Consider the following 114,453-nt stretch of genomic DNA (forward strand, 5'->3'; position numbering starts at 1 on the left):
AATGGCCCGGACTATTTCCAGGAAGGCCTGACCCGCGCCCGCGTGGACGGCCGCATCGGCTACTACGACACCCAACTGCAGCCGGCCTTCGCCGAACGTTTCGACTGGGGCTTCCCGTTCGAGAACGGCAGCGCCGAGGTCTGCAATGGCTGCCACGAAGGCCCGCCGGACGCCGGCGGCCATACCGGCATCGTCGGTGGCACGCATTTCCGCATCGACCGGCAGGGCGCGCATCTGTCCACCGCGCGTTGAACCATCGGCGCCCTGCCCCGCATTGCGGCCGCCGCAACCGGCGCCGATACTCGGCACCGCCATGAACCTGCTTTCCCCTGCCCTGCTCGACGCGGCGTCCGTCCATCCGGTGATGGTCGGCTTCAGCGGCGGGCTGGATTCGACCGTGCTGCTGCACCTGCTTGCGCAGGCGTCGGGCCGCGCCGCCGGCAGCGTGCGCGCCGTGCATGTGCACCACGGCCTGCAGGCGCAGGCCGACGCCTGGGCCGAACACTGCCACCAGGTATGCGCGGGCTGGGGCATCGCCCTGCAGGTCATCCACGTGGACGTGCGCCGCGATGACGGCGACGGACTGGAAGCGGCGGCGCGCACCGCGCGCCATGCCGCCTTCCAGACCTGCCTGCAGGCAGGCGAATGGCTGGCGCTGGCCCACCACCAGGACGACCAGGCCGAAACCTTCCTGCTGCGCGCCCTGCGCGGTTCCGGCGTGGACGGACTGGCCGCGATGCGGCCATTGCGCGCCTTCGGCCATGGCCAGCTGTGGCGACCACTGCTGGAGGTGCCGCGTGCGGCACTGGAAGCCCATGCGCGGCACCATCGGCTGCACTGGATCGAAGACCCCAGCAACCAGCACGATGAGGTCGACCGCAATTTCCTGCGCCTGCAGCTGATGCCCCTGCTGCGCCAACGCTGGCCGCACGCCGCCACCGCACTCGCACGCAGCGCCGGCCTTGCCGCGCAGGCCAGCGACCTGCTGGCCTCGCAGGACGACGCCGCGCTGCAGTCCTGCACGGACGCCTCCGGCGCGCTGCGGATCGACGCCCTCGGCGCCCTGCCCGACACCGCGCAGGCACGCGTGCTGCGCCGCTGGGTACAGCAGCAGGGGTTGCCGCCATTGCCCGGCAACGGCGTGCGCGTCATCCAGCAGCAGCTGCTGTCCGCCGGGCATGACCAGCCCGCGGAGTTCCGCTGGCAGCACGCCCGCATCCGGCGCTGGCGCGGGCAGTTGCATGTCGTGCCCGTGCTGTCGCCCTGGCCCGTGGGTTGGCAGCAGTCCTGGCAGGGCGATGTCCCTGCCCTGCTGCCGGACGGCGGTGTGTTGACGCTGCAGGGCGCGGACCGGCTGGACCGTCCACTGTTGCTGCGCCAGCGAAGGGGCGGGGAACGCATCCACCTGCCGCAGCGCACGCACCGCCACGCGCTCAAGCAGTGCCTGCAGCAATCCGAGGTTCCCCCCTGGCTGCGACCGCACCTGCCCCTGCTCTGCGACGGGGACGATGTCCTGGCCGCCGGCGACCGGATTGTTTCCGGCACGCTGCAGCACTGGCTGCAGGCACATGGCGCGCGCCTGCACTGGCAGCCGCCGCACCCGTCGAATTGACCCTTTCCCGCTGGCCGCTACACTGGCGCCATGCCCAAGAAGTCCCCCAATGAAGCCTCCCCGGTCGCCCACTTCGAGCAGTCGCTCGAGGAGCTGGAGCAACTGGTCGAGAAGATGGAAGCCGGCGACCTGAGCCTGGAGCAGTCACTGACCGCCTATGAGCGCGGCGTGGGCCTGTATCGCCAGTGCCAGCAGGCGCTGGAACAGGCCGAACTGCGCGTGCGCCTGCTCACCGATCCGGCCCAGCCCGAGAAATCCGAGCCTTTCAGCAGCACCGGCAATGACGACTGACGCCCTGTTCGCCGCTTGGCTGCAACGCACCGAACAGCACCTGCAGCACGTCCTTCCCGATCCCGAACGCCCCCCGCAGGGCTTGCACCAGGCCATGCGCTACGCCGCGCTGGGCGGCGGCAAGCGCATGCGTCCGCTGCTGGTGCATGCCGCCGGCCACCTGTTCGATGCCGCACCGGCGCGGCTGGATGCCGCCGCCGTCGCGGTCGAGCTGATCCACGCCTATTCGCTGGTGCATGACGACCTGCCGGCGATGGATGACGACGACCTGCGTCGTGGTCGCCCGACCACCCACATCGCCTTCGACGAAGCCACTGCCATCCTGGCCGGTGACGCCCTGCAGACCCGTGCCTTCGAAGTGCTGGCCGAGGCCGAGATGCCCGCCGAGCTGGCATTGGCCTGCCTGCGGACCCTTGCCACGGCCTCCGGTGCCGCCGGCATGTGCGGCGGCCAGGCGCTGGACATCGATGCCACCGGCAAGCAGCAGTCGCTGGCCGACCTCAAGCGCATGCATGCGCTCAAGACCGGCGCGCTGATCCGCGCGGCGGTACGCATGGGGGCACTGTGCGGCAATGCCGGCAGTGACGACCTGGCACGGCTGGATGCATTCGCCGACACACTGGGGCTGGCGTTCCAGGTGCGCGATGACATCCTCGATGTCGAAGCCAGTTCCGAACAGTTGGGCAAGACCGCCGGCAAGGACCAGGCACAGGACAAGTCCACCTTCCCCTCGCTGCTGGGCATGGACGGTGCGAAGGCCACGCTCGAGGAGCTGGCCAAGGCCATGCAGGATGCATTGGCGCCGTTCGGCGCACGTGCCGGCGCGCTGGCCGCGCTGGCCGAACTGACCGTCCGCCGCAAGCACTGAGGCTGCCCGAGCGGCCTCGGCGGCGAAGAAGCCGGGACAGCTGGAACAACGGCATCTACAACGCCGGCGGCAGGCATCCCCCGTTCCACGGCCAAGGCCGCGCCCACCGCTCCCCTTCGCATCAGGAACAAAAAAGCCCGGGAAATCCCGGGCTTTTTCCTGCGACCAGCGCGCTGATTACTTGATCAGGCGGATGGTCATCGGATAGCGGTAGGTCTGGCCCTTGTTGGCAGCCAGGCCAGCGATGATGCTGAACACGATGCAGGCAATCCATGCAGCGAAGTTGATCAGCGCGCCGATCAGGATGATCGTCAGGATCGTGCCGATGATGTAGACGCCGATCAACGTGATCTGGAAGTTGAGCGCCTCCTTGGCGTTGTCGGACAGGAACTTCTTGTCCTGGTTGTCCTTGTTCACCAGCCAGATGATCAGCGGCACGATGAAGCTCAGGATGATGCCCGACAGGTGCACCAGCATGGCGATGGTGTTGTCATCCGAGCTCGAGTTTCCTGCCGGTGCCGGCGGAGGCGTGGTGTTCTGATAGTCGCTCATTGCTTCCCCTAGATCCTTGTTATGGGTTGAAAGATACGCCGACAGTGCCGGTGTAAGGATGGCTCCATGGCCATTATGAGAATAGTCCGACCTTTGACAAGGATCCGTCAATCATTACCCGCAATTGTCATCTTTCCGACCAAAATTGACCCCACCGACACGTGCGAACGCACGTCCACGTCGCTACCGACCGCTTCAATGCCGGCAAACATCTGTTTGAGATTGCCCGCGATGGTGATGCCGTCGACCGGGTAGGCGATCTGTCCGTTTTCCACCCAGAAGCCTGCCGCACCGCGCGAATAGTCACCGGTCACGCCGTTCACGCCCTGCCCCATCAGCTCGGTAACCAGCAGGCCGGTCCCCATACCTGACAGCATGGACGCACGGTCGCCGGCATTGGCCGCCACGCGCAGGTTGTGCACGCCGCCGGCATTGGCGGTGGTCTTCAGCCCCAGCCGCCGCGCCGAATAGCTGCCGAGGATGTACCGCTGCAACACGCCCGCCGACACCAGGGCCGAATCGCGCGTGGCCACGCCCTCGCCGTCGAACGCATTGGAGCGCAGGCCACGCCGCAGCAACGGCAGCTCGTCGATGCCGAACCAATCCGGGAACAGCTGCGTCCCGGCACTGTCGAGCAGGAAGCTGGCACGCCGGTACAGCGCGCCGCCGGACACGGCCCCCAGCAGGTGGCCGATCAGCGAGCGCGCGGTTTCGGCGGCGAACAGCACCGGCACCTGCCCGGTCGGCAATGAGCGCGGCTGCAGGCGCGCGACGGTCCGTTCGGCCGCGCGCAGGCCCACCGCCGCTGGGTCGTCCAGGTCTTCGCGGGCGATGGCGCTGGTGTACCAGCCATCGCGCTGCATGCCATCGCCGCTGCCGGCGATCAGCGCACAACCAATGGAATGGTGGCTGCTGCGCTCACGGCCGATGAAGCCGTGCGAGTTGGCATACACCGACAGGCTCTGCGCGGTGGCCGCCGAGGCCCCGTCGGAGTTGCTGATCCGGCCATCGGCGCCGCGACCGGCGGCCTCGCAGGCCAGCGCCAGGTCCACCGCCTGCTCGGCGCCCAGCGCCCAGGGGTGCCAGCCATCCAGGTCGGGGAAATGGGTGGCCATCAGTTCGGCATCGGCCAGGCCCGCGGCCGGGTCGTCCTCGGTATGGCGGGCGATGGCGCAGGCCTGGGCGACGGTGGCCTCCAGGCTGCCCTCCTGCAGGTCGGCGGTGCTGGCACTGCCCTTGCGCTGGCCGAAATACACGGTCACGGCGATGCCACGGTCATGCGTGGACTCCACCGTTTCCACCTCCCCCAGGCGCACGTTCACGTCCAGCCCGCGCTCTTCGCTGCAGCTGACCTCGGCCTGGGTGGCCCCCATCGCGCGTGCTTTTTCCAGCAGCCGCTGGGAGATGTCGGCCAGCGTTTCCAGGCGTTGCAGGCTGTCGTCGTGGGTGGGGGTATCGGTGGTGATGACGTTCAATGCTTTATCCTTGTAGGGAGATTCCCTTCACATGTGCCCGGCCATCCTTGCCCGGGTGCTGGGTTGCGGGTGCCTCGCGACGCGGCTGTCCGGCCTAGACCGGACCTCATCCGCGACGGACGGCCCGCCAAACCCCGGCCTCGATCGGCCGGCCTTTCAATGCTTGAAGTTTAGTGGGTAGCAGTGCGATGCGTGGACGTGACGAAGACACCGGTGAGTTTTTCAGTGAAAGCCGCAGCCAGAACCGGCGCGAGGCGCTGGAAGTGCTGGCCCTGGGTGAAAAGCTGGTGGACCTGACCCCGGCCCAGTTGGCACGCCTGCCGATCCCCGAAGGCCTGCTGGAGCACATCGAGTACACCAAGCGCATCACCTCGCACGGCGCGCGCAAGCGTCAGCTGGCCTTCCTGGCCAAGCAGATGCGGCGCGAGGAAGATGAAACCCTGGAAGCGATCCGCGACGCGATGGACGCCAACAGCGAAACCTCCCGTCGCGAAGTGGCCATCATGCACCGCATGGAGCGTTGGCGTGAGCGCCTGATGGCCGAGGGCGATGCCGCGCTGGCCGAACTGCTGGACGAGCACCCGGACGCCGACCGCCAGCAGCTGCGCACCCTGGTACGCAATGCGTTGGCGGAAAAGGCCAGGAACAAGCCGCCGCGCGCCTACCGCGAGATCTACCAGGTGCTGCGTGGGCTGATGTTGACGCCGCAGGCAACCGCAGGGCTGGAAGCCGAAGCGGACGACGAAGACGAAGCGCTGGACGACGACCAGGCATAAGGGCTTCGGCTCCTTGGTGGATTGGTGTTCTCGGCGGTTCGTACGGTAAAGCAGGAGCATTGCCCCCATCCGCCCCATTGGGGCACCTTCTCCCGCAGGCGGGAGAAGGGTTATGACTTCCCGCACCGTGGCAGCTCAAGCCTCACGCAGACCGCCCTTCTCCCGTGCGCGGGAGAAGGTGCCCCGAAGGGGCCGATGAGGGCGCTGTCCGCCGCCAACCTCAGGCCTGCGTACCGCCCACCGTCAGGCCATCGATCAACAGCGACGGCTGGCCCACGCCGACCGGCACGCTCTGGCCATCCTTGCCGCAGATGCCCACGCCTTCGTCCAGCGCCAGGTCGTTGCCGATCATGCGCACCTTCTGCATGGTCTCCGGGCCGTTGCCGATCAGGGTCGCGCCCTTCACCGGCGCGGTGACCTTGCCATCCTCGATCAGGTAGGCCTCGGTGGCCGAGAACACGTACTTGCCGCTGGTGATGTCGACCTGGCCGCCGCCGAAGTTGACCGCGTACAGGCCCTTCTTCACCGAACGGATCATTTCCTGCGGATCGTGGTTGCCGGCACGCATGTAAGTGTTGGTCATGCGCGGCATGGTCATGTGCGCGAACGATTCACGACGGCCGTTGCCGGTCGGTGCCACGCCCATCAGGCGCGCGTTGAGCGTGTCCTGCATGTAGCCGACCAGGATGCCGTCCTCGATCAGCGTGGTGCACTGGGTCGGGGTGCCTTCGTCGTCGATGTTGAGCGAGCCGCGACGGCCATCGAGCGTGCCGTCGTCGACGATGGTCACGCCCGGCGAGGCCACGCGCTCGCCGATGCGGCCGGCGTAGACGCTGGTGCCCTTGCGGTTGAAGTCGCCTTCCAGGCCGTGGCCCACCGCCTCGTGCAGCAGCACGCCCGGCCAGCCCGGGCCAAGCACCACCGGCATCACCCCGGCCGGGGCCGGGATCGCCTCCAGGTTCACCAGCGCCTGGCGCAGGGCCTCGCGGGCGAAACCTTCCGGGCGGTCGGCGGCGAACAGTTCCTCGTAGCTGTAACGTCCACCGCCGCCGGCATAGCCGGACTCGCGGCGCCCGTTCTGCTCGACGATCACCTGCACGTTCAGCCGCACCAGCGGGCGTACGTCGGCGGCGAGCACGCCATCGCTGCGCGCGATCAGCACGGTGTCCACGCCACCGGACAGGCTCACCATCACCTGCTGCACGCGCGGGTCGGCCGCGCGCAGGTAACGGTCCAGCCGCTTGAGCACCTCGACCTTGGCCTCGTTGCCCAGGCTGTCCACCGGGTCCAGCGCCGGGTACAGCGCGCGGCCACTGCCACGCACCAGCGACTGCACGTTCTGTGCCCCGCCTTCGCGGGAGATGGCGCGCGCCGACTGCGCGGCCGCCAGCAACGCCGCCGGCTGGATGTCGTCGGAATAGGCGAAGCCGGTCTTCTCGCCGGCGATGGCGCGCACGCCCACACCCTGCTCGATGGAATGGGCGCCGTCCTTGACGATGCCGTCCTCCACGCTCCAGCTCTCGCGCCGCGAATGCTGGAAATACAGGTCGCCGAAGTCCACCCCCGGCCCCAGCAGGGTGCCGAAGGTGCGTTCGAGGCGGTTGGCGTCCAGGCCGGCCGGCAGCAGCAGGCGGGTCTCGGCAAGCGTGAGGGTGTTATCGGTCATGACTATCCAGATGGGGGCGGGCCCGCGCGAGGCAAGCCGGCGGTGAATCAGGGGGTGCGGGCGGCGTCAGTGGCGGCGGGCGGCGGCGCGGCGCGGGTTTCGTCGCGGTCGATCACCTCCACCTTGGGATCCTTCCATGGGCCGGTCACCTTGTAGGTCTTGGCGCCAATGGTACCCAGCGGCTTGCCGAGCACGGCGTTGGCCGCCGCGCCCACCGCCGCCCCGACCGGGCCGCCGGCCACGGCACCGACCACGGCCAGCAGGTTGCCCGAGCGCGGGTTGACGTCGATGGTCTGGTCGAACTGCTGGCTGCGCAGGTCAGCCTGGCCACGGATGGTGATGTCGGCGGCCGGTGACTCGATGCCAATCCGGTCGGTACTGGCCAGGCCACCGGCGAAGCGCACATGTCCTTCGACGTGGTTGAAGGCCAGGCCCTTGGAAAACAGGTCGCGGAAGTCGAACAGCAGCCGGCGCGGCAGCTGGGCCACGCTGAGCAGGCCCAGCACGCGGCCGGCGCCGGGCTCCACTTCCAGCAGCTGGCCATTGCGCACGCTCATGTCCAACCCGCCTTCCAGGCTGGCGGCGCTGAAGGCCATCGGTGAACCGTTCCAGCCGGCCTGCAGCTGCACGCGTCCCTCGCCGCCGCGCACCTGGCCGCCGTAGCCCAGCCGCTGCAGCAGGTCGCCCAGGTCTTCGGTCTGCACGTTGGCGCTCATCTGCGTGGCCGCACGTGCACCGACGCCACGCCACGTGCCCTGCAGGTCGATGACCTGCCTGGGCGCGCGCACCTGCAGCTCCTGCACCTGCAGGCCGTCGGGCAAGGGCCGGGTCCTCAGGCGGGTCTGGCCCAGCTTGAGCGCACCGAACTCCAGGTCGCCGATATCCAGTGCCAGCGGCGGGATGTTGGCCGGGTTCATCGGTGCGAGCGGGGTGTCCGAGGACTCCACCGTCGCCGCCTGGGCCGCCTGCCAATGCACCCGGTCCAGCTGCCCGCTGACGGTTCCACCATCGGCGGTGGGAATGTGCAGGCTGCCGGCCAGCGCCGGGCCATTGAGCTGCACCGCGACCGCATCGGCCCCGGGGCGCAGCTGCAGACGGGTCTGTTCGAAGCGCCCGCCGATCAGCAACAACTGGTCGGCCAGCACGTCCACCTGCTTCAGCGCCAACCCGCCCGGGTCGCTGGAATCGCCGCCCTTGGCCAGGCTGATCCACTCCAGCGCATCCAGCGACGGTGTGCGGCCATTGACCATCAGGCCATCGGCCGGCGGCTCGTGGTCGACCCGGTCGCTGCCCATCGTCACCTGCACGCCGGTCTTGCCATTCTGGCTGCGCGCGGCCAAGGCCATCACCTTGCCGAAGGCGACGTCGATGCGGCCGGCGCCCATCGGCAGCGCCGCCTGCACGTGCGTGGGCAGTGCGTCGGCCGCAGGTTTGTTGAGCGGCGCCGGCAACTGCAGGCGGGTGCCCTGCAGGTTCGAATCCAGGGTCAGCAGGGTCGGTGCCGCGGTGCGTGCGCCCACTGCGGTCGCCGGCAGGGTGACGCCCACGGTCCAGTCCGAGGTGCCATGGATGTACGGTTTCAACCAGCCCAGTTCCGGCGCGCGATCGAGCAGCTTGCCCGCGTCCAGGGCAGCGGTCAGCTCGGCCTCGAAGGCATGCGAGGCATCCTTCACCGGCGTGCCGGCGCGCAGGGCCAGCACGCCATCCCGCTCCTGGTGGCGCACCTGCAGCGCCGGTGCCTCGAAGCCGCCGCCGCTGTAGTTGATCTTGCCGCGCACATTGTCGAACTGCAGGTCCCAGCGCTTGTCGGCCATCTGCACGCCGCGCAGGTCCACGTCGCCCTGCAGCACGCCGGGACCCTCATCGCGGTGCAGCGGCAGCATCAGGTCGAAGTTGACCGCCGCCGGGCCGCGCAGGGCCAGGTTGTCCAGCGTGTCGCCGTAGCTGGCCTGCAGCGGGCTCTGCCGCAGCATCGCCAGCAGGCGGTTGCTGTCGTCGGCGGTGGTCGCCTTGACCTGCAACCGCGACTGCCCCCAGTCGGCGATGCCAGCCTGGATCTGGTCGACCTTCACGCCGGCCAGTTCGCCCTTGCCGTGCACGTCGAAGCCAGCGCCGATGAAGGTGATGTCCGCATCCATCCGGCGCATCACCGGCCAGTCCTGGTGGAAACGGATGCTGCCATCGACGATGTGCCCACCGGCCTCGAACCGACCGTTGTTGCCCTTGAACGGCCAATCATCCAGGTCGCCCACCGCCAGGCCGGTGGCGCCGCGCAGGGTGCCGTCGACCAGCGCCGCGTCCAACCAGTCCACCGCGGCCTTGCTCATGCTCGAACGTACCCAGAACCCCTTCGCGGCGGTCAGCGGCACGTCGTCGATCTTGGCCGCCAGGTTGATCCACGGCCGCGTGCCGTCGCCCTGGAACCACAGGCCGCCGCGCACGTCGGCGGCGTAATCCTTGCCCTGCACGCGCAGGGCCGGCGTCCCCACCTGCCAGCCGGCACCTTCGCGCCAGCCGATCACCTGCCCGGACAACTGCAGCTCATGCAGCACGCCGAAACCGGTGGGCCAATCGAAGCGCACGACGTGGTCGGGGCGCAGGTCCAGCGACACCGCCTGCCCGTCGCCTTCGAAATGTCCGCGCAGGCCACTGACGCCCGGGCTGTTGCCGACGGTGCGGAAACTGGCATCGAGGAGTTCACCCTCGGCACGCACCGGGCCATCCGCGCTGCCGGCGATACGCACGTCACCGAAACGCATGCTCGGCCGCGACTGGTACAGCCAGCGGCGCAGGCCAGGCTCGACCCGGTCGCTCAATGCCGCCACCTGGAGCAGCGGCGCCACGTCCAACTGTTGTCCCCGCAGCGCGAAATGCTTGCCGCCGGCCAGCAACAGGCCGTCGAGCACCTGCGACCCCGCGCTGGTACCGTCGTTGATGCGCAGGCGCGGTGCGTCCACCCGCCAGCCGCCATCCAGCGCGGTCCAGCGCGCGCGCAGCTGCAGGTTGCGGAAGCTCACGCCCGGCGCCGCGGTCGCGCTCTGCAGCGGCGCGCCGGACAGCTGCACCTGCTCCAGTTCGCCTTCGGCGGTCACCGCGACCACGCGGTGGTCCTGCAACTGCACCCAGGCATTCAACTCGCCGCTACCCTGGCGTACCTGCACGCCGGCCACCTGCAGCAACGGCGACCACGCGGCCAGGTCGGCCGGCTCGGCTGCGAACCAGGCCTGGCCATCGCCTTGCCTGCGCTGGAAATCCAGCACCGCCGTCAGTGGCGGCGCCTGGGTGTTGATCCAGCCCCTCGCGCCGACGCGCAGGCGCTGGCCATCCACGCGCAGGCGTACGTCCACGCGTGGAATCCGGGTCTGGATGCCGATCGACGGTGCCATCACCTGCAGTTGCCCGCCGATGACCTGCAGCTCGCCCAGGCGGCGCAGGGCCTCCAACGGGTCGCCGCCACTTTCGCTGCTGGGCAGGCCACGCACCGACCAGCGCCCGTCATCGGCGCGCTCCAGGGTCAGCGCCAACCCGCGCAGGCGCAGTTCGGTCAGCGGCTCGCCCGGCAGCAGGCCCGAGTACATCGCCACCAGCACCTCGGCCTGCCCCACCCGCACGCCATTGCCCTGGCCGATGCGCAGCCCGTCAAGCTGCAGCAGGGGGCCACGCCGCGTCCAGCGCGTGTCCAGCCGGTCGAACGCCACCGGCAGGCCGGCGCGTTCACTCAACCACGCGGCGACCTTGTCCGGGTGCGACTCCACCATCGGCAGCAGTTGGCTGATCGTCCCGACCAGCAACGCCACGGCCACGAGCACGACCGCCAGTGCGATGAGCACATGACGGCGGAGGTGACGCAGCCGATAGCGCAACAGCGTGGTCATCGGACCACGCCGTCCTCCCTGACGGGGGTATGGCTGCGGTCAGAGCAGCACGACATCGAACTGTTCCTGCAGGTACTGGTCATCGGCCTGGAAGCGGATGCTCTTGCCGAGGAATTCCTCCAGCTCGGCCACCGCCGCGGACTCCTCGTCGGTGATCCGCGCCACCACCTTGGTCGAGGCGATCACCAGCAGGCGCGCGGCGTCGAACTGGCGCACCGCGCGGGTGATCTCGCGGAAGATCTCGTAGGTCACCGTCTCGGCGGTCTTGATGCTGCCGCGCCCGCTGCACTGCGGGCAGGTCTCGGACAACTGCCGCTCCAGGCTCTCCACGGTGCGCTTGCGGGTCATCTCCACCAGGCCCAGCGGCGAGAAGTCGTAGACGGTGGTCTTGGCATGGTCGCGGGTGAGCGCCTTCTCCAGCGTGCGCAGCACCTGCCGGCGGTGCTCCGGATCATCCATGTCGATGAAGTCGATGATGATGATCCCGCCCAGGTTGCGCAGCCGCAGCTGCCGGGCCACCGTCTGCGCCGCCTCCAGGTTGGTGCGGAACACGGTTTCCTCCAGGTTGCGCTGGCCAACGAAGGAACCGGTGTTGACGTCGATGGTGGTCATCGCCTCGGTCTGGTCGATGACCAGGTAGCCGCCGGACTTGAGCGGCACCTGCTTGTTCAACGCGCGGACGATCTCGTCCTCCACGCCGAACATGTCGAAGATCGGGCGGTCGCCGGTGTACAGCTCCAGCTTCTCGTCCAGCACCGGCATGTACTTGGCGACGAACGCCTTGAGCTGGTTGAAGGTTTCCTTGGAGTCCACCTTGACCTTGTCCACGTCCTTGCGGATCAGGTCGCGCACCGAGCGCAGCGGCAGGCTCAGGTCCTCGTAGATGATGCTGGCCGGCGGCGCCTCGCGGCCACGCCGCTCGACCACGTTCCAGACCCGCGACAGGTAGGAGATGTCCTCGGCCAACGCCTCGGCCGGCTGGCCCTCGGCGTTGGTGCGCACGATGTAGCCATAGCCGCCGTGCTGGGCGGAGATCTCGGTGACCAGCGCCTTGAGCCGGGCCCGCTCGGCCTCGTCCTCGATCCGCGCCGACACACCGACCATCTTGGACTGTGGCAGCAGCACCAGGTAGCGCGAGGGAATGCTGATCTGCGTGGTCAGGCGCGCGCCCTTGGTCCCGATCGGGTCCTTGACCACCTGCACCACCACGTCCTGGCCGTCGCGCAGCAGCTCCACGATCGGCACCGAGGAGGGCAGCGGCAGGCTGGGCGCGGTTTCCTCGGTGTCGGCCGCCACCGGTGCCGGGCGCACCACGTCGTTGGCGTGCAGGAACGCCGCGCGCTCCAGGCCGACCTCGACGAAGGCGGCCTGCATGCCCGGCATGACCCGCTGCACCTTGCCCTTGTAGATGTTGCCGACCACGCCACGGCGCCAGCCGCGCTCGATGTGCAGCTCCTGCAGCATGCCGTTCTCGATCACCGCCACGCGGGTTTCGCGCGGGGTGACATTCACCAGGATCTCTTCGGACACGTCCCTTACTCCCCCTTGTCCATGGAATCGTCTGCCGCCACGGCACCGAAGGCCGCCAGCAGCGTGGCCGTCTGTTGCAGCGGCAGGCCCATCACCCCCGAATAGCTGCCCGACAGATGGCGGATATGGCGTTCGGCCCCGCCCTGGATGGCATAGGCGCCTGCCTTGCCCATCGGCTCGCCGGTGGCCACGTAGGCGGCAATCTGCGCCGCGCTCATCGGCGCGAAGCTGACCTCGGAGGTGACCACCTCCAGCGCGTGCCGCCCAGCCGCGGCCAGGGCCACCGCCGTGATCACCTGGTGGGTACGCCCGGCCAGCGAGGCCAGCATGGCCGCCGCATCGGCCGCATCGACGGGCTTGCCGTAGACACGGTCCCCGAGCACGACCTCGGTGTCCGAGCCCAGCACCACCGCCTGCGGGTCGTCAGCCACCCGCGCCAGCCCGGCCAACGCCTTGTCCAGCGCCACCCGTCGCACGTACGCTTCGGCCGACTCCTCGGCCCCACGTACTTCGGGGACTTCCAGGTCCAGGGCGCGGAACGGCACGCCAAGGCGCGTCAGCAGTTCATTTCGGCGGGGCGAACGGGAGGCGAGATAAAGCATCGCGGAAGGATAACCTGAGGGGACTGCCTGAATGATTGGCAAAGATGCCAAAGTGGTGACAACCCCGGGCCGGCTCACCACCCGTTCATCGCCCTGACTTCACTTTCACGATCCATCCAAGGAGGACCACCATGCGCCATCTCACCCTCGCCCCGCTGCTGCTGTCCCTGTCACTCGTCCTGGGAGCCCCGATGACCGCCCATGCCCAAACCGTCCCCACCGCCGTGGCCAGTGACGCCACCCTGCTGAACATCTCCGCCCAGGCCGAAGCCAAGCGGGTGCCGGACGTGGCGACCCTGTCGGCCGGCGTGGTCACCCAGGCCGTGGACGGCAACACCGCCATGCGCGAGAACGCGGTGCAGATGGACAAGGTGATGGCCGCGATCAAGGCCGCCGGCATCGCCGAGCGCGACATCCAGACCAGCGGCATCAACCTCAACCCGCAGTACCGCTACGCCGAGAACGAAGCGCCGAAGATCACCGGCTACCAGGCCACCAACACGGTCAGCCTGAAAGTGCGTGACATCACCAAGCTCGGCCGGGTGCTGGACAGCCTGGCCGCGCAGGGCGCCAACCAGATCAATGGCCCCAGCTTCGAGATCGACCAGCCCGAGCCGGTCTACGACGAAGCCCGTCTGGCCGCACTGAAGAAGGCCCAGGCCCGTGCGGAGACCTATGCCAAGTCGCTGGGCCTGCGCGTGCGCCGCATCGTCAGCATCTCCGAAGGCAGCCAGGGCGGCTTCCGCCCGATGCCGATGATGGCCATGGCCCGCTCGGCCAAGGCCGAGATGGACACCTCGGTGTCGCCGGGCGAAAGCAGCGTCTCGGTCAACCTGGACGTGGTGTTCGAACTGGGTCGCTGAGCCCGGGTCATGCTCGACGACAACGGCGCCCTCGGGCGCCGTTGTCGTTTCAAGGCTCCAGGCACCCACGCCGCTGCCACACCTGGGCCTCCCGATCGTGCTCCGCCTGCCACCGCCGGGCATGGGACCGGGCTGGGCCCCACCGCGCTCCGTTGCTGTCTGGCAGATAACCGGAAACCGGACCCCTGCTTGTCGGCACGCGCGATTGCAGGCGCTATGGCCTTACGCGGGCCGGAACCTGCAACCCCGTCCTGTGTCACCGCGCGTTGTTCCTTGTACACGCCCACGCATGGAGGTGGTTTATGGTCCGCACGCAGCATCGTGTCCCCTCGCTCCACGTCGAACCGTCCCGCATCTTCGCCTACAGCACGGCGCTGGCCCTGCATGTACTGGCCGCCGGACTGCTGTTGATCCCCCTGTCCCAGGTCCCGGTGCGCAGCGATGCGGTGCGTGAACCCCGTTGGCAGGTTCCGGACACCAAACCCATCGAACCACCGCCGCCGATTCCCCCGACCATCCCGGTCAGCAAGACCCCGGCACCACCGAAGCAACCGGCGCTGCCGGCGCCGGTGGAAACCGCCCCGATGCCGGTGTTCCCCTCCGAAGCGGTGATCACCGCGCCGGTCGACGTGGCCCCGGTCGCCGACCCCACCCCTGCCATCGATTCGATCGCACCGGCCACGCCGCTGCAGGGCGTGCAACTGCGCTATGAGCGGGCCCCAGCCCCCACCTACCCGATCGATGCGCTGCGCGCCGGCATCGAAGGCACGGTGCTGCTGCGGGTGCTGGTCGGCCAGGACGGCAAGCCACTGGAAGTCAGCATCGAACGCAGCAGCGGCAACCGCAGCCTGGACAACGCCGCACGCACCCAGGTGCTGCGTCGCTGGAAGTTCCAGCCGGCCACCGACGGCGGACACGCCGTGCAGGCCTACGGGATCATCCCGATCGACTTCAAGGTCGGCTGAGTTGCTGAATGGCCCGCAAGGAGGGGCTTGCTGAACCCTTCCTTGCGGGCAAGCTGAAAACCGCCCCTGTTAATCGATTTTTCACCTCTCCGTCATCTCCAGCGAACCTAGATTCGCGGCCGTCGATGTTCTTCGGCCGCGCCTTCTGGCGGCCATTTCCGCAGTTCCACTGGAGAGATGACTGTGAAACATCCGACTCGCCGGCATTCCGCCTGCCGCCCCACCCGACTTTGCAGTTCCCTTTCACGCCTGCTGCTGGTACCCACCGCCCTGCTCGCCACCGCCCCCCTGGCCATGGCCCAGGATGAAAAGGCCACCACCCTGGACCGGATAACCGTCACCGGTTCCAACATTCCCCGCGCCACCACCGAAACCGCGTCGCCGGTGCAGATCATCACCCGCCAGGAGATCGACCGCACCGGCAAGGCCACCATCGCCGAGTACCTGCAGACCCTGACCAGCGACGGCGCCGGCTCCATCCCCAAGAGCTTCGGCACCGGCTTTGCCGGCGGCGGCTCGGGCATCTCGCTGCGCGGCCTGGGTGCCGCGTCGACCCTGGTGCTGCTCAATGGCCGACGCATGGCCCCGTACGGCCTGGCCGACGACGGGCAGAAGGTGTTCACCGACCTGAGCGTCATTCCGATGGATGCGGTCGAACGGGTTGAAGTGCTCAAGGACGGCGCCTCGGCCATCTACGGTTCGGACGCCATCGCCGGCGTGGTCAACATCATCCTGCGCCGCGACTTCACCGGCGCCATGCTCAAGGCGTCCTACGGCACGTCCGGCGACAGCGACGGCGATGCGCGCAAGGCATCGCTGACCGCCGGCGTCGGCAACCTCGATGAGGACGGCTTCAACGCCTTCGTCAGCATCGACGTCAGCAAGACCGACGGCATCCGCATCTCCGACCGCCGCGACCGCAAGTGGATCGGCAACGGCGACCTGAGCCGCTACGGCTTTGATCGGGTCGCCGGCGGCCAGTTCTTCCCGCTCAACGGCGCGATCACCGCCGGCGGCACGGTGGCCGGCAACTCGCCAGTGGGCAGCATCCGCGACCCCGCCACCGGCCTGTACCAATCGCTGCCCGGGTGCGCGCAGTTCTCCCGCATCACGCCGGTGGACCCCGGTGGCGGCTGCCTGTGGGAAACGCAGGACTTCCGCAGCCTCACCCCCAGCGAGGAGTTCGGCAACCTGTTCGCGCGCGGCACCTTCGCGCTGTCGGACAACTTCGAGATGTACGGCGAGTTCGGCTACTCGAAGAAGAAGACCGAGTTCTACAACACACCCAACGGCGTGTCCGGCTCGTGGGGCTACCCGGGAGGCCCGGTGAACGCCAGCAGCGGCAGCGGCGCCACCGTGCTGGGCGCCGCCCATCCGGACAACCCGCTCGGCGTGGACGCGCGCCTGCGCTATGCCGCGTTCGACGTGGGCCCGCGCGTGACCACCAACACCAACGAGTTCACCCGCTTCCTGGTCGGGGTGAAGGGCACCGCGGGCGCATGGGACATCGACACCGCCTACCTGCACTCGGCCACGCAGCTGGTCAACGAGCGCCGGGGGTTCCTGCGCTACAGCCATGTACGTACCGCACTGACCGATCCCAACAGCCCGGTCGGCTGGTGGCGCATCGGTGCCAGCGCCGGTCAGAACACGCAGGCGCTGTATGACTACATTTCGCCGACCATCCACGCCGACGCATCGACCACGCTGGACATGATCGACTTCAAGGCCAGCCGCAGCATCGCCGACCTTGCCGGCGGCCCACTCGGTCTGGCCTTCGGTGCGGAATACCGGCGGCAGAAAGCCAACCTCGACCCGCAGAGCTACACCGACCTGGGCGACATCATCGGCCTGGGCTATTCGGCCTACAAGGGCACCCAGGAAGTAGCGGTGGCGTACGCGGAAATGGTGGCCCCGGTGCTCGAGTCACTGGAGCTCTCCGGCGCGCTGCGCGTGGACAAGTACAAGGGCGGCGATACCGCCACCACGCCGAAGGTCGGCATCAAGTGGACGCCGGCCGACTGGATCGCGGTGCGCGCCACCTATGCCGAGGGCTTCCGCGCGCCAGGGCCGGCCGAAGCCGGTGATGGTGGCCTGGCGGCCTTCAGCACCGCCCGCGACCCGGTCCGTTGCCCGGGCGGCACGCCTGCACCGGGCGCCACCGCGGCCGATTGCGCGGTCAACCTGGCCATCATCACCTCGGCCAACCCCAACCTGAAGCCGGAGGAATCCAAGAGCTACACCGTCGGCCTGGTGCTGGACCCGACGCCCACCACCACGCTGACCCTGGATGCCTGGCAGATCAAGCGCACCAACGAGATCAACCAGGGCGACACCGACCTGGCATTGGCCGCCGGGCGCGGCATCCGCAGCGACAACGACCTGCCGGGCGTTCCCAACAGCGGCAGCCTGCTGGCGGTCAGCGTGGACTACATCAACTCCGCTTCCACCACCATCCGCGGCTTCGACTTCGACATCCGCCAGCGCGTGGAAATGGGCGCCTACGGCAAGCTGCTGATGGACCTGCAGTGGACCCGGATCAACTCCTTCGAGCGCGACGATGGCACCGGCACCAAGTTCCAGTACGCCGGTACGCATGGCAACTGCGACGTCACCAACTGCATCGGCACGCCGAAGGACCGCTTCAACCTGGGCGTAACCTGGGACATGGACCGTTTCAGCGTGAGCGCGATCGGCAACTACATCGGCAGCATGGACAACGTCGCCTTCGAAGGTGACAGCTGCGCCAACCACTATGCCGATGGCAGTGATGCGCCACGTGGCTGCGAACTGCGTTCGTTCTACACCATCGACCTGTCCGGCCGCTGGCGTGCGACCGACGCGCTGGAGATCTTCGGTTCGGTCCAGAACGTCACCGACCGCATCGCGCCGCTGGATCCGTTGACCTATGGCGCGGTCAATTACAACCCGCTGCATTTCAGTGGTGCGGTGGGCCGCTACTTCACGCTCGGTGCCAAGTACACCTTCAACTGAGCCAGACGGCTGCCGCGACCCGACGGCCGCGGCAGCACGCGACGCACACAAAGAAAAAGCCGCGATTGCTCGCGGCTTTTTCGAATCTGGCGCCCGAAGTTGGACTCGAACCAACGACCCCCTGATTAACAGTCAAGTGCTCTAACCGGCTGAGCTATTCGGGCGGGGAGGCGCATTCTATACGCTAATCACGCGCGATGGTAGGGGTGGTTGGCCAACATCGCCGCCGCGCGATACAACTGCTCGGCCACCACCAGCCGCACCAGCATGTGCGGCAAGGTCAACGGACCGATCGACCACTTTTCATCGGCCACCGCCGATACCTCGGCCGCATGTCCTTCCGGGCCGCCGATCAGGAATGCCAGGTCGCGCCCCTGCGAACGCCAATGCTCCAGGCGTTGCGCCAACTGCTCGGAACTGAGCTGCCGGCCCGGTACGTCCAGCGCGACCACATAGGGATTCTTCGGCAACGCCGCCAACACGCGCTTGCCCTCGTCCTCGATCGCGCGCTTCGGGTCCCTGCCCTTGCCACGCAGGCCCGGCTCGATCTCGACCAGCTCCAGCGGCAACCAGTGCGACAGGCGCTTCTGGTACTCGGCGAAGCCCTGCGCGACCCAGGACGGCGCACGTTCGCCGGTGGCAATCAACTTGGCTTTCATCGGCACGCTCCGGCGCGGCGGGGTCAAATGGAAACGGCGCCCTGCGGCGCCGTCATGGCTGCTACGGCGGGGCGATCAGCCCTGCTGCGCGTCCTCGTCGTCCGACGGCGGCTGGTCACCCACCGTCCACAGGCGCTCCAGCGCATAGAACTCGCGCACGCGCGGCAGCATCACGTGGACGATGACGTCGCCCAGGTCCACCAGCACCCATTCCGCTTCGCGCTCGCCTTCCACGCCCAGCGGCATCACGCCCAGTTCCTTGGCAAAACGCACCACTTCGTCACCGATGGACTTGACGTGGCGGGTCGAGGTGCCCGAAGCGATCACCAGGTAATCGGCGACGCTGGACTTGCCGCGCACGTCGATCTCCACCGCATCCTTGGCCTTGATCTCTTCCAGTGCGGCGTGAACGGACGCCAGCAGGGCCGGGACGGACGGCGGCGGGCTGGGCAGTTGGGTCTTGATGACTTGGGCTTCGGTGCTCAAAGCGGCATAACTCGATGAATAAGGGGACGATTATAGAGAACCCGGCCGCTGCCGGCATTCACTGCGTGGAGGGACAGCCATACAGACCCCGTGCCTGGATGTAGGCGGCCACCGCTGCGGGCACCAGGGGCCGCCAGTTCCCGCCGCTGGCGATCAGCGCGCGCACGGCGGTGGCGGACTCGCCCTGCAGCGGTTGGCGCAGCCGCCAGACCCGCCCGGCAGGCAAGGCGGCCAGCACCTCCGGGCCGTTGGCCCAGGCCTGGCGCAGGTGGCTGGCCAGCGGCTCGGGCAGCCCATCCTCCAGTGCGCTGCCCGGACGGTCGGCCACCACGATGTGGGCCAGTGGCAGCAGGGTTTCCCATTCATGCCAGGTGGGCAGGCCCAGCAGGCTGTCCGCGCCCATCAGCAGCGCCAGCGGCCGTTGCGGTCCCTGTTCGGCCCGCAGTTCGCGCAGCGTATCCACCGTCCACGACGGTACGCCGGGCAGGCGCCGGGCCCGCTCCAGCTCACGCCGGTCCACGCGCAACGCCGGATCATCGGCGACCGCCCGCTCCAGCATCGCCGTACGGGTCTGCGCATCGGCGCCCGGTGGCGCGCGGTGCGGCGGATCGGCCGCCGGCATCAGCCGCACCGGCACCTGCAGCTCCTGCGCGGCACACCGGGCGATGGCCAGGTGGCCGTTGTGGATCGGGTCGAACGTGCCACCGTAGAACACCAGCAGCCCGCCTTCACGGCCGGCGTGCCGCATGTCAGCGCACCCGCGCCAGCAGGCGCACCGCGCGTGCTTCGGACACGGCCACCAGCAGGCGCTCCAGCGCCAGCCACGGATCACCTTCGGCGCGCCCCTTGGCCATGCGGTCAACCAGCGAGGCCTCGGCGACGAAGCGCTCCCAGCGCTTGGGGTCCGGGTGGCGCTGCAGGGCCCGCTTGAACGGTGCCTGGCGCGACTCCCAGATGCCCTTGGCCTTCATCTCGCCGGCCAGGTTGCCGCCGCTGGCCTGCACCCGGGCAAGGCCTGCGGTGAGCAGCAGTTCACGGATCAGGATCGGCATCAGCGCGGCCACGGCCTCGCCTTCGCCACGCAGGCCGGCGAGCATGCGCAGGACGGCCTGCGGCTGCCCGGAGAAGGTAGCCTCGCTGAGCCTGAATACGTCGTAGCGGGCGGCATCGGCCACCAGCGATTCCATCTTCGCCACGTCCAGCGCCTGCCCTTCGGCGAGCAGCGCCAGCTTGTCGATTTCCTGCGCGGCAGCCAGCAGGTTGCCTTCCACCCGCTCGCTCAACCGCTGCACGGCGGCCGGGTCGGCGCGCAGGCCCTTGGCCCGCAGGCGGCGCTCGATCCAGTCCCCCAGTTCATGCGGCTTGATCGCCCAGGCCACCGAGAGCACACCGATGCGGCTGACCGCTTCGGTCCATTTGCCCTGGTGCGCCTTGCTCCACTCGCCGGCGGTGATCAGCAGCACCACATCCGGCGGCGGCTGTGCGCAGAAATCACTGATGACCTCGGCGCCTTCCTTGCCCGGCTTGCCGCTGGGCAGGCGCAGTTCGACCAGGCGGCGCGCACTGAACAGGCTGGGCGCGTTGAAGCTGGAAGACAGCTGCCCCCAGTCGAAATCGCGGCCGTCGGCATCGAACACCTCGCGTTCGCCGATGCCCTCGGCGCGGGCGCGGGCGCGCACCGCGTCGGCGGCTTCGATCACGCGCAGCAGCTCGGGGCCGGCGATCAGGTAAGCCGGGGCCAGCGGTTGACCACCGATCTGCCCGGCAAGCTGTTCAGGACGCAGTTCCACGGCTCAGCCCCGCCACGCCTGCAGCGCAGTCATTCCGGGGCGCTCAATGGGCATCGCCCTTGCCGTCTGCCGGGGGAGCCGGGGGCGTTGCCTTGAGTTTCTCGGCATCGGCGCGGACAACGCTGTCGATGCGGCGCAGGATCGAGGCCGACATCTCGCGACGGAGCTCGTTGGCCAGGATCTCACGCTCGGTGGTAGTGCCGGAGGCATTCGTCGGCGGCGACACGTAGTCGCGCGCAAGCTCGATCACCTGCTCCGGCACGATGGTCGAGCCATCCGGGCGGTAGAAGCCGAACACCACCGCATAACGCAGGCTGTACTCCTGCGAGCGACCCTGCGCGTCGATGGCGATCGGCAGGTCGCCCCAGCGCTCGGAACGTACCTGCAGGCGGGCGAACTGGTCGCTGTTGGTCGGCGGCAAACCGTCGCTCTGGATCACGGTGGCGCCGGATGCATGCAAGCCCCGGTTGAGCAGCTTCACCAGCTCGCTGTAGCGCACGGTCGAATCAACGCGGACCGCAGGCGTGTCCGCCGGCAGGGTCAGCGTGTTGCGCAGATGGAAACCACAGCCGGTCAGGCCGGTGGCGAGGATCAGGGCAATCAGGGTTCGGGTCATGGGCACAGTCTGGCGGAGCCGGCCGGGAGCGGCAATAGAAAGCGGCCCGCATCATCGCGCATCACGCGTGAGCGCCAATGAAACCACGCCCTCTGCCGGCCAGGGCTGCCGGGGTGAAGCCTTCCCCCTGCCCCGTCCACGGGAACACCGGTACCCGCGGCATCACCGCGGGTACCGGGCCATCACGGCCGCTCAGGCCGCGACGATGTTGACGATCTTGCCCGGAACGATGATCACCTTGCGGATGGCCAGGCCTTCCAGGAACTTGGCCGTGTTCGGCTCTTCCTTGGCCACGGCCTCGATCAGCTCGCGCGGGGCATCGGCGGCCACTTCGATCGTGCCACGCAGCTTGCCATTGACCTGCACGGCCAGGGTCAGCGCGTCCTTGACCAGTGCCGCGGCGTCGACCTGCGGGAACGGCTGGTCTTCCAGCAGGGTCTGCGCGTTGCCCAGCAGCTGCCACATCGCGTGGCAGGCATGCGGGGTGATCGGGTTCAGCAGCAGCACGGTGGCCTGCAGGGCCTCCTGGCGCACCGCGCGGCCCTGCGCGCTGGCATCGTCGAACTTGGCCAGCGCGTTGAGCAGTTCCATCACCGCGGCGATGGCGGTGTTGAAGGCGTGGCGGCGACCATAGTCGTCACCGACCTTGCCGATCGTCTCGTGGGTCTTGCGGCGGATCGCCTTCTGCTCGGCGCTCAGCGCCGCAACGTCCAGCGCCGGCGCGCTGCCGTCGGCGGCATGCTTCTGCACCATCGTCCACAGGCGGCGCAGGAAGCGGGACATGCCGTCCACACCGGCCTCGTTCCACTCCAGCGATTGCTCCGGCGGCGCGGCGAACATCGAGAACAGGCGCACGGTGTCGGCACCGTACTTGGCCACCATCGCCTGCGGGTCGACGCCGTTGTTCTTGGACTTGGACATCTTCTCGGTGCCGCCGATCACCACCGGCTGGCCATCGCCACGCAGGGTGGCACCGGTGATGCGGCCGCGCTCGTCGCGCACCACGTCCACGTCGGCCGGATTGAACCAGTCCTTGGAACCGTCGCTGTTCTGGCGGTAGAAGGTTTCGGCGATGACCATGCCCTGGCACAACAGGTTCTGCGCCGGCTCGTTGCTCTCCACCATGCGTGCATCGCGCAGCAGCTTGTGGAAGAAGCGGAAATACATCAGGTGCAGGATGGCGTGCTCGATGCCACCGATGTACTGGTCCACCGGCAGCCAGTAGTTGCCGCGCTTGTCCACGGCCTCGCGTGCTCCCGGCGAGGTGTAGCGGGCGTAGTACCAGCTCGACTCCATGAAGGTGTCGAAGGTGTCGGTCTCGCGCTCGGCCGCGCCGCCACATTCCGGGCAGGTGGTCTTGCGCCATTCCAGGTCGGCCTTGAGCGGCGAACCGGTACCGTTGAGGGTGACGTCTTCCGGCAGCAGCACCGGCAGCTGGTCTTCCGGCACCGGCACCGCGCCGCAGGTGTTGCAGTAGATCACCGGGATCGGGCAACCCCAGTAGCGCTGGCGGCTCACGCCCCAGTCGCGCAGGCGGTAGTTGACGCGGCGCTGGCCCTGGGCCTTGCGCTCGAAGCGCTCGGCCAGCGCCTCGAAGGCGCCCTGGAAATCCAGCCCGTCGAACTCGGCGGAATTGACCAGCTCGGTTTCGCGGGTCTTGTCGGTGTACCAGTCCTGCCAACGGTTGGCGTCGTAGGTGCGCTCGTCGTCGTTCTTCGGATGCTTCAGCGCGATGACCTGCTTCTTGGGCAGGTTGTACTTGGTGGCGAACTCGAAATCGCGCTGGTCGTGTCCCGGCACCGCCATCACCGCGCCGGTGCCGTAGCCCATCAGCACGAAGTTGGCGACCCAGATCGGCACCTGTTCGCCGCTAACCGGATGGATGGCCTTCAGGCCGGTGTCCATGCCACGCTTTTCCTGGGTTTCCAGTTCAGCCTCGGACACGCCGCCCTGCTTCAGCTCGGCCAGCATCGCGGCCAGCGCCGGGTTGCTCTTGGCGGCGTGCAGGGCCAGCGGGTGCTCGCCGGCGATGGAGACGAAGCTCACGCCCATCACCGTGTCCGGGCGGGTGGTGAACACGCGCAGCGGGTCCAGCGCGGCGCCATCCACGTCACGCACGTCGAACTGGATTTCCAGGCCTTCGGAGCGGCCGATCCAGTTGCGCTGCATGGTCTTGACCGAATCCGGCCAGCCCGGCAGTTCGTCCAGGCCGTCCAGCAGTTCCTGGGCGTAGTCGGTGATGCGCAGGAACCACTGCGGGATCTCGCGCTTCTCGACCAGGGCGCCGGAGCGCCAGCCACGGCCGTCGATGACCTGCTCGTTGGCCAGCACGGTGTTGTCGACCGGGTCCCAGTTCACCACCGAGTTGCGGCGGTAGGCCAGGCCCTTGCGCATCAGGCGGGTGAACATGCGCTGCTCGTGGACGTAGTAGTCCGGCGTGCAGGTGGCGAACTCGCGCGACCAGTCGATCGCATAGCCCATCGCCTTGAACTGGCCACGCATGTGGTCGATGTTGGCGTAGGTCCACTTGGCCGGCGCGGTCTTGTTCTTGATCGCGGCATTCTCGGCCGGCAGGCCGAACGCGTCCCAGCCCATCGGCTGCAGCACGTTGTGGCCGGTCATGCGCTTGTAGCGGCTGATGACGTCGCCGATGGTGTAGTTGCGCACGTGGCCCATGTGCAGCGCACCGGACGGGTACGGGAGCATCGACAGGCAGTAGTACTTGGGCTTGTCCGAGGTCTCGCTGACCTCGAAGGCACGCGTGTCCTCCCAGAATTTCTGGGCGGCGGATTCAACCTGCTGGGGATCGTACATAGTGGGTTCGACGCTGGACATGGCAACGCTGGGCAACGGCAAAGCCGCAAAGGGTACCGCAGTGCATCATGGCACTCCAATCCAGTCCCCTCCGCTGTCCGCGGGACAAACGCAGGTCATTGATATCGCAATGGTTTCAACAAACCTGCGATGTACGCCCCCACGGTCTGTTGGCCGGTTTCCGCGTCAGCCGGGCTCAACCGCGCGTTGGCGCCAGGCGTGCCGCGCCCAGCAGCCAGACCAGCCAGCCCAGGAAGGCCAGGCGCTGGGCCATGGCGACCGGCAGGGCGATCTCGAACAGGAACGCGCTGCACAGGCTCCACAGCGCACCCCCCACCGCGAGGTTGGCCAGCGGCCGCCAGGCCGCGTCCCGGGCACTGCCAAGGCGCAATGCGAGCGCACCGGCACTGAAGCCCACCAGCCACAGCAGCCAGGCGCTGGCGTGGTACTGGCTGGCGCGGTTCTCGATGTCTTCCACGTCCAGCGGCAACAGGCCCATCGCGGCGAACGCCACCGCGGCCAGCAGCAGCATCTGCCCGCCCACCCGCAATGCGCGCGGGGCGGTCACCGGCATGCGCAGCGCCAGATCAAGCGCAGCCGCGGCAGCAAGGATGCCGGGCAGCACGAAACCCAGCATGCTGAAGGCAGTGCCGCCGGGGACGCCATGCGCGCCCAGCAGCGACACCGGATGGCGCAGCTGGTCGTACCCCTCCAGGCGCATGCCGAAACCGAACACGGCCAGCAGCCACACCACCGCCGCGACCGGACCGGCCCAGCCCCACATCTGTTTCCTGCTCGACGCCACCACGCACCCTGCCTGACCCGGGTCGCCCGCGGAACGCGGCGACCATCGGCGTCATTGTGAAGGCAGCGGCCGGCAATCGCACGGATTGCCGGCCGTTCCTTCCCCCCCCCGTTCCTTCCCCCCCCCGTTCCTTCCCCCCCCCGTTCCAGCCCTGCCCCGTCAGTTGCCGATGCCGGCGATCTCCACGCGGCGGTTCGGTGCCAGGCAGGCCACCAACGCCGCCCGGCCGCCATCGTTGCACTGGACCAGCGGCTCGGCGCTGCCGCGTCCTTCGGCACGGATCGACCCGGCCGGGATGCCCTGTTCGACCAGGTATCCGCGCACCGCCGCGGCGCGGCGCTGTGACAGGTCCCTGTTGTAGGCATCGCTGCCGATGCGATCGGTGTAGCCGATCACGGTAAGGTCCATGCTTGCACCCTGCCCGCGCACGGTGCTGGCCACCTCTGCCAACCGTGCTTTGCCGGCATCCGAAAGCTTGGCGCTGTCGAAGGCGAACAGGGCATCGGCGGCGATCCGCAGCGGTGCCGCCGCAACCGGTGGCGGCGGTGGTGCGGGTGGGGGTGGTGCGGGAGCGGGTTCGAGCAGGGCGGCGCAGCTTTCAGGCTGCCACGCGTGGCCCACCGCCACGCCGTCGTGGTCGAACTTAACCTGGAACTGGCATTGCACCGGCGTGGCCCCTACCGCCCGCCGGAAGTTGAACAGGTAGTTCCACTCCCGCACCCCCCATAGGCCTTCGTTGAAATGCGGCGTGCCCAGCAGCGTCTGCACCTGGTGCTTGTTCATGCCCGTCGCGTATTGGCGCAGGTTGTCCAGGTTCACGTAGGTGCCGCCGGCCGGGTATGCCCGTGCGGGATCCGGGAACCCCCGCTCGCGCACCTCACCCTTGCTGCTGCAGGCCGCCAGTGCCACCACCAGCGCCAGTACCGACCATTTGCTGTTCATGACTTCCCCCGCGCCCAGGCGCTGTTGTCCGGAAGCCGGTGCCAGGCACCGGCAGGTTGCATGCCATCACCACTGGAAGCCGGCGCCGACGGTCACGCCGCCATCGCCGCGGGTATTGGCCGAGCCGCTGAGCTTGTAGATCCAGCGCCCGCCATCGGAGACCCCGGACACGCCCACCGCCATGCTGGATTCGCCATGGAAGGTGCTGGCCGCGAACGAAGCCATGCGCTTGCCGGCCTCCGAAGGCTGCGGCAGGCCGGCCATCGCCATCGCCGAGGCAATGCCGGCCGAGGCGCGGTCATCCACGCGCTTGATGTCGCGCGAGATGCTGTTGAAGCGCTGATCGGTGTAGTTCCTGGACCAGTCCATCACGTCCCCCATGCCCTTGTTGAGTTGTGCGACGTTCACCGCATCGGTGGGTGCCACGCCGGTGGCCACGTTGTGGATCACCGTGGAGGTGCCGGCCTTGCCCATGGTCACGCTGGCGTAGTTGGTGCTGCCGTCGGTGTTCTTGTCGTAGCGCACCGTGCCTTCCTGCGATGCCTGCAGCTGGCGCAGGTTGACCGCATCGGTGGCCTGGCTGCCGTCGGCGACATGGGTGACCTGGCGTTCGGCCCCGGTCGCGCCCACCGAGACGGTGTTGGCACGGTCGGCCACCGAGCCTGCGCCCAGCGCCACGCTGTTGGCTGCGGACGCGTTGGCGCCGTTGCCGATCGCCACCGCTTGGGTACCACTGGCGGTGGCCTGCGGGCCGGCGGCAACGGCATCCTGGCCGGTGGCCGAGGCCGCCGCCTTGGTCGAGTTCACCGAGAAGTAGGCATTGCCCGCGCCACCGTTCTGGATGTTGTCGATGCGCTTGTTGACATTGACGATGGAGCCGTCCATCACTGCCAGTGCATCGGTCACGTTGTCCAGCACCTGCTGGTTGGTCCCGCCACTGGCATTGATCGAATTGACGGTGAAGCTCGCCGAGGACCATTGGCCGGTGGTGCTGTTGTACTGCAGGGTGCCGCCAATGGCCGATGCGAGCGCCTCGTTGGTGGTGGCCAGCTGGCCGCCGTTGATCGCATCGCGGCTGCCGGCCACGACGCTGCCCTCGGCCACGTTGCGCACCGCCACCGCCGCACCGCTGCCATCCCCCTTCAGCGCGACCACGTTGGTCGGGTTGCCGGCGCCATCGGGGGTGTATTCCACCGCCAGCGGATTGCTGCCGGGGTTGGGGTTGGTCCCGGTGGCCAGGTTGGCCAGCGACTGGCTGATCGAGCTGAACGCTGCGCCGATGTTGCCGAAGGTGGCCGAGGTCAGCTGCCAGTTCGCGCCGATTTCATTCAGCACGTAGGACGGCGCGGACAGCACTCCCGCCACGCTGAAGGTGGAGCCGCCGCCCAGATAGTTCGCCATCGACTGGCCGATGCCGAACAGCTGTGCACCGTTCACCGCCTCGGTGCTGGTGGCGCTGAGCTGGCCCGCGGCCAGGTTCGAGACCACCGTGCCGTTCGGCGCATTGCCACCGCCCAGGGTCACATGGCCGTAGTCGGCCACGTCATTGGCATCGGTGTCGTACAGCACCGCGTTCTGCTCGATCGTGTTGATCAGCGACAGCGCGCCCTGCAGCTGAGCGAGGTTGACCGCGTCGGTGGCCTGGCTGCCGGCCGCGACGTGGGTGATCTGCCGCTCGCGGCCGGCCGAGCCGACCGCCACTTCGCCGATCGAGGTCTGCGCCGCGGTGAGGCCGAATGCGCTGTAGTTGTCCAGTCCACCGCGGTCGGCATTGGACTTGTAGCCCATCGCCACGCTGTTGGCCTTGTTGGACGTTGCACCGGCACCGAGCAGGGTCTGTGCGTTGGCCGTACCCAGCGCACTGTCACCGATCACCACCGACTGGCCCTGGCGCGCGTCGTAATCGGCGGTGGGCACGCCGGTCATCACACCATTGGCGTCGACGAAGACCTGGCTGGCGTTCTGCTGCGCCAGCTCGTGCCGCGCATTGGTGCCGATCACCACCTCCTTGGAGCCGTTGGCGTAGGCACCGTCGCCGATCAGCACCTGATAGTCCTGCGCGGCCGGCACGGCCCAGCACTTGTCCTTGATGATCCCCACCAGGTTCAGGCAGTCCGACGCCCAGTCCGGCGCGCTGTCGGGAAGCAGCAGGCCCAGCAGGCCACCGGCCGCGCCGTTGTTGATGTTGGTGATGTAGCTGTCGGAGGTCACGCCACCGATCAGGGTCAGGTGCGAATTGCCGCCGGTGATGGCGCTGCCCGCGCCATCGAGCAGTTCGCCCACCGGGCTGAGGTTGACCACCGGCAGCCCTGCGACCTCGAGCGTCGAATAGGCCTGCGCGAAGTTGACGTTGTTGATCGTCAGGCTGCCGTTCTGGGTGTAGCCACTGCCGCCGAACAGCGAGGAGGCAGTCGGCCCGATCAGCTGCCCGACCGTTCCCACCAGGCCGCCGTTGCCGACCACCAGGCCGCTCGGGCCCGCCGGTGGCGGCGCATTCGAGGTGGGCGCCGGATTGCCGGTGAGCTGGCCGACGACATTGGACAACCCACCGGTCACGCCACCGGTCACGCCCGTCAGCAGATTGGTCAGGCCATTGACCCCGGATGCCGAACCGGTGATCCCGCCCAGCGTGCTTCCGACCGCACCCAGCAGGGTGCCGGCCGTGGTGTTGACGGTTCCCAACGCGCTCTGCACGGTCCCGGTCAGGTCGCCCTGGGCGAGCGCGCCGGTCGTGTTCTGCAGGCCACCGGTCAGTGCGCCGACCGTGCCGCTGACGCCGTTGCCCAGTGAGGTTGACCCGGTGAGGCCGCCGACCAGCCCTCCCACTGCCGCGCCCGCCCCGTTGACCACCGGTGCTGCCCCATCCACCACGCCGTCCACCACACCCCCCACGCCGGTCTGCGCCACCAAGCCACCGGTGAGATCGACCACGCCGCCAATCCCGTCGGTCACCGCCTGGCCCGGTGAAGTGGGCGTCGTGCCGCCGCTACCACCGCCCAGTTGGCCCAGCAGACCCGTCACCGCGCCGGTCAGTCCACCGACGACGTTGCCCAGACCGCCAAGCCCCGCCCCGGCGCCACCATTCCCGTTGCCGCCGGCCGCACCACCCACCACACCCAGCAGGGTCGAGACGGTACCGCCCACCGTCCCCACCAGGTGCTGCACGGTTTCCTGCACGTCACCTTGTGCCAATGCACCGGTGGTGTTCTGCAGCCCGCCGGTCAGCGTACCGACCGTGGCGCTCACGCCGGTTCCCAACCCGGCCGACCCGGTCACGCCGCCCACGACATGGCCCAGCGCGCCGCCCGCGCCATTGAGCACCGGCGCGACGCCATCGACCACGCCATCCACCGGCGTGCCGACTGCCACGATCAGACCATGGCCTGCGCCCTCGCCTGCACCACCGCCCGTCAGGCCACCCGTCAAACCGCCGATCACGCCGGTCAACCCACCCAGGCCGCCACCGCTGCCGCCGGCATCGCCGACCGCGCCCACCAGCGTGGAGACCGTGCCCTGTACCGTGCCGGCCAGGTGCTGCACCGTGCCCTGCACATTGCCTTGTGCCAACGCACCGGTGGTGTTCTGCAGGCCGCCGGTCAGCGTACCCACCGTGACGGTCACGCCAGTTCCCAATCCGGCCGAACCGGTCACGCCCCCCACGACATGGCCCAACGCGCCGCCCGCGCCATTGAGCACCGGCGCGACGCCATCGACCACGCCATCCACCGGCGTGCCGACTGCCGCGATCAGACCATGGCCTGCGCCCTCGCCTGCACCACCGCCCGTCAGGCCACCCGTCAAACCACCGATCACACCGGTCAACCCACCCAGACCGCCACCGCCACCGCTGCCGCCGGCATCGCCGACCGCGCCCAGCAACGTGGAGACCGTGCCCTGTACCGTGCCGGCCAGGTGCTGCACCGTGCCCTGCACATTGCCTTGTGCCAATGCACCGGTGGTGTTCTGCAGGCCGCCGGTCAGCGTACCCACCGTGGCGGTCACGCCGGCTCCCAACCCGGCCGAACCGGTCACGCCGCCCACGACATGGCCCAGCGCGCCACCCGCGCCATTGAGCACCGGCGCGACGGCATCGACCACGCCATCCACCGGCGTGCCGACCGCCGCGATCAGGCCATGGCCTGCGCCGCCGCCCAGGCCGCCGGTCAGGCCACCGATCACGCCGGTCAACCCACCCAGGCCCGCGCCCTCGCCTGCACCACCGCCGGTCAAGCCCCCCGTCAAACCACCGATCACACCGGTCAGCCCACCAAGACCGGCGGAGCCGCCACCCGACGCGCCATTCCCCAGGCTGCTGACCACATGCGACACGCCACCGATCACCCCGTGGGTGACGTGGCCGGCCGCGCCGGTGAGCCCGGCGACGCCGGATGCCGACCCGGTGATGCCGCCCAGCGCGCTGCCAGTACCGTGCAAGGCCGCGGCGATGGTGCCGTCAACCGTCGCCAGTGCATGGTTGACGGTGCCGGCCACATGGCCCTGCGCCAGCGCGCCACTCGTGTTTTCAAGGCCGCTGGTGAGTGCGTCGACGGTGTGATCCACGCCCGCACCCAGCGCACTGGAGCCCGTCACTCCGGCCAGCACGCCTGCCGCCGTATGGCCGGTGCTGTTTGCCACCGGCGTCGCGCCGTTGACCACGCCGTCCACCAGCGCACCGATGCCGGCCCCCTGCAACAGGCCGCCGGTCAGTTCCTCGACCGCGCTGACCGTGGCGCCGGTCACCGCGCGTACCGGGTTGCCACCTTCTTCCTTGCCCGGCAACAGCACGTTGCCCAGCCCCAGCAGTCCGCCATGGCCCGGTGCCCCGGACGTCGGCGACGACACCTGCAGCAGGGCCGTGCCGCCCACGCCGGTCTTGATCGCGCCGGCCGCCGACGCCACCGTGGCCAGTGCCGCGGTTGTCGCCGATACCGATGGGGTCGCATGGCCATGCGTGGCGCGCGCGCCGACCGACAGTCCCGCGCCAATGCGGGTCGGTGCAACCTGCAACCGTGCCTGCACCGGCACCTGCACGACCACCGGCGCCGGCAGCTGCACCGCTACCGTCGCGTTGACGCGCGCCTGTACGCCGCCGACCGGCAAGGCGCTGGCGACGATGCTGTGCGCGTCGGTCTGGCTGTACTTGGCGACCAGCGACTGCAGGTCATCCAGCCGCGCGTCGGTGGCGTGTGCCGCACCGGCGAGCCCCAAGGCCAGCAAGCCACCGGCGCCCACCATGGCCACCGACCAGGGGGGCAACAGGCAGTTCGCGCCGCTGCGCTTGCCATGCGCCGCGGTCAGCTCCGAGCCGACCACGTAGGCGTTGAGGGTGCGGTTCCAGATCAATCGATAGATGCGATTCATGGCAGGGGCCTCTGGTAGGAACCGTCCCGGGCTTGGACGATCCGTTTGCGTGAGGCCAGTACAGCGCTGAAACACAACGTCCCTTACCCGCATCCGGCACATCCATGCCGGCAATTGGCAAAGCGTTGCGCGTTACCGGCAGTGCAATGCACCTATTCGGCAACGTCCCGCCAAGTTTGATGGACCGCACATTCCGGACGAACGTGCGCTCAGCTGTTCGAATAAGTGCCGCGCATGAGTGTTTCGCTGGGCAGTTCGCCGAACACGCGGCGGTAGTTGTCGGCGAAGCGCGACAGGTCCCACAGCCCGCAGCTGAGCGCGATCGACTTGACCGACTTTCGCCCCGCGTCGGCATTGGACAGGCTGCGGCAGGCTTCGCACAGGCGCAGCATGGACAGGTAGCGCACCGGCGAGATGCCGACCAGCTCTTCGAAGGCATAGCGCAGCGCCCGCTCGCTCACCCCGGCCGCGTCGCACAGCTCCTGCATGTAGATGTGCCGGCGCAGGTTGGCGTACATCATGTCCTCGGCACGGCGGAAGATCAGGTAGCGCGCGCGCCGGCTGCGGCTGCACGAGACCCGTTCGGGCGAACCGTTGGCGACGATCTCGCGCACGTGCGCCTCGAGCATCGCGTCGATCTCGTCGCCGGAGATCTCGCCTTCGCAGATGCGTTCGTGCAGCCCTTCGTAGTACGCCTGCAGCGGCACGTGCGTGCGCCCGCTGACCAACGGCACGTTGCCGCCTTCACCCAGTCCGCCCAGACGCGCGGCGGTGGCACGCTCCTCGAAGCGCTTGAGCGGCACCAGCACGAAGGTGACCTTGCTGCCCGCCCCCAACGCGAACTCGGTGACGCCTTCGGGCATGACCGAGATGATGTTGCCGGAGGTCAACGGCACCCCATGGCACCAACTGGCCTCGGCGTCGACGCTCTGCAGGCAGCCGAGCAGGCACCAATCCAGCGGCAGCACGAAGCGCCCGCGTGCGCGCGCACCGATCTGGAAGGTGCACAGCAAGGCCTGGTCGTGCACGAACGAGGTCACCGCGGCCGTGGGGGGCTGGTCGTCCAGCAGCACCAACTCCACGTGACAGACGCGCAGGGTGCTGCCCAACGCCGCCAGGTCGAACGATTTCAATCCGTTCCCGTCCGCAATCGCATCCATGTCCACGCCTTTGCGGGATCCCTCTGGGATCCGCTCCAGAAGTCCGATTCCCCGTCTGCGGCCTGGCACCTCCGGCCGCAACCCCGTCACGCACGATCTGAAACCAGCAACAAAGCGTAATTCGCGTTTCCAGAGCATCCGCGTTGCGCGGCGCTTGAAGCGGATACTGACAAAAAAAGACGGCACGCTCCGTAAGAGCTTTATGTGAAATGGCGATTGACGTCACACATATGGAAAACATTTTGTTCTTGCCGAATATGCGCATGCATCGCGATGCGCGATTGCAATGATGCTCCCGGGCATGCCATGCGTGCCGACAGGGGAAAACAGCGGAAATAGGGGCTCGTAGGAGTTTTCCTTACACCCCCACGACCATCGACACTCCCGTCGGTGTCAGGCAGATCCCAATGACCTTCATCGGGCAGCGATGCCCATCTTTGCCCGGCTGCAGTCGGTGCAACACCGACACCGGGTCATCAGGGAGAACGCTATGAACGCTATCCGCAAGTTCCTCAAGCAGGAAGACGGTGTCACCGCCCTGGAATATGGCCTGCTGGCCGCCGTCATCGCCGGCATCATCATCTTCTTCGCGCGCGACGGCCTGACCGCGATCTTCACCACCGTGTTGGCGCGACTGGAAGACGTGGTGGCAGGCACCTGAGCCGGGAGGGCATCGCACCATGACCACCGTCGGGCTGCTGGCACTGCTGCTGGGGTTGCAGGTCACGATCAGTGACCTGGCCGCCCGGCGCGTCTCCAACGGCGTGCTGGCCGTCACGTTGGCCCTGGTGTTGTTCCTCCAGCTCAGCCACAACGCCGCACCGGTGGGGCTGGCAAGCTGCCTGGCCGGCGGCGTGCTGGGCCTGCTCGTGCTGCTGCCCTTCCATGTCATCGGCTGGATGGGCGCCGGTGACGTGAAACTCTTCGCCACCATCGGCTTCCTGCTCGGCACCAAGGCACTGCTTCCCATCTGGGTGATCGCCAGCCTGGCCGCCGGTGTCCACGCACTCCTCGTCGTCGCGTGGCCCCTGCTGTCCAGCTCGGCACCCGGCATGCAGCGCAGGGTCGCCGGCTGGGGCAACACCGGCTGGATCCGGGATTGGCGGATGGACCTGCGTTCGACACGGCAAGGACGCCGTGGCATCCCGTACGCGGCCTACCTTGGCCTGGCGATGATCGGCTACGTACTGCAAGGAGCCAGCCATGGCTGATCGAGGACGACTGAAGCACCGGGGGCAGCGCGGCGTGGTGACGCTCGAGTTCGCCTTCATGCTGATGTTCGGCGTGCTGCCGCTGCTGCTGGTGACCTTCACCGGGGTGATGGTGTTCGCCGCCAAGCAATCACTGACGCTGGCCGCCGGCGAAGGCGCACGTGCCGCCCTGCGATACGGCGACACCGCACAACGTCGCAGCAATGCATGCCAGGCCGCCGCGCATTCGATGCAGTGGCTGCTGAACTTCTCCCGCGCCAGCGCTTCATGCAGCAATCCCAGCGCGGCGCCCATCAACGTGTCGCAACCGTTCGCCTGCACCTCCGATGCCACCGTGAAGTGCATCCGGGTCACCGCGTCCTACGACTACGACAGCCATCCGTTCATGCCCGGCACCGGCCCGCTGCTGGGCTGGACCCTGGGCCAGACCCTGCGCAGCACCGCAACCGTACAACTGGACCTCGGCGGCAACTGACCCACGTTCAACCGGAGCTTCAACGATGCCAAAGGCAATCCGCATTGCGGCCATCCTCCTGCTGGTGCTCGCCGGCATCCTGGCTGTACTGGCCTTTGGCCTTGGGCGACGCCCGCCGCCGGCCGAGGCAGGCACGCAAGCCAGCAGCGCGCCGGGCATCCCGCGCCGGGCAGTGGTGGTCGCCACCCGTGCCCTGCCCGCCGGCCAGGCCATCAGCGCCGCCGACCTGTCCACCACCGAGTTGCCGGTGCCCGCCGGCGAAGGCTTCGCCAACGTCGGTGACGTCACCGGGCGGATCCCCGCCGTGGCCATCGCCGCGGGTGCCATGCTGGTGCCCGGGCAACTGCTGCAGGGCATCGCCGCCGGCATCAAGCCCGGCGAGCGGGCGGTATCGGTGCCGGTCGACGAACTGGCCGGCGTCAGCAACCGCATCACCCCGGGCGACTACGTGGATGTCTTCATGAGCCTGCAGGCACCGTCCGAGGCCGGCGCCGGCCGCAACGACAACCCGCAGGCACGCTTGCTGCTGTCGCGGCTGCGGGTGCTGGGCTACGGCGATGACGACGTCGGCAAGCCGCACCCGGCCACGGCGGCCAGCAGCGGCGACGGCGCCGCACCCGAGCCCGGCAGCCGCGCCGAGACCATCGCCTCGCGCTCCAGCAGTTCCTCCTCCAGCGGCAGCAACGCCACCCAGGCACGCAGCGCGATCCTGGCCGTACCGGTGGAAGACGCCGGCCGCCTGCTGCTGGCCGCGCACAGCGGCAAGTTGTTCCTGGCCCTGCGCAACCCCGGCGATACCGCCCTGGCCGATGCCTCGATCTTCGTCGCACCGGCGCCGGTACTGGCCCTGCGCCGCGATCTCGACGCCGCGACGGCCAGCGCCGCCGAGCGTCCGGAGAACCAGGCCTACGCCGGCATCGACCTGCAGGCGCTGGCTGGCGACAGCCCGGCCAGGCCCGCGGTCACCGCCAACGCCACCCGCGCACCGGCACGCAGCCGTGCACCGCGTGCCGCGGCCCGGCCGGGCATCGAAATCATCCGCGGGACAACACCGTCCAACCGCCTGTCTTCGCCTTGATCGGGGGATCCGCCTTGCTCCAGCGTCCGTACAACACCGCATCACTCATCGCTGTCCTGGCCCTGTCCAGCGTCGCATCGCTGGCGCTGGCGCCCCTGCAGCCGGCGCATGCCCAGCAGCTGCCGGCCGCCTCCAGCGTGTTGCTGGAGCTCAACGAGCAACGCCCCTGGAACCTGCCGGCCGGCGTGGAGCGCATCGCCATCGCCGACCCCTCCATCGCCGACATCACCCGGCTGGGACGCAACAACGACGCCCTGCTGGTCGGCAAGTCGCCCGGCAGCACCACGCTGCTGCTGTGGATGCGCAACCAGCCGGTGCCCTCGCGGATCCGCGTGGAAGTGCGCAATGCCATCCAGGGAGGCCTGCTCGGCGAGGGGGGCACCCAGGTCACCGTGCAGGGCGGCCAGGCGCTGCTGTCCGGCAGTTCCCCGTCGCTGCTCGAACACGAGGCCAGCCGCAAGGCGGCGGCCTCGGCGGTCGGTGAAAAGGGCGCTATCAACGATGCCGCCACCATCGCCAGCACCGGCGTGGTGCAGGTCGAGGTGAAGGTGGTCGAGTTCAACAAGACCGTGCTGCGCCAGGTCGGCATCAGCTTCAAGAACACCAATGGCGGCTTCACCTACGGCATCAGCTCGCCCACCGGCAGCGGTGGCAGCAGCGCGTTGTCCTCGGCCTTCAACCTGGTGGCCAGTTCCATCCCCGGCGCGTGGAACGCCAACATCGACCTGCTGCAGAGCAACGGCATGGCGCGCGTGCTGGCCGAACCCACGCTGGTCGCCCTGTCCGGCCAGAGCGCCAGCTTCCTGGCCGGTGGCGAGCTGCCGATCCTCGAACCGCAGGGCCTGGGCACCACCACGGTCACCTTCAAGCCGTTCGGCATCGGCCTGACCGTTACCCCGACCGTGCTGTCCGCCGATCGCATCGCGCTGAAGGTCGCGCCCGAAGCCAGCGACCTGGACTACAGCCGCGGCATCAGCCTGGACGGCACCCAGATCCCGGCCATCTCCACCCGCCGTGCCGACACCACCATCGAGCTGGGTGACGGCGAGAGCTTCGTGATCGGCGGGCTGGTCAGCAGCCAGCTGTCCTCGATGGTGGACAAGGTGCCGTTCCTGGGCGACCTGCCGATCATCGGTTCGTTCTTCCGCAACCTCAATTACAAACGCGAAGACAAGGAATTGGTGATCGTGGTGACGCCGCGCCTGGTGCGCCCGCTGGCGCGCGGCACCCAGTTCGCCCTGCCCGGCGAACGCGAAGCCCAACCCAACCTGCCGGTCTGGGGCTCCTGGCTGCTGCACCCGGCCAGCCCTGACCAGCTCCCCGGATTCTCACGCTGAAGCACTCCTCATGTCCTCGGTGATGCCGTTGCCGCAAAATCAGAGCAATACCGAACGCAAGCTGCTGCTGTATGCGCCGGACAACCGGCACATGGCCCGGCTGGGTGCCGTGCTGTCCGGCCACGTGGAACTGCGCTGGGTCGACAGCCGAGACGTCAGCCCGCGTGAGCTGCTCGACACCGCACCGCCCTCGGCGGTGGTGCTGCTGGACTACTGCGGCGGCAACGCCGCCTATTCCACCGACATCGCCCGCCAGCTGAGTCACCTGGCCTCGTTGCCGGTGCTGATCGGCATCGGCACCACCGGCCCGGAACAGGCCACGCACCTGCTGGCGGCAATGCGCGCCGGGGTGCGCGACTTCATCGACGTCGACAACACCAGCGCGCAGATGCTGGAAGTATTCGACCACGCCTGCGCCACCCAGGCACCGGCCCGCACCAGCGTCGCCGCGCCGCCGGAACCGCAGCCCACCGGGCGCCTGATCGTGCTGCTGGGCGTGCGCGCCGGCGTCGGCACCAGCACGCTGACGACCCACCTGGGCGTCACCCTGGCCGAGCAGAACCCGCCCGCGCTGGACAACGGCCAGCCTCAGGGATGGCTGCTGTTGCTGGACCTGGGCCAGCCCTCGGCCGATGCAGCCCTCTACCTCGGCACCGAGAGCCACTTCAGCTACGAGGAAGCCCTGCGCAACGTCGAACGCATGGACCCGACCTTCGCGGCCAGCGCCTTCGCCCACCACCCCAGCGGCCTGGCCCTGCTCGGCACCACCAGCGGCACGCTGCTGAAGAAGCACGAACCCACCGCGCTGCTGGACCGGCTGCGCAGCGTGTTCCCGCTGACCCTGTGCGATACCGGCGGACTGCCGATCCAGCTGATGCCCACCTCGCTGCTGAAGAACGCCAGCGAGATCTGGCTGGTCACCGACCAGGCGATCGGCTCGCTGGTATCGCTGGACCAGACCATGCGCGAGCTGGAGCAACGCGGCGTGCGCGATGCCCGCCTGCAGCTGGTCGTCAACCGCTACGACCCCAATGGCGGCCTGGCCGACACCCAGATCGCGCAGCGCTTCAACCTGCCCCTGCTGGCGACACTGCCCGACCGCTCGCGCGTGCTGCGCTCCTGTGCCGGGCTCGGGCGCCTGCTCACCGATGCGGCCCCTCGCGACCCGTACCTCAAGGCGCTGCTTCCCCTGCTGCAACGCATCGACCGCCGACGCGCGGGGCCCGCCGCCCCGATGCCCACTTCCCCGCTGGCGCGCCTGGCCAGCCTGCTCGGTAAATAAGCATGGAAGACAAAGTCACCCCGCTCTCCCCGCGCATCGCGGCAACGGCCCTGGCCGCCGAACCCGCCGCGCAGGTGCCGTTCGAGCAGACCGAGCAATTCCAGAGCGTGCTGTCAGCCGCGCACGAGTACCTGCTCAACCACGTCGAGGACCAGCGCGTGGACATCGACGCATGGTCGCCGGAGACGGTCGGCAAGTACGTGCAGGCGCAGACCGCGGCCTTCGTCAAGGAATGGAAGATCCCGGTCAACGCACAGGAGATGGAAGCCGTCGCCAATGCCCTGCAGAAGGAGCTGACCGGCTTCGGCCCGCTCGATGACCTGCTGCATGACCCGGAGATCGAGGACATCCTGATCAATGGCTACAAGGACGTGCATGTCTCCAGCGGTGGCCAGCTCAAGCGCTCCACCCAGCGTTTCAGCGACGACCGCCACCTGTTGCGCATCCTGCGCCGCATCATCGCCCCGCTCGGCCGCCGCCTGGACGACTCCAACCCGATGGTCGATGCACGCCTGCCCAACGGCGGCCGCCTCAACGCGATCATCTCCCCGCTCGCGGTGGATGGGCCGATGGTGTCCATCCGCAAGTTCCGCAAGGACCCGTTCACGCCGGACGAACTGCTCGGTCGCGGCGCATTCGACAAACCCATGTACGCCCTGCTCAACGCCATGGTGCGCGGCCGCTGCAACATCCTGATCTCCGGTGGCACCAGCTCCGGCAAGACCTCGCTGCTCAATGCGCTGGCCACGTTCATCCCGCACAACGAGCGCGTCATCACGGTCGAGGACACCGCCGAGCTGGCCTTGAACCACCCGCACGTGGTGCGCCTGGAAAGCCGCATGGGCGGCTTCGACGGCGCCGGCGCGGTCAGCATCCGCGACCTGGTGCGCAACAGCCTGCGCATGCGCCCGGACCGCATCGTGGTCGGCGAAGTGCGTGGCGCCGAAGTGCTGGAGATGCTGCAGGCGATGAACACCGGCCATGACGGCTCGATGGCCACCATCCACGCCAACTCGCCGCGCGACTGCCTGTACCGGCTGGAGATGCTGGCCGGCTTTGCCGGCTTCCAGGGCAGCGAGGAAAGCCTGCGCCGGCAGATCGCCAGCGCCATCGACTTCATCGTGCAGATCTCGCGGCTGGGCAGTGGCCGCCGCGTGATCCTCTCCATCACCGAGATCACCGGCGTCAGCGACACCGTCATCACCAGCCAGGAGCTGTTCAAGCACGAGGCCTGGTTCGACCAGGACAACCGCGAACGCGACCGTTGGCACGGGCTGGGCTTCCACCCGCATTGCTACAAACTCGAACCGTTCCGGCAGGAACTGCGCGAGGCCAACTTCGGGAGCCAGTCATGACCGCGGCGCTGCTGCTGGCCAGCACCGCGCTGCTGCTGGTGGCCGCGGCGATGGGCCTGTGGTGGGGCCTGGCCACGCGCGTGCAGCAGCGCGCCGCCGCCGAACATGCCGAGAGCCGCCTCTCGCATCCGGAGGCAGCACGCAGCCACGAGGCGCCACGCGCGCCGCGCCCGCCCACCCGTCGCTGGGCCGACCTGCTGCGCCGCGCCGGCCTGAGCGAATCACCGCGGACGCTGGCGCTGCTGCTCGTGCCCGGCGTGGTGCTGGCCTTCGGCGCGGGCATGCGCCTGGGCGCGGCGGTGTTCGGCGTGTTCGTGTTCGCGCTGTACCTGCTGGCACTGGGGCTGTGGCTGTTCCGGCGAATGGAGAAGATGCAGCAGCGGCTGGTCGCGCAGATGCCGGACTTCCTGGAGAACATGGTGCGCATCGCCGGCATCGGCAACAGCCTGTCGATGGCGTTCCAGAACGCCACCCAGAACGTCGAGCCCCCGTTGCGCCCCATCCTCGACAGCGCGCTGGCCTACACCCGCGCGGGCATGGACCTGGACCGTGCCCTGCAGCAGGCCGCGCAGGCCTACCGCCTGCGGCCGCTGGAAATGCTGGCGGTCATCCTGGGCACCAGCATCCGCATCGGCGGCCGCAGCGACCAGATCCTGCAGCGCATGAGCGATTTCATGCGTGACCTGGAGGAAGTGCAGCGCGAACTGCAGGCCACCACCTCCGAAACGCGCATGTCGGCCTGGGTGCTGGGCCTGCTGCCGATCGGCGCGGCGGTGTTCATGGCCCTGCTGAGCCCGGACTTCTTCCAGCCCATGTTCCATGACCCGCTGGGCAAGAAGATCCTCGTGGCCGCGCTGCTGCTGGAGCTCGGTGGCGGCTTCCTGCTCTACCGCCTGGCCAAGTCGCTATGAGTGCCCCCCTCGCTCCCCACCCGCATCGGAGCCGGCCATGAACACCCTGTTGTTCTTCGCCATGATCCTGGTCGTGCTGGCCCTGCTGCTGGCCGCGGGCGGCCTGCTGTACCACGGCCGCCGCAGCCAGCGCGCCACCGCCGCGTTGCAGACCGCGCTGGACCACAACCACCACGTCGCCGACGAGGCGGCACCGAAACAGGGCTGGTGGCGGCAGCGCCTGGCCGACCTGTCGGCCATCGGCCAGCAATTCGAGGGCAGCCGCATCCAGAAGGCGTTGCTGGCGCCGGAGGACAAGCTGCTGCTCGAGCAGGTCGGCTGGAACCACACCACCGGCACGGCCAGCTTCCTGGCGCTGCGCCTGCTGCTGGCGCTGCTGCTGCCGGTGCTGGGCCTGCTGCTGGTGCGCCCGCAGGGTTCGCAGGCCTTCATCGTGCTGCTGGTCGGCTTCGCGCTGGGCATCCTGCTGCCCAAGCTGGTCCTGCGCAGCTGGGCCGGACGCCTGCGCCGCAAGGTCGATGAGGAGTTGCCGCTATTGATCGACCTGCTGCGCCTGCTGCAGGGCGTGGGCTTCAGCATCGACCAGAGCCTGCAGATGATCGGCGACAAGCTGCACATCGCCGTGCCGGTACTGGGCAAGGAACTGCAGGCCGCCAACCTCAGCTACACGCGTGGCCGCAGCCGCGCGCAATCGCTGCGCCGCCTGTCCGAATCGTTCGACAACGACGACCTGCGCAGCCTGATGCAGATGGTGCTGCAGGTGCACCAGCATGGCGGTGCCGTGCAGGAACCCCTCAAGCAGTTCGGCATGCGCCTGCGCGAGCAGCGAAGGATGAAGATGAAGGAAAAGGTGGGCAAGCTCTCGGTCAAGATGACCGTCGTGATGATGGCGACCCTGCTGCCGGCGCTGATGCTGGTGCTGGCGGGGCCGGCCATCATTTCCCTGGCCAGCGCGATGCGGGGGCTGTGATGCACGGTCCCCGCCCCTTGCTCGCGTTGCTGGTCCCCCTGTTGCTCGTCGGCTGTGGCGGGAAGCAGGCCGCCTACAGGCAGCCCCCGGTGGAACCGGCACTGGTGGAGTCACCGCAGGACGATCGCGGCATGTACCTGGACCTGATCCGCAAGATGCAGGCACAGGGCGCCCACTTCGCTTCGCTCGCGCACATCGACGCCTTCCGCGCCAGCTTCGGCGACAGCCCGGAACTGCGCATCCTGCAAGCCGACGCCCTGCGCGAAACCGGCGACGCCGCCGCGGCCGAACCGATCTACCGCAGCCTGACCAAGGGACCACAGGCCGCCCCGGCATGGCACGGCCTCGGGCTGATCGCGGCCAACCAGCATGACGCCGGCAACGCCAACCTGGCGTTCGCCAACGCCGTGCGCACGGATCCCTTGAACGCGACCTACCTGGGCGACCAGGGCTTTGCGTTGCTGCAGTCCGGCGATTTCGCCCAGGCACGTGCACCCTTGGCCAAGGCCGCCGAGCTGGCCCCGGGCAATCCGCGCGCCATCTCCAACCTGGCGCTGTGGGCGCTGCTGTCCGGCCAGCCCGGCACCGCACAGGACATGATGCAGCGCGCGAACCTGCCCGAAGCCACGCGCCTGGAGATCTACCGCCTGTCGCAATCACTGCGCCGCGCACCGGTGGCCGATGCCACCCCGCCGATGCGCCCGGAACCCGCCAGCGAGGCGCCTGCCCCGCGTGGCGCCGCCACCGCGCTGGTCGCACAACCGCAACCGACCGGCGCCGTGCTGCGGCCGCAACCGCCCGGTTCGATGCTGGACCGCTTCAGCCCGACCACCGCCAAGCCGCAGGAGATCACGCAATGAGCCGGTTCCTCGTCACCTCCGCGTTGCTGGCCGCCGTGCTGTGCGCGCCGCTGCCGGTCCAGGCGCAACACGCCCCGCTGATCGAACGCATGGCCGACACCCCTTCCGCGCCGGCGAGCGCGCCACCGGCCGGCGAGGCCAGCCCGCCCATCGCCACGGCCGCACCCTACGACAACGCGCCGGCCCCGCGCGCGCAGATCGGCGATGCCACCCGTGCACTGCTGCGCCTGCAGGCCGATGGCGGCAGCGCCGGCAAGCCGCTGCCGATGCTCGGGGAAGCCGCCAGCCGCAGCTACCAGCGCTATCTCACCAGCTTCGATCACCCGATCCCGGAATACTTCGAAACCACCGTGCCGAATTCCTCCAATGGCGGTAACAGCCGCTGAGGTGTTCCATGAAACGCCTGCCCGCGCGCCCCCGCCGGTCCCGGACCGGCACCCCGCCCTCGCCGCCGCGCGGCGGTGCGGCCGTGATGATGATGCTGCTGTTGCTGGGGCTGGTCGTCATCCTCGGCCTGGTCGAGGTCGGCTACCTGTACTGGGTCAAGCGTGACGTGCAGAAAACCGCCGACCTGGCCGCGCTGGCCGGCGCGCAGCGCCTTGAGCAATGCACCACCGACTACACCGACAACCTCGCCGCGCGCCGCAACGCCGTGACCGACAATGGCTTCGGCGGCACGCTTGACGTGCGCTGCGGCTATTGGGGCGCCGAACTGCCGGCCGATGCGCGCTTCGTGGTGGTCACGCCGGAACGCCCGCTCAACGCCGTGCGGGTGACCGCGTCGCGGCAGGCGATCCCGTTCTTCCACCAGCTGGCGTCCATGCCGCAGATCAACGCCACCGCCGTGGCCTGGCATACCCCGCCGCAAGCGGCGTTCACCGTGGGGTCGCGCCTGCTCAACGTCAACAGCAACGCACCGCTGCAGGGCCTGCTGCGGCTGGTCGGCATCGACCTCAACCAGACCCAGATCGCCAGCTACCAGGGGCTGGCCAACGTCAAGATCACCCCGCGCGGACTGCTGCAGGCGCTGGGCGTGGACGTGGCCGCGGACATCAATGCCGGGGAACTGGAAAGCCTGCTGGCCGCCAACAAGGTCAGCGTCGGCCAACTGCTCGACATCATGGCCAACCTCGCCAACCAACAGGGCGTGCTGGGCGTCAGCGTCAATGCACTGAAGCAGGAACTGGCACGCGTCGGCCTGCGCGACGTGCTCGTGCAACTCGGCTCCGACGCCGCCAGCAACGGCCTGTTCGCGCGCATCACCGGCGGCAGCGCCGCCAGCAGCGGCGCGCTGGACGTGGACCTGAGCGCGCTGGACCTGATCGGCACCAGTATCTCCATCGCCAACGCCAACCATGCCGTCGCGATCCCGCAGTTGAACCTGCTGGGCCTGGTCGAGGCCAAGGCCAGCATCGTCGAGCCGGCCTCGATCGGCATCGGCCCGGTCGGCACCACCGCCTACAACAGCCAGGTGCGCCTGTTCCTGGACATCGACTCGCAGCGCATCCCGGCGCTGGGCGCGGTGCTGGGCTGGCTGGGCACGCGCATCAAGCTGCCCACCTACATCGACGTGATCGACGGCTTCGGCCGGCTCAGCGCGATCGACTGCAACGCACAGCCGGCCACCGCCACCGTCGACGTCACCAGCGCGGTGGCCAATGTCTGCGTCGGCAAGGCGACCACGCCGTGGGACTCCACGCGCGAACTGTGCCGCACCGGCCTGGGCAACGAGGACATGGTCAGCCTGTTCGGCAAGACCGTGCTCAACCATCGCATCACGCTCGAAGCGCTGTCCGCGCGGCAGTCCCTGACCCTCAGCGCCGGGCAGACCGGCACCGTGGCACCCAATCCCCTGGCCGTGGGCGACCTGGTCTCGCGGCTGGTCGATGCGCTGCTCGGCACCGTGCAGGCCTTGTTCAGTCCCTCCGGCACCAGCTCGGACGCCGCGCAGGACATCGCCCGCCAGTACCTGGAAGCCTCCAAGAAGGATGGTTTCTACCAGCCCGAGGCCGTCGTCGCGCTGCTGCGCGACGGCAATGCCAACCTGCCCGCGCTGGGCAACTGGAACACCCAGATCCCGACCTGCGACTACTGGCTGCTCGGCTGCACGCCGAAGAAGGTCGAGGGCAACGTGTGGACGGGGTTCCTCTACGAAACCAACGTCAGCGACCCGAGCATCATCGGCGGCCTGCTCGACGTGCTCGGCATCACCTCGTGCAAGGGCCTGCTGGCCGGATTGCTGGCCTACAACAGCTGCGTGCAGAACGCGCTGGCCAAGTACCTGCAGACCAAGCCCGGCGGCCTCAGCGGGACCGGCAGCTACAACCCGGCCACCGGCAATGGCAGCTGCAGCAGCGTGCTGTGCCTGCTGCTCAAGCCGGTCGTCGATGGCGTGCTGCGCCCGTTGTTGAATGCGGTCGGCCAGCTGTTGTCAGCGGTGCTGTCCGATGTGCTCGGCCTGCAGCTGGGCCGCACCGACGTGCACATGCAATCCATCCAGTGCGGTCGCACGCAACTGGTGGAATGAGCGCTTGCGCCACGCCACGGCAGCCGTTGCAGGACGTGCGTTCCGGCGCATTTGGCCGTGCTATGCTCGCCGCCATCCCGTGCGCATTCACAAATGCGACGGCCATCGCAGTTCGGGGGAATTACGAGGAATTATGACAAGCATCGAGACACTGCCTGCCCGGTTGTGCTGGGCGTTGCTGATTGCCAGCTGCCTCGTAGCGGCCCCCCAGGCCATGGCCGGGCGCTGGCAGCGCGGTGAAGCCGAGCCGCCGGCCGCACCCGCCAACAGCGAAGACACCACCGTGGGCAACACCGTCAGCGAGCTGCAGCGGCTGATGGCCAACCACGAGTTGACCGAACTGCGCACCACCTACAACGGCAACTACGGCGCCAGCCTGCTGTTCCATGCCGACTCGTTGAACTACTACGTCGCCCTGTTCCATGAAAAGGAATTCTGGCGCGTGATCCGCACCGAGGCCTCCGACAACGCCGAGTCGCTGTATGTCACCTTCGCCGACCAGACCCGGCAGCTGGCGCAGGTCTACCTGGACACCATCCGCCTGCAGGCCGGCAAGGCCTACAGTGAAAAGCTGGTGACCCTGAACGAACGTCGCCTGCGTGGCCTGCAACAGGAAGCCGAGCAGCAGCGCCAGCAGTCGCTGCAGGTCAGCAACGCCCTGCAGGAGCGCAAGCAGCAGGCCGTGGCGCTGAGCTCGGACCTGCGCGCCACCAACTCCCAGCTCGAAGCGCTGGACAAGCAGATCAAGGCGCTGCAGGCGCAGCAGGTCAACCCCGAGTTGAGCCTGCCGGCCACGCCCAACGTCGCCCCGGCGCAGGCCCAGCAGGCACCGGCACAGGCGCAGGAACTACCGACGCAGCACTGAGCCCCTCACGGCTCGTGGTCTTCCGACAGCCCGCCCCCGGCGGGCTGTCGTGCATCCGGCGGTTGAGAAGCGCCGCCACCGCCACCATGAAGGGGGTTCCTGTCCGCAATGAAACCAGCCATGAGCGATCTTCCCCACGTATTCGAAGCCACCACCGAGACCTTCGAAGCCGACGTCCTGCAGAAGTCGTTGCAGACGCCGGTACTGGTCGATTTCTGGGCGACCTGGTGCGGCCCGTGCAAGTCGCTCGGCCCGATCCTGGAAAAGCTCGCCGGCGAGTACAACGGCGCCTTCGAGCTGGCCAAGGTCGACGTGGACAAGGAACAGCAGATTGCCGCGGCCTTCCAGATCCGCTCGGTGCCGACCGTGTTCCTGATCAAGGACGGCCAGATCGTCGACGGCTTCCCCGGTGCCATGCCGGAGGGCCAGCTGCGTGAGTTCCTGACCCAGCATGGCGTGATGCCGGCCGAGGCCAGCACCGACGCCGAGCCGGAAGCGCTGCCACTGGATCCGCAGGCCGAAGTGGCCGCACTGCGCCAGGCCATCGTCGCCGAGCCGGACAAGGCCGAGCTCAAGCTCGACCTGGCCCTGGCGCTGCTCAAGACCGGTGCCGCCGAGGAAGCCGGCCAGCTGCTCGACGCCCTGCCCGCCAACCTGTCCACCGACGACCGTGCCGTGCGTGCCCGCGCCCGCCTGGATTTCGGCAACGCGCTCAGGGATGCACCCGCCGCGGCCACGCTGGCCCAGCGCGTGCAGGCCGACGGCAATGACCTGGAAGCCCGCTACCAGCTCGGCGTGCATCACCTGCTCGGCGGCGAGGATGAAGCCGCGCTGGAGCAGTTCATCGAAATGCTGCGCATCGACCGCGGCTTCCGCGACAGCCTGCCGAAGAAGACCCTGATCGACGCCTTCCGCGTGATCGAGGACGAGGATCTGGTGGGCCGTTATCGCCGCAGGATGTCCTCGCTGCTGTTCTGAAGCCAGCCAAGGTTCAGGATCGTGAAATGGAAACTGGTGGACAATGTGATGGCGATCAAGTCCTGATCGCCTCGCGGCACTCACCGCGATAACAGGGGGAGAGGGGGAGCACGGCATCATTACCGGGCACCGCTTCCCCTTTGCCCAGGATTCCAGCGTCCGTGACACGTGTTCAACAGCGTCTGTCGTGCCTCCGCTTCATGCTGCCCCGGCTTGCCCTGGCCATGACCCTGTTCCTGCCCTGCCTCGCCGCGGCGGCACAGGACTGGACCTACCGCGTGCGTCCCGGCGATACGCTGTGGGACCTGGGCGGGCGCTACCTCAAGCCCAGCATCAGCTGGCACCAGTTGCAGGCACACAATACGGTCGGTGACCCGTACCAGCTGCCACCGGGCCGTGTCCTCAGGTTCCCGATTGCCTGGCTGCGCGTGGAGCCGGCGCCGGCACGCGTCCTGGCGGTGCGGGGTGAGGTCCAGGTCAGTGGCCCGTCCAGCACCCATCGCACGGTGAGCACGGGCATGCAACTGCCGATCGGCAGCCAGATCAGCACCGGTGCCGATGCCAGCGTGACGCTGGCCTTTGCCGATGATTCGCACCTGTTGCTGCGCGAGAACTCGCAGCTGCTGCTGGACCAGCTCAGCACCTACGGGGCCACCGGCATGGTGGATACCCGCCTGCGCCTTCAGCGTGGCCGCAGCAGCAACCGCGTGACCCCGGCGCGCGGGCCGGCCTCGCGCTACATCATCACCGCCCCCACCGCGACCAGCAGCGTGCGCGGCACGGTGTTCCGGGTCAGTGCCGGTGGCGGGCAGTCCGTGGCCAGCACCGAGGTGGTCGAAGGCCGCGTGCAGGTGGACAACCGCGGTGGCCGGCAGATGGTCGACCCGGGCCACGCCACCCTGAGCCGCAGCGCGGAACTCGCCCCCAGCCCGAGCCAGGCGCTGCTGCCGGCGCCGGCCTTCGACGAAGCACGGACCCGCATCGCGGCGCTGCCGCTGCTCGCCGGCTGGCAGCCGGTGGCTGGCGCGGCGGGCTATCGCGTGGAAGTGGTGCGCGCCGATGCCCCTGACGTGCTGCTGTTCGCCCGTGACCTGGCCGACACCCGGGTGGTGATCGACGCCCTGCCGGCGGGCGCATTGCGCCTGCTGGTCCGGGCCGTCGATGCCGATGGCGTCGAGGGCCTGGACGGCAACCGCGACTTCCTGCTCCCCGATGGCCCCGAGCCGCCGCTGACACTGTCGCCGCAGCACGGGCAGACACTGCACCAGCTGCGCCCGCGGTTCGAATGGGCGCAGGTGGCGCAGGCCGATGGCAGCGTGGTCCAGGTCGCCAGCGAGCCCCTGTTCCTGCAACCATTGGTGGAACAGTCGACCCGGAGCACCCATCTGCGCACCGCCGATTCCCTGCCCGCCGGTGACTATTTCTGGCGCGTCGCCTCCGTCGATGCCCAAGGCACGCGTGGCCGCTTCGGCCAGGCGCTGCCGCTGTCGCTCAGTGACGCGCCGGTCGATCCGCAACTGCAACCGGCGCCGGAAGGTCGCCTGCTCACCCTGCGCTGGCAGGCCGCCGCCGAAGCCAGCCGCTACCGCGTGCAGGTGAGCCGCAACGCCGACTTCGAACGCCTGCTGCTCGATGCCGAGGTGGACGCACCCGAGGCCTCGCTCAAGCGACCGCTGCGCGGCGGCACCCTGTACGTCCGCGTGCAGACCATCGCCGGGGACGGCTATGCCGGTCCGTTCTCGGCCCCGCAGCAGGTCAAGCTGCCCTGCCCGCTCTGCTATGGCGCCGGCGCGGGTGCCCTGCTGTTGCTGCTGGCTTTATGAGGCCATTGCGGCTGCCGTGGCACCAACGCCTGCTGCTCGCCGTCACGCTCGGCGCGCTGACCGGCCTTTCCTGCCACTTCCGCCTGTTCTGGCAGCCGGACGAAAGCATCTACGACAACCTCGTCGGCCAATGGGACTACCCCGCCGACCCGCGCCTGGCCATCGTCGCCATCGATGACCGCAGCCTGCAGCAGCTCGGCCAATGGCCGTGGCCGCGCAGCACCCATGCACAGTTGATCGACCGCCTGCAGGACGCGGGCGTCCGGCGCATTGCACTGGACCTGATGTTCCCCGAACCCGACCGCAAGGACAGCCGCCAGGATGCGCAGCTGGCCGCAGCGATCGCGCACAGCGGCAACGTGATCCTGCCGGTGCTGGCCTCGGCCGGCAGCGACGAGGCGGTGCCGGAGGAACTGCTGCCGGTGCCGCAGATCGCCAGCGTTGCCGCGGCGCTGGCGCATACCGACATCGAGATCGACGGCGACGGCGTGGCCCGCGGCATCTACCTCAAGGCCGGCATGGACTCCCCGCACTGGCCGGCGCTCGGCGTCGCGCTGGCCGGGAGCCCACCGCCGTTGCCGGGCCTGCGTGGCCCGGCGAACGGGGAGGCCAGCCCGTACCAATGGCGGCGCGACAACTACGTCCGCGTGCACTACGCCGGCCCGCCGGGCAGCTTCCCGCAGGTGTCCTACATCGACGTGCTCGAAGGACGCGTCCCCGCCAGCCTGCTGCATGACCGCCTGGTCATCGTCGGCATGACCGCCAGCGGCATGGCGCCGCGCCTGCTCACCCCGACCTCGCGCGAGGCATGGATGAGCGGCAGCGAGTACCAGGCCAACGTTGCCTCCATGCTGCTCACCGACCGGGCGATCGTGCCGCTGTCACCACTGCAGCAGATGCTGGCCAGCGTGGCATTGGTGCTGCTCACGACCCTGGCCGTCACCGCGCCCACCTCACGGCGCTGGCTGATCGCCTGCCTGCTGCTGCCGTTGCCGCTGCTGTCCAGCCTCGTGCTGCTGCGCGGCTTCCACGTCTGGTACGCGCCGGTCTGCGCGCTCAGCGCCGGCCTCGTGCTGCTGCTGGCCTGGGGGCTGTGGCAGGCACGCTACTGGCGCCGCCAGGCCAACCACGACCCGCTCACCGGCCTGGCCAACCGCATGCGCTTCGAGGGCATCCTGCGCCTGGAGACCGATGCCGCACGCCGCAGTGGCAAGCCGCTGACGCTGATGCTGATCGACGTGGACCACTTCAAGGCCTACAACGACACCCACGGCCACCACCTGGGCGACCAGATGCTGCGCCAGGTTGCCCAGGCCATCGGCGACATCGCCCGGCGTCCACGCGACGTGGCTGCCCGTTTCGGTGGCGACGAGTTCGCCCTGATCCTCCCCGACACCCCGCAGGAAGGCGCGCTCGCGCTGGTGCAGCAACTGATCACCACGGTGCGGCACATGTCGCTGCCGATCGGCAAGGGCAGGACCGCCCACACCAGCGTCACGGTCGGCATCTACAGCGTGGTGCCCGGCATCCACGACACCGCCTCGGCGCTGTACCAGGCTGCCGACGCCGCCCTGTACACGGCCAAGGAAGCCGGTCGCGACGGCTACCACGCCGCCACGCCGTGACCACGGCGCCGGCACCATACGCCGGCGAATGCTAGACTCCAGGCCCCTGCCCGCCGCTGTTCCGCGATGAAAGCCAGCCTGTTCCGCCATGGCATCAACCTGTGGCCGCCGTTCCTGTTCGCCGGCATCCACGTCACCGCCATCAGCGCCGACTACCGCCATGTGCGGGTCGAGCTGCGCCAGCGGCCGTGGAACGTCAACTACGTGCGCACCCATTTCGGTGGCAGCCTGTTCGCCATGACCGACCCGTTCTGGATGCTGTGCCTGCTGCAGAACCTGGGCGGCCGCTACTTCGTGTGGGACAAGAGCGGCAGCATCGACTTCATCAAGCCGGGCCGCGGCGTGGTCTGGACCGAGTTCCGCCTGGACGATGCCACCCTGGACGAGGTGCGCGCGGCCACCGCGGACGGCGGCAAGTACCTGCACTGGTTCGAGAACGACCTCCTCGATGAACAGGGCGAGGTGGTCGCGCGCGTACGCAAGCAGGTCTACGTGCGACTCAAGCCCGAGGCACGCGCCACGGCGTGAACCGCCGGCACCTGCCTGCCTCAACACAGCGTTCCCCGGCTGCGGTGGTTTCGCCGGACACCAACGGCATCGGTACCCCATGCGTACCGCTACAATTCGCCGATGTCGCCCGAAGTCCCCGCCCCCGCCTCCCGTCCCTCCCTGCAACGTCTGTTCCTGACCGGCCTGCTCACGCTGTTGCCGATCTGGTTGACCTGGGTGGTCGTCAAGTTCGTTTTCGTCCTGCTTTCGGGCATCAGCAGCCCGCTGGTCATCCCGCTGTCCGAGCGCATCGCCGCCTCGTTCCCGCACTACCTTGGCTGGGTCAAGGCGGTCTGGATGCAGGACATCATCGCCCTGCTGGCGACGATGCTGGTGATCCTGGCGGTGGGCCTGCTCAGCCGGCGCGTTGTCGGCCAACAGCTGCTGCGCTGGTTCGGTGCGGTGATCCGCCGCATTCCGTTGGCCAGCGTCATCTACGACAGCGCCAAGAAGCTGCTGGATATCCTGCAGACCCAGCCGGGCAGCACCCAGCGCGTGGTGTTGATCGACTTCCCGCACCGTGACATGAAGTCGGTGGGCCTGGTGACGCGCGTGATCCGCGAGCACGGCACCGGCCGCGAGCTGGCGGCCGTCTACGTGCCAACCACGCCCAACCCGACCTCCGGCTACCTGGAAATCGTGCCGGTGGAATTGCTGACCCCTACCGACTGGACCGTCGACCAGGCGATGAGCTTCATCATCTCCGGTGGCGCGGTGGCGCCGGAGACCGTTCCGTTCACCCGCGCCGGCGAACGTTGAGCGCGGCGCAGCCACGTCTCCTCACCGGCGTGGCAATCACCCCAGCACGACGCTGGCGTCGCGGTGCCTGCCCGGATGATCCCCGCAGCGCCCTGCACTGCCGCATCGGCTGCATTTAACGGCTTCATAACCGGCTGCATCACGACGTCCCGCATTCAAGCGCCACGCGGCTGGTCGTGGCCGTCGTTATCGGGCAATCTCCCGGACTTGTGTGTTTTTCGGAATACCCGATGTCCTCCAGCCCGCTGCGCCTCCTGGCGCTTGCCATTGCCTCGATCATGACCCTGTCCGCTGCGGCACCGGCCGAAGCGGCCAGGAAAAGGAGCCAGCGTCCCGCTGCCACGCAGAGCCGTGGCGCGACCAAGGCCAAGCCGCGTACGGCCCCCGCCCGTCCCGCACCGCGTCGTGCCACGCCCGCACCGCTGCCGATCCGCCAGGACAAGGCCACCCAGCTCAACCGCATCTACGATGAATACTGGGATGCCTCGATGCGGCTCAATCCGCTGCAGGCCACGTTCCAGGGCGATGCGCGCTTCAACGACCAGCTGCCCAACTTCCTGTCGGCCGCTTCGCGCCAGCAATCCCACGAGTTCATGGTCGAATGGCTGGGCAAGGTCGAGAAGCTCGGCGCCGAAGGCCTGCAGGGCCAGGACCTGCTCAGCTACGAAATCTTCGTGCGCGATGCGCAGGTGTCGCTGGCCGGTGAGCAGTACCCGACCTGGATGCTGCCGATCAACCAGTACTACAACCTCTCCAGCATCATCGCCGTGCTCGGCTCCGGTGCCGGCGCGCAGCCATTCAACACGGTCAAGGACTACGAGAACTGGTCCAAGCGCTCGCTGGGCATCCAGCCGTTGTTCGACCAGGCCATCGTCAACATGCGCGAGGGCAAGGCCGCCGGCGTGGTGCAGCCCCGCGCGTTGATGGAGAAGGTGCTGCCGCAGCTGGACGCGGTGATCAAACCCACTGCCGAGGAGAGCATCTTCTGGGGGCCGATCCGCAACATGCCCGACAGCTTCCCGGCCGAGGACAAGGCGCGCCTGAGCGCCGAGTACAAGCGCATGATCGAGTACCGCATCATGCCGGCCTACCGCGCACTGCGCGGCTTCATCGCCACCGAGTACATGCCGGCCACGCGCACCACCGACGGCATGGGCGGCCTGCCCAACGGCCAGGCCTGGTACGCATACAACGTCTCCAGCTCCACCACGCCGGCGCGCACGCCGGCCGAGATTCATTCGCTGGGGCTGAAGGAAGTGCAGGACCTGCAGGCGCGCATCGCCACCCAGATGAAGGAGGCCAGGATCCGCGGCTCGGTGCAGAAGGTCTTCAACAACATGCGCAGCGACCGGCAGTTCATGTTCCGCGACCCGGATGCGCTGCTGGCGCGTTACCGCGAGGTCGGCCAACGCGTGGATGCCGCATTGCCGGCGCTGTTCAACCAGCGCCCCAAGGCCGCGCTGGAGATCAAGCCGGTGGAGGCCGAACGCGCGCTCACCGCCAGCGCCGCCAGCTACCAGCCGGGCAGCGGCGACGGCCAGCAACCGGGCGTGCTCTACGTCAACACCAACGACCTGCCCTCGCGCAAACGCTGGTCGGTGACCATGCAGTACCTGCACGAAGGCATGCCGGGCCACCACTTCCAGCTGGGCGCCCAGCAGGAGCTGGCCGGCCTGCCGCGCTTCCGCCGGCATGGCGGCGACGTGGCCTTCGTCGAAGGCTGGGGCCTGTACGCCGAGTCGCTGGGCGAGGAGATGGGCCTGTACAACGACCCCTACGATCACCTCGGTTACCTGCAGACCACCTTGCTGCGCACCGTACGCCTGGTCGCCGACACCGGCCTGAACGCCGCCGGCTGGACCCGCCAGCAGGCCGTCACCTACATGGTCGACAACGCCGACATCTCCGCGGCCGATGCCGCCGCGGAAGTGGAGCGTTTCATGGCCCTGCCGGGGCAGACGCTGGCCTACCGGGTCGGCGAGATCAAGATCCGGCTGCTGCGCGAGAAGGCGCAGTCCGAGCTCGGGCAGCGTTTCGACCCGCGCGAGTTCCACCAGGAGATCCTCAAGGACGGCTCGATGCCACTGGATATCCTCGAAGCCAAGATCGATCGCTGGATCGCCAGCAAGAAAGCCTGATTCCCACCAAGGAGCCGCCATGACCCGCTGGATGTACCGACTCGCCCCGCTGTGCCTGTCCGCATTGTCCAGCCTGGCCATGGCCGCCCCGCCGGTGACGCCGCCGGACCCGGGCATCGACGCGCTGCTGCAACGCTACGACGGGCAGGTTCCCGGTGCCGCGGTGCTGGTGCTGAAGGACGGGCAGCCGGTGTTCCGGCGCGGCTACGGCCTGGCAGTGGTCGAGGACGGTACGCCGGTTTCGCCGGCCAGCAACTTCCGCCTGGCCTCGGTCAGCAAGCAGTTCACCGCCGCGGCGATCCTGCTGCTGGCCGAGGACGGCGCGCTCACCCTGGACGACCCGGTGACGAAGTGGCTGCCCAGCCTGCCGGCGGTCGCCGACACGATCACCCTGCGCCACCTGCTCATCCACGCCAGCGGGCTGATCGACTACGAAGACCTGATGGACCCGGCCGACACCCGCCAGGTGCATGACGTCGACGTGCTGCACCTGCTGGAAAAGGAAAACCGCACCTACTTCGCGCCCGGCAACGGCTACCGCTACAGCAACGGCGGCTATGCGCTGCTGGCGCTGGTGGTGGGCAAGGCCTCGGGCAGCGACTTCGCCAGCTTCCTGCGCCAACGCATCTTCCTGCCGCTGGGCATGACCCACACCCTTGCCCACCAGGACGGCGTCGACGACGTGCCCAACCGTGCCTACGGCTACAGCGAGATCGACGGCCGCTGGGAACGTACCGACCAGAGCACCACCAGCGCGGTGCTCGGCGACGGCGGCATCTATTCGTCCATCGACGACCTGGCCAAGTGGGATGCCGCGCTCTACGACGAGCGCCTGTTGCGCCGCAGCTCGCTGCAGCAGGCCTTCAGCCCGGCCAACAGGACCGACGAACCGGACGTGCCGTACTACGGCTTCGGCTGGCGCATCAACGGCCAGGCGCTGTGGCACAGCGGCGAGAGCATCGGCTTCCGCAACGTCATCGTGCGCTACCCCGCGCAGAAGCTGACGGTGATCATGCTCACCAACCGCAACGCACCGGAGCCCTACGCCATGGCCATCGACATCGCCCGCCGCTGGCTGGATGCCGCGCGATGACGCTGCTGGCCGGTATCCACCACGTCGCGGTCATCGCCTCGGACTACGCACGCTCGCGCGACTTCTACACGCGCATCCTGGGCCTGCAGGTGATCGCCGAGAACCACCGCCCGCAACGGGATTCCTGGAAGCTGGACCTGCGCCTACCCGACGGCAGCCAGCTGGAGCTGTTCTCCTTCCCCGACCCGCCGGCGCGCCCCAGCCGCCCCGAAGCCCGCGGCCTGCGCCACCTGGCGTTCCGTGTGGATGCCCTGGATGCGGTGGTCGCCCACCTGCAGTCCGAAGGCGTGGCCTGCGAGCCGATCCGCGTGGACGAATACACCGGCCGCCGTTTCACCTTTTTCGCCGACCCGGACGAGCTGCCGCTGGAGTTGTACGAAACCGCGTAAGCGCGGCCAGGACATCGGCTTCGCGCCTGAAGGCGCTGCTACCGTAGGAGCGGCCTTGGCCGCGAAGCCGAAAGCGTCACCGCCCGTCCTGCAACCGCTGCAGGATCACCTTCGCCAACGTGGCGTAGTCCCCTTCGAAATGGTGATCGCCCGGCAGCTTGACCACCTGCGCGGTGCCGGCCGGCAGCTTGGGGCACAACGCATCGTCGTCGTCCTCTCCGTATACGCACAGGGTACGGGCCGCCGGCAGCCTGCGCAGTTCCGGCGCGATCGGCAGGCCGTCGTCATCGCCGCTTCCGATCCAGTTGCTGACATGGAACTCGTAGTCGGCACGCGCGCCCACCGACAGCAACGCCGTCATCCGCACCGCCTGCGCGGCATCGCCCGGCAGCCGGTTGATGGCCGCCGGCAGCACGTCCGCGCCCTGCGAGAAACCGATCAGCACCACGCGCGGGCGCTGCCACTGCGCCGCGTAATGGCGCACGATGCGGCCCAGGTCCGTCGCGAAACCGGCCGGGGTGCGCTCACTCCAGAAGTAGCGCAGCGAATCCACGCCCACGACCGGGATGTCGGCGGCGGCCAGCGCACCGGCCACCTCCTTGTCCAATCCGGCCCAGCCGCCGTCCCCGGAAACGAAGATGGCGAAGGTATCGCCGCGCCCGCTGGCCGGCACTTCGACCAGCGGTAGCCCGTCCAGATCCTGCGGCACCGGCGGCAGGCTCACCCCGTGTTGCGCGCCCAGCACCTTGGCGGCGGCACGTTCGCCCGGCAGCGCGCTACCCTTGCCGCTGCGCCGGAAGCCACGCGCCAGTGGCACCTGCTTGAGGAAAACATCCTGCGCCTGCGCGCTGCAGCCCGGCCCGGCACCATCGGCCGCCAGCCAAGGGAAACGCAGCGGCTGTGGCTGCAGTGCCTGCCCGTGGATGGCGTCACCGCAGGTCATCGTGGCATTGCGCAGCTGCGGGCAGAAGCCGTCGGTCAACAGGCCCGCGAACACCTGCGGCTCGGCCTGGGTGGCCACCGCGTAAGCCAACGCCGCACCGTCGCCATCGCCGCCCAGGACCGGCAGGCGGTAGGTCGGCACATGCAGGTAGGCCTGCACGTAGCGCGAGAAATTCTCGACGTCGCCGGCCGAGAAGCCGCAGCTGCCGCCCTCCCTGGCCAGCACCTGGTAGAGGTGGGCGGTGTCGATGTCCACCACCATCGCGCCGTCGGCACGCAACGCCTGCAGGCGTGCCTGCCGCCCCACCGGGTCACCCTGGCCGGCGAACCACAGCACCACGCGCTGTGGCGCACCCTCCGGCAGGTACACCGGCACCTGCTCGAACCGGCCATGACTGACACGCTCCAACGCCGACGCCGGCAACGCACACAACGCCAGCGCAAGGGCTGCCACACCCATCCGTGCACGCACCATCAATGTTCACTCCCCATGGGACCGCGACAGACTACGCCTGTCCGCGTCGGAAACCTGTGCCTATTCGGTGGCGTCCGGGTGCCGCTGCTTCCAGGCCTCCAGCCGCTGCCGGTACTGGGCCAGCTCGTCGGCATACAGGTCCAGCACGCACAGCGGGCAGCCACTGCCGCAGCATTCATTGGGGCCGGGGGCTTCGGGCGGCAGCGGCCGCGGATCGGGGTCGGGAAGTACGTCGGGGCTCATCACATCGGCCGCCAGCGGCGGCGATCAAACGGTGGCCATAGTCTAGCCAATCGTCGGTTCAGGCCGTGGCCCGGCGCAGGTTGGCACGCGCCGCAGCGTCATAGCGTTCATGGAAGAAGTCGCTGAAGAAGATCCGCGGCTGGGCCAGCACGCCCTTGAGGAACCGGCGCCGGTTGAGCCGGAACAGGAAGCCCGGCACCTTGCCCGCATACTCCTCGGCGATGCCCCGGTCATAGGCATCGAACACCGCCGGCGGTGCCCCCAGGATCGCCATGTCGCTGTCCAGGAACAGGGCCGCATCGGCGTCCAGGTCCTCTGCCCGCAGCTTGCCGTGGCGTGCGGTCAGCGCGATCAGCTCGGCCACGCGGTCACCATCGATGCCCGCATCCGGCAGCCAGCGTTCTATCGCATCCACCGCCAGCTGCGCAGAGCGCTGCTCGTTGTCGCCGCGCCCGGCTTCATAGATGGCATCGTGGTAGAGCACGGCCAGCGCCACCTCGGCCGGCTGCTGCCAGCCCGGTCCAATCGCGACGTCGTGATAGTGCTGCAGCAACGCCTGCACATGGCCGAAGTTGTGATACGCCCGCGGCGGCCGCGCGTAGGCGGCTTCAAGCTCGGCCCATTGCCGGGGAGGCACGGTCAGCGGCAGAGTGTCCATGCGCGCATCCTGCCCGAGTACACCCGATCCGTGAAGCGTGCCCGCGTGTTGCCGGGCAGACCCGGGCGCCCTGATGGCGGCGGGGATTCCGGCACGGCGGCGGTCTCCACGATGGCGGGCAGGCCGGTGGCAGGTGTCGCTGCCGCGATTACCCCAACTGCCAGCGGCCTTCCAACTGGTAGCGGCTCTGGCCCAGGAAACTGCGGATCAGCACGAATTCGCGCACGAACCAGCGCAGCGGCTGCACCGGCTGCACCGGCATGCGACGCCGGTCATACAGCAGGGTCATGTGCGGGGTGAAGCGCGGGTTGGCCTTGGCCCCCACGCTCTGCAGGCAGCGCGCCAACTCGGCGTGCAGGTCACCCAGCAGCTCGGCGCCGTATTCGCTCTGCAGCACGAACGGGTTCTGGTGGTTGCCGGCGAAGCTGCCCACCTGGTCGAAGCAGACCTCGAATTCCGGGGCCTGCACCCGGCTGGCGGCCTGGCGTACCCGGGCCAGCAGGCTCGGTGGCAGCCCGGCGTAGTCGCCGATGTGGTGCAGGGTGACGTGCAGCCGTTCGGTGTCCAGCGGGCGCCCTTCCAGCCCGTGCTCGTCACGCAGCCCTTCGGCCAGCTCGGAGATCCGCTCGGCGGTGAGCGGATCCGGCAGCACCGCGAAGAACAGGCGCTCGGTCGGGATGTCACTGCCAATGCCCAGCGAAAGCTGTGCCTGGTCAGAGGGAAGGAACTTCTTCATGGATTCGCGCTGGAAGCCGCCGGCCGGAGCCGTCTGTGGCGGAGGCCGATACTGACTGGGGCCGCGGATACTAGCAGACCCCGCCGGTCGCCGGGACCGCCGCGCGCCTCCACTGCCGCGGTGCGATGGACAAAAACTCGCCACCGCCGCCAGACCCTCGTCCCCCGGGGGCTGCCGCGGGTTATCCACATGTTTGCCCGGCGCTGGTCCACATGCGTTGTGGATCACGCCAAATACACTTCCACCCTGCCTCCAGAGGCATACACTGGGGCGGCCGCAGCAACCTCCAGGTGGTCGCCATGATCGGTTGGAACGCTTTGACCCTGCTCGCCGCCACAACCCTGGCCCCGCCGCCGCAGGCCCCGGTCCTGCCCGCGCAGGAGATCCCCACGCCCGCCCAGATCATGGAAATCCCGCCGGACGTGAAGGCGGTGCTCCAGGAACAGGTGATCCGCGCCAGCAACTCGCCGGAACGGCGCCTGCAGCGGCTGGTCGAACTGGTATTCCAGCCGACCGAACTCGGGCTGGAATACGACACCGAGGCCACCCTCACCGTGGCCGAGACCTGGCGGCTGCGACGTGCCAACTGCCTGTCCTTCACCCTGCTGTTCGTCGCCATGGCCCGCGAGATCGGGCTGGAAGCACGCATGCAGGAGGTTGGCCAGGTGATGACCTGGTACGAGAACCAGGGGCTGATCTTCAATGCCGGGCACGTCAACGTCGGGCTGCGCGTGGATGGGCGCATGGCCACGCTGGACCTGGACCGCAACGTGCTCTACGACGCACGCGGCCCACAGCCGATCTCCGACGCGCGGGCGCTGGCGCACTTCTACAACAACCGCGGTGCCGAGCAGCTGGCGGCGCATGACTACACCACCGCACGCCGCTACTTCGAAGCGGCCCTGGCGATGGACCCCCGCTTCGTCTCGGCGATGAACAACCTCGGCGTGCTGGAAACACGCAGCAACAACGACCAGGCCGCCGCCCGCGACTTCGATGCTGCCCTGGCCATCAACCGCATGCACCCGGCCGCGCTGCACAACGCCGCCTACCTCTACCAACGCGTGGGCGACACTCGGCACGCCGCACTGCTGCGCGAGCGCCTGGAGCGCTCGCGCAAGCGCGACCCGTTCTACCAGTTCATGCAGGGCGTGCTTGCCGAGCGAGCCGGCAACTACCCGCAGGCCTCCCATTTCTACCATGCCGCGATCGACCTGTACCCGCGGGCGCACCAGTTCCATTTCGGGCTGGCACGCACCTATTTCCTGACCGGCAACAACCGCCAGGCCGAGCGCGAGATGACGCGCGCACGCGCATTGGGCGGGACCAACGAAGTGCGCGCGATCTACCAGGCCAAGCTGGACAGCCTGCGACGGCTGGACCCCCGCCACGCCGTGCGCGACAGCCGGCCAAACGGCCTACCGCCCTTGCCGGCGCCGGCAATCATCCAGCAGCACCTGCGCGGCGAACCGACGGGCAGTCGCGACTGGCGTTGAATCAGGCCTTGCGCAGGAAGCAGGTCTTCAGCACCAGCCCCTTGATCTTGTCCGAGTTGCCTTCGATGTGCTCGGCGTCGTCCTCGACCAGGCGGATGTTGCGGATCACCGTGCCCTGCTTGAGCGGGATCGACGAGCCCTTGACCTTGAGGTCCTTGATCACGGTGACAGTGTCACCGGCCAGCAGCACGTTGCCGTTGCTGTCGCGGACCACCACCGCATCGGCCTGCGCTTCGCCGGGCGTCCACTCATGGCCGCAATCGGCGCAGATCCACAGGGCGCCGTCCGGATAGACGTTCGGCTGCGAACACTGGGGGCAGGAAGAAACGGGCATGGTGACTCCAGCAATGCGTAAAAGACCGCCTATTGTAGCCTTTCGCACCTGCCCGCCCGGCCTGGCGCGGGAACGCCTGCATGGCCGCACTGGCGCGTGAACGTCGGCCGCCCGGGGCCGCACCGTGAAATCTGCGGTGCCGGCGGGCGTAGTACAGTGCGCGGCCGATTCAACCGCACGCCCCCGGACGCTCCATGAAACTCGGCATCGACTTCGGCACCAGCAACTCGGCGGCCGCCGCCCATATCGACGGCAAGGTGGTCCCGGTCCACTTTGGCGACGCCCTGCAGTTCCGCACCACGGTGTACTTCCCCGAGGTGATGCGCGACCCCAACGATTTCGAACTCACCCCGGCGCTGGAACAGCAGCTCGAAGCCCTGGTCGAGTCCGGCCGCCGCGATGCCCGCAGCGCCGGCATCGACCGCAGCCCCGCGCAACTGCGTGCGGATGCGCTGCGCGTGGTGCGCCGGCAGTGGATGGAAGAACGCATCCGCGAACCGCAGAGCTCCACCACCCTGCTGCAGAACGCGGTCTACGGTGACGACGCGCTGGAAGCCTACTTCGAGGAGAACGAAGGCAACCTGGTGCAGAGCCCGAAATCGATGCTCGGCTACAACCTGCACCCGCGCGCCAGGCAGACCATCACCGGCATTGCCACGCACATCCTCGAGCACATCCGCCTGACCGCGTCCCGGCAGCTCGGCCAGAACGTGCGCAGCGCCCTGCTCGGCCGCCCGGTGCAGTTCCGCAGCTCGATCGGCGAGGCCGGCAACGACCAGGCGCTGGAGATCCTGCGCAGCGCGGCCCTGGCCGCCGGGTTCGACGAGGTGGACTTCCTCGAGGAGCCGGCCGCTGCGGCAATGCACTACCACGCCGTCAGCGATCAACGCCATGAGGCGGTGATCGTCGACGTCGGCGGCGGCACCACCGACATCGCCCATGCCAGCGTCGGCGGCGACACGCCGCCACGGATCCACCGCGCCTGGGGCATCGCGCGCGGCGGCACCGACATCGACCTTGCGCTGAGCCTGGCCGCCTACATGCCACTGTTCGGCCGCGGCATCACCCGCGTGCCGACCCATCACTACGTGGAAGCGGCGATGGTGCAGGACACGCCGCGCCAACGTGAGTTCCGCCAGCACAACTACGATGCGGTCGATGCCCCCTACGGGCCGCGTCTGCAGGCATTGCAGGACACCGGCAACACCGCGCGCCTGTACCGCGCGGTGGAGCAATGCAAGATCGCGCTGAGCAGCACCGACTCGCACGCCAGCGCGTTGTCCTTCATCGAAGCCGGTTTATCGGTGGAGACCGATGCGCCCCATCTGGGCAATGCCGCCGGCGGTTATCTGGGTGAACTGGAAGCGCTGCTGGCGCAGGTCCGGCAGGACATCGGCCACGAGCCGGCGGCGGTGTTCCTGACCGGCGGCATGTCACGCGCCGGCTACATCCAGCGCGCGGCCGCAGCGGCCTTCCCGAATGCCACGCTGGTCCACGGCGACCCGTCGTTCGGCGTGGTGCAGGGCCTGGCGTTGGCGGCCACCGCCGCCCCGTAGGAGCGCCCTCCGGCGCGAAGCCGGTGCTCGACACCACCCGCATGAACCGCGGTGATGCACCGGCTCCGTGCCGCGGTTTCGCGGCCGGGACTGTTCCCGCCCGGACCGTCAGCGGTCACCCAGCTTCACCCGCACGCTGCCCGAGTGCGAGCTGATGCTGATGTCACCATCACCGCCGCCCAGGCGGGTTTCCAGGCTGCGCCCCGGGCCGTACTGCGGGCGCTCCACCGTGCCGACGTCGGACTGGATGCTGCCGCTGAAGCTGTTCGCCTTCAGCTGCGCCGAGGTGCGTGCCGGCAAGGTCAACGAAACCCCGCCGCTGACCGTCTGCAGGTTGATCCGGCCACCCGGTGCCAGGCCGGCGCTGCGCACGCCCAGGCTCCCGGAGACGGTTTCGGCAGTGAGCCGCTGTACCGCACTCAGGTTCAGGTCGATCGCACCGGACACGCTGTTGGCGCTGACCTCGCCGCCGCTGGAACCGGCCACGTTGATCTGCCCGCTGACCGTCTGCAGGTCCAGCCGAGGGGTCCGCAGCTGCGAGCGGATCGCGCCACTGACCGTGTTCAGGTCGGTTTCGCCGGCCTGGCCTTCGGCGGTGATCGAGCCGCTGACCGAAGTGGCCTGCAGGCGGCGCAGGTCGACCTGGCCGACATCGATGCTGGCGCTGACCGTGCTGGCCTGCAGTTGCGCCGAACGCGGCACCCGCAGCTCCAGCACCGCGCCACGGGTGTTGCGGCTGTTCTGCGGGTAGACCACCTTGAACTGCACGCGGTTGGCGCTGTTCTCCACGTCCAGCCGCTGGCCGTCGCCGAGGGTGCCGGTCAACTGCACTTCGTTGCGGTCCCAGCCACGCACGGTGACCGAACCGGCGACGTTGCCCAGTTCGACCCGGCCACCACTGGACAGCGGCAGGCGTTGGTTGACCGTGCTCTGGGCGAACACGGAAGCGATCGGCGCCAGCAGCAGCGTGGCGGCCAGCAGGTTGCGCAGGGAGGCATTCATGAGGGGCTCCTTCAGGTGGATAGTCCGGTGGCCGCGAGGCCCTGCCGGGTGAGTTCAAGGCGCAGCGCGTAGGTGCGCCGCAGTTGGCCGAGCAGGAACCCGGCATGCGGGCTCTGGTCGATGGCGGTGCGGATGCTGCCGGCGCTGGCATCCAGTTCATCCAGCGCCGGCCGCAGTTCGGCCGGCACGGTCTCGGCCGGGATGGTGGCGATAGCCTGGCGGTACTCGTGGGTGATCACGTTGGCCTGCCGCTGCAGTGGCGTGTCCGTCATCGCCACCGTCGCCGGCCGACCGGGTTGCCACAGTGCGAATGTCCCCACGAATGCCAGCACGGCCGCTGCGGCCCCGGCCAGCCACGGCCAGCGTCGCACCGCACGCCGTGGGCGCGGGAGTTGCGCCGGTACCGGCAGCGGCGTCGCGCCGATACGCGGCGCCGGCGGCGCCTGTTCCAGCTGTGCCGCGATGCGCTGCCACACCGCCGCCGAAGGCAGGCGCTCGCGCGGCAAGGCCGCCAGCTGCCGGGTCAGGTCGTCGTTGTCGTTCTCTTCCATCATGTGTCTCCAAGCCGTGCGCGCAGCAGGCCGCGCGCGCGGTGCAACTGGGCTTTGGAACTGCCTACAGCCATCTGCAGTTCCTCGGCGATCTCGTGGTGTTTCCAGCCTTCGATGTCATGCAGCACCAATACGGCCCGTGCACGCGGCGGCAGCGTCTGCAGTGCGCGTTCCAGGTCCAGCCCGGTGGCATGGCAGCGCGTGACATCGGCCATGCCGGTCAGCACCTCCATCCCGCTTTCACCGATATCCAGCGACTCGAAGGCGGCGCTGGCACGCAGTTCCATCAGCGCGGTGTTGACCGCCATGCGGTGCAACCAGGTGCCCAGCGCGCTTTCGAAGCGGAACTGCGGCAACTTGCGCCAGGCCAGGATGAAGGTTTCCTGCAGCACGTCCTCGGCACGCGCGGCGTTGCCGCCGCACAACCGCCAGAGCAGGGCGTTCAAGCGCGGGGCATGCCGGCGATACAGGCGCTCGAAGGCATGCACGTCGCCGCCGGCGGCGGCACGGGCCAGCGCGGTGTCGTCCACGGCGGGCGGGGAAAGGCTGGCGAGGGTCACGGTGGCGTCGAGCATATCCATTGGATGCAGGGCCCGCGCAAAAGGTTTAAAGCCCACCGCGATCGGTGGCAGCCGTGCCGGCGCTGGCAGCCCCCGCGCGCTTGGCCGACAATCCAGCCTCGCCTCCCTGTAGCTGTTCCATGCTCCGATCCAGCGCCCTGCTGTGCGCCGCCCTCGCCTTGGCCGGCTGTGCCAGCACCCCACCCGCCGCCGTCCGGGCACCCGCCGATGCGCCGCGCCTGCCGCTTCACGCGCAGGCACCGGTGATCCTGGTGTCCATCGATGGCTTCCGCAACGACTACCTGCAGCGTGGATTGACCCCGAACCTGTCACGCATGGCCGCCGGTGGCGCGCGTGCCGAGTACATGCGGCCGTCCTATCCCTCGATCACCTTCCCCAACCACTACACGCTGGTGACCGGGCTGCGCCCGGACCATCACGGCGTGATCGCCAACTTCATGACCGACCCGGCCATCCCCGGCGTGCGCTTCAGCATGTTCGACCCGGCCACGGTGGGCGACGAGCGCTGGTGGGACGATGGCAAGCCACTGTGGACCAGCGTGCGCGAACAGGGCGGTCGCGCCGCGGCCATGTTCTGGGTCGGCTCCCAAGCGCCGGTGCACGGCGCCCGGCCAGAGTTCTGGCGGCCGTTCGACATCGAGGTGACCTCGCAGCAGCGCGTGCAGACCGTGCTGGAATGGCTGGCACTGCCCGCCGCGGAACGCCCGCATTTCGTCACCCTGTACTTCGATCGGGTCGACACGGTGGGCCACCTGCATGGCCCGGATTCACCGCAGTTGAACCAGGCCCTGGCCGAGGTCGACCAGGCCATCGGCCAGTTGCTGCAGGGCATCCGGGTACAGGGGCTGGAAGAGCGCACCAACATCGTGGTCGCCTCCGACCACGGCATGGCCGCCACCTCGCCCGAGCAGGAGCTGTACCTGGACGACCTGGTCGACGTGAGCCGGCTGGATTTCGGCTGGACCGGCGCCTACGCCTCGTTCGACGCCCTGCCCGGTGGCGAGGCGGCGGCCCGGCAACTGCTGGCCGGCACCTACCCGCACTTCCGCTGCATGACCCGCGAACAGATTCCGGCGCGGTTCGAGTACGGCCACCATCGCCGTGTGCCGGCCTTCATCTGCATGGCCGACGTCGGCTGGCAGGTGACCACCCGCCAGGCGCAGCAACGCAAGGGCCATCGCCTCAACGGCGAGCACGGGTACGACAACACGCTGCCGGAGATGCGGGCACCGTTCATCGGCCATGGCCCTGCCTTCCAGCCCGGCGTGGTGATCGCGCCGATCGACAACGTGGACCTCTATCCGCTGCTGGCGCGCCTGCTCGGCATCACGCCGGCCGCCAATGATGGCCAACCCGCACATACCGCCGCGGCATTGAAGCAATGAAGGCGCGCGCAGCCATGCGCCTGCAAGGAGATTGATGATGAAGCAGTTCCTGCCACCGACCCTGCACGAATGGGTTGCACCGCTCAACACCACCCTGATGATCGTCCTGATCCTGTGCGTGGCCGCCCTGCTGCGGATGCTGGTGCGGCGCCTGTTGTCGCGGCTGGGTCGGCATTACACGCTACCCCAGCCGATCGAACTGGCGATCCGGCGGCTGTCCAACTTCATCATCTGGACCGCCACGCTGTTGACCGTGCTCAACCAGGTGGGGGTGGCCCCGTCGGTGCTGTGGACCGCGTTCACCGGCTTTGCGGCGGTCGGCGCGGTGGCATTCTTCGCGGCCTGGAGCGTGCTTTCCAACATCTTCTGCACCTTCCTGATCTTCACCACCCGCCCGTTTCGCCTGGGCGACCAGATCGAGTTGCTGGAGAACGGCGAGAAGCCCGGCCTGAAGGGCCTGGTGGTCGACATCAACCTGATCTACACCACCCTGCATGAAATCGGCGGTCCTGCCGAGGGCACCCTGATGCAGATCCCCAACAGCCTGTTCTTCCAGCGCGGCCTGCGCCGCTGGCGCACTGGCGAAACGGCGCCGACGACGATCGCCGGCGACGGCTGAGGCCCAGGCGGCGGGATGGCCCCTTGGCCATCCCGCGTGGCGGGCAGCCGACGCGCCACCGAGGCTGGCACCAAAACTGAACCCTCGGCAGCATGCGCCCGCTGCACCACAGCTTTTCATTCATGCCGCACTGCAGCATGCGAAAATTGGCGCCATTCCCGGCCCCGCCGCTGCTGCACCCCGCCCGATGTCCTCCCTGAACACCTCCTGCCCTGCCTCCCCGGCGGATACCCCGTCGCCCGCCGCCGCGATTCCCGCCCCGCGCAGCGACCGCCAACGCTGGGCCAGCGTCATCGCACTGGCGCTGGCCGCGTTCGTGTTCAACACCAGCGAGTTCGTCCCGGTGGGCCTGCTCAGCGACATCGGCGGCAGCTTCGGCATGCCCATCGAGCACGTCGGGCTGATGCTGACCATCTATGCCTGGGTGGTGGCGCTGACCTCGCTGCCGTGCATGCTGCTGACCCGCAACCTGGACCGCCGCCGCCTGCTGCTGGGCGTGTTCGCGCTGTTCGTCGCCAGCCACGTGGTGTCCGGCATCGCCTGGAGCTATCCGGTGCTGATGGCCAGCCGCATCGGCATCGCGCTGGCGCATGCGGTGTTCTGGTCGATCACCGCCTCGCTGGCGGTGCGGGTGGCCCCCGAGGGCAAGCGCCCCCAGGCGCTGGGCCTGCTGGCCACCGGCACCTCGGTGGCGATGGTGCTGGGCATTCCGCTGGGCCGGATCGTCGGTGAATGGCTGGGCTGGCGCATCACCTTCTTCGCCATCGGCGGCGTGGCGCTGCTGGTGATGGTGGTACTGGCGCGGCTGCTGCCGGCCCTGCCCAGCCAGAACAGCGGTTCGGCCAGCAGCCTGCCGGTGCTGTTGCGGCGCCCGGCGCTGGTCGCCCTGTACGTGCTGGTGATGGTGGTGGTGTCGGCGCAGTTCACCGGCTACAGCTACATCGAACCGTTCGTGCAGAGCATCGGCGGCTTCGATGCCCACGTCACCACGCTGGTCCTGCTGCTGTTCGGCGGCATGGGTTTCCTCGGCAGCGTGCTGTTCTCGCGCTACGGCCTGCGCTGGCCGCGTGGCTTCCTGCTGGCGGCCATCGGCACCCTGGCCACCTGCCTGTTGTTGCTGCGTACCGGCCTGGCCAACGCAACGCTGCTGTACGTGCTGGTTTCGGTGTGGGGCGTGGCGATGATCTGCTTCGCGCTGTCGATGCAGTCCAAGGTGCTGCACCTGGCCGCCGATGCCACCGACGTGGCGATGGCACTGTTCTCGGGCATCTTCAACATCGGCATCGGCGCCGGTGCCTTGATCGGCAGCCAGGTCAGCCTGCACCTGGGCATGCAGCACATCGGCCTGGTCGGCGGGCTGCTGGCCAGCGCGGGCTGGTTGTGGTGCCTGTTCGCACTGCTGCGCTGGGGGCGCAGTTTCCGCCTGCCCGCCGCCGCGCCCTGAGCGCGCCGGCCTGCACGTTTCCTGCGCACCGGCTGCAGGTATGCTGGCGCCCAACCGCCCCTGCTTCCGGGGGCGTGGCATCGGGGGAGAAGTGGACCAGGACATCATCTTGCGCGACGGAACGGTCGCCGACGCCGCCGCGCTCAGTGCGCTGGTCACGCCGTTGGCCCGCCATCTGCTCGACGCCGACACCGGCGCCACCGCCCACGCCTTCCTCGCCTCGCTGGCCCCGGCCAGCTTCGCCGAACGGCTGGCATCGAAGGCGTTCGCGCATTACGTGGTCGAAGACGGCAGCGGCCTGTGCGGCATGATCGCCATCCGCGAAGACAGCCATGTCCACCACCTGTTCGTCAGCCGCGGCACCCGTCGGTGCGGCATCGCCCGGCAGCTGTGGGAACACGCGCTGCGCGTCCACGGCCGCCGCGAGTACACGGTCAATTCATCGGAGGTGGCGGTGCCGGTCTACGAGCGCTTCGGTTTCGTCGCCAAGGCCGCGCCACAGACGGTCAAGGGCGTGCGCTTCGTGTTGATGGAGCGTCCGCGGCTGGTCAAGCCGGTCATCCACAAGCAGTACCTCAACGCCGCGCTGTCGGACTCCCGCTCCGGGCAGTAAGCCCTCCGCCGCGCGGTGGCTTCAACGCAGCTGGCTGTCCTTGCTGCCGCGCCGGTTGTAACCGCTGTGCGCGGCCTCCTCGGCATCCAGCGCCTGCTGGCAGTTGACGCACAACCGCACGCCGGGCACGGCCTTGCGACGCGCCTCGGGAATCGGCGCCTCGCATTCCTCGCAATGGGTCAGCCCCGGGCCGCTGGGCAGGCGGCTGCGCGCACGCTTGATCGCGTCGTCGACGGTGGCATCGATCTGGTCCTGAACGGCGGTATCGCCCGCCCAACCGGTCGCCATGGCTGTTGCTCCTCGTTCGCCAACCCCTAGCGTAGCGCGGCTGGCCAAATGCCAGCACAACCGCGCCGGTTCAGCTCACCACATCAGGTCGTCGGGCACCTGGAACTGGGCGTAGTACGCGTCGTCCTCGGCATTGCCGGTGGAGATCGGGGCATCGGCGCTCTGCCCGTGGTCGAGCACGATCAGCTCGGCGGCGCGCAGGCGTACCTGCTCGGCGGCCACGCGCGGCAGCAGCTCGAAGCCCTCGCCATGGCGCACGATCACCAGCGCGCCGGACGCCAGCTGCTTGCGCAGCGCCTCGCTGACCAGCAGGGTGCGGATCACCTCGCCATCGCTGAAGCGGTATTCCAGCTCACCGCCGCGCGCCACCTTGCGGTCACCGATGATCTGCCGGGCCTGGGCACGCAGTTCGTCGGCGCGGCGCTGCGCGTTGCGCTCGGCGGCCAGCTGGCGGTCCTTCTCGGCCTTCTCGGCGCGGGCGCGGTCGGCCTCGCGCTGGCTCTCGGTCGGTGCCGCCGGCCCCTTGCCATGGCGAGCCTTGACCTGCTCGCGCGCCACCTGGGACACCTGGGATTTCTTGACCAGCCCTGCCTTGAGCAGCTGTTCCTGCAGCGGATTTGCCTTTGCCATCGTCGTGTTCGGTGTTCTGTTGCCAATGCCTGCCATGATAGCGGGCCTCCCGCCCGCAAGCCCGTACCACCGTCGATGCAACCGCTGAAGTACCTGAACGGCTACCCCGAACACCTCCAGCAGAGCGCCCGCGACCTGCTCGCGCAGGGCCGCTTGGGCGAAGTCATCCGGCGTCGCCACGACCAGCCGCATGACGTGCGCAGCGACCGCCAGCTCTACGACTACGTGCAGGCCCTGAAGGAACGCCACCTGCGCCAGTCGGTGCCACTGGGCAAGGTGCTGTACGACGGCAAGCTGCAGGTGATCAAGCACGCGCTGGGCCTGCATACCGCCATCTCGCGCAACCATGGCGGCAAGCTCAAGGCCAGCCGCGAAATCCGCATCGCCAGCGTGTTCCGCGAGGCGCCGGCGCCGTTCCTGCGGATGATCGTGGTGCACGAACTGGCCCACCTGAAGGAGCCCGAGCACAACAAGGCCTTCTATCAGCTGTGCCTGCACATGGAACCGGACTACCACCAGCTGGAGTTCGACCTGCGCCTGTACCTGACCGCGCTGGAGCATGAAGGCGGCTGAACCCGGCATCGCCGCCTGCCGCCGCGGGCGCTACACTCCCCGCCCGCCGTAGAGCCTTCCGCCCATGACCACGCCCATCCGCCTCGACAAACGCCTCGCCGCGCAGCTGCAGTGCTCACGCGCCCAGGCCCAGCAGTACATCGAGGGCGGCTGGGTCAGCGTGGACGGCGTGGTGGTGGAAACCCCGCAGACCCTGGTCGCCGATGAGCAGGTCAGCCTGGCCGCCGATGCCAGCACCGGGGCCGCCGAGCCGACCACCCTGCTGTTCAACAAGCCGGCCGGCACCGACGCCGCGCAGGTGCTTAACCTGCTGCAGGAAGCCAACCGCAGCGCCGACGACGCAAGCGGCATCCGCCTGCTGCGCCGCCATTTCCTGCGGCTGGAAACCCCGATGCCACTGGGCGATGCCGACAATGGCCTGCTGGTACTGACCCAGGACTGGCGCGTACGCCGGCACCTGCTCGAAGCCGGCCCGTCGCTGGAGCAGGAGTTCATGGTCGATGTGGAAGGCAGCGCCAGCCCGTGGACGCTGTCCCGCTTGACCCACGGCCTTCGCTACGAGGGCCGTGCCCTGCCCAGCTGCAAGGTCAGCTGGCAGAGCGAGCAACGCCTGCGCTTTGCGATCAAGGACGTGCGCCCGGGCCAGTTGCAGCACATGTGCGCGGAAGTCGGCCTGCAGGCCACCCAGGTCCGCCGGCTGCGCATCGGCCGCATCGGCCTGAGCAGGATGCCCGAGGGACAATGGCGCTACCTGGGCGCGGGCCAGCGGTTCTGACCCCACTGCTGCCGGACAACGCGGCAATACAAGCCACCGGTGAGCCCAACGAAAACCGCCGCCTTGCGGCGGCGGGGAGGATTACTTGACCACGCGCAGGTGCGGGCGCTTGCCCGCCGGCGGTGGCGATGGCGCGTCCGGCGGCGTGGTCGGGGGCAAGTCCTCGTCCGCGGCCGGCTCGGTGCCGGGAATGTCATCCGGCAGCGCCATGCCCTGCCCGGTCTCGCGGGCATAGACGGCCAGGATCGCCGGGATCGGCACGTACACCGGGAAGCTCACGCCGGAAAAACGCGCGGTGAAACTGACCGCATCATTGTCGATGTGCAGGCCCATCACCGCGCGCTCGGCGATGTTGAGCACCACGCGCTCTTCCTTGATCGCACTGGACGGCACCTGCACGCCCGGCACGCCGGCATCGACCATCACGTGCGGGGTCATGCCGTTGTCGTTGATCCATTCCACCAGCGCCCGCAACAGGTACGGACGGTGGCTGCTCATGCGGAAAGTTTCTTCAGTCATCGGACAAGTGTACGCGGCATTGATGCACGATCACCGCCCGCAGGCGGTGATCGATAAGTCGGCATACAGCCGCGGCAGGCCTCAGACCGGCAGTTCGCGCAGCTTCTTTTCCTGGTCGGTCAGGCTGCGGATGAAACCCGGGTTGCGGAAGATCCGGTTGCCGTAGTCCTCGATCGCCTTGCCATCCTTGGGCAACGCCACGCCCAGCGATTCCAGCCGCCAGATGATCGGCGCCATGGCGCAGTCGGCCAGGCTCATTTCCGGGTTGAGGAAGAACTTGCTGGCCTTGAACAGCGGCACCGACTGCGCCACCAGTTCCTTCAGGCGCTTGCGGCCGGCCTCGGCCTGGGTCTTGTTGCCCAGCTGGATGGCCTGCACCTGCGGCACCCAGTCATGCTCGATGCGCAGCATCGCCAGGCGCAGTCGCGCGCGCGACAGCGGGTCCACCGGCATCAACGGCGGATGCGGGTAGCGCTCGTCCAGGTACTCGCTGACCACCGAAGCGGCGTACAGCACCAGCTCGCGCTCGACCAAGGTCGGCACCGAGTGATAGGGGTTCAGGTCGATCAGGTCCTCCGGCGGGTTCTGCGGATCCACCGGCACCAGATCGTAGGTGACACCCTTGGCTGCAAGCACCAGCCGCACCCGGTGGCAAAGCACGTCATCGGTCGCCGAAAACAGGGTCAAGGTATTTCGCATACGCACACTCGCCGCCATCAAAAGGCTCTCCAACGGCCGGAATCCGCCGACCTTACGGCCCCGCTGGCCCAGTGCCAGCGGTCGCCACGGTTACCCGAGTGTGCCAACGCACCTGCTCGATTGCCAAGGCCCTCCAGTGGGGCGGCCGCCGGGTCAGTGCACGTCTTTCCAGTACTCGGTCTTCACCAGATAAGCCAGGAACGTCAACAGCGCAAGGAACAGGACCACCCAGACACCCAGGCTCTGCCGCTTCAGGGCGGCCGGCTCGCCGGCGTACTCCAGGAAGTTGGTGATGTCCCGCACGGTCTGGTCGTACTCGCGGGCGTCCACCTTGCCCGGCTGGGCGATCTTCAGCCCGACCACCGGCGGGTCCAGCCCCGGCTGCTCGGGCTTGCCGTGCTCGGCATGCTGGATGCCCTGCAGCTCCCACAGCGGGTTGGGCATGGAGGCGTTCGGGAACACGGTGTTGTTCCAGCCCAGCGGCCGCGACGGATCCACGTAGAACGACTTGAGGTAGGTGTAGATCCAGTCGGTGCCGCGCACGCGGGCGATCAGGCTCAGGTCCGGCGGCATCTTGCCGAACCACTTGGTGGCCTCATCGTGTGGCATGGCGACCTGGATCTGCTCGCCGAACGCGGCCCCGGTGAAGTTGAGGTTGTCCATCACCTGCGCCTCGGTCAGGCCCAGGTCCTCGGCCATGCGCGAATAACGCAGGTACTTGAGCGAATGACAGCCGGAGCAGTAGCTCATGTAGGCCTGGGCACCGCGTTGCAGCGAGGCCTTGTCGCCCAGGTCGTTGCCGGCCTGCTGCAGCTTGCCCCCCTCGGCGGCATTGGCCGACACGCAGAACACCATCGCGGCGGCCATGGCCAGCCGCACCATCCATTTGTCAGTCATGCGTCGTCACCCGTTCCGGTACCGGCTTGGTGCTGTCGAGCTTGGTCCAAACCGGCATGGTGATGAAGAAGGCGAAGTACAGGAAGGTCAGCACGCGCCCCACCCAGGTCTCCCAGATCGCGGTGCCCGGACCGGAACCGATCACGCCCAGCCACACGAAGCACACCACCAGGATACCCAGCATCACCTTGGAAATCGGGCCGCGGTAGCGGATCGACTTGACCTTGGCCTTGTCCAGCCACGGCACCAGGAACAGGATGGCGATGGCCGAGAACATCACGATCACGCCGCCGAGCTTGTTCGGTACCACGCGCAACATCGCGTAGTACGGGGTGTAGTACCACACCGGCTTGATGTGCTCCGGCGTCACCAGGCGGTTGGCCTCGGTGAAGTTGTCGTGTTCCAGGAACAGCCCGCCGAAGCCTGGCGCGAAGAAGATGATGAACGCCGCCAGCACCAGCAGGAAGCCGACGCCCACCATGTCCTTGACCGTGTAGTACGGGTGGAACGGGATACCGTCCATCGGCGCGGTCGGCGACCAGCGGTTGCCCTTGGGCCCCTTTTTTATCTCCACGCCGTCGGGATTGTTCGAGCCCACCTCGTGCAACGCCCCCAGGTGCAGCACCACCAGCAGCAGCAGCACCAGCGGCAGCGCGATCACGTGCAGGGCGAAGAAGCGGTTGAGGGTGGCATCGCCGGGCAGGTAGTCGCCCATGATCCACTCGGTCAGGCCGTTGCCGATCACCGGGATGGCGCCGAACAGCGAGATGATGACCTTCGCGCCCCAGAACGACATCTGGCCCCAGGGCAGCACGTAGCCCATGAAGGCTTCGGCCATCAGCACCAGGTAGATCAGCATGCCCAGGATCCACACCAGCTCGCGCGGCTTCTTGTAACTGCCGTACATCAGGCCGCGGAACATGTGCAGGTAGACCACGATGAAGAACAGCGAGGCCCCGGTGGAGTGCATGTAGCGGATCAGCCAGCCCCACTCCACGTCGCGCATGATGTATTCAATCGATGCGAACGCCTCGGCTGCACTGGTCTTGTAGTGCATGGTGAGGAAGATGCCGGTGAGGATCTGGTTGACCAGGATCACCAGCGCCAGCGAGCCGAAGTAGTACCAGAAGTTGAAATTCTTCGGCGCGTAGTACTCGCTGACGTGCTTGCGGTACACCGGCATCAGGCCCGGGGCACGCTCGTTGACCCAGTTGGCCACGCCGGTGGCGGTACGGACGAGGATGTTGGCCATGCTCAGGCTGCCCCCTGCGGATCGACACCGATGACGATGGTGTTGTCATCGGTGTAGTGATGCGGCGGCACCAGCAGGTTGATCGGTGCCGGCACGTCCTGGAACACGCGTCCGGACATGTCGAAGCGCGACTTGTGGCAGGGGCAGAAGTAGCCCCCCTTCCACTGCGCGTCATACGGCTCGGGGCGGATCTCGGCGACCATCTCCGGCGAGCAGCCCAGGTGCGTGCACAGGCCGACCAGCACGGAGATCTCCGGCTTGATCGAGCGGAATTCGGCATTGCCCTTGAGCACGTAGTCCGGTTGCTGGTCCTTGTTGCCGGACTCGGGGTCCTTCAACCGGCCATCAAGGCTGGGCAGTGCCTCGAGGATGGCCTTGGACCGCTTGACGATCCAGATCGGCTGGCCGCGCCATTCCAGGATCAGCCGTTGGCCTTCCTGCAGGGCGCTGATGTCGGCGGTCACCGGGGCACCGGCCAACTTGGCCCGCGCACTGGGATTCCACGATTTGATGAAAGGTACAGCTGCGAAACCTACGCCAACTGCTCCGACCACCGCGGTGGTCGTTGTCAAGAACCGGCGACGCCCGGTATTGACTGGATCGTTTACCCCATCGTTGGCCATCCGGCTCTCCGACTATTGATTAGGTAGCTTGAGGCTGCCAGCAGTCTGGGTGGGGACCAGCCTGCTCTGAAACGAATCGCACGCGAGTGTAACGGAACGCTTAACGCCCGCACAACGCGATCAAACACCAGTCCGCGGGATTTGTCACGACCCGCCGCAACACGTGGCCGAAGCTTACAGGCTGGAGGTACGTTCGCCCCGATAGCGCTCGGCCAACTGGGCCACGCGCTGGACGTAGTACTGGGTCTCGCTGTAGGGCGGCACGCCACCATGGCGGTCCACCGCACCTTCGCCGGCGTTGTACCCCGCCGCAGCCAGGGTCAGGTTGCCGTTGAAGCGACGCAGCAGCCAGGACAGGTACTGCACCCCGCCACGGATGTTCTGGTTGGCGTCGTACGAATCGGTCACGCCGAAGCGACGCGCGGTGGCCGGCATCAGCTGCATCAGCCCCTGCGCGCCGGCGCGGCTGAGCGCGGTGGGATTGAACGCCGACTCGGCATGGATCACCGCCCGCACCACCGCCTCCTCGACCCCGAACTCGCGCGCGGCGGCAGCGATCTCGGCGCTGTAGGCCTGCGTATTCAGGCGTACCGTGCCGAAGTTGACCCGGGAGGTCACCCCGCAGGCATAGCAGCGTTCGATGTAGCTGTACTGGATGGTGCGGACCGGGCCGATGCTGGCAACCTGGCTCGGCCGGGTGCTGGAGTAATGCCGCACCCCGTCCTTCATATAGGAGTAGACCTGCCCGCTGACCACGCGCTGGGCACGACCAACCGTGGCCGGTGCCGTCGCCGGGGCGGGATTGCTGGCCGCGACCGGCGCCGGCTGGGCGGCGACCGCGTTGCCCCGGCCTTCGCCGGTGATGGTCGGGACCGACGGCGCGATGGCTGGCGCAGGTGCGCGCGCGGGCTCACGCGCAGGGCGGTAACTGCTCACCACGCTGCAGCTGGCCCCGCTGATGCGGCGGTTCACGTAGTTCGGGATGCCGTCGTTGCCGACGCACTTGTACAGCGTGCCGGCACTGGCCGGCAAGGCGGCCAGTGCGGCGAGCAGAATGCCGGTGATCCCCAAAATCCCCTTCATGGCGGGGGAGTCTCCCAGCTTCGGCGAGGCTTGCCAAGTATTTGACGCGGCGTGTTCTCACCCAGCCGGCCGGGGCCGATACAATAGCCCGCTTCGAATGCGGCCCCCGGGCCGCCTGCCCGCCCACCCGTCTGGAATAAGCGCCATGCCCGGGACGCCAGCCACTCCCTCGCCGATCACGGCCGGCCCTGCCGTGCCGCCTGCTGAAATGACCACTCCTGAATTGATTCCCCTGCCCGGCGCCAAGCCGAAGGTTGCCGGCGGTGCGCGCGGCAAGCTCTACATCAAGACCCACGGTTGCCAGATGAACGAGTACGACTCGGCCAAGATGGCCGACGTGCTGGCCGAGTCCGAAGGCCTGGAGCTGACCGACAACCCCGAAGAGGCCGACGTGGTGCTGGTCAACACCTGCTCCATCCGCGAGAAGGCACAGGAGAAGGTGTTCAGCCAGCTCGGCCGCTGGAAGGCGCTCAAGGCCGGCGGCCGCGACGTCATCATCGGCGTGGGCGGCTGCGTGGCCTCGCAGGAAGGCGAAGCCATCGTCAAGCGCGCGCCCTATGTGGACCTGGTGTTCGGCCCGCAGACCCTGCACCGCCTGCCGGAGCTGATCCGTGCCCGCCGCGAGCAGAACAAGCCGCAGGTGGACATCAGCTTCCCGGAGATCGAGAAGTTCGACCGCATGCCCGAGCCGCGCGCCGAAGGCGCTTCGGCCTTCGTCTCGATCATGGAAGGCTGCTCCAAGTACTGCTCGTTCTGCGTGGTGCCGTACACCCGCGGCACCGAGGTCAGCCGCCCGTTCGAGGACGTGGTGGTCGAATGCGCGCAGCTTGCCGCGCAGGGCGTGCGCGAGATCAACCTGCTCGGCCAGAACGTCAATGCCTACCGCGGCCCCTACGGCGATGGAGAGATCGCCGACCTGGGCCTGCTGATCCGCACCCTGGCCGAGATCGACGGCATCGGCCGCATCCGCTTCACCACCTCGCACCCACTGGAATTCAGCGACTCGCTGATCGATGCCTACCGCGACGTGCCCAAGCTGGCCAACTACCTGCACCTGCCGGTGCAGGCCGGCAGCGACCGCATCCTCAGCGCCATGAAGCGTGGCTACACCGCACTGGAGTTCAAGGCCAAGATCCGCAAGCTGCGCGCGGTGCGCCCGGACATCTCGATCAGCTCGGACTTCATCGTCGGCTTCCCCGGCGAGACCGACGCCGACTTCGAGAAGACCATGAAGCTGATCGAGGACGTGGGCTTTGACCAGAGCTTCTCCTTCATCTACTCGCGTCGCCCGGGCACCCCGGCCGCCGACCTGGAGGACACCATCAGCGACGCCGAGAAGCATGCGCGCCTGTCGCGCCTGCAGGCCCGCATCAACGCGCATGCCGCCACCATTTCCAATGCGATGGTGGGGACGGTGCAGTCGGTGCTGGTCGACGGCCCTTCGCGCAAGGACCCGAACGAACTGACCGGCAAGACCGAGAACATGCGTTCGGTGAACTTCGCCGGCCATGCCCGCCTGGTCGGGCAGTTCGTCGACGTGCTGATCACCGAGGCCTTGAGCAACTCGTTGCGCGGCCGGGTCGTCACCCCGGCGTAAAGGCCTGCCGATCCCGGGTGAGCGGCGCCCACCCGGGAGTGCATGCCAGCCAACAGCCAGACGTCACCCAGGAACGCCCAAGGGCGCTCTTACGGGCCGGATGCGGTCATTTTTTCGCCATGTCGTTGAAAGGCCCGCCGTTGCTGGGCTGCGCGCGGTTATCCACACCTTCATGCAGATTCGATCCACATCCAGTGTGGACAAGCTGCCCGCCCGTGGCACTTTTTTGACCGATGTACCTGAAGCCTTGCAGCACAAGGGCTGCAGCACGATATCCACAGCTTCGTCGCGTCCGCATCCACACCGGCTGTGGAGAACCCGGTCTCAGTCCAGCCGCTTGCGGAAGCGCAGGATCGCCCCGGCCATCATCACCGTGCTGAAGGCCAGCAGCGCGACCACGCCGGGCCACAGCTCCCACAGGCTCGCCCCGCGCAGCATCACGCCCCGGATCAGGCGCAGGAAGTGGGTCAGCGGCAGCACTTCGGCCAGCCACTGCACCGAGCGCGGCATGCCGGCGAACGGGAACATGAAGCCGGACAGCAGGATCGACGGCAGGAAGATGAAGAAGGTCATCTGCATCGCCTGGAACTGCGACTGTGCACGCGTGGAGATCAGCAGCCCCAGTGCCAGGTTGGCCACGATCAACAGGCCGGCGGCGATGAACACGTCGAGCAGGCTGCCGCCGATGGGCACGTGGAACAACCAGGTGCCCAGCGCCAGCACCATGCCGGTCTGCAGCAGGCCGATGATCACGTAGGGGATGACCTTGCCGATCATCAGCTCGGCGCTGGTCACCGGCGTGGCGATCAGCAGTTCCATGTTGCCGCGCTCGCGCTCGCGCACGATGGCCACCGCGGTGAACAGCACCATGGTCATGGTCAGGATCACCCCGACCAGGCCGGGGACGATGTTGACCGCCGAACTGCGCTGCGGGTTGTAAAAGCCCACCACGCTGATCGCGGTGGGCGCCAGCGGCTTGAAGCCGGCCCCATCGAACGGCATCCGTGCCAGTTGCGCGGCCGCGCTCTGCACCGCGTTGTCGCTGCCGTCGACCAGGATCTGCAACGCCTCGCGGCCTTCGGCACGTCGCCGTTCGTAATCCATGGGGATGACGATGCCGATGCTGATCTGGCCACGCCGCATCGCCTCCACCAGTTGCTGCGGGGTTTCCGCCTCCAGTACCGGCGCGACCACGCCGGTGGCGACGATGTCCCGCGCCAGCATGCGCGAGGCCGAGGTGCGCGCCTGGTCGGCGAAGCCGGCCGACAGGTCGCGCAGGTTGGTGTTGATCGCGTAGCCGAACAGCAGCAGCTGCATCACCGGGATACCGATGATCATGGCCAGGGTGATGCGGTCGCGGCGCATCTGCCGAAGCTCCTTGACCATCACGCCGAGCAGTCGTCGCAGTTTCATGCGTCCTCCGCCGTATCCACGGCCCTGCCCCGGGTCGCGGCAACGAACACATCCTCCAGGCTCGCCGCCTGCGGATGCACCTGCGCGGTGATGCCCGCCGCCTCCAGTGCCCGGGTCAATGCCTCGCCGCCCTCGTCGTCGGCCCGCAGCACGCGCAGGCTGTTGCCGATCTGCGCGACGCTGATCACGCCCGGGCAGTCGGACAGCACGCGCGCGGCCTGCCGCGGCTGTGCCGCCTCGACCACCAGCGTGCGCCCGGCCAGGCGGGCGGTGAGTTCGGCCGGGGTGCCGTCGGCGACCAGCGCGCCATGGTCGAGGATGGCGATGCGATGACAGCGCTCGGCCTCGTCCATGTAATGCGTGGACACCAGCAAGGTCGTGCCTGCATCGGCCAGTTCGAACAGTTTCTCCCAGAAATCGCGGCGCGATTCCGGGTCCACCGCGCTGGTCGGCTCGTCCAGGAACAGCAGCTCCGGCTCGTGCAGCACCGCGGCAGCCAAGGCCAGGCGCTGCTTCTGGCCGCCGCTCATGGTGCCGGCCAACTGCTTCTGGCGGTCCTGGAACCGGTACTGCTCGAGCAACACCTCGATGCGCTGGCGCGCCCGCGCGCGCGGCAAGTCGTACACGGCGGCCAGGAACTCCAGGTTCTCGCGCACGCTCAGGTCCTCGAACAACGAGAACTTCTGGGTCATGTAGCCGATGCGGCTGCGCAATGCCTCGGCCTGCTCGGGGATCTGCAACCCCAGCACCTCGATCTGGCCGGCACTGGGGGTCAACAAGCCGCACAGCATGCGGATGGTGGTGGACTTGCCCGAGCCATTGGGTCCCAGGAAGCCGTAGACCTGCCTGCGCGGCACATCCAGGTGAATGTCATCCACGGCCTTCAGCGCACCGAACAGCCGGCTCACGCCGCGCGCGCGGATCGCGATGTCATCCGACGGAGCGACGACGCGCACCGGCGCGGCCAGTTCAACGCCGGCCATCGTCCAGCACCTTCAGCGGCGCCCCGACCGGGAGCGTGGCGGCCTCCTTGCCCAGGCTGATCTCGGCGAGGTAGCTCAGGCGCTCGGCGTCCTGGCCGGTCAAGGCAAAGTACGGCGTGAACACCGGTTCGCTGCGGATCATGCGTATCCGGCCCGGGTAGACCTGCGTGGCCGCATCGCCCTGCAATTGCACCTGCAGGGCATCCCCGACCTGGAGCCGGTTGCGCAGCGCCTGCGGCAGGTAGACGCGTGCATACGGCGCCTCGCCCACCAGCAGCACCGCCAGCGGCGCGCCCTGCGCGGGCTGGTCGCCCAGCTTGTAGGGGAGGCTGTCCACGCGCCCCGCGCGTGGCGCGACCAGCGCGAGCTTGCCGAGCAGCACCGCCTGCGCGCTCACGTTGGCCTGCGCCGATGCCAGCGCCGCTTCGCCCTGCGCCACCTGTTCGATGCGACTGCCATGCAGCAGTTCGGCCAGCGCCGCGTCAGCGCGGCCGGCGTCGGCCTGCGCGCTCTGCGCCGCCGCCCGCGCGCGGTCCAGTTCCGAGGCGGCAACCAGCTGTCGCGTCCCCAGTGGCTGCAGCCGGGCGTAGTAGACCTGCGCTTGGCGTGCCTGTGCCTGTGCGGCCACCAGTGCGGCACGCGCCTGCGCGATGTCTTCGCTGCGGGGCCCGTTGTGCAGTTCGGACAACGCCGCCGTGCTCTGTGCCGCCTGCCCCTGCAAGGCGGCCAGCTGCGACTGTGCGTAGGTCAGCTCCAACTGCATCAGCGGCGCGCCCGCCGCCACCTGCTGCCCCTCGCGCACGTCGATCCGCACGATTCGTTCCGACGCCGGTGCCGGCAGCGTCACCCGGTCCCATTCCAGCGTCCCCAGCGCCTGCGGCGCCTGCCCGCGACAGGCCGCCAGCGACAACAGCATCCCGATGACAAGGAACCCACGCCGCTTGTTCATGCCTTCAGCTCCAGTCCGTGCGTCAGCAGCGCCAATGCATGGCGTTGCACCTCTTCGGCGCCCAGGTCCTGGGCGCCGGACAACGACTGCCAGATGGGGGCACTGGCCAGCGGGAACATGGTCAGCCCCATCAACGAGACCACCATCAGACGCGGATCCAGCTGCGGGTTCAACTGGCCATCGCGTTGCGCCGCGGCGAAACGCTCGACCAGCATCCGCGGCAGCACCGGGCCAACGCGTTCGATCATCAATTCGCGCAGCGCACCCCCTTCACAGAGGATCTCGCGCACCCACAGCGTCGGTAGCCACGGGTGTTCGGCCACCGCCCGCACCACGCCCTCCACGAAGGCCGCGACCAACCCCGCCACGCCTTGGCCCGCCTCCTGCACCCCGGCATGCACCTGCGCCATCACCGGCCACAGGCGTTCTTCCACCACGGCCTGTTGCAGCCGCGGCTTGTCACCGAAGTAGTAGTGGACCAGTGCCGGCGTCACGCCCGCACGCTGCGCGATGTCCCGCAGTGATGTCGCGGCGATGCCCTTTGCGACGAAGCATGCCAGCGCGGCATCCAGCAACTGGACGCGCAGATCCGCCGCATCCTGCGTGGGGCGACGCCCGGGGGTGCGTTTGCGGGGCTTGCGGGACGACGCTGCCGGGACACCCGGCGCGACCGTTGGGGCCTGCGCTGCGGGGGCATCCACGGAGGGCTTGGCGGGCTTTCGATTCATTCGCTCATTTAATTCAACGATTAATTAAATTTCAAGCCCCCGCTCTCCCGGCACTTTGGCGATTGCCGGCCCGCCCGGACCGCGGCTCAGGACCACCCGCCGCGTCCCCTGCGGCGGCCTTGATGTCCCCGCCATCGCCACCATCTATCGCCCATGACTGCCATCACCCATCGCGACTTCACCCTGGACCCCATCGACAACGAACGACTGGCCAACCTGTCCGGTCCGTTCGACGAGCACCTGCGCCAGATCGAGCTCAAGCTCGGCGTGCAGATCGCCAACCGCGGCCATGTGTTCCGGGTCAGTGGCCCCGGCAAGACCGCCGCCGAGGCCGAGAAGCTGATCAACGCCCTCTACGCCGAGGCTGCCGACACCGTATTCGACAGCCACGGCATCCACCTGCGGCTGAACCAGGCCAACGTCGAGCAGGTGGTCGATCAGGCCTACGAAGCCCAGGAAGTGGCGATCAAGGTCAAGCGCGGCACCGTGCGCGGCCGCGGTGCCAACCAGGCCAAGTACCTGCACCAGATCACCACCCACGACATCAACTTCGGCATCGGTCCGGCCGGCACCGGCAAGACCTTCCTGGCCGTGGCGATGGCGGTGGAAGCCTTGAACGAATCGCGCGTGCAGCGCCTGATCCTGGTGCGCCCGGCGGTGGAGGCCGGCGAGAAGCTGGGCTTCCTGCCCGGCGACCTGACCCAGAAGGTCGATCCCTACCTGCGCCCACTCTATGACGCCCTGTACGAAATGCTCGGCGTGGAGAAGGTGGCCAAGCTGCTGGAGAAAAACGTCATCGAGATCGCGCCGCTGGCCTACATGCGCGGGCGCACGCTCAACGATGCCTTCGTGATCCTGGACGAGGCGCAGAACACCACCATCGAGCAGATGAAGATGTTCCTGACCCGCCTGGGCTTCGGCTCGACCGCGGTGGTCACCGGCGACCTGACCCAGACCGACCTACCCAAGCACATGAAGTCCGGCCTGCGCGATGCGATCGAGGTACTGCGCGACGTGGACGGCGTCAGCTTCACCTTCTTCGAGGCCCGCGACGTGGTCCGCCATCCGCTGGTGGCGCGCATCGTCAACGCCTACGACCGGCGCGACCTGCAGCAGGTCAAACCCGGCGCCGAGTAAGCCTTACACTCCGGGCATCACCTGCACAAAGGAAGTGTGATGCCCAACGTGTATCGCCTCTTGTCCGCCTGCACGCTGCTGGTCGTGATCTGCATGCCTGGCACGGCCATCGGCAAGAAGAAGGATGCCCCGGCCGATGCCCGCCCCTACGTTGAAACCAGCTACCTGATCGCCCCCAAACAGGTTGGCGACTTCGAATTGCAGGGCAGCAGCTTCGACCCCGGCCAGAAGTTCGATGGCGCCGGTTTCCGTTACGCCTTGAAGGACCACCAGGAAACCCGGGTGGACATCTACGTCTACCCGGCCGGGCGCATGAGCCCAGCCGAGGCGATCGACAGCGGCATCAGGGACTTCCGCGCCAGCATGAAGTACGCCGCCGAGCACGGCACCTATTCGCGGCTGCAGGAACTGCGCGACGATCCCTTCCCGCTGGACGCTGCCGATACCCGCGGCAGCGAGACCCCGGCCAACGATCTCGATGCGCAGGTGATCCACGCCATCGCCCAGGCCGAGCAGGTCACCGGCCGCAGGTTGCAGATGCAGCTGAACCTGATGCCCCGCGACTGGCCGATGTATTCCAATGGCTACCTGTTCTACAAGCAGCTGTACTACTTCAAGCTGCGAGCCTCCGCGGCGCAGGAGCGCATCCGCCAGGAACAGTTCGATGCCCTGACCGATCAGGCCGCGCGCACCCTGATCCCGGCGCTGCAGGTGGCCAACATCGGCAGTTGCAAAGACACCACGATCTACCTGGACAAGGACGCAAGCCCGGAACAGAGTGCGTTGGCGTTGGCTACCCAGGTCAGCCTGCACAAGGGCTACAACTGCCATGGCTCGGCCGAGGAAGCCGGCATACCGGCGCGCCGCGCGGACAGTGCGGTCGTGGAGATTCCGTTCACTGCCGCAGAATGGAAGTCGCGATGAAACCTCCAGCGCGCGATACTGTGCCCCTCTGTACTGCCTGAATTGCCGGAACCTGCCATGACCAAGGGCCCTACCCGCCTTGATGTAGCCATCAGCTACGCCCTCCCCCGCGCCGGCCTGCCGGCCGCGGTCAGCTTTCGCAAATGGGTGGCGGCCGCATTGAAGGGGCGCATCCGCGAAGCCGACCTGGCCATCCGCGTGGTCGATGCCAAGGAAGGCAAGTCGTTGAACCGCCACTACCGCGGCAAGGACTACGCCACCAACGTGCTGAGCTTCCCCGCCGAGGTGCCTGAAGGGCTGCCCAAGGGCGTGAAGTTCCCGCTGCTGGGTGACCTGGTGATCTGCGCGCCGGTGGTGGCGCGCGAGGCCAAGGAACAGGGCAAGGCGCTCAATGCCCACTACGCCCACCTCACCGTGCACGGCGTGCTGCACCTGCTCGGCTGGGACCACGAGGACGACAAGGAAGCCGAGGCCATGGAACAGCTCGAGCGCGAGATCCTGGCCGAACTGGGCATCGAAGACCCCTACGCCGGCGAACATTGAGCGGCCCACAAGGCGACTGACATCGCCAACTTCGCGGCCAGGCTGCGGGTGACCCCATGGCCGGGCTGCACCGGAACGGACATGCGTGGCTATCATTGACAGCCCCCGTCCTGCGGAACACCTGTGCGCCCGACCCTCTTTCTGTTGCCCCTGCTGCTCGCCTTCGCTGGCACCGCCCGGGCCCAAGGGCCGATCGACCTGGCCGCGCTGATCGAGTGCCGGCAGAGCGTCAGCGAATTCGCCGCGCTGGCACCGATCGTCAACGACCCGCTCAAGGCCGTGGCACTGGGCTGGCGACCGCTGCCGCAGGGCAACCTGTTCATGGCCGAGTACATGCTGAACACGCCGATCCGCGTATTTGGCCACCAGGTCGACCATGTCGCCATGGCCGGCGGCACCGTCCTGGCCATCCTCGACCTGCCCGAACCCCGCGACCTGGCCAGGACGCTGGACCTGGAAACCGGCTATGACGCCCCGGACAAGTTCATGGCCGGCCGCGAACTGGTCAGCCGCGACGTCATCGATGCACGTTCCGGCGAGGCGCTGATCGAGTCGGTGGTACTGGGCGTGTCCAACGTCAAGTCGCACCCCGGCAAGACCCTGGTCAGCTGCACCTACAGCCTGGACCACCCGGCCGAAGGCGAGGCCCCGGGCGCGCCGGCACCGGCCGACCCGGCGCCGTCCAAGCCCGCCGAACCCGATGTCCACGCACCGGGCCAACCCCCGGCCGGCTGAGCCGGGAGCGATAAACATCCTCTGCTAGACTTGCCGGCACCGCCCGGCGAGCCGGGTGCCGTCAAACCAAGAGATGTCTGAAGACGACAGTAGTACCAGCCCCGAACCGGGCGAGAAAAAACGCAGTTGGCTTGAGCGCCTGAGCTCGGCCTTCTCCAGCGAACCCCACACCCGCGACGAGCTGGTGACGATCCTGCAGACCGCACAGCAGGACGGCCTGATCGCCGCAGACACCCTGCGCATGATGGAAGGCGCCATCTCGGTGGCCGAGCTGACCGTGGGCGATGTGATGGTGCCGCGCTCGCACATGGTGTCCCTGCCGGTGGATTCACCCTTCATCGAACTGATGAAGCAGGTGGTCGAATCCGGACATTCGCGCTTCCCCGTGCACGGTGAGAACAAGGACGACATCCTTGGCATCCTGCTGGCCAAGGACCTGCTGCGCGGCGTGGTCGCCGACAACAGCCATTCCACTATCCGCGAGCTGCTGCGCCCGGCGGTGCTGATCCCCGAGGCCAAGAAGCTCAACGTACTGCTCAAGGAGTTCCGGCTCTCGCGCAACCACATGGCCATCGTGGTCGACGAGTACGGCGGCGTGGCCGGCGTGGTCACCATCGAGGACGTGCTGGAACAGATCGTCGGCCAGATCGACGACGAGCATGACGAGACCGAGGACCACACCGCGCAGATCGCCATCCTCGCCGATGGCCGCTACGTAGTGGACGCGCTGACCACCATCGGCGATTTCAACGAGCGCTTCGGCGCCGACTTCTCCGACGACGATTACGACACCATCGGCGGCCTGGTCACCGAGGCCATCGGCCACCTGCCGGAAACCGGCGACGAGCTGACCCTGGAGCGTTTCGTGTTCCGCGTGGCACGTGCCGATGCACGCCGCGTGCAGGCCTTCCACGTCACCATCCTGCCCCCCGAAGATCAGGACGACGCTTGATCACCTTCCGGTTGCCGCGGCGGTTGTCGGCCGCATTCGCGTTGCTGTTCCTGCTGCTGTTCGCCGGTGCTGCCGGCGCACAGGCCAGCACCGCCGCAGCGGAGCCGCCGCCGGTGCCCCGCATCGGCGTGGTGACCATGCAACCGGGCGAGATCTTCTTCGAGCGCTTCGGCCACGACGCACTGGTGGTGGCCGACCCGGCCACCGGCCAGGCCACCTCGTACAACTTCGGCTACTTCGACCCGGGCGAGGCGGACTTCGTCGGCAACTTCGTGCGCGGCCACATGATGTATTACCTGGTGGCACTGCCGCTGGAAGAAGACCTGTCGCAGTACCAGCAGGTCGGTCGCGGCGCCAGCATCCAGTGGCTGGACCTGCCAGCGGACCAGGCCCGCGCGCTGGCGGCCGGCCTGGTCGAGCGCGCCAGGCCCGAGAACGCGCGCTACCGCTACGACTACTACACCGCCAACTGCGCCACGATGGTCCGCGACACCCTGGACCAGGCCATGAACGGCGGCTTGAAATCACAGCTGGCCGGGCGTTCGCGCGGCAACACCTACCGCAGCGAGTCGGTGCGGCTGGCCTCGCCGGCGCCATGGATGTGGCTGGGCTTCGACCTGGGCCTGGGCCCGAGCGCGGACGTGCCGCTGTCGCGCTGGGAGGAAGCGTTCGTGCCGATGCGCCTGGCCGACAGCCTGCGCGAGGCCCGCAACAGAGAAGGCCGCCCGCTGGTGCTGGAGGAACACGCGCTGTTTCCGCAGCGCCTGGCCGCCGAACCCAAGGAGCAGGTCCGCCGCTGGTGGCCGTGGCTGCTGACCGGGCTAGCAGTGGCGGCACTGCTCCTGGCCGCGCGTCGCCGCCGGCACCTGGTGGCCGGCTTCGCGCTGCCGTTCTGGCTGTTCTGCGCGGTCGCCGGCGGATTGCTGACCTACCTGTGGGGCTTCAGCGAGCACCACGCCGCGTGGGCCAACCGCAACCTGTTCCTGCTCAACCCGCTGGCGCTGGCGCTGCTTCCCGGCGCCTGGATGCTGCTGCGTGGGCGTCGCCCGGGGCGCGGGTTCGCCCTGCTGCTGTGGCTGGTGGCCGGCATCGCCGCGCTCGCCCTGCCGGTGCACTGGCTGTCGCTGCAGGCGCAGTACAACGTGCAGTGGATCGTGTTGCTGCTGCCGGTGCACCTGGCGTTGGCTTGGGTGTTGCGTCCACAACGCTTGGCGGCCCCGGCGCGCTGAGGCACGATGGCCGGCATGGAACCGGTCATCACATCTCCGGCACCGGCCAATCCGGCCTGTGTCATCAACTGCACCTGGTATGGCGAAGATGGCGCGTTGCGCGCCATCGACCTGGACAGCATCAGCGACGTCCTCCAGGAAGACAGCAAGGGCTTCGTCTGGGTGGGCCTGTACGAGCCCAGCGATGCCGTGCTGGACAAGGTGCAGGAGGAATTCAACCTGCACCCGCTGGCCATCGAGGACACGCGCAAGGCGCACCAGCGGCCCAAGATCGAAACCTATGGCAATTCGCTGTTCGTGGTGGTCCACACCGCGCAGGTGGTGGACGAGCGCATCCGCTACGGCGAGACCCATGCTTTCCTCGGGCCGCGCTTCCTGCTGACCGTGCGCCATGGCGCCTCGCTATCGTATGCACCGGTGCGGGCGCGGCTGGAGCGCGAACGCGGGCTGCTGTCGATGGGCCCGTCCTTCTGCCTGTACGCGGTGCTGGATGCGGTGGTGGACAACTACCTGCCGATCACCGACAGCTTCCGCGACACCCTGGACACGCTTGAGAAGGACATCTTCGCCGAGACCTACAAGCGGCGCACGGTGATCCGCCTGTACGAGCTCAAGCGCGAACTCAACAAGATGCGGCTGGCGGTGGCACCGCTGCAGGACGCGCTGGCGCAGCTGCAGCGCAACCAGGCGCAACTGGTCAACGAGGAAGTGCGGCTGTACCTGCGCGATGTGCAGGACCACGCCGCGCGCGTCAACGACGCCATCGACACCCTGCGCGAGATGCTGGGCACGGCGTTGAGCGTGAACCTGTCGCTGGTCACGCTGGCACAGGGCGAGACCGTCAAGCAGCTGGGCGCCTGGGCGGCCCTGCTGGCCGCGCCCACGCTGGTCACCAGCTGGTACGGTATGAACTTCACCCACATGCCCGAACTCGCCGGCCGCTTCGCCTATCCGCTGCTGATGATCGGCGTGGGTGCGGTGTGCGTGGTGCTGTATCGCCTGTTCAAGCGCTCCGGCTGGCTTTGACGCCGCCGGTCGCGCGCTTCCTGCATCCGGACTTCGAGGGGAACTCCATGGCAAACCCATCCGCCTTCAACGGCACGCGCCGTCATTTCCTGCGCAACTCACTGGCCGTCGGCGCGGCGGCGTTGCCGCTGTCGCAGATGGCGCAGGCCGCGCCTGCGGCCGGTGACAGCGACCTGCCGGCGTCGATCCGCGCCCTGAAGCCGGTCGCCGCGCAGGTGGTGCCGATCGGCAATGACGAGCGCATGGCGCGCGTGGCGCGCGCCCAGCAACTGATGGGACAGCACGGCATCGACGTGCTGTTCATCGGTGCCGGCAGCTCGCTGACCTACTTCACCGGCATGCATTGGTGGAACAGCGAACGGCTGACCGGCGTGCTGCTGCCGCGCTCGGGCGAGCTGGTCTACGTCACGCCCGAGTTCGAGCGCGGCCGCACGCTGGAGCAGATCAAGCTCGGCAACGACGTGCGCGGCTGGCAGGAAGACGAAGACCCGTATGCGCTGGTCGCCAGGGTGGTCCGCGACATGGGCCACGCCACCGGCGTCATCGGCATGGAGGAGACGGTGCCGTTCTTCCGCGCCAAGGGCATCATGGACGCGCTGCCGCAGGCGCGGGTGGTCGACGCCTGGCCGGTCAGCGCCGGCTGCCGCCGGGTCAAGAGCCCGGCCGAACTGGCACTGATGAAGCTGGCCAACGCCAACACGCTGGCCGTGTACGAGGCGGTGTGGAAGGCCCTGCAACCCGGCATGACCGAGCAGGACATCAGCGGCCTGGTGGCGATGGCCTATGCCCGCACCGGGTTGAGGGGCGATGCCGACGTGAACATCGGCAAGTACACTGCCTCGCCGCACGGCTCGGACAAGCCGCAGCACCTGGTCGAAGGCACGCCCATCATCTTCGACGGCGGCTGCCGTGCCGATGGCTACACCAGCGACATGACCCGCACCGTGGTGCTGGGCCAGCCCAGCGACGAGATCCGCCGCATCTTCGACATCGTGCTGCAGGCGCAGACCGCCGCGCTGAAGGTCGCGCGCCCGGGGGTGACCATGTCGGCGGTGGACGGCGCCGCGCGCAAGGTGATCAGCGATGCCGGCTATGGGCCGGACTTCCGCTACTTCAGCCATCGCCTTGGCCATGGCATCGGCCTGGACATGCATGAGTGGGATTACCTGGTGCGCGGCAACCAGCACGTGCTGGAGCCGGGCATGACCTTCAGCGACGAACCCGGCATCTACCTCCCCGACCAGTTCGGCGTGCGCCTGGAGGACATCCTGTACGTCACCGAGGACGGTGCCGCCCTGATGACGCCGCAGAGCCCGTCGATCGATCAACCGTTCGGCTGAGCACAGGCCCAGCTTCGGTCGCGACGCGGGAAGTCCTTGCGCCGGGGCGAAGCCCCCCTCCCCACCCTCCCCTTTGCCTACGGCCAAAGGGGGGGCGAAGCAGGTCAGGCCACGTAGACCGTCTTGATGTTCATGAACTCATGGATGCCGTGGTCGGCCAGCTCGCGGCCAAAGCCCGAGCGCTTGGTACCGCCGAAGGGAAGCCGCGCGTCGCTCTTCACGACCGAATTGACGAATGCCGCACCGCATTGCAGCTGCAAGGCAACCTGCTCGCCGCGCGCCACGTCGCGCGTCCACACACTGCCCCCCAACCCGAAACAGGTGTCATTGGCCACGCGCACCGCTTCGGCTTCATCCTTGACCCTCAGGATCGCCGCCACCGGGCCGAACAGCTCCTGCGCGTAGGCCGGCATGCCTGGGCCGACGTTGTCCAGGATCGACGCGGCATACCCTGCGCAGCTGCCGGCAATCGGTTCGCCGCCCAGCCGCAACGTCGCACCCAGCGCCACCGACTCCTGCACCTGCCGATGCAGTTCATCGCGCAGGTCGGCCCGCGCCATCGGCGCCAGCGTGGTGGCCTCGTCCTGGGGGTCGCCATACACGCGTGCCCTGGCCGCCTCGACGAAACGCTGCACGAATGCATCGGCGATCGCGTCCACCAGCACGAAGCGCTTGGCGGCGATGCAGGTCTGGCCGGCGTTGTCGAAGCGCGACTTCACCGCCGCCGCGACGGCCACGTCCAGATCCGCGTCCTCGAGCACCACGAAGGCATCGCTGCCGCCCAGCTCCATCACGCATTTCTTCAACTGATCGCCGGCGTTGGCGGCAATCGAGCGCCCCGCCCGCTCGCTGCCGGTCAAGGTGACCGCTTTCACCCGGCGGTCGCGCAGGACGTCGGCAGCCTGGTCGTTGTCGATGTGCAGCACGTCGAAAACGCCGTCCGGGATGCCGGCGGCAGCCACCACGCCACGCAGCGCATCGGCGCAACCGGGAACATTGCTGGCGTGCTTGAGCAGGGCCACGTTGCCCGCCATCAGGGCCGGCGCCAGGAAACGGATCACCTGCCAGATCGGGAAGTTCCATGGCATCACCGCCAGCACGCAGCCGATCGGCTGGTAGGTGACATAGCTGCGCCGGGCCTCGGTGGTGATCGCCTGCGGCGAGAGGTAGTCGGCGGCGTGGTCGGCGTAGTACTCGCAGGCGGCCGCGCTCTTCTCGATCTCGGCCAGCGCCTCGCGCCGCAGCTTGCCCATTTCCGCGCTCATGGTGCGCTGGATGTCCTCCCGTCGCGCACGCAGGCCCGCGGCGACGTTGCGCAGGTACGCACCGCGCTGCGCCAGCGTCAGTGCGGACCAGGCCGGGAACGCGGCATCGGCGGCCGCAAGGCGTTGCTCGATGGCCGCGGCGGTCATCAGTTCGACCGTACGTTCGGTGCGGCCGTTGAAGGGGTTCACGGTTTGATACGAAGCCATGGCGTCACACCTGCATCCAACGAATGCAGCAAGGGTAACGCCGCAGGTGTTGCCGGCAGGTAAAGCACGAACCGGCGGCGCGGTGTCGTGCTCGACCGGGGTTTCAGCGGTGAAGCCCGCCGGGCGTGGCCCGGCATTGCCACTGCCTGGCGATCAACCGTTTTCCTGCAGCGCCAGCTGCCGGTCGCGCTGGCGCCGCTTCTCGGTGCGGGCGGAGATCCACCAGCCGATGAAGGCCACCGTCGACACCGCCAACACCATCACCGTGGCCAGCGCGTTGATCTTCGGGCTCACGCCCATGCGCACCGAGGAGAACACTTTCATCGGCAAGGTGGTCGAACTCGGGCCGGCCATGAAGCTGGCGATCACCACGTCATCCAGCGACAGCGTGAAGGCCAGCAGCCAGCCGGACAGCAAGGCCGGGGCGATGATCGGCAAGGTGATCAGGAAGAACACCTTCACCCGGTTCGCGCCCAGGTCCATCGCCGCTTCTTCCAGCGAGCGGTCCATCTCCTGCAGGCGCGAGGAGACCACCACCGTCACGAACGACAGGGTGAAGGTGACATGCGCGATCCAGATCGCCACCTGGCCCTTCGACGGCAGGCCGAACAGCCCGCCCATCGACACCAGCATCAGCAGGATCGACAGGCCGATGATCACCTCCGGCATCACCAGCGGCGCGGTGACCAGCGCCCCGAACACCGTCTTGGTCGGGAAGCGCTTGAAGCGGGTCATCGCCATCGCCGCCATCGTGCCGACCACCATGGACGCGGTGGCGGTCCAGAAGGCGATCTTCAGGCTCAACCACGCCGCGTCGAGCAGTTGCCGGTCGTTGAACAGCTGGCTGTAGGCGCTGAAGGAGAAACTCACCCACACTGTCGCCAGGCGCGAGGAATTGAACGAGTAGATGATCACCAGCAGGATCGGCAGGTACAGGAAGCCAAAGCCGAACAGCAGCGCCAGCCAGCCCCACCACGAATTGCGCCGCGCCATGCTCATGCCAGTTTCCCTTCCAGCTCACGCTGCTGGGAACGGTTGAAGATCAGGATCGGGATCAGCAGCAGCACCAGCATCACCACCGCCACTGCCGAGGCCAGCGGCCAGTCACGGTTGGTGAAGAACTCGCTCCACAACACGCGGCCGATCATCAGCGTGCCCGGGCCGCCGAGCATTTCCGGGATCACGAACTCGCCCACCGCCGGGATCATCACCAGCATGAAGCCGGCGACGATGCCGTTGCGCGACAGCGGCAGGGTGATCTTCAGGAAGGCCTGCCATGGCTTGGCGCCCAGGTCGTAGGCGGCCTCCAGCAGGCGGTGGTCGAGCTTGACCAGGTTGGTGTACAGCGGCAGCACCATGAACGGCAGGTAGCAGTAAACGATGCCGATGTAGGCGGCCAGCGGCGTGTTGAGGATCTGCAGCGGGGTGTCGATCAGCCCGGCCGCCATCAGCCAGCGGTTGAGGATGCCGTTGCTGTCGAGGATGCCGATCCAGGCATAGACGCGGATCAGGAACGAGGTCCACGACGGCAACACCACCAGCATCATCGCGATGTTGCGCGCCGACGGCGACATCCGCGAGATCACGTAGGCCATCGGGTAACCGATCAGCAGCGTCAGCACGGTGGAGATCAGCGCGATCTTGATCGAGCTCAGGTAGGCCAGCACGTACTGGCTGTCGGTGAACAGCGCCGTGTAGTTGCCCAGGTTGAGGTTGACGTTGAACGCGTTGTCCACGTACTCGACGATCGCCGTGTAGGGCGGCATCGCCACGGCCATCTTCGAGAAGGAGATCTTCAGCACGATCAGGAACGGGATCGCGAAGAACAGCAACAGCCACAGGTACGGCACGCCGATCACGCTGGCGCGCACGCCAGGCACCCAGCGCCGCCAACCGGCCGCGTTCTTGTCCGTCTGGCTCATGAGGTCAGCACCACGCCGTCGTTGTCGTCCCAGGACACCCAGACTTCATCGTTCCAGGTGATGCCGTCGCTGTCCCAGCGCTTCATGTTGGCGAAGTTGGAGAGGATCTTGGCGCCGCTGGGCAGGCGCACGTGGTAGACCGAGTGGCTGCCGAAATAGGCGATGTCCTCGACCACCCCGAACGCCTTGTTGGTCTCGCCCTCGGGTTCGTCCTTGGCAATGTGCACCTTCTCCGGGCGCAGCGCGAAGGCGACCGGCTGGCCTTCATAACCGGTGATGCCATGGCCGACGTAGATCGGCGCCGGGAAATCGGCCGTGCGCACGGTGACGTACTCGGGCAGGTCCTCGTCGATGACGCCTTCGAACAGGTTCACCGAGCCGATGAAGCTGGCCACGAAGCGGTTGGCCGGCTGCTCGTAGATGTCGTCGGGCTTGCCGATCTGCTGGATCCAGCCCTGGTCCATCACCGCGATGCGGGTGGCCATGGTCATCGCTTCTTCCTGGTCATGGGTGACCATCACGCAGGTCACGCCCAACTGCTCGATGATGTTGACCAGCTCCAGCTGCATCTTCGAGCGCAGCTTCTTGTCCAGCGCGCCCATCGGCTCGTCCAGCAGCAGCAGCTTGGGCCCCTTGGCCAGCGAACGGGCCAGCGCCACGCGTTGCTGCTGGCCGCCGGAGAGCTGGTGCGGCTTGCGCTTGCCGAGCTTTTCCAGCTGCACGAGCTCCAGCATCTCGCCGACGCGGCGGGTGATCGCGTCCTTGGCCATGCCGTCCTGCTTCAGGCCGAAGGCGATGTTCTGCTCCACCGTCATGTGCGGGAACAGCGCATAGGACTGGAACATCATGTTGATCGGCCGCTCGTACGGCGGCAGCGCGGTGATCGGCTGGCCGTCGAGCAGGATGCTGCCCTTGGTCGGGGTCTCGAAGCCGGCCAGGCAGCGCAACAGGGTCGACTTGCCACTGCCCGAGCCCCCCAGCAACGCGAAGATCTCGCCCTTGCGCACGTCCAGGTTGACGTCATCGACGGCGACGAAGCCATCGAATTCCTTGCGCAGGTCGCGGATGGACAGGTAGCCGGGCTCGCTGTTCAGGGCGATGGCATCGTTCCTGATGTCGGGCTTGGCATCAACGGGCATGTAGGGCTCCGGGAGCGGGCAGGTGGAAAACGCGCGTAGTGTAGCCCCCGGGTTTTGCAGGCGACACCGCCAGGTGTGGCGATTGGCGCCGGGCGGACCTTACCGGTCGCCCCCCGGGGCCGGGCGAGCGCTCCGCGCGCCGGGAGGGCGTTGCAACGGGGCCTTGCGCTTCAAAAGCCGCCCTCAGCTGCGCGGCTCGGGGGCCTGCTCCCATCCCAGGCCCAGGCTCTTCTGCAGCGCCACGTAGCGCACCAGCAGCTGCAACTGGGCCTGGGCCAGGCCGTCCTGCGCGCTCAACTGCTGGCGCTGCACGTCGAGCAGGTCGATCTGCGAGGAGGCGCCGGCCTGGCGGCGCTGGGCCATCAACGCCGCCGAGCGGGTGGCCGAGGCCTCGGCGTTGCGGGCCTTGAGCAGTTGCTCGCGGGCCGCGCCGAAACGGGTCAAGGCGCTGTTGGCATCCTGCAGGGCCGCCAGCACCGTGCCCTCGTAGGCGGCCAGGCGGGCCTGGTGACCGGCACGGGCCTGTGCCACGCGGGCCTTGTTCACGCCGAAATCGAACACCGACCAGCGCAGGAACGGCATCACCACGCTCGCGGCCGAGTCACTGTTGAAATCCGACAGCGACGACGCACCCATGCCGATCGTGCCCAGCAGGTTCACCTGCGGGAAGTACGCCGACAGGGCCTGGCCGATCTGCGCCGAAGATGCCGCCAGCTCGCCTTCGGCCTTGCGGATGTCCGGCCGGCGCCGGATCAGCGCCGCCGCATCGTCCACCTTCACCTCCGCCGGCAACGACGGCATCGGCCGATCCTCGGCCAGCGTGGCGTCCAGCGCGCCCGGCTCACGGCCGGTCATCAATGCCAACTGGTCGCGCGCTTCGGTGGCCTGCGCACGCAATGGCGCCAGCTGGGCCTGCTGCTGCTCCAGCTGCACGCTGGCACGCTCCACGTGCAGGTCCGAATCCACGCCGCGCGCGCGGCGCTGCCGGGTCAGGGCCAGTGCGTCGGCCGCCGCCGTGGCGTTGTGCTCGGCCAGCGCGATGCGCTGGCGGCTGCCGCGGTAGCCCAGGTAGACCTGGGCCACTTCCGCGGCCAGCTGCACCTGCGCATCGGCCAGCGCCGCGGCGTCGGCATCGGCCCTGGCCGCCGCTTCCTGCGCGGCACGGCGCTTGCGGCCGAACAGGTCCAGCTCCCAGCTCGCATCGACGCCGGCGATGTACAGGCTGGTATCCAGGTCGATCTTCGAGAACTCATCGCGCAGCTGCGCCGCCTCCTGGGGACGGCCATTGCTCTCGGCCACGCGCGCGGCGGATTCACCAACCTGGCGCACGTCGTCCACCAGCACGTCGGGCGGGTTGATGCGGGTGTAGCCGGCCACCGCGCCGACGCTGGGCAGCTGTTCGGCCCGGCGCTGCCGTTGCAGGCCACGCGAGGCCAGCAGCCTGGCCTGCGCCGCACGCAGGTTCGGGCTGTTGCGCAGGGCATCGTCGATCAACTGGTCCAGCACCGGGTCGTCGAGCTGCCGCCACCATTGGCTGGGGGGCGTGGCCGGCATCACCCCGGCATCGGCAGCGCGCGGCAGCGCCGGCTGGGCGACGGCGCCCCGGGCGACGTCGGGGCGCACATGGTCGGGGCCGAGCATGCAGCCGGCCAGCGTCAGCGGCAGGGCCAGGCCGAGGGAGATCGGCAACAGGGAACGGGAGACGTGTCGTGCCATCAGTGCATCGCCAAAGGAACGCCCTTGGGCAGGGGCTTGAGCAGGAACACCAGCGGCAGCGTCGCCACCACGATGATGCCGAAGATCCAGAACAGGTCGTTGTAGGCCATCACCAGCGCCTGCTGCTGCACCTGTTGTACCAGCAGCGCGGCGGCCTGCGTCGCATCGCCCGTCTGTCCGCCCAGGGCCTGCAGGTAGTCCTGCGCCAGCGGCGAGTTGGCCGTGGTGGCGCTGCCGATGGCATCGATATGGAAACTGACGCGCCGCTCCTGGAAGGTGGAGATGATGGCCAGGCCGATCGAGCCGCCCAGGTTGCGCGCTGCGTTGAACAAGCCCGAGGCATCGGAGGCCAGCGCGCGCGGCACCGAGGTGATCGCGGCCTGGTTCAGCGCCATCATCGCCAGCGCCAGCCCACAGCCCTGCAGCAACTGGCCGATGACGAAATGCATGCCCACGCTGTCCGGGGTCAATCCGAGGTTGATGAAGCATGCCGCGGCGAAGCACAGCATGCCGCCCATCACCATCACCCGCACATCGATGGTCTCCAGCATCTTCGGCATGAATGGCATCAGCAGCACCGTCGGCACGCCGCCCAGCAACAGCACGTAGCCGGCCTGCTCGGTGTTGTAGCCTGCGATCACCGCCAGGAACTGCGGGATCATGTACATCACCCCGAACAGGATCATGCCGACCGCGCCGACCATCACGAACACCGCGCCGAAGCTGCGCTGGAACAGGATCCGCAGGCGGATCACCGGCTCGTCGCTGAGGAACTGCGACAACGCCAGCAGCGCGAAGCCCACCAGCGAGACCAGGCTCAGGATCAGGATGAACTCCGATTCGAACCAGCGCTCGCGCTGGCCGTCCTCCAGCACCACAGTCAACGCGCCCAGGCCGGCGGTCATGCCGAGGATGCCCAGCCAGTCCGCGCGCAGCAGGCCACCCCAGTTCGACGTCTCGTGCGGCAGGCCGAGCAGCAGCAGCGCGATCAGTCCGGCGCAGATCGGCACGTTGATGAAGAAGGCGTAATGCCAGCTGACGTTCTCGGTCAGCCAGCCGCCCAGCAACGGGCCGATGATCGGCCCCAGGATCACGGTCATGCCGAACAGCGCCGTGCCCAGCGTCTGCTGTGCCGGTGGCAGCCGCGTGGCCACGATGGTCAAGGCGGTGGGAATCAGCGCGCCGCCAGTGAAGCCCTGGCCGATGCGGCCGAGGATCATCATGTCCAGCGTGCTCGACAGGCCGCACATCACCGAGAACGCGGTGAACAGCGAGGCGCAGATCAGCAGGAAGGTGCGCAGACCCAGCGTGCGCACGAACCAGCCGGTCAGCGGGATCATCACGATCTCCGAGACCAGGAACGAAGTCGAGATCCATGTGCCCTCGGTGCCGCTGGCACCGACCTCGCCCTGGATGGTCGGCAGCGCCGCGTTGACGATGGAGATGTCCAGCGTCGCCATGAACGAGCCGATGGTGCCGGCGGCCACCGCCAGCCAGGCGCTGGCATCGGCCTTCTGTGGCACCGCGCTGGCGGCGGCGGTGCTCATCGCGCGGCAGCGTCCCCGGACGGCGTGTTGGCGCTGTCCTCACGCGTGTCCACGGTGACCTCCACCGACATGCCGGGCACCAGGATCGTGCGGGTCCGTGCATCGGCCTCGATCCGGATCCGCACCGGGATGCGTTGCACCACCTTGGTGAAGTTGCCGGTGGCGTTCTGCGGCGGCAGCAGCGCGAACTGCGAGCCGGTGCCCGGCGAGATGCTCTCCACGGTGCCGTGCAGCGTCGTGCCCGGCAGCGCGTCCACCTCGATCCGCGCCGGCTGGCCCGGTCGCATCCGCCCCAGCTGGGTTTCCTTGAAGTTGGCCGACAGGTACAGCGACTGCAGCGGCACCACCGTCATCAACCGCGTACCGGCACCGACGAACTGGCCCACCTGCGCGGTCTTGTTGCCGATCCGCCCGTCGATGCGCGCGCTCAGCACGGTGTCCTCGAAGGCCACCTCGGCCTGCGCGGCATCGGCCTGGGCCTGCTTCAGCCCCGCGCGCGCCTGGGCCAACTGCGCCTGGCCGGCCTGCAGCTGGCTCTCGGCCCCGCTGATCTGCGCGCGCGCCGCATCGTACTGGGCCTGCGCCCGTTCCAGGTCGTGCTTGACGCTCTCCAGGTGCTCATGGGTGTCGGCGCCGGACGCCGCCAGCGGGCTGAAGCGCGCCACTTCGGCGCGTGCGAAGCGCAGCGTGGCCTCGGCGGCGCGCAGCTGGGTACGTGCCTGCAGCAGTTGCGACTGGTTGCCTTCCACCCCGGCGCTGGCGGCGGCGATGTCGGCCTCGCGCACGGCGATCACGGCTTCGGCCTGGTCCAGGGTGGCGCGGTAGGTGCGCGGGTCGATCTTCACCAGCGGCGCACCGGCCTTCACCCACTGGTTGTCCTGCACCAGCACTTCGGTGACGTAGCCGTTGATGCGCGGCGCGACCGCCACCGCATCGGCCTGCAGGTAGGCGTTGTTGGTCTGCTGCAGGTACCTGCCGGTGGTCAGGTAGTACGCCAGCCAAGCGAGCAATGCGACCAGCACCAGCAGGCCGATGCTGGTCAACGTCCAGCGTACCTTGGGGTTCTTCAAGGGCGAGGGTTTGTCCTGCGCCTGCGGTGCGTCGTTCGAGGACGCGGAGGGGGCTTGGGGCTCTTCGCTCATGGTCTCGTCGCGGCTGTCATCCGATAGGCCGGATCGCATTCAGGCGATCACGTACGTGACAGTACGGGAGCGGTGCGGGACGTCAAGTGAAATCCTGCGAAAAACCCATGAAAAAAGCCTCCACGGCAGCGCCGGGGAGGCTTTGGTCCAGATCCGGGGCATCGGCATGGATGCCTTCAGCGCGTCCCCGCCGTCGATGCCGGGGACGGCCGCGCTGCCTCCGGATGCATCAACGGCCGGTTTTGATCTCGGTCCACAGACGGGTGTACAGCTTGTCCGTGTCCGGCGTGTTGATCGCGTAGGTGAACATCTTGGCCGCCACGTCTTCCGGCGGGTAGATGGTCTTGTCGTCACGGATGGCCGGATCCACCAGCGGCGTGGCCGACTTCACCGGGTTGGCGTAGTGGGTCACGTTGGTGTTGTTGGCGGCCACCTGCGGCTCGAGCAGGTAGTTGATGAAGGCGTAGGCGTTTTCCGGGTGCTGGGCGTCCTTCGGGATGGCCAGCATGTCGAACCACTGCGGGGCACCTTCCTTCGGGATCGAGTAGGCCACTTCCACGCCGTTCTTGGCTTCCTCGGCGCGGTCGCGGGCCTGGATGATGTCACCGGACCAGCCCACCACCAGGCAGGTGCTGCCATTGGCCAGCGCACCGACCAGCTGCGAGGAATGGAAGTTCTGCACGTACGGGCGGATCGACTTGAGCAGGTCGGCGGCCTTCTGGATCACCGCCGGGTCGGCGCTGTGCGGGTCTTCGCCCAGGTAATGCAGCGCGATCGGGATCAGGTCGGCCGGCGTGTCCAGCAGCGTCACGCCACAGTCCTTCATCTTGGAGATGTTCTCCGGCTTGAAGATCAGGTCCCAGCTGTTGGCCACCTCGGTGCTGCCACCGAAGCGTTCCTTGAGCTTGGCCACGTTGTAGCCGATGCCGGTGGTGCCCATCATGTACGGCACGCCGAACTTGTTCTCCGGGTCCTGGCCGGCGATGCGCTGCATCACCGCCGGATCGAGGTTGGCCAGGTTCGGGATCTTGCTCTTGTCCAGCGGCAGGAACACGCCGGCCTGGATCTGGCGACCGAAGAAGTTCAGGGTCGGCACCACGATGTCGTAACCGCTGTTGCCGGTCAGCAGCTTGGTCTCGACCATCTCATCGCTGTCGAACACGTCGTAGGTGACCTTCACGCCGGTCGCCTTCTCGAAGTTCGGGATGGTGTCCTCGGCGATGTAGTCGGAGTAGTTGTAGACGTTGAGGACCTTGGCCTCGCCGCCTTCCGGCGTCTTGGCGCCCTCTTGCTTGCCACCGCAGGCGGCGAGCAGGGAGATGGCGACACCAACGGTCAGGATGCGCAGATTCATGGATTCTCCAGTGGTGATCCGGGAGCGGGGGGAACCGGCGTGGCCGGCGCGTGGCGCATTGTCCCACTTGCGGACGGCATCGCGCATCTGTCGGGCCGCCAAGGCCCTGGACGGCCTCAGAACAACCGGATCAGCGCGGCGGCGGCCGCGCCCAGCACCACCACCGCCAGGAAAGGCAGCCGCAACGCCAACGCCACCGCGGCCACCAGCAGCGCCCCCAGGCGTGCGTCCAGGGCGATGCCCTGCCCGCTGGAGACGGCGTTCATCGCGGTGAGCGAGGCCAGCAGGCCGATGGTCAAGGTGCCCGCCACGCGATTCATGCGCGGCGATTCCAGCCAGCGCACCGGCACCAGGTAACCGGCGAACTTGGTCGCCCAGGCCACCCCGCACCCCAGCAGCAACCATCCCCACAGGCTCATCGTGGCGCCTCCCCGCCGGACGGCGGTGCCACGTCCGGCTCCAGCCCCTCCTCCGCCGGCCCTCGGCCGAACCAGCCCCAGATGGCCGCGACCGCCGCGGCCAGCAGGATCGGCACGCCGGGCGGCAGCCACGGCAGCGCCAATACCGTCACCAGCGCGCATGCCACCGCGATGGCGACCGGCTCACGCGAGCGCAGCCGCGGCCACAGCAGGCCCAGGAACGCCGCCACTGCGGCACCATCCAGGCCCCAGCGGCGCGGGTCGCCCATTGCATCGCCGAGCAGGGCGCCCACCAGGGTGAACAGGTTCCACAGCAGGTAGACGCCAAGGCCGGCCACCCAGAACCCGCACCGTTGCTCAGCCGGGTCCTGCTGGCTGGCCGCGGTCGCGGCCGATTCGTCGATGGTCAGCTGTGCGGCCAGCGGCCGCCACCATCGGCGTGGCCGCAGCAGGCGGTTGATCTGCGCGCCATACACGGCATTGCGGACACCGAGCAGGCTCGATGCACCGAACGCCGCTGCCCCCGTGCCGCCCGCGCCGACCACGCCGATGAAGGCGAACTGCGAGCCGCCGGTGAACATCAGCAGGCTCAGCAACGCGGTCTGCAGCACGCTGAACCCCGAGGCCACTGCCAGCGCCCCGAAGGAGATGCCATACAGGCCGGTGGCCAGCGCGATCGACAGGCCAATGCGCACCGCGGGCGTGAAACGCACGGGCCGCGTCCTCAGCCGCGCGCCCGCGCGTGTTCGGCGGCGGCCACGAATACCACGTCGGTGGACGAGTTGAGCGCGGTTTCGGCCGAGTCCTGCACCACGCCGACCACGAAGCCCACGCCCACGACCTGCATCGCCACGTCATTGGGGATGTTGAACAGGCTGCACGCCAGCGGGATCAGCAGCAGCGAGCCACCCGGCACGCCCGATGCACCGCAGGCACCAACGGCGGCGATCACGCACAGCAGCAGCGCGGTCGGCAGATCCACCGGGATCCCCTGGGTATGCACCGCCGCCAGCGTCAGCACCGAGATCGTGATCGCCGCGCCGGCCATGTTGATGGTCGCGCCCAGCGGAATGGCCACCGAATAAGTCTCCTCATGCAGGCCCAGCTTGCGGCACAACTCCATGTTGACCGGGATGTTGGCCGCCGAGGAACGGGTGAAGAACGCCGTGACGCCGCTTTCGCGCAGGCAGCGCAGCACCAGCGGATACGGATTGCGGCGCATCACCACCGCCGCGATCAGCGGGTTGCCGACGAAGGCCATGAACAGCATCGCGCCGACCAGCACGCACAGCAGGTGGATGTACTCCTTCAGCGCGTCCAGGCCGGACTCGGCCAGGACCGAAGCCACGATGCCGAACACGCCCAGCGGCGCCAGCCGGATGACCATGCGCACCAGCCAGGTGATCGCCGCGGACAGGTCGCTGACCACGCCGCGGGTGGCGGGACTGGCATGGCGCAGCGCCAGGCCCAGGCCAACCGCCCACGCCAGCAGTCCGATGTAGTTGGCGTGCAACAGGGCATTGACCGGGTTGTCGACGACCTGCATCAGCAAGGTATGCAGCACCTCGCCGATGCCGCTCGGCGCGCTGCCGCCGGCCGCGGCGACATCCTTGAGCGTCAGCTGGCTGGGGAACAGGAAGCTGGCCCCCACGCCCACCAGCGCGGCCACCAGGGTGCCGACCACGTAGAGCATCAGGATCGCGCGCAGGTGGGTCTTCTGGCCATGCTGGTGGTTGGCGATGGAAGCGGCGACCAGCACCAGCACCAGCACCGGCGCCACCGCCTTCAGCGCGGAGATGAACACCGTGCCGAGCAGGCCCACTGCCTTGCCCGCTTCCGGCCAGGCCAGCGCCAGCGCGATGCCCAGCAGCAGGCCGATGAAGATCTGCAGCACCAGGCTGGGCGCGCGGGACGGAAAAGCAGGTGCGGTCATTGCAGGACTCAACGGCGAGGTAAACGCCGATTCTGACCCAAGCGGGCCATCGCCGGCACCGGCGGAACGTCATGGATGCCGCCTTGCACTGACCCCACACCCCGATCCAGCTAGGATTCACGCATGGAATCCAAGACCCCTCCCCGCCGCTGGCGGCTGCTGCGCCTGCTGGGCATCGTCCTGACGGCGCTGCTGGTGTTGTTCATCAGTGGCCTGCTGCTGGGCGACCGCCTGACTCCCAAGGCCATCGGCGCGCCCTCGCATACCCTGCCGCTGCAGGACCAGCAGACCCTGATCGACCGCGCACTGGTGCCGGTGCTGGCCGAACATCCGGGCCAGAGCGGTGCGATCTACCTGTCCGAGGGGCTGGAGGCCTACGCCGCGCGGTCGATCATCTCCCGCCAGGCCGGGCGCAGCCTCGACCTGCAGTACTACATGTGGCACGACGACATGGTCGGCCACCTGCTTGCCCACGATGTGTACCAGGCCGCCGAGCGCGGCGTGCGGGTCCGCCTGCTGCTGGACGACATGAACACCCAGGGCCTGGACCCGCAGATGATGGCGCTGGACAAGCACCCCAACATCGAGATCCGCCTGTACAACCCGTTCCGCAACCGCGATGGCCTGTGGCGCCTGCTGGAAATGGTGCAACGCGCCTTCAGCATCAACCACCGCATGCACAACAAGGCCTGGATCGCCGATGGCCGGGTCGCCATCGTCGGTGGCCGCAACATCGGCGAGGAATACTTCGACGCGCGGCCGGACGTGAACTTCCGTGACCTGGACCTGCTGCTGGCCGGCCCGGTGGCGACCGACGCCAGTACCGTGTTCGACCAGTTCTGGAACAGTGACGCGGTGGTGCCGATCGCCGCGCTGCAGTTCAGCACCGACCAGCAGCTGGGCAACTTCATCACCCAGGCCGAACGGGATGCCCGTCAGCAGGAGGCCCTGCCCTACCTGCAGCGCGTCCGCGCGCGCTTCGACGACGCCTACCTGAGCGAGCGCCTCGCCCTGCACTGGACGGCGGACATCCATGTCCATTCCGATCCGCCACGCAAGCGTGGCAACGCCGACCGCTCCGACTGGCTGGTGACGCGGCTGGCCGAGGTGCTGCTCGGCGCACGCCACAAGTCATTGCTGATCTCGCCCTATTTCGTGCCCGGCGCGGCGGGCACCAAGGCGCTGGTACGCCAGGTCCAGGACGGCGTGCAGGTCGGCGTGGTCACCAACTCGCTGGCCGCCAACGACGTGGCCGCCGTCCACAGCGGCTACATGCATTACCGGCGGCCGCTGGTCGCCGGCGGCGTGCAGCTGCATGAACTCAGGTCGCACGGCCACCCGGAGAAGGCCAGCACCTTCGGCAGCAGCGGCGCCAGCCTGCACACCAAGGCCTTCGTGGTCGACGACCGTCGCGGCTTCGTCGGCTCGTTCAACCTGGACCCACGCTCGGCCTACCTCAACACCGAGATGGGCGTCCTGTTCGACGACCCGGTGCTGGCCGCGCGCCTGCGCCAGGAATACCTGCGCCTGGCGGGCCCGGAGCTGAGCTACTGGGTCTACCTCGACCGCGACCATGAACTGCGCTGGCTCGACCGCACCCACGCCCCGGCCATCGCCCTGCGCACCGAACCGGATACCACCTGGATGCAGCGCGCGACCACCCGGGTGATCAGCTGGTTGCCGCTGGAATCACAGCTCTGACTGCCGCCGGCCGGGATGCGCCTGGGCCTCAGCCCAGCTCGGGCTCTTCACGGCTGACCCGCTTCCACAGCCAGCTCGCCACGTGCCCGGGCAGCTGCGTGGACAGGGTCGCGACTGCCTCGTCCTCGCTCATCCGCCCACCGGCATGCAGCATCGCCGCGCTGGCGGCCAGCTGCCCGGTCTGCAGCGAACGCGCCAGCCCCTGCGGCGCCTCGGCATCGACCTCCTGCAAGGCCCTGATGATGGGATCGGCCAGCTTCCAGTGACGGGCAATACGCACCGCGGTCGGCGCGGTGCAGCGCTCCAGCAGCGCCATCAACGTACCCGGCTCACGGGGCCGCAGCGGAGGCTGCAACAGCACGTCGGCCGCAGCCTGCATCACCATCGACGCGCTCAGGCCCAGCAGCAGGCCGGCCAACTGCGCGGCAAAACCGTCCTCGCGCTCGACGCTGCGTGCGTGGTCGGCCGCGGCCAGCGACAGCCGCAGCGTGTACTCCCACAACTGCTGCGCGAACAGCGCATCCACGCCGCGCGCCGACTCCATCACCGGCTGCACCAGCGCGGCGGAGATGATCTGGCGGATGCCATCGTTGCCGATCAGCGTCACCGCCCGCTCGATGCTCTGCACGTCCTGTTGCTGCAGGCGGTACAGCGGGCTGTTGGCGATGCGCAGCAGAGTGGCGGCCAGCACCGCGTCACTGCCGATGATGCGCGCGATCGAACGCGACGAGGCGGCGCTGTCGTTGACGCTCTGGATCAGCTGCGGCAGCAGGTTGGGACGGCGCGGCGTATAGCGCGAGGACAGGTCCGCGCGGGTCAGTGCCGCGGCCACGTCATCGATCACCGAACGCTGCACGCGCAGCGCATCGGCCGATGCGTCCGTCACCGCCAGCGCATGCAGCAGGAAGCGCCGCTGCAGGTCACCGGGGGCCACCTGCGGCATGACGTCCACCGGTTCTTCGTCGGCCGGCACGCGTGGCGGCGAAGGCATCTGTGGCGAACGCCTGGCCACCTGCGGCCCGGCGTGGCCGTGCTGCCAGAACCAGGCGATGGCCCCGACCACGAGGGCGGCAAGCAGTGCAGAAAGGATCGCCATGGATGCAGGCAGCGGACTCGAACGGAGGACTGCCTGCTACATCGGCGGCAGGCGTTGCATCTTTAACCGTACCGGCACCGCTCAGTCCTCGACCTTCGCCAGTCGCATGCCCATCGGCCCCTGCAACGAGCCGTCCGCGTTGACGACCAACTCCAGCGTTGCGTCCGGCTGCCCGGGCACCGTGATCCTGAGGGTGTCCTTGTCGCGGACGTAAGTGGTTTCCTGCGACTGGCCCATGACCTTGATGGCGACCTTGCCGTCGCGGCCGAAGGTGTAGGTGGCCATGCCCAACGCGTCGGCATAGGTGCCATCCAGGCCCGCGCCGCAGGCCGACAGCAGCAATACCAGCACCAGGCCCCAGGCTTTCTTCATCACAGGTCCGCTCCCGTTGGATGACCGCCGGTTGACGACCATGAACAGCGATTCTGACACACTGCCTGCCGCCCCCCGCGGCGCGCCGCCCGCGCCGCCCGTGTCCAACGGAGGACCGTCCCGTGCGTCGTTTCCTGATGATCGCCTCATTGCTGTCGATGCTCGCCGGCTGCAGCAGCCAGCCCGTGGCCAGCGCGCCCGACCACGGTCATTTCGTCGACCGCCAGCTGCAGTTCGAAGGCCGCACGTTCCGCTATCAGGTGTTCGTTCCCGCCCGCGCGGCCAGCCCTGGCAAACGCCCCCTGGTGCTGTTCCTGCATGGCTCCGGCGAGCGCGGCGATGACGGCGTCAAGCCGACCCTGGCCGGGCTCGGGCCATGGCTGAAGGAAAATCGCGACAGCTTCCCCGCGCTGGCGGTGTTCCCGCAGGTTCCCGAGGGCGAGGAATGGCGTGACCGCAACGCACGCATGGCGCTGGCCGTGCTGGATGCGGCCGGCAACGAGTTCCAGGCCGATCCACGCCGCATCTACCTGACCGGCATGTCGATGGGGGGCTATGGCAGCTGGGAGCTGGCCTTGACCCGGCCCACCCACTTCGCCGCCGTGGTGCCGATCTGTGGCGCGCTGCGTGCACCGCGCCAGGCGCGCCCGGGCCTGCTGGTCGACCAGGTCGCCGCTGACGCCGATCCCTACGTCGCCACCGTGACCCGCCTGCGTGGCGTGCCGGTCTGGAGTTTCCATGGCGCACGCGATGACCTGGTCCCCACCCACGACGACCGCGCCATCCACGCCGCCAGCGAGCAGTTGGGTGCGGGCTTCCGTTACACCGAGTATCCGGACACCAACCACAACGCCTGGGATCCCACCTACCGCAACCCGGCGATGTGGCAATGGCTGTTTGCCCAACAGCGCACCGAATAGCGGCCGCCACCAATAACGTGATGTACTTCACTGTGAATAGTAGCTGCCACGCACAAGTCACATCGCTGACCCGATCATTCCCCACGCTTCACCGCCCCGCGCACCCTGAAGCACCTTCCGCGCGTACCCCCTTCGTGCCATAACAGCCACGCAAGGGGCCGCTTGCCCACTGCCAACGGGACACGACACCCGGCGGCGGTGCGTACCCATGAAAGGAATCCGGAGACACAGGTTTGGTGACCCGCCCGTCCACCGTTCAATCCCCGCCGCCGCGCACGCGCAGCCTGTACTCGCGGCTGCACTGGCTGATCGCGGCGGCGCTGCTGCCACTGCTGGTGATCGGCGTCATCGCCATCGTCCTGACCGCCCGCGACTACCGGCGCAATTCCGAGCAACGCCTGCAGGAAACAGCCGTCGCCTTGGCACGCGGCGTGGACCAGGGCATCCGCGAGAACATCAACCAGCTGCACCTGCTTGCCGTGCTTGCACCGCACGGCGACCCGGCCAGCCCCGGGCTGCAGGCCTGGTCCGGCAACAACGCCGAGGTCCGGCTGGTGCGCGACGGCAGTGACGAAGCGCGGTCCCTGCCGACGCCGGTGCTGCGCGATGCGCGCCGGACCGGCCAGGCACAGGTCTCCAACCTGTTCTCCGACACCACCGGCGCGCCGCCGGAAGTGGCCATCGCCCTGCCCTTCACCGACAGCGCCGGGCAACCGCAGGTGATCGCGTTGGTGCAGCCGTCCAACCGCCTGATCAACACGATCCTGCATTCGGCCGACGAGGCCAGCCTGCTGGTGGCGGTGGTGGACAGCAACGGCATGATCGCCGCGCGCTCGCGCAACCCCGAGCGCTTCATCGGCCAACCGGCGCCGGACTGGTACAAGCTGCAGCTCAACGGCGGCAACGCCGGTGTATTCGAGGCCACCACCAAGGAAGGCAAGGGCACCGTGCTGGCCTTCCACAAGCTGCATGCCGCACCGGGCTGGGCCCTGGTGGTCGGCGAGCCGCAGAGCAGCTTCCAGGCCCGCTGGCAGCGCCCCCTGCTGGGCGTCATCCTCGGCGGCCTGCTGGCGGCAATCATCGCGCTGTTCTCGGCGCGCGCCATTGCGCGCAGCATCCTGTTGCCGATCCGCGCCCTGGCCCAGCGCGGGCGCAACATCGCCTCCAGCGAGGGCACCCCGGCCGATCCCCCCACCTCGCGCATCACCGAAGTGCAGAGCCTGCAGACCAGCCTCAATGACAGCGTGGATGCGCTCAAGCGCAGCGCCGACGAGGCCCGTGCGCTTGCACGTGACCTGAAGGTCAGCGAGCAACGCTACCGCGCCGTCGCCGAGGCTGGCGCCCTGGTGCTGTGGGAATCGGACCGCAACGGCCAGGTCCGTTCGGTCACCGGTTGGCGCGAGCTCACCGGCCTGCCGGAGCAGGACGCCCTGGGCAAGGGCTGGCTGCGCCGGGTCAACGAGGAGGACCTGGCCCCGATCGAGATCGCGCTGGAGCAGAGCTTCACCGCCGGCACCCCGCTGGACGTGGAGTTCCGCGTGCTCGACCTGTATGGCAAGTGGCGCTGGCTGCGCGCACGCGGCGCACGGGTCGGGCCGGAGCAGTCCGGCTGGGCCGGCGTGCTGGAAGACGTGGACGCCCGCCGCCAGGCGCAGGCCCGCATCGCCTACCTGGCCCAGCACGACCCGCTGACCTCCCTGCCCAACCGCACGGTGCTGTTCGAAAAGCTCGAGCACGCGTTGGCCGATGCGCGCCGCGGTCGCCACAGCGCCCTGCTGCTGCTCGACCTGGACCGTTTCAAGGAGGTCAACGACACCCTGGGCCATCCCACCGGCGACCGCCTGCTGCAGGAGGTCGCCCATCGCCTGCTCGGTTGCGCGCGCAGCAACGACGTCGTCGCCCGCCTCGGCGGCGACGAGTTCGCGATCCTGATGGCACCGGAAAGCCGGCCACCGGAAGCAGCCGCGTCACTGGCCACGCGCGTGGTGGAGGCCCTGGGCCGCCCCTTCGAGCTGGAGGGACATCCCATCGCCATCAGCGCCAGCATCGGCATCGTGCTGATCGACAACCTTGCCGGCAGTTCGGAAAAACTGATGCGCAACGCGGACCTGGCGCTGTACCGCGCCAAGGAGGAAGGCCGTGGTTGCTACCGCTTCTTCGAGGCGGAGATGGACACCCGCATGCAGCTGCGGCGGCAGCTGGAGACCGAGCTGCGGGCCGGCTTGGAGCAGCAGCAGTTCGTGCTGCACTACCAACCGCTGGTGGACCTGCAGCAGCGCCGCGTCACCGGCTTCGAGGCACTGCTGCGCTGGAACCACCCGCAACGCGGGTTGCTGGACCCGGGCCAGTTCCTGGCCCTGGCCGAGGACATCGGGCTGATGATCCCGCTGGGCGACTGGGTGCTGCGCCAGGCCACGCGCGACGCCGCGCACTGGCCGGACGAGATGAAGGTGGCGGTCAACCTCTCGGTGTCGCAGCTGGCCCAGCCGGACCTGGCCGATACCGTGGAAAAGGCATTGGCCGACGCCGGCCTGGCCGCGGCGCGGCTGGAGCTGGAGATCACCGAGAACGCACTGATCGCGAACATCCAGGCGGCCTCGTCGCACCTGCTGCGGTTGAAGGTCGCCGGCGTCTCCATCGTCATGGACGACTTCGGCACCGGCTACTCCTCGCTGGGCTATCTGCGCGCGTTCCCGTTCGACAAGGTCAAGATCGACAAGTCCTTCATCCGCGACCTGGGCGAACACAGCCAGGGCAGCGCCATCATCGGCGCGGTCTCGCACCTGTGCGGCAAGCTCGGCATCACCGCCACCATCGAAGGCGTGGAAACCCACTCCCAGCTGTCACAGCTGAAGGACGAGCACTGCGCCGAGGGCCAGGGCTATGTATTCGGGCGGCCCATGCCGGTCGAACAGATCCGCGCCTTCATGCGTCAATGGCCCCAGCGCTGGCAGGCCACCGACTGAGCCCCGGACGCAGCGGCCCCCGCGCCAGAGCACGGGGGCCGCTGCATGTGATCGGGACCGCGCGGCTCAGTTGACGCCGCGGATGGCCAGGGTCAGGGCCAGCACGCTCAGGATCACAGCGATGGTGCCGTCCAGCACCCGCCAGGTCGACGGCTTGGTGAACAGCGGTGCCAGCAGGCGGGCACCCAAGCCCTGCGCGGTCAGCCACACGCCGCTGGCGGTGACCACGCCGGCGGCGAAGGCCATGCGCGACTCGCCGAAGTTGTCGGCGATGGAGCCGATCACCATCATGTCCAGCCAGAAGTGCGGGTTGATGATCGAGAAGCCGGCCGCGGCGAGCAATGCCGTGCGCAGCGACTGCTCGGCATTGTCGTCCAGCTGCATGCCGCCACCGCCGGAGAACGCCCGGCGCGCCGACTGCAACGCATACCAGCCCAGGAACGCCACGCCGCCCCACAGCAGCACCGTGGTCAACCACGGCATCTGCTCGGTCAGGCGGCGCAGGCCGACCACGCTGGCCATGATGAACACCGCATCGATCGCGAAACAGGTCGCAATGATCGGAATGACGTGCTGGCGCATGATGCCCTGGCGCAGGATGAACGCACTCTGCGCGCCGACGATGGCGAACAGGCCGATGCCGATGCCGGCACCGCTGAACCAGGCACTGCCTGCGGCTTGGGCGGAAATGACGGAAAACATGGGGGACTGCCTTTCTTCTGGGGGATTGCCACGGCGGGAGGAACCCACGCACCGCGGCTGACGGGCGCAATTGTCGCAGCGCAGCATTGAAAAGTAGAGCTAAACTTCGTTAACCATCTTTAGCAGAACTTAATCATGCGGATCGACCACTCCCAATTGCGTGCCCTGGCCGCGGTCATCCGCGAAGGCAGCTTCGAGCGCGCGGCGTTGTCACTGAACGTGACCGCCTCGGCCATCTCCCAGCGGATCAAGGCGCTGGAGGACCGCGTCGGCAAACTCCTGGTCAAGCGCAGCATCCCCACCGAGGCCACGCTGGAAGGCCAGGTGCTGGTACAGCTGGCCGAACAGACCGCGCTGCTGGAGCGTGACGCGTTCGAGCGCATCGGCATCTCCGACGCCGAACTGCCGCGCGCCAGCATCCCGGTGGCGGTCAACCACGACAGCATGGAGACCTGGTTCCCGGAGGCGGTGCAGGCCTTCTCGCAGACCACCACGACCACCTTGGACCTGCATACCGAGGACCAGGACCACACCGTGGCCCTGTTGCGCCAGGGCGCGGTACTGGGCGCGGTGACCACCCTGTCCGAGCCGGTGCAGGGCTGCCAGATCCACGAGCTGGGCAGCATCCGCTACGCGGCCACCTGCACGCCCGAGTTCCATGCCCGCTACTTCGCCAAGGGCGTCAATGCCCAATCGCTGGCGCTGGCCCCGGTGCTGGTGTTCAACCGCAAGGATGACCTGCAGGCGCGCTACGCGCGCCGCCTGGCGGGCATCGCGCAGCCGTTGAACGCACCGACCTGGTGGATCCCCTCCACCCGCGCCTTCGTCCACGCCAACCTCGGCGGGCTCGGCTGGACCATGAACCCGCTGCCGCTGGTGCGCCGCCACCTGGAAAGCGGACGCCTGGTCTACGTCAAGGCCCGCGCCTGGGAGGACGTGCCGCTGTACTGGCAGCACTGGAAGGGCGAGGTCAGGACCATGGCCCTGCTGACCCGCGCCATCCTGCAGGCTTCGGCGATGCTGGTGCGGCGGCGGCGCTGATCCCGTCGGGGCGATGCTGCGCTGCAAGTTTCCCCAAAGGACACTGCCCGCCCGCCGGGCAGGGGCGGAAGCTTCACGGATCGTCAGGTCCACCCGCCCGGAGCCGCCGCATGTCGACCATCCGCATCGTCCCTGTCCTCGCCTCCTGTTTCCTCGGCACCCTTGGCCTGCCCCTGGCAAGCGCCCTCGCCCTGCTGCCCGGCACGGCCCACGCACTGGATTGCGGCGGCAACAACGGCTACACCTGCACCGGCAGCGCCAACCAGTACGCCGGCGGCTTCAATCCCGGCGTCGGCCAGGGCGGCTTCGGGGGCGGCAGCTGCACCGCCACCCGCACCCCGGTGGTGTTCATCCCCGGCAACGGCGACAGCGCGATCAGCTTCGACATGCCGGCCGGTGCGGTCAGCGGCTACACCACCCCGCCGCGCTCGATCTACGCCGAGCTCAAGGCCGCCGGCTACAACGACTGCGAGCTGTTCGGCCTCACCTACCTCAGTGCCAGCGAACGCGCCGCGCCGCAGTACAACTACCACTCGCCGGCCGCCTACCAGGTCATCAAGACCTTCATCGACAAGGTCAAGGCGTACACCGGCAAGAGCCAGGTCGACGTAGTCACCCATTCGCTCGGCGCCACGATGATGCTGGCCACCATCAAGTACCACGGCTACCAGGGCAGCGTGCGTCGCTTCATCAACATCGGCGGTGGCCTGCGCGGCCTGCAGACCTGCCGCAGCACCGGCTACCAGTCGGCGCTGGCACCGACCTGCAATGCCGAAGCCTATGTGTTCCCGTACAACTACTACACCTTCGGCCTGTACCCGAGCACCGGGGTGAGCTACTACGGCTACAACCGCTGGACCGGCAGTGGCAGCGGCAGCCTGCGCACCTTCCCGGCCACCTACACCGGCATCCGCTTCTACACGATCACCGCCGGCCTGCGTGACCAGGTGCACTGCTTCACCACCAGCTACAGCGGTGGCTGCAGCGACGGCGCGCTGTTCAACAGCGCCGCCAACGTCTACGCGCAGGTCGACGTCGGCGCCGGCAGCAGCGCCTACAGCTTCGACTGGGATTGGAGCGACGGTGGCCCGTACAACTTCGGCGGCGGTGACACCAGCAACGGCGTCGGCCATTTCCGTTCCAAGAACAACAGCGGCGTGATCGTCCGCAACATGCTCACCACCGACTGCACCACCGACTGCGCCGCCGGCTACAAGGACGTCCACGGCCCGGCGGTCAATCGCTGAGGCGTCCTCAGTCGAAGGCCAGGGAAAGCCCCACGCCGCCCTGCCAGTCCGTCGTGCGCGCGTCCAGCCCACGCAGGAAGGAGACATCCAGCTGCAGGCGCGGCGTGGCCATCCAGGTCACGCCGGCACCGGCGGCACGCATGTACTGCGCGTCGGTGCCGTACCCAGCTTCGACATAGACACCCAGGTCCTCGCGCAGGGCAACGCCGTAACTGGGCGACAGCAGCCAACCCCTGCCGTCCTCCCCCCACTGCCGGTCCGCGTACAGCGCCAGGCTGGCGTCCCGCGGCATGGCCCAGGCCAGGGTCACGCCCAGGTCATAGTCATGGCCGGCCCCGCCCAACGGCGCCTGCCCCCAGGGCAGCGTGGCGCCGGCCTTGAGCGCCAACGACAGTCGCTCCCCGCTCAACGCCGGCGCCCACTTCAACGCCACGCTTCCGTCACCACCGCCGCTTTCCCGCACGCGCCCGCCGCTGCCGTGCCGGCGCGACTGGTCCCAGCTGTCCGCTCCCAGCTGCAGTTCCAGCGTATCGGACAGGCCGGCGCGCAGCAGCGTGGCCGCGGCCCACGTCGTCGTCGTGGTGCCCGCGCTGCGGTCACGGCTGGCGTCCGGCAGGCCCTGCTCCCAGGCGAACACGCCCTTGCCGAGCGTACGGGTGGAAAAACCGATTCCCGGCCGGTCGAACGCGGGCACCTCGTCGGCGTGCGCACGTGGTGCGACCAGCAGGGGCAGGACAAGCAGCGCAAGGAGGGTCTTCATGCCGGCATGGTCCCTGCCCGGCCGGCGTGAGGGCGTGAACGCCCGTGGGCCCGCGCCGCCACGTGGACGCCCGCCTTTGGGCATGCCGGGCGGCAGGCGCCCGGTGCGGATCAGCGATGCGCCAGCGCGTAGTCCAGCGCGCCGACCACGGCTGCGACCTGCGCATCGTTGCACTGCTGCGGTGTCGCCTTCGGGCTGTCCGGGTAGACCTCGGTGGTGGTCGTGTAGCGCGCGCCACTGACGCTGGCGCACAGGCCCAGCGCCTTGAGCGGATATTCGATCACGCCATGCGCCACCACCGGCGAGCCGATGATCTGGCCGTGCGCGTCGGCCGGCGCGATATGGGTGACCTTCTCCACCTCGGCGATCACCGCCTGCTGGAATGCCGGCTGCCGGTTCTCGCTGTCGTCGACCAGATAGAAGCCATCGGGGATTTCGCCAGGTTCGAACGGCTTGCCGTCGCGCGCCGCCAGCGCCGGACGGAACTCGGACTCATCGGTGTCGGTGGTCTCGTGCAGGTCGATGTGCATCAACACGCGCCCCTTCAGCGGTGCCACCAGCGCCATCAACGCCGCCGACTCCGGCGCCGGGCTGTTCGGCACGAACGAACGGTTCGGGTCCAGCGCCAATGCGTTCCAGCGCTGGATGCGCTCGTAGCCCCACGGGCTGACGCAGGGCACGACCAGCAGGTTGCACGTGTCGGCGTAGTCGGCGGCACGCTGGTCCAGGAACTGCAGCGCGCCCTGCACGCCACTGGTTTCATAGCCATGGATGCCGCCGGTCACCAGCATCACCGGCAAGGCGTCGTCCCAATCCGGACTGCGCACGGCCAGCAGCGGATAGCGCGCACCGGGGTAATCCAGTTCGCCGTACTGCGAGACATCGAAGCGATCACGTAAGGCATCCACCTTGGCCACCACTTCCTCGGCATGGCTGCGCAGCACCTTCTGCCGCGCCAGCCACTGCGCGCGCTCGGCCGCGCCCCACGGCTGCCCGGGCGTACCCACCGGATAGAAAGCGGTATCAGTGCTCATGCGTGACCTCATCAAATGTTGCGGACAGGCGCGCACTGTACACCCGCCGCCGACCGGCGCAGGAACGCACGCAGCAAAAAGGCCCCCGCAGGGGCCTTGATGCTGGGCGGTCCGGGCTCAGCCGCGGCTCTCGAGCAGGCGGCTGATGTCGGCGTCCTTCTGTTCCCACAGACCATTCATCCACTGCTGGAATTGGGCGCGGAAGGTACGGTCATCCTGGTAGTTGCCGTTGATCAACTCGGCGGGAATCGGCAGCTTGCGCACCAACACCTTCACCTCCGGCAGGCGGTTGGCCATCAGGTCGATCATCGACGGGATGCCCTTGGGATAGACGATGGTCACGTCCAGCAACGCATGCAGGCCCTTGCCCATCGCGTCGAGCACGAACGCCACGCCGCCGGACTTGGGCTTGAGCAGATGCCGGAACGGCGAGCCCTGGCTGTCATGCTTGGCCGGGGTGAAACGCGTGCCCTCGACGAAGTTCATCACCGCCACCGGGATGGCGTTGAATTTCTCGCAGGCCTTGCGCGTGACCTCCATGTCGCGCCGGCCGAGCTCAGGGTTCCTGGCGATCTGCTTGCGCGTGTAGCGGCCCATGAACGGGAAATCCAATGCCCACCACGCCAGGCCCAGCACCGGCACCCAGAACAGCGAGCGTTTCAGGAAGAAGCGCAGCAGCGGGATGCGGCGGTTGAACACCTTCTGCAGCACCAGGATGTCGACCCAGCTCTGGTGGTTGGCCAGCACCAGGTAATGTCCATCGCGCTCCAGGTCGGCATCGCCGCTGACCTGGAAGCGGGTGCGGGTGAACAGGCCCATCATCGCGCTGTTGGCCCCGATCCAGCTCTCGGCCAATCCGGTCAGCATCGGGTTGCAGGCCAGGCGCACCTTCTTGAACGGCAGGATCGCCTTGACCAGCGCGACCACGAACAATGGCAGGCAATGCGCCAGCGTGTTGAGGGCCACCAGCAGCAGGATCGGAATAACGCGTAACCACACCATGGGAGTACCGGGGCGCCCCTGAGCCATAAAGGCGGACAGGGTAGCAAACCCGATCATGGCTGGTTGGCGTCGAATGAACGGTTTCGTCAGCTTGCCGTTGCCCCGCCTCCGGACGGTGGCGGCACGTGCCGGCCGTGCCCCAAAAGGAAAGGCCGCCCCGAAGGACGGCCTTTCCCGGATGCTCAGGCGTTCAACCCGCTCAATGCATCATGTGATGGTTCATGTTCCACATCACCCACAGCGTGCCGACCACGATGATGCCGATCACCACCAGGGTGAACAGGCCGGCATTGACGTTCCAGCGGGCGGCCGAGGAACGGTCCAGGTGCAGGAAGAACACCAGGTGCACCAGCAGCTGCAGGATGCCGGCGACCACGATCACCGCACCGGTGGCCAGGCCGGAGGACAGGCCGCCGCTCATCACCACCCAGAACGGGATGATGGTCAGCACCGCAGCCAGCACGAAACCGATCAGATAGGACTTCACGCTGCCGTGGCTTTCGCCGCCGGT

The 114,453-nt window shown here is 68.4% G+C and carries 104 protein-coding genes, 1 tRNA gene and 1 pseudogene (2 of these 106 cut by a window edge); 51 read left to right on the plus strand and 55 right to left on the minus strand.

Going from position 1 to position 114,453, the window contains the following annotated elements:
* The 4 genes from IB227_RS02875 to IB227_RS02890 all read left to right on the plus strand — a co-directional run.
* A protein-coding gene (locus tag IB227_RS02875; RefSeq protein ID WP_318639520.1) for a WG repeat-containing protein crosses the window boundary here: on the plus strand, positions 1-252 show its 3' end. 285 nt of this gene lie to the left of the window's left edge; only the last 252 of its 537 coding nucleotides appear in the window; its start codon lies beyond the left edge, outside the window; it ends in the stop codon at positions 250-252.
* A 61-nt stretch (positions 253-313) separates the two neighbouring features.
* Positions 314-1,612, plus strand: coding sequence for a tRNA lysidine(34) synthetase TilS (gene tilS, locus IB227_RS02880; protein ID WP_192286239.1), 1,299 nt, complete (start codon positions 314-316; stop codon positions 1,610-1,612).
* 30 nt (positions 1,613-1,642) lie between these two features.
* Positions 1,643-1,903 (plus strand): exodeoxyribonuclease VII small subunit, encoded by a 261-nt coding sequence (locus IB227_RS02885; RefSeq protein ID WP_132864408.1) that lies wholly within the window; start codon positions 1,643-1,645, stop codon positions 1,901-1,903.
* Positions 1,893-2,771: a farnesyl diphosphate synthase gene (locus tag IB227_RS02890; protein WP_192286240.1), complete on the plus strand. Its 879-nt coding sequence runs from the start codon at positions 1,893-1,895 to the stop codon at positions 2,769-2,771. The genes IB227_RS02885 and IB227_RS02890 overlap by 11 nt, the downstream gene beginning before the upstream one ends.
* 177 nt (positions 2,772-2,948) lie before the next feature.
* Here IB227_RS02890 and IB227_RS02895 read toward each other — a convergent pair whose 3' ends face one another.
* Positions 2,949-3,323 carry a DUF4870 domain-containing protein gene (locus IB227_RS02895; RefSeq protein WP_132864410.1) on the minus strand — a complete coding sequence of 125 codons (375 nt, stop codon included), beginning with the start codon at positions 3,321-3,323 and terminating at the stop codon, positions 2,949-2,951.
* 107 nt (positions 3,324-3,430) lie between these two features.
* The gene (pmbA, locus tag IB227_RS02900; protein WP_192286241.1) at positions 3,431-4,798 is read right to left on the minus strand and encodes a metalloprotease PmbA; all 1,368 of its coding nucleotides are present in this window, start codon (positions 4,796-4,798) and stop codon (positions 3,431-3,433) included.
* Positions 4,799-4,986: 188 nt separating this feature from the next.
* Between pmbA and yjgA the strand changes: the two genes are divergently transcribed.
* Positions 4,987-5,574, plus strand: coding sequence for a ribosome biogenesis factor YjgA (gene yjgA / locus IB227_RS02905; RefSeq protein ID WP_192286242.1), 588 nt, complete (start codon positions 4,987-4,989; stop codon positions 5,572-5,574).
* A gap of 220 nt (positions 5,575-5,794) precedes the next feature.
* On the opposite strand, the gene tldD is transcribed toward yjgA, so the two are convergent.
* Genes tldD through IB227_RS02925 form a run of 4 tightly spaced genes read right to left on the minus strand, consistent with a single transcriptional unit; the run spans position 5,795 to position 13,247 of the window.
* Positions 5,795-7,240, minus strand: coding sequence for a metalloprotease TldD (gene tldD, locus IB227_RS02910; protein WP_192286243.1), 1,446 nt, complete (start codon positions 7,238-7,240; stop codon positions 5,795-5,797).
* A gap of 47 nt (positions 7,241-7,287) precedes the next feature.
* Entirely contained in the window at positions 7,288-11,115 is a 3,828-nt protein-coding gene (locus IB227_RS02915) for a YhdP family protein (RefSeq protein ID WP_192286244.1), read from the minus strand.
* Between the two features lie 39 nt (positions 11,116-11,154).
* Positions 11,155-12,645 carry a ribonuclease G gene (gene rng / locus IB227_RS02920; RefSeq protein ID WP_132864416.1) on the minus strand — a complete coding sequence of 497 codons (1,491 nt, stop codon included), beginning with the start codon at positions 12,643-12,645 and terminating at the stop codon, positions 11,155-11,157.
* Positions 12,646-12,650: 5 nt separating this feature from the next.
* On the minus strand, positions 12,651-13,247 hold the full coding sequence (locus IB227_RS02925) for a Maf-like protein (protein WP_192286245.1): 597 nt from the start codon (positions 13,245-13,247) through the stop codon (positions 12,651-12,653).
* Positions 13,248-13,378: 131 nt separating this feature from the next.
* On the opposite strand from IB227_RS02925, the gene IB227_RS02930 reads away from it, so the two are divergent.
* From IB227_RS02930 to IB227_RS02940, 3 genes are all read left to right on the plus strand, one after another.
* Complete coding sequence (locus IB227_RS02930; protein ID WP_192286246.1) at positions 13,379-14,110, plus strand: SIMPL domain-containing protein; 732 nt, start codon at positions 13,379-13,381, stop codon at positions 14,108-14,110.
* Positions 14,111-14,412: 302 nt separating this feature from the next.
* A complete protein-coding gene (locus tag IB227_RS02935; protein WP_192286247.1) occupies positions 14,413-15,075 on the plus strand; it encodes an energy transducer TonB in 663 nt (220 codons plus the stop codon).
* Between the two features lie 183 nt (positions 15,076-15,258).
* On the plus strand, positions 15,259-18,069 hold the full coding sequence (locus IB227_RS02940) for a TonB-dependent receptor (RefSeq protein ID WP_132864421.1): 2,811 nt from the start codon (positions 15,259-15,261) through the stop codon (positions 18,067-18,069).
* Positions 18,070-18,156: 87 nt separating this feature from the next.
* Here the strand turns inward: IB227_RS02940 and IB227_RS02945 are convergent.
* The 11 genes from IB227_RS02945 to IB227_RS02995 all read right to left on the minus strand — a co-directional run bounded on the left by IB227_RS02945 (position 18,157) and on the right by IB227_RS02995 (position 32,675).
* Positions 18,157-18,233: transfer RNA gene (locus tag IB227_RS02945), tRNA-Asn, on the minus strand.
* A gap of 24 nt (positions 18,234-18,257) precedes the next feature.
* Positions 18,258-18,728, minus strand: a complete 471-nt coding sequence (gene rlmH, locus IB227_RS02950; RefSeq protein WP_132864423.1) for a 23S rRNA (pseudouridine(1915)-N(3))-methyltransferase RlmH — start codon at positions 18,726-18,728, stop codon at positions 18,258-18,260.
* Between the two features lie 75 nt (positions 18,729-18,803).
* Positions 18,804-19,214, minus strand: coding sequence for a ribosome silencing factor (rsfS, locus tag IB227_RS02955; RefSeq protein ID WP_132864424.1), 411 nt, complete (start codon positions 19,212-19,214; stop codon positions 18,804-18,806).
* 58 nt (positions 19,215-19,272) lie between these two features.
* Complete coding sequence (gene nadD, locus IB227_RS02960; RefSeq protein WP_192286248.1) at positions 19,273-19,962, minus strand: nicotinate-nucleotide adenylyltransferase; 690 nt, start codon at positions 19,960-19,962, stop codon at positions 19,273-19,275.
* Between the two features lies 1 nt (position 19,963).
* Entirely contained in the window at positions 19,964-21,004 is a 1,041-nt protein-coding gene (gene holA, locus IB227_RS02965; RefSeq protein WP_192286249.1) for a DNA polymerase III subunit delta, read from the minus strand.
* 43 nt (positions 21,005-21,047) lie between these two features.
* Positions 21,048-21,620 (minus strand): LPS assembly lipoprotein LptE, encoded by a 573-nt coding sequence (gene lptE, locus IB227_RS02970; protein ID WP_192286250.1) that lies wholly within the window; start codon positions 21,618-21,620, stop codon positions 21,048-21,050.
* Positions 21,621-21,812: 192 nt separating this feature from the next.
* Entirely contained in the window at positions 21,813-24,455 is a 2,643-nt protein-coding gene (gene leuS / locus IB227_RS02975; protein ID WP_192286251.1) for a leucine--tRNA ligase, read from the minus strand.
* A gap of 175 nt (positions 24,456-24,630) precedes the next feature.
* Positions 24,631-25,218: a DUF998 domain-containing protein gene (locus tag IB227_RS02980; protein ID WP_192286252.1), complete on the minus strand. Its 588-nt coding sequence runs from the start codon at positions 25,216-25,218 to the stop codon at positions 24,631-24,633.
* Between the two features lie 180 nt (positions 25,219-25,398).
* A complete protein-coding gene (locus tag IB227_RS02985; protein WP_192286253.1) occupies positions 25,399-26,181 on the minus strand; it encodes an OmpA family protein in 783 nt (260 codons plus the stop codon).
* Positions 26,182-26,247: 66 nt separating this feature from the next.
* The gene (locus IB227_RS18590) at positions 26,248-31,542 is read right to left on the minus strand and encodes an ESPR-type extended signal peptide-containing protein (protein WP_192286254.1); all 5,295 of its coding nucleotides are present in this window, start codon (positions 31,540-31,542) and stop codon (positions 26,248-26,250) included.
* A 209-nt stretch (positions 31,543-31,751) separates the two neighbouring features.
* On the minus strand, positions 31,752-32,675 hold the full coding sequence (locus tag IB227_RS02995) for a helix-turn-helix domain-containing protein (RefSeq protein ID WP_225591575.1): 924 nt from the start codon (positions 32,673-32,675) through the stop codon (positions 31,752-31,754).
* Positions 32,676-33,192: 517 nt separating this feature from the next.
* On the opposite strand from IB227_RS02995, the gene IB227_RS03000 reads away from it, so the two are divergent.
* From IB227_RS03000 to IB227_RS03100, 21 genes are all read left to right on the plus strand, one after another.
* On the plus strand, positions 33,193-33,363 hold the full coding sequence (locus IB227_RS03000; protein ID WP_132864433.1) for a Flp family type IVb pilin: 171 nt from the start codon (positions 33,193-33,195) through the stop codon (positions 33,361-33,363).
* Between the two features lie 19 nt (positions 33,364-33,382).
* On the plus strand, positions 33,383-33,913 hold the full coding sequence (locus tag IB227_RS03005) for a prepilin peptidase (RefSeq protein WP_192286255.1): 531 nt from the start codon (positions 33,383-33,385) through the stop codon (positions 33,911-33,913).
* A complete protein-coding gene (locus IB227_RS03010) occupies positions 33,906-34,388 on the plus strand; it encodes a pilus assembly protein (RefSeq protein ID WP_192286256.1) in 483 nt (160 codons plus the stop codon). The genes IB227_RS03005 and IB227_RS03010 overlap by 8 nt, the downstream gene beginning before the upstream one ends.
* 25 nt (positions 34,389-34,413) lie before the next feature.
* Positions 34,414-35,466, plus strand: a complete 1,053-nt coding sequence (gene cpaB, locus IB227_RS03015) for a Flp pilus assembly protein CpaB (RefSeq protein WP_192286257.1) — start codon at positions 34,414-34,416, stop codon at positions 35,464-35,466.
* A gap of 80 nt (positions 35,467-35,546) precedes the next feature.
* Positions 35,547-36,803 (plus strand): type II and III secretion system protein family protein, encoded by a 1,257-nt coding sequence (locus IB227_RS03020; RefSeq protein WP_225591685.1) that lies wholly within the window; start codon positions 35,547-35,549, stop codon positions 36,801-36,803.
* Positions 36,804-36,813: 10 nt separating this feature from the next.
* Positions 36,814-38,085, plus strand: coding sequence for a fimbrial protein (locus IB227_RS03025; protein WP_192286258.1), 1,272 nt, complete (start codon positions 36,814-36,816; stop codon positions 38,083-38,085).
* Positions 38,086-38,087: 2 nt separating this feature from the next.
* Positions 38,088-39,440, plus strand: a complete 1,353-nt coding sequence (locus IB227_RS03030; RefSeq protein ID WP_132864438.1) for a CpaF family protein — start codon at positions 38,088-38,090, stop codon at positions 39,438-39,440.
* Positions 39,437-40,351 (plus strand): type II secretion system F family protein, encoded by a 915-nt coding sequence (locus IB227_RS03035; RefSeq protein WP_132864439.1) that lies wholly within the window; start codon positions 39,437-39,439, stop codon positions 40,349-40,351. The genes IB227_RS03030 and IB227_RS03035 overlap by 4 nt, the downstream gene beginning before the upstream one ends.
* Before the next feature lie 37 nt (positions 40,352-40,388).
* Complete coding sequence (locus IB227_RS03040) at positions 40,389-41,321, plus strand: type II secretion system F family protein (protein ID WP_192286259.1); 933 nt, start codon at positions 40,389-40,391, stop codon at positions 41,319-41,321.
* Between the two features lie 89 nt (positions 41,322-41,410).
* Positions 41,411-42,181 (plus strand): tetratricopeptide repeat protein, encoded by a 771-nt coding sequence (locus IB227_RS03045; protein WP_192286260.1) that lies wholly within the window; start codon positions 41,411-41,413, stop codon positions 42,179-42,181.
* Positions 42,178-42,567: a DUF3613 domain-containing protein gene (locus tag IB227_RS03050; protein WP_192286261.1), complete on the plus strand. Its 390-nt coding sequence runs from the start codon at positions 42,178-42,180 to the stop codon at positions 42,565-42,567. The genes IB227_RS03045 and IB227_RS03050 overlap by 4 nt, the downstream gene beginning before the upstream one ends.
* A gap of 8 nt (positions 42,568-42,575) precedes the next feature.
* Positions 42,576-44,708 (plus strand): TadG family pilus assembly protein, encoded by a 2,133-nt coding sequence (locus IB227_RS03055; RefSeq protein ID WP_192286262.1) that lies wholly within the window; start codon positions 42,576-42,578, stop codon positions 44,706-44,708.
* A gap of 133 nt (positions 44,709-44,841) precedes the next feature.
* Positions 44,842-45,573, plus strand: a complete 732-nt coding sequence (locus IB227_RS03060) for a DUF2968 domain-containing protein (protein ID WP_132864444.1) — start codon at positions 44,842-44,844, stop codon at positions 45,571-45,573.
* A 120-nt stretch (positions 45,574-45,693) separates the two neighbouring features.
* Complete coding sequence (gene trxA / locus IB227_RS03065) at positions 45,694-46,551, plus strand: thioredoxin (RefSeq protein ID WP_192286263.1); 858 nt, start codon at positions 45,694-45,696, stop codon at positions 46,549-46,551.
* Between the two features lie 224 nt (positions 46,552-46,775).
* Entirely contained in the window at positions 46,776-48,374 is a 1,599-nt protein-coding gene (locus tag IB227_RS03070) for a FecR domain-containing protein (RefSeq protein ID WP_225591576.1), read from the plus strand.
* Positions 48,371-49,999 (plus strand): CHASE2 domain-containing protein, encoded by a 1,629-nt coding sequence (locus IB227_RS03075; RefSeq protein WP_192286264.1) that lies wholly within the window; start codon positions 48,371-48,373, stop codon positions 49,997-49,999. The genes IB227_RS03070 and IB227_RS03075 overlap by 4 nt, the downstream gene beginning before the upstream one ends.
* Before the next feature lie 66 nt (positions 50,000-50,065).
* The gene (locus IB227_RS03080; RefSeq protein ID WP_132864447.1) at positions 50,066-50,527 is read left to right on the plus strand and encodes a DUF4442 domain-containing protein; all 462 of its coding nucleotides are present in this window, start codon (positions 50,066-50,068) and stop codon (positions 50,525-50,527) included.
* A 102-nt stretch (positions 50,528-50,629) separates the two neighbouring features.
* A complete protein-coding gene (locus tag IB227_RS03085; protein ID WP_132864448.1) occupies positions 50,630-51,307 on the plus strand; it encodes a DUF502 domain-containing protein in 678 nt (225 codons plus the stop codon).
* Positions 51,308-51,537: 230 nt separating this feature from the next.
* Positions 51,538-53,445 carry a DUF885 family protein gene (locus IB227_RS03090; RefSeq protein ID WP_192286265.1) on the plus strand — a complete coding sequence of 636 codons (1,908 nt, stop codon included), beginning with the start codon at positions 51,538-51,540 and terminating at the stop codon, positions 53,443-53,445.
* A gap of 31 nt (positions 53,446-53,476) precedes the next feature.
* Positions 53,477-54,538 carry a serine hydrolase domain-containing protein gene (locus IB227_RS03095; protein WP_192287255.1) on the plus strand — a complete coding sequence of 354 codons (1,062 nt, stop codon included), beginning with the start codon at positions 53,477-53,479 and terminating at the stop codon, positions 54,536-54,538.
* Positions 54,535-54,927: a VOC family protein gene (locus IB227_RS03100; RefSeq protein ID WP_192286266.1), complete on the plus strand. Its 393-nt coding sequence runs from the start codon at positions 54,535-54,537 to the stop codon at positions 54,925-54,927. The genes IB227_RS03095 and IB227_RS03100 overlap by 4 nt, the downstream gene beginning before the upstream one ends.
* Before the next feature lie 76 nt (positions 54,928-55,003).
* On the opposite strand, the gene IB227_RS03105 is transcribed toward IB227_RS03100, so the two are convergent.
* The 4 genes from IB227_RS03105 to thpR form a co-directional block, all read right to left on the minus strand.
* Complete coding sequence (locus IB227_RS03105) at positions 55,004-56,344, minus strand: virulence factor family protein (RefSeq protein WP_192286267.1); 1,341 nt, start codon at positions 56,342-56,344, stop codon at positions 55,004-55,006.
* 60 nt (positions 56,345-56,404) lie between these two features.
* Positions 56,405-56,587: an oxidoreductase-like domain-containing protein gene (locus IB227_RS03110; protein WP_192286268.1), complete on the minus strand. Its 183-nt coding sequence runs from the start codon at positions 56,585-56,587 to the stop codon at positions 56,405-56,407.
* Positions 56,588-56,645: 58 nt separating this feature from the next.
* Positions 56,646-57,245 (minus strand): hypothetical protein, encoded by a 600-nt coding sequence (locus IB227_RS03115; RefSeq protein ID WP_192286269.1) that lies wholly within the window; start codon positions 57,243-57,245, stop codon positions 56,646-56,648.
* 148 nt (positions 57,246-57,393) lie between these two features.
* Positions 57,394-57,981, minus strand: a complete 588-nt coding sequence (thpR, locus tag IB227_RS03120; protein WP_132864454.1) for an RNA 2',3'-cyclic phosphodiesterase — start codon at positions 57,979-57,981, stop codon at positions 57,394-57,396.
* Between the two features lie 299 nt (positions 57,982-58,280).
* On the opposite strand from thpR, the gene IB227_RS03125 reads away from it, so the two are divergent.
* Positions 58,281-59,477, plus strand: a complete 1,197-nt coding sequence (locus IB227_RS03125; protein WP_192286270.1) for a transglutaminase domain-containing protein — start codon at positions 58,281-58,283, stop codon at positions 59,475-59,477.
* 1 nt (position 59,478) lies between these two features.
* On the opposite strand, the gene IB227_RS03130 is transcribed toward IB227_RS03125, so the two are convergent.
* The gene (locus IB227_RS03130; protein ID WP_132864456.1) at positions 59,479-59,811 is read right to left on the minus strand and encodes a zinc ribbon domain-containing protein YjdM; all 333 of its coding nucleotides are present in this window, start codon (positions 59,809-59,811) and stop codon (positions 59,479-59,481) included.
* Positions 59,812-60,005: 194 nt separating this feature from the next.
* On the opposite strand from IB227_RS03130, the gene IB227_RS03135 reads away from it, so the two are divergent.
* Positions 60,006-61,367, plus strand: a complete 1,362-nt coding sequence (locus IB227_RS03135; RefSeq protein WP_192286271.1) for an Hsp70 family protein — start codon at positions 60,006-60,008, stop codon at positions 61,365-61,367.
* A 108-nt stretch (positions 61,368-61,475) separates the two neighbouring features.
* Here the strand turns inward: IB227_RS03135 and IB227_RS03140 are convergent, their stop codons facing one another.
* The 3 genes from IB227_RS03140 to IB227_RS03150 are packed head-to-tail and all read right to left on the minus strand — an operon-like array spanning position 61,476 to position 63,495.
* Positions 61,476-62,369, minus strand: a complete 894-nt coding sequence (locus IB227_RS03140; RefSeq protein WP_192286272.1) for a DUF4097 family beta strand repeat-containing protein — start codon at positions 62,367-62,369, stop codon at positions 61,476-61,478.
* An 11-nt stretch (positions 62,370-62,380) separates the two neighbouring features.
* Positions 62,381-62,920: a hypothetical protein gene (locus IB227_RS03145; RefSeq protein ID WP_192286273.1), complete on the minus strand. Its 540-nt coding sequence runs from the start codon at positions 62,918-62,920 to the stop codon at positions 62,381-62,383.
* The gene (locus IB227_RS03150; protein ID WP_192286274.1) at positions 62,920-63,495 is read right to left on the minus strand and encodes a sigma-70 family RNA polymerase sigma factor; all 576 of its coding nucleotides are present in this window, start codon (positions 63,493-63,495) and stop codon (positions 62,920-62,922) included. The genes IB227_RS03145 and IB227_RS03150 overlap by 1 nt, the downstream gene beginning before the upstream one ends.
* 125 nt (positions 63,496-63,620) lie before the next feature.
* Between IB227_RS03150 and IB227_RS03155 the strand changes: the two genes are divergently transcribed.
* The 4 genes from IB227_RS03155 (at position 63,621) to IB227_RS03170 (ending at position 67,562) form a co-directional block, all read left to right on the plus strand.
* On the plus strand, positions 63,621-64,886 hold the full coding sequence (locus IB227_RS03155; RefSeq protein ID WP_192286275.1) for an ectonucleotide pyrophosphatase/phosphodiesterase: 1,266 nt from the start codon (positions 63,621-63,623) through the stop codon (positions 64,884-64,886).
* Positions 64,887-64,920: 34 nt separating this feature from the next.
* Complete coding sequence (locus tag IB227_RS03160; protein WP_207911801.1) at positions 64,921-65,505, plus strand: mechanosensitive ion channel family protein; 585 nt, start codon at positions 64,921-64,923, stop codon at positions 65,503-65,505.
* A 187-nt stretch (positions 65,506-65,692) separates the two neighbouring features.
* Positions 65,693-66,949 carry a sugar transporter gene (locus IB227_RS03165; RefSeq protein WP_192286276.1) on the plus strand — a complete coding sequence of 419 codons (1,257 nt, stop codon included), beginning with the start codon at positions 65,693-65,695 and terminating at the stop codon, positions 66,947-66,949.
* A gap of 109 nt (positions 66,950-67,058) precedes the next feature.
* Positions 67,059-67,562, plus strand: a complete 504-nt coding sequence (locus tag IB227_RS03170) for a GNAT family N-acetyltransferase (protein ID WP_192286277.1) — start codon at positions 67,059-67,061, stop codon at positions 67,560-67,562.
* Positions 67,563-67,583: 21 nt separating this feature from the next.
* On the opposite strand, the gene IB227_RS03175 is transcribed toward IB227_RS03170, so the two are convergent.
* Together IB227_RS03175 and IB227_RS03180 are read right to left on the minus strand one after the other, a co-directional pair.
* Complete coding sequence (locus tag IB227_RS03175) at positions 67,584-67,850, minus strand: DksA/TraR family C4-type zinc finger protein (protein WP_192286278.1); 267 nt, start codon at positions 67,848-67,850, stop codon at positions 67,584-67,586.
* A gap of 75 nt (positions 67,851-67,925) precedes the next feature.
* Positions 67,926-68,480, minus strand: a complete 555-nt coding sequence (locus IB227_RS03180) for a DUF2058 domain-containing protein (RefSeq protein WP_192286279.1) — start codon at positions 68,478-68,480, stop codon at positions 67,926-67,928.
* Positions 68,481-68,555: 75 nt separating this feature from the next.
* On the opposite strand from IB227_RS03180, the gene IB227_RS03185 reads away from it, so the two are divergent.
* The gene (locus IB227_RS03185; RefSeq protein WP_192286280.1) at positions 68,556-69,053 is read left to right on the plus strand and encodes a M48 family metallopeptidase; all 498 of its coding nucleotides are present in this window, start codon (positions 68,556-68,558) and stop codon (positions 69,051-69,053) included.
* A 64-nt stretch (positions 69,054-69,117) separates the two neighbouring features.
* Positions 69,118-69,828 (plus strand): RNA pseudouridine synthase, encoded by a 711-nt coding sequence (locus tag IB227_RS03190; protein WP_192286281.1) that lies wholly within the window; start codon positions 69,118-69,120, stop codon positions 69,826-69,828.
* 81 nt (positions 69,829-69,909) lie between these two features.
* On the opposite strand, the gene IB227_RS03195 is transcribed toward IB227_RS03190, so the two are convergent.
* The 6 genes from IB227_RS03195 to IB227_RS03220 all read right to left on the minus strand — a co-directional run bounded on the left by IB227_RS03195 (position 69,910) and on the right by IB227_RS03220 (position 74,901).
* Complete coding sequence (locus IB227_RS03195) at positions 69,910-70,347, minus strand: ClpXP protease specificity-enhancing factor (RefSeq protein ID WP_132864469.1); 438 nt, start codon at positions 70,345-70,347, stop codon at positions 69,910-69,912.
* Between the two features lie 81 nt (positions 70,348-70,428).
* Positions 70,429-71,064, minus strand: coding sequence for a glutathione S-transferase N-terminal domain-containing protein (locus IB227_RS03200; protein WP_132864470.1), 636 nt, complete (start codon positions 71,062-71,064; stop codon positions 70,429-70,431).
* Between the two features lie 135 nt (positions 71,065-71,199).
* Positions 71,200-71,943: a cytochrome c1 gene (locus IB227_RS03205; protein ID WP_192286282.1), complete on the minus strand. Its 744-nt coding sequence runs from the start codon at positions 71,941-71,943 to the stop codon at positions 71,200-71,202.
* Positions 71,936-73,195 carry a cytochrome bc complex cytochrome b subunit gene (locus IB227_RS03210; protein WP_192286283.1) on the minus strand — a complete coding sequence of 420 codons (1,260 nt, stop codon included), beginning with the start codon at positions 73,193-73,195 and terminating at the stop codon, positions 71,936-71,938. Before IB227_RS03210 ends, IB227_RS03205 begins: the two co-directional genes overlap by 8 nt.
* Before the next feature lie 2 nt (positions 73,196-73,197).
* Positions 73,198-73,818, minus strand: a complete 621-nt coding sequence (gene petA / locus IB227_RS03215) for a ubiquinol-cytochrome c reductase iron-sulfur subunit (RefSeq protein WP_132864473.1) — start codon at positions 73,816-73,818, stop codon at positions 73,198-73,200.
* A gap of 174 nt (positions 73,819-73,992) precedes the next feature.
* Entirely contained in the window at positions 73,993-74,901 is a 909-nt protein-coding gene (locus IB227_RS03220; RefSeq protein ID WP_192286284.1) for a lytic transglycosylase domain-containing protein, read from the minus strand.
* A gap of 145 nt (positions 74,902-75,046) precedes the next feature.
* On the opposite strand from IB227_RS03220, the gene miaB reads away from it, so the two are divergent.
* Positions 75,047-76,498: a tRNA (N6-isopentenyl adenosine(37)-C2)-methylthiotransferase MiaB gene (miaB, locus tag IB227_RS03225; protein WP_192286285.1), complete on the plus strand. Its 1,452-nt coding sequence runs from the start codon at positions 75,047-75,049 to the stop codon at positions 76,496-76,498.
* Between the two features lie 324 nt (positions 76,499-76,822).
* On the opposite strand, the gene IB227_RS03230 is transcribed toward miaB, so the two are convergent.
* The 4 genes from IB227_RS03230 to IB227_RS18550 are packed head-to-tail and all read right to left on the minus strand — an operon-like array spanning position 76,823 to position 80,571.
* Positions 76,823-77,911, minus strand: a complete 1,089-nt coding sequence (locus IB227_RS03230) for an ABC transporter permease (protein ID WP_192286286.1) — start codon at positions 77,909-77,911, stop codon at positions 76,823-76,825.
* Positions 77,908-78,834, minus strand: a complete 927-nt coding sequence (locus IB227_RS03235) for an ABC transporter ATP-binding protein (protein ID WP_192287256.1) — start codon at positions 78,832-78,834, stop codon at positions 77,908-77,910. Before IB227_RS03235 ends, IB227_RS03230 begins: the two co-directional genes overlap by 4 nt.
* A 46-nt stretch (positions 78,835-78,880) precedes the next feature.
* Positions 78,881-79,843 (minus strand): HlyD family efflux transporter periplasmic adaptor subunit, encoded by a 963-nt coding sequence (locus tag IB227_RS03240; protein ID WP_192286287.1) that lies wholly within the window; start codon positions 79,841-79,843, stop codon positions 78,881-78,883.
* Positions 79,840-80,571 carry a TetR/AcrR family transcriptional regulator gene (locus IB227_RS18550; RefSeq protein WP_192286288.1) on the minus strand — a complete coding sequence of 244 codons (732 nt, stop codon included), beginning with the start codon at positions 80,569-80,571 and terminating at the stop codon, positions 79,840-79,842. Before IB227_RS18550 ends, IB227_RS03240 begins: the two co-directional genes overlap by 4 nt.
* Before the next feature lie 153 nt (positions 80,572-80,724).
* Between IB227_RS18550 and IB227_RS03250 the strand changes: the two genes are divergently transcribed.
* From IB227_RS03250 to IB227_RS03285, 8 genes are all read left to right on the plus strand, one after another.
* Positions 80,725-81,708, plus strand: a complete 984-nt coding sequence (locus IB227_RS03250) for a PhoH family protein (RefSeq protein WP_192286289.1) — start codon at positions 80,725-80,727, stop codon at positions 81,706-81,708.
* 39 nt (positions 81,709-81,747) lie between these two features.
* The gene (locus IB227_RS03255; protein WP_192286290.1) at positions 81,748-82,632 is read left to right on the plus strand and encodes a hypothetical protein; all 885 of its coding nucleotides are present in this window, start codon (positions 81,748-81,750) and stop codon (positions 82,630-82,632) included.
* 57 nt (positions 82,633-82,689) lie between these two features.
* Positions 82,690-83,175: an rRNA maturation RNase YbeY gene (ybeY, locus tag IB227_RS03260; RefSeq protein ID WP_192286291.1), complete on the plus strand. Its 486-nt coding sequence runs from the start codon at positions 82,690-82,692 to the stop codon at positions 83,173-83,175.
* Positions 83,176-83,316: 141 nt separating this feature from the next.
* Positions 83,317-83,910 (plus strand): hypothetical protein, encoded by a 594-nt coding sequence (locus IB227_RS03265; protein ID WP_225591686.1) that lies wholly within the window; start codon positions 83,317-83,319, stop codon positions 83,908-83,910.
* Positions 83,911-83,983: 73 nt separating this feature from the next.
* Positions 83,984-84,862 (plus strand): transporter associated domain-containing protein, encoded by an 879-nt coding sequence (locus IB227_RS03270; RefSeq protein ID WP_132864482.1) that lies wholly within the window; start codon positions 83,984-83,986, stop codon positions 84,860-84,862.
* 56 nt (positions 84,863-84,918) lie between these two features.
* The gene (locus IB227_RS03275) at positions 84,919-86,091 is read left to right on the plus strand and encodes a DUF4105 domain-containing protein (protein ID WP_225591687.1); all 1,173 of its coding nucleotides are present in this window, start codon (positions 84,919-84,921) and stop codon (positions 86,089-86,091) included.
* 6 nt (positions 86,092-86,097) lie between these two features.
* The gene (locus tag IB227_RS03280; protein ID WP_192286292.1) at positions 86,098-87,117 is read left to right on the plus strand and encodes a magnesium and cobalt transport protein CorA; all 1,020 of its coding nucleotides are present in this window, start codon (positions 86,098-86,100) and stop codon (positions 87,115-87,117) included.
* 47 nt (positions 87,118-87,164) lie between these two features.
* On the plus strand, positions 87,165-88,457 hold the full coding sequence (locus IB227_RS03285; protein WP_192286293.1) for a Xaa-Pro peptidase family protein: 1,293 nt from the start codon (positions 87,165-87,167) through the stop codon (positions 88,455-88,457).
* 104 nt (positions 88,458-88,561) lie between these two features.
* Here the strand turns inward: IB227_RS03285 and IB227_RS03290 are convergent, their stop codons facing one another.
* The 11 genes and pseudogenes from IB227_RS03290 to sstT all read right to left on the minus strand — a co-directional run bounded on the left by IB227_RS03290 (position 88,562) and on the right by sstT (position 101,101).
* Positions 88,562-89,929 (minus strand): NAD-dependent succinate-semialdehyde dehydrogenase, encoded by a 1,368-nt coding sequence (locus IB227_RS03290; protein ID WP_192286294.1) that lies wholly within the window; start codon positions 89,927-89,929, stop codon positions 88,562-88,564.
* A 153-nt stretch (positions 89,930-90,082) separates the two neighbouring features.
* Positions 90,083-90,928: an ABC transporter permease subunit gene (locus tag IB227_RS03295; RefSeq protein ID WP_192286295.1), complete on the minus strand. Its 846-nt coding sequence runs from the start codon at positions 90,926-90,928 to the stop codon at positions 90,083-90,085.
* Entirely contained in the window at positions 90,925-91,851 is a 927-nt protein-coding gene (locus IB227_RS03300) for an ABC transporter permease subunit (RefSeq protein ID WP_192286296.1), read from the minus strand. Before IB227_RS03300 ends, IB227_RS03295 begins: the two co-directional genes overlap by 4 nt.
* Complete coding sequence (gene potA / locus IB227_RS03305; protein WP_192286297.1) at positions 91,848-92,990, minus strand: polyamine ABC transporter ATP-binding protein; 1,143 nt, start codon at positions 92,988-92,990, stop codon at positions 91,848-91,850. The genes IB227_RS03300 and potA overlap by 4 nt, the downstream gene beginning before the upstream one ends.
* A gap of 183 nt (positions 92,991-93,173) precedes the next feature.
* Positions 93,174-94,706: an efflux transporter outer membrane subunit gene (locus IB227_RS03310; protein ID WP_192286298.1), complete on the minus strand. Its 1,533-nt coding sequence runs from the start codon at positions 94,704-94,706 to the stop codon at positions 93,174-93,176.
* Entirely contained in the window at positions 94,706-96,253 is a 1,548-nt protein-coding gene (locus IB227_RS03315) for an MDR family MFS transporter (protein ID WP_192286299.1), read from the minus strand. Before IB227_RS03315 ends, IB227_RS03310 begins: the two co-directional genes overlap by 1 nt.
* Positions 96,250-97,347 (minus strand): annotated as a pseudogene (locus IB227_RS03320) (HlyD family secretion protein); the annotation flags it as partial. The gene IB227_RS03315 and the pseudogene IB227_RS03320, both read right to left, overlap by 4 nt.
* Before the next feature lie 277 nt (positions 97,348-97,624).
* The gene (locus IB227_RS03325; protein ID WP_192286301.1) at positions 97,625-98,749 is read right to left on the minus strand and encodes a polyamine ABC transporter substrate-binding protein; all 1,125 of its coding nucleotides are present in this window, start codon (positions 98,747-98,749) and stop codon (positions 97,625-97,627) included.
* Between the two features lie 116 nt (positions 98,750-98,865).
* Positions 98,866-99,168: an AzlD domain-containing protein gene (locus IB227_RS03330; RefSeq protein ID WP_132864492.1), complete on the minus strand. Its 303-nt coding sequence runs from the start codon at positions 99,166-99,168 to the stop codon at positions 98,866-98,868.
* On the minus strand, positions 99,165-99,881 hold the full coding sequence (locus tag IB227_RS03335; RefSeq protein WP_192286302.1) for an AzlC family ABC transporter permease: 717 nt from the start codon (positions 99,879-99,881) through the stop codon (positions 99,165-99,167). Before IB227_RS03335 ends, IB227_RS03330 begins: the two co-directional genes overlap by 4 nt.
* An 11-nt stretch (positions 99,882-99,892) precedes the next feature.
* Positions 99,893-101,101: a serine/threonine transporter SstT gene (gene sstT, locus IB227_RS03340; protein ID WP_192286303.1), complete on the minus strand. Its 1,209-nt coding sequence runs from the start codon at positions 101,099-101,101 to the stop codon at positions 99,893-99,895.
* Between the two features lie 123 nt (positions 101,102-101,224).
* Between sstT and IB227_RS03345 the strand changes: the two genes are divergently transcribed.
* The gene (locus IB227_RS03345) at positions 101,225-102,802 is read left to right on the plus strand and encodes a phospholipase D family protein (protein ID WP_192286304.1); all 1,578 of its coding nucleotides are present in this window, start codon (positions 101,225-101,227) and stop codon (positions 102,800-102,802) included.
* A 28-nt stretch (positions 102,803-102,830) separates the two neighbouring features.
* Here the strand turns inward: IB227_RS03345 and IB227_RS03350 are convergent, their stop codons facing one another.
* Both IB227_RS03350 and IB227_RS03355 read right to left on the minus strand, forming a co-directional pair.
* Complete coding sequence (locus IB227_RS03350; RefSeq protein ID WP_192286305.1) at positions 102,831-103,898, minus strand: HDOD domain-containing protein; 1,068 nt, start codon at positions 103,896-103,898, stop codon at positions 102,831-102,833.
* Positions 103,899-103,979: 81 nt separating this feature from the next.
* A complete protein-coding gene (locus IB227_RS03355; RefSeq protein WP_132864497.1) occupies positions 103,980-104,270 on the minus strand; it encodes a hypothetical protein in 291 nt (96 codons plus the stop codon).
* A 137-nt stretch (positions 104,271-104,407) separates the two neighbouring features.
* Between IB227_RS03355 and IB227_RS03360 the strand changes: the two genes are divergently transcribed.
* Positions 104,408-105,190, plus strand: a complete 783-nt coding sequence (locus tag IB227_RS03360) for a prolyl oligopeptidase family serine peptidase (RefSeq protein WP_225591689.1) — start codon at positions 104,408-104,410, stop codon at positions 105,188-105,190.
* A 236-nt stretch (positions 105,191-105,426) separates the two neighbouring features.
* On the plus strand, positions 105,427-108,156 hold the full coding sequence (locus tag IB227_RS03365; protein ID WP_192286306.1) for an EAL domain-containing protein: 2,730 nt from the start codon (positions 105,427-105,429) through the stop codon (positions 108,154-108,156).
* A gap of 66 nt (positions 108,157-108,222) precedes the next feature.
* Here the strand turns inward: IB227_RS03365 and IB227_RS03370 are convergent, their stop codons facing one another.
* Positions 108,223-108,858 carry a LysE family transporter gene (locus tag IB227_RS03370; RefSeq protein ID WP_132864499.1) on the minus strand — a complete coding sequence of 212 codons (636 nt, stop codon included), beginning with the start codon at positions 108,856-108,858 and terminating at the stop codon, positions 108,223-108,225.
* A 135-nt stretch (positions 108,859-108,993) separates the two neighbouring features.
* Between IB227_RS03370 and IB227_RS03375 the strand changes: the two genes are divergently transcribed.
* Together IB227_RS03375 and IB227_RS03380 are read left to right on the plus strand one after the other, a co-directional pair.
* Positions 108,994-109,899: a LysR family transcriptional regulator ArgP gene (locus IB227_RS03375; RefSeq protein ID WP_132864500.1), complete on the plus strand. Its 906-nt coding sequence runs from the start codon at positions 108,994-108,996 to the stop codon at positions 109,897-109,899.
* Positions 109,900-110,009: 110 nt separating this feature from the next.
* Positions 110,010-111,146, plus strand: coding sequence for a lipase (locus IB227_RS03380; RefSeq protein WP_192286307.1), 1,137 nt, complete (start codon positions 110,010-110,012; stop codon positions 111,144-111,146).
* A gap of 7 nt (positions 111,147-111,153) precedes the next feature.
* Here the strand turns inward: IB227_RS03380 and IB227_RS03385 are convergent, their stop codons facing one another.
* The 4 genes from IB227_RS03385 to cyoD all read right to left on the minus strand — a co-directional run.
* A complete protein-coding gene (locus IB227_RS03385; RefSeq protein WP_192286308.1) occupies positions 111,154-111,906 on the minus strand; it encodes a transporter in 753 nt (250 codons plus the stop codon).
* Between the two features lie 110 nt (positions 111,907-112,016).
* On the minus strand, positions 112,017-112,940 hold the full coding sequence (locus IB227_RS03390) for a M14 family metallocarboxypeptidase (RefSeq protein ID WP_192286309.1): 924 nt from the start codon (positions 112,938-112,940) through the stop codon (positions 112,017-112,019).
* 117 nt (positions 112,941-113,057) lie between these two features.
* Entirely contained in the window at positions 113,058-113,942 is an 885-nt protein-coding gene (locus IB227_RS03395) for an acyltransferase (RefSeq protein WP_192286310.1), read from the minus strand.
* A 199-nt stretch (positions 113,943-114,141) separates the two neighbouring features.
* Positions 114,142-114,453, minus strand: partial view of a cytochrome o ubiquinol oxidase subunit IV gene (cyoD, locus tag IB227_RS03400; protein ID WP_132864505.1) — the 3' portion only. 30 nt of this gene lie beyond the right edge of the window; only the last 312 of its 342 coding nucleotides appear in the window; its start codon lies off the right edge, out of view; the stop codon is at positions 114,142-114,144.

The organism is Stenotrophomonas sp. STM01, from assembly GCF_014852135.1.
GTDB lineage: Bacteria > Pseudomonadota > Gammaproteobacteria > Xanthomonadales > Xanthomonadaceae > Stenotrophomonas > Stenotrophomonas capsici.

Bases quoted from the DNA above. Each gene is read 5' to 3' on its own strand.
- IB227_RS02925 (WP_192286245.1), bottom strand. From the start codon at position 13,247: ATGCTTTATCTCGCCTCCCGTTCGCCCCGCCGAAATGAACTGCTGACG.
- IB227_RS03395 (WP_192286310.1), bottom strand. From the start codon at position 113,942: ATGGTGTGGTTACGCGTTATTCCGATCCTGCTGCTGGTGGCCCTCAAC.
- tilS (WP_192286239.1), top strand. From the start codon at position 314: ATGAACCTGCTTTCCCCTGCCCTGCTCGACGCGGCGTCCGTCCATCCG.
- IB227_RS03350 (WP_192286305.1), bottom strand. From the start codon at position 103,898: ATGGCGATCCTTTCTGCACTGCTTGCCGCCCTCGTGGTCGGGGCCATC.
- IB227_RS03140 (WP_192286272.1), bottom strand. From the start codon at position 62,369: ATGAATGCCTCCCTGCGCAACCTGCTGGCCGCCACGCTGCTGCTGGCG.
- IB227_RS03205 (WP_192286282.1), bottom strand. From the start codon at position 71,943: ATGACTGACAAATGGATGGTGCGGCTGGCCATGGCCGCCGCGATGGTG.
- IB227_RS02985 (WP_192286253.1), bottom strand. From the start codon at position 26,181: ATGAACAGCAAATGGTCGGTACTGGCGCTGGTGGTGGCACTGGCGGCC.
- IB227_RS03040 (WP_192286259.1), top strand. From the start codon at position 40,389: ATGAACACCCTGTTGTTCTTCGCCATGATCCTGGTCGTGCTGGCCCTG.
- rlmH (WP_132864423.1), bottom strand. From the start codon at position 18,728: ATGAAAGCCAAGTTGATTGCCACCGGCGAACGTGCGCCGTCCTGGGTC.
- IB227_RS03255 (WP_192286290.1), top strand. From the start codon at position 81,748: ATGCCCAACGTGTATCGCCTCTTGTCCGCCTGCACGCTGCTGGTCGTG.
- IB227_RS02930 (WP_192286246.1), top strand. From the start codon at position 13,379: ATGCGCCATCTCACCCTCGCCCCGCTGCTGCTGTCCCTGTCACTCGTC.
- IB227_RS03325 (WP_192286301.1), bottom strand. From the start codon at position 98,749: ATGAATCTGCGCATCCTGACCGTTGGTGTCGCCATCTCCCTGCTCGCC.
- IB227_RS03315 (WP_192286299.1), bottom strand. From the start codon at position 96,253: ATGAGCACCGCCGCCGCCAGCGCGGTGCCACAGAAGGCCGATGCCAGC.
- lptE (WP_192286250.1), bottom strand. From the start codon at position 21,620: ATGACCCGAACCCTGATTGCCCTGATCCTCGCCACCGGCCTGACCGGC.
- petA (WP_132864473.1), bottom strand. From the start codon at position 73,818: ATGGCCAACGATGGGGTAAACGATCCAGTCAATACCGGGCGTCGCCGG.
- trxA (WP_192286263.1), top strand. From the start codon at position 45,694: ATGAGCGATCTTCCCCACGTATTCGAAGCCACCACCGAGACCTTCGAA.
- IB227_RS03330 (WP_132864492.1), bottom strand. From the start codon at position 99,168: ATGAGCCTGTGGGGATGGTTGCTGCTGGGGTGCGGGGTGGCCTGGGCG.
- IB227_RS03070 (WP_225591576.1), top strand. From the start codon at position 46,776: ATGACCCTGTTCCTGCCCTGCCTCGCCGCGGCGGCACAGGACTGGACC.
- IB227_RS03300 (WP_192286296.1), bottom strand. From the start codon at position 91,851: ATGAGCCAGACGGACAAGAACGCGGCCGGTTGGCGGCGCTGGGTGCCT.
- IB227_RS03230 (WP_192286286.1), bottom strand. From the start codon at position 77,911: ATGAAACTGCGACGACTGCTCGGCGTGATGGTCAAGGAGCTTCGGCAG.
- thpR (WP_132864454.1), bottom strand. From the start codon at position 57,981: ATGAAGAAGTTCCTTCCCTCTGACCAGGCACAGCTTTCGCTGGGCATT.
- IB227_RS02935 (WP_192286247.1), top strand. From the start codon at position 14,413: ATGGTCCGCACGCAGCATCGTGTCCCCTCGCTCCACGTCGAACCGTCC.
- IB227_RS03145 (WP_192286273.1), bottom strand. From the start codon at position 62,920: ATGGAAGAGAACGACAACGACGACCTGACCCGGCAGCTGGCGGCCTTG.
- IB227_RS03150 (WP_192286274.1), bottom strand. From the start codon at position 63,495: ATGCTCGACGCCACCGTGACCCTCGCCAGCCTTTCCCCGCCCGCCGTG.
- IB227_RS03380 (WP_192286307.1), top strand. From the start codon at position 110,010: ATGTCGACCATCCGCATCGTCCCTGTCCTCGCCTCCTGTTTCCTCGGC.
- IB227_RS03025 (WP_192286258.1), top strand. From the start codon at position 36,814: ATGTCCTCGGTGATGCCGTTGCCGCAAAATCAGAGCAATACCGAACGC.
- IB227_RS03000 (WP_132864433.1), top strand. From the start codon at position 33,193: ATGAACGCTATCCGCAAGTTCCTCAAGCAGGAAGACGGTGTCACCGCC.
- IB227_RS03165 (WP_192286276.1), top strand. From the start codon at position 65,693: ATGTCCTCCCTGAACACCTCCTGCCCTGCCTCCCCGGCGGATACCCCG.
- IB227_RS03270 (WP_132864482.1), top strand. From the start codon at position 83,984: ATGTCTGAAGACGACAGTAGTACCAGCCCCGAACCGGGCGAGAAAAAA.
- IB227_RS03155 (WP_192286275.1), top strand. From the start codon at position 63,621: ATGCTCCGATCCAGCGCCCTGCTGTGCGCCGCCCTCGCCTTGGCCGGC.
- IB227_RS02915 (WP_192286244.1), bottom strand. From the start codon at position 11,115: ATGACCACGCTGTTGCGCTATCGGCTGCGTCACCTCCGCCGTCATGTG.
- IB227_RS03240 (WP_192286287.1), bottom strand. From the start codon at position 79,843: ATGAACAAGCGGCGTGGGTTCCTTGTCATCGGGATGCTGTTGTCGCTG.
- IB227_RS03180 (WP_192286279.1), bottom strand. From the start codon at position 68,480: ATGGCAAAGGCAAATCCGCTGCAGGAACAGCTGCTCAAGGCAGGGCTG.
- IB227_RS03030 (WP_132864438.1), top strand. From the start codon at position 38,088: ATGGAAGACAAAGTCACCCCGCTCTCCCCGCGCATCGCGGCAACGGCC.
- IB227_RS03010 (WP_192286256.1), top strand. From the start codon at position 33,906: ATGGCTGATCGAGGACGACTGAAGCACCGGGGGCAGCGCGGCGTGGTG.
- IB227_RS18550 (WP_192286288.1), bottom strand. From the start codon at position 80,571: ATGAATCGAAAGCCCGCCAAGCCCTCCGTGGATGCCCCCGCAGCGCAG.
- IB227_RS03055 (WP_192286262.1), top strand. From the start codon at position 42,576: ATGAAACGCCTGCCCGCGCGCCCCCGCCGGTCCCGGACCGGCACCCCG.
- IB227_RS02980 (WP_192286252.1), bottom strand. From the start codon at position 25,218: ATGTGGGGCTGGGCCGGTCCGGTCGCGGCGGTGGTGTGGCTGCTGGCC.
- IB227_RS03035 (WP_132864439.1), top strand. From the start codon at position 39,437: ATGACCGCGGCGCTGCTGCTGGCCAGCACCGCGCTGCTGCTGGTGGCC.
- cpaB (WP_192286257.1), top strand. From the start codon at position 34,414: ATGCCAAAGGCAATCCGCATTGCGGCCATCCTCCTGCTGGTGCTCGCC.
- sstT (WP_192286303.1), bottom strand. From the start codon at position 101,101: ATGACCGCACCTGCTTTTCCGTCCCGCGCGCCCAGCCTGGTGCTGCAG.
- IB227_RS03100 (WP_192286266.1), top strand. From the start codon at position 54,535: ATGACGCTGCTGGCCGGTATCCACCACGTCGCGGTCATCGCCTCGGAC.
- IB227_RS03360 (WP_225591689.1), top strand. From the start codon at position 104,408: ATGATCGCCTCATTGCTGTCGATGCTCGCCGGCTGCAGCAGCCAGCCC.
- IB227_RS03280 (WP_192286292.1), top strand. From the start codon at position 86,098: ATGGCCGGCATGGAACCGGTCATCACATCTCCGGCACCGGCCAATCCG.
- IB227_RS03290 (WP_192286294.1), bottom strand. From the start codon at position 89,929: ATGGCTTCGTATCAAACCGTGAACCCCTTCAACGGCCGCACCGAACGT.
- miaB (WP_192286285.1), top strand. From the start codon at position 75,047: ATGCCCGGGACGCCAGCCACTCCCTCGCCGATCACGGCCGGCCCTGCC.
- IB227_RS03080 (WP_132864447.1), top strand. From the start codon at position 50,066: ATGAAAGCCAGCCTGTTCCGCCATGGCATCAACCTGTGGCCGCCGTTC.
- IB227_RS03060 (WP_132864444.1), top strand. From the start codon at position 44,842: ATGACAAGCATCGAGACACTGCCTGCCCGGTTGTGCTGGGCGTTGCTG.
- yjgA (WP_192286242.1), top strand. From the start codon at position 4,987: ATGCGTGGACGTGACGAAGACACCGGTGAGTTTTTCAGTGAAAGCCGC.
- IB227_RS03090 (WP_192286265.1), top strand. From the start codon at position 51,538: ATGTCCTCCAGCCCGCTGCGCCTCCTGGCGCTTGCCATTGCCTCGATC.
- IB227_RS03125 (WP_192286270.1), top strand. From the start codon at position 58,281: ATGATCGGTTGGAACGCTTTGACCCTGCTCGCCGCCACAACCCTGGCC.
- IB227_RS03210 (WP_192286283.1), bottom strand. From the start codon at position 73,195: ATGGCCAACATCCTCGTCCGTACCGCCACCGGCGTGGCCAACTGGGTC.
- ybeY (WP_192286291.1), top strand. From the start codon at position 82,690: ATGACCAAGGGCCCTACCCGCCTTGATGTAGCCATCAGCTACGCCCTC.
- IB227_RS03220 (WP_192286284.1), bottom strand. From the start codon at position 74,901: ATGAAGGGGATTTTGGGGATCACCGGCATTCTGCTCGCCGCACTGGCC.
- IB227_RS03135 (WP_192286271.1), top strand. From the start codon at position 60,006: ATGAAACTCGGCATCGACTTCGGCACCAGCAACTCGGCGGCCGCCGCC.
- IB227_RS03375 (WP_132864500.1), top strand. From the start codon at position 108,994: ATGCGGATCGACCACTCCCAATTGCGTGCCCTGGCCGCGGTCATCCGC.
- IB227_RS02885 (WP_132864408.1), top strand. From the start codon at position 1,643: ATGCCCAAGAAGTCCCCCAATGAAGCCTCCCCGGTCGCCCACTTCGAG.
- potA (WP_192286297.1), bottom strand. From the start codon at position 92,990: ATGCCCGTTGATGCCAAGCCCGACATCAGGAACGATGCCATCGCCCTG.
- IB227_RS03285 (WP_192286293.1), top strand. From the start codon at position 87,165: ATGGCAAACCCATCCGCCTTCAACGGCACGCGCCGTCATTTCCTGCGC.
- IB227_RS03075 (WP_192286264.1), top strand. From the start codon at position 48,371: ATGAGGCCATTGCGGCTGCCGTGGCACCAACGCCTGCTGCTCGCCGTC.
- IB227_RS03190 (WP_192286281.1), top strand. From the start codon at position 69,118: ATGACCACGCCCATCCGCCTCGACAAACGCCTCGCCGCGCAGCTGCAG.
- IB227_RS03295 (WP_192286295.1), bottom strand. From the start codon at position 90,928: ATGAGCATGGCGCGGCGCAATTCGTGGTGGGGCTGGCTGGCGCTGCTG.
- IB227_RS03250 (WP_192286289.1), top strand. From the start codon at position 80,725: ATGACTGCCATCACCCATCGCGACTTCACCCTGGACCCCATCGACAAC.
- IB227_RS03345 (WP_192286304.1), top strand. From the start codon at position 101,225: ATGGAATCCAAGACCCCTCCCCGCCGCTGGCGGCTGCTGCGCCTGCTG.
- IB227_RS03355 (WP_132864497.1), bottom strand. From the start codon at position 104,270: ATGAAGAAAGCCTGGGGCCTGGTGCTGGTATTGCTGCTGTCGGCCTGC.
- IB227_RS03185 (WP_192286280.1), top strand. From the start codon at position 68,556: ATGCAACCGCTGAAGTACCTGAACGGCTACCCCGAACACCTCCAGCAG.
- IB227_RS03390 (WP_192286309.1), bottom strand. From the start codon at position 112,940: ATGAGCACTGATACCGCTTTCTATCCGGTGGGTACGCCCGGGCAGCCG.
- IB227_RS03005 (WP_192286255.1), top strand. From the start codon at position 33,383: ATGACCACCGTCGGGCTGCTGGCACTGCTGCTGGGGTTGCAGGTCACG.
- IB227_RS02895 (WP_132864410.1), bottom strand. From the start codon at position 3,323: ATGAGCGACTATCAGAACACCACGCCTCCGCCGGCACCGGCAGGAAAC.
- IB227_RS03310 (WP_192286298.1), bottom strand. From the start codon at position 94,706: ATGGCACGACACGTCTCCCGTTCCCTGTTGCCGATCTCCCTCGGCCTG.
- IB227_RS03110 (WP_192286268.1), bottom strand. From the start codon at position 56,587: ATGAGCCCCGACGTACTTCCCGACCCCGATCCGCGGCCGCTGCCGCCC.
- IB227_RS03115 (WP_192286269.1), bottom strand. From the start codon at position 57,245: ATGGACACTCTGCCGCTGACCGTGCCTCCCCGGCAATGGGCCGAGCTT.
- IB227_RS03200 (WP_132864470.1), bottom strand. From the start codon at position 71,064: ATGGCGGCGAGTGTGCGTATGCGAAATACCTTGACCCTGTTTTCGGCG.
- IB227_RS03385 (WP_192286308.1), bottom strand. From the start codon at position 111,906: ATGAAGACCCTCCTTGCGCTGCTTGTCCTGCCCCTGCTGGTCGCACCA.
- IB227_RS03160 (WP_207911801.1), top strand. From the start codon at position 64,921: ATGATGAAGCAGTTCCTGCCACCGACCCTGCACGAATGGGTTGCACCG.
- IB227_RS03130 (WP_132864456.1), bottom strand. From the start codon at position 59,811: ATGCCCGTTTCTTCCTGCCCCCAGTGTTCGCAGCCGAACGTCTATCCG.
- IB227_RS03095 (WP_192287255.1), top strand. From the start codon at position 53,477: ATGTACCGACTCGCCCCGCTGTGCCTGTCCGCATTGTCCAGCCTGGCC.
- leuS (WP_192286251.1), bottom strand. From the start codon at position 24,455: ATGTCCAGCGTCGAACCCACTATGTACGATCCCCAGCAGGTTGAATCC.
- IB227_RS03085 (WP_132864448.1), top strand. From the start codon at position 50,630: ATGTCGCCCGAAGTCCCCGCCCCCGCCTCCCGTCCCTCCCTGCAACGT.
- IB227_RS03105 (WP_192286267.1), bottom strand. From the start codon at position 56,344: ATGGTGCGTGCACGGATGGGTGTGGCAGCCCTTGCGCTGGCGTTGTGT.
- nadD (WP_192286248.1), bottom strand. From the start codon at position 19,962: ATGCGGCACGCCGGCCGTGAAGGCGGGCTGCTGGTGTTCTACGGTGGC.
- IB227_RS03050 (WP_192286261.1), top strand. From the start codon at position 42,178: ATGAGCCGGTTCCTCGTCACCTCCGCGTTGCTGGCCGCCGTGCTGTGC.
- IB227_RS03175 (WP_192286278.1), bottom strand. From the start codon at position 67,850: ATGGCGACCGGTTGGGCGGGCGATACCGCCGTTCAGGACCAGATCGAT.
- IB227_RS03370 (WP_132864499.1), bottom strand. From the start codon at position 108,858: ATGTTTTCCGTCATTTCCGCCCAAGCCGCAGGCAGTGCCTGGTTCAGC.
- tldD (WP_192286243.1), bottom strand. From the start codon at position 7,240: ATGACCGATAACACCCTCACGCTTGCCGAGACCCGCCTGCTGCTGCCG.
- IB227_RS02890 (WP_192286240.1), top strand. From the start codon at position 1,893: ATGACGACTGACGCCCTGTTCGCCGCTTGGCTGCAACGCACCGAACAG.
- IB227_RS18590 (WP_192286254.1), bottom strand. From the start codon at position 31,542: ATGAATCGCATCTATCGATTGATCTGGAACCGCACCCTCAACGCCTAC.
- IB227_RS03195 (WP_132864469.1), bottom strand. From the start codon at position 70,347: ATGACTGAAGAAACTTTCCGCATGAGCAGCCACCGTCCGTACCTGTTG.